Source organism: Bradyrhizobium sp. BWA-3-5 (assembly GCF_032917985.1).
Classification (GTDB): Bacteria; Pseudomonadota; Alphaproteobacteria; order Rhizobiales; family Xanthobacteraceae; genus Bradyrhizobium.
Genome location: NZ_CP136627.1, coordinates 57,328 through 143,517, shown reverse-complemented (window position 1 = coordinate 143,517; position 86,190 = coordinate 57,328). Strand labels below are relative to the sequence as shown.

75 protein-coding genes, 17 pseudogenes and 3 riboswitches are annotated in these 86,190 nt (G+C 59.6%); of the genes and pseudogenes, 75 read left to right on the top strand and 17 right to left on the bottom strand.

The window, feature by feature from the left end; all coding sequences use genetic code 11:
• The first annotated feature begins 559 nt into the window (after positions 1 to 559).
• From RX331_RS38645 to RX331_RS38575, 15 genes and pseudogenes are all read left to right on the top strand, one after another.
• Positions 560 to 898 carry a hypothetical protein gene (locus RX331_RS38645; RefSeq protein WP_317252754.1) on the top strand — a complete coding sequence of 113 codons (339 nt, stop codon included), beginning with the start codon at positions 560 to 562 and terminating at the stop codon, positions 896 to 898.
• A 216-nt stretch (positions 899 to 1,114) separates the two neighbouring features.
• Entirely contained in the window at positions 1,115 to 1,684 is a 570-nt protein-coding gene (locus RX331_RS38640) for a hypothetical protein (RefSeq protein WP_317252753.1), read from the top strand.
• Positions 1,685 to 2,059: 375 nt separating this feature from the next.
• Positions 2,060 to 2,311: pseudogene (locus tag RX331_RS38635) on the top strand (cation:dicarboxylate symporter family transporter); the annotation flags it as partial.
• A gap of 1 nt (position 2,312) precedes the next feature.
• Positions 2,313 to 2,960: pseudogene (locus RX331_RS38630) on the top strand (5-methyltetrahydropteroyltriglutamate--homocysteine S-methyltransferase); the annotation flags it as partial.
• Positions 2,961 to 3,499: 539 nt separating this feature from the next.
• Positions 3,500 to 3,937 (top strand): VirK family protein, encoded by a 438-nt coding sequence (locus RX331_RS38625; RefSeq protein ID WP_317252752.1) that lies wholly within the window; start codon positions 3,500 to 3,502, stop codon positions 3,935 to 3,937.
• 213 nt (positions 3,938 to 4,150) lie between these two features.
• Positions 4,151 to 5,224: an aromatic ring-hydroxylating dioxygenase subunit alpha gene (locus RX331_RS38620; protein ID WP_317252751.1), complete on the top strand. Its 1,074-nt coding sequence runs from the start codon at positions 4,151 to 4,153 to the stop codon at positions 5,222 to 5,224.
• A 10-nt stretch (positions 5,225 to 5,234) separates the two neighbouring features.
• Positions 5,235 to 6,215 (top strand): PDR/VanB family oxidoreductase, encoded by a 981-nt coding sequence (locus tag RX331_RS38615; RefSeq protein ID WP_317258393.1) that lies wholly within the window; start codon positions 5,235 to 5,237, stop codon positions 6,213 to 6,215.
• Between the two features lie 429 nt (positions 6,216 to 6,644).
• Entirely contained in the window at positions 6,645 to 6,776 is a 132-nt protein-coding gene (locus RX331_RS38610) for a hypothetical protein (protein ID WP_317252749.1), read from the top strand.
• Positions 6,777 to 7,469: 693 nt separating this feature from the next.
• A pseudogene (locus tag RX331_RS38605) lies at positions 7,470 to 7,970 on the top strand (IS4 family transposase); the annotation flags it as partial.
• Positions 7,971 to 8,427: 457 nt separating this feature from the next.
• Positions 8,428 to 9,009, top strand: coding sequence for a hypothetical protein (locus RX331_RS38600; protein WP_317252747.1), 582 nt, complete (start codon positions 8,428 to 8,430; stop codon positions 9,007 to 9,009).
• Positions 9,010 to 9,735 carry an isopentenyl transferase family protein gene (locus tag RX331_RS38595; RefSeq protein ID WP_317252746.1) on the top strand — a complete coding sequence of 242 codons (726 nt, stop codon included), beginning with the start codon at positions 9,010 to 9,012 and terminating at the stop codon, positions 9,733 to 9,735.
• A gap of 37 nt (positions 9,736 to 9,772) precedes the next feature.
• The gene (locus tag RX331_RS38590; protein WP_317252745.1) at positions 9,773 to 10,279 is read left to right on the top strand and encodes an LOG family protein; all 507 of its coding nucleotides are present in this window, start codon (positions 9,773 to 9,775) and stop codon (positions 10,277 to 10,279) included.
• A gap of 203 nt (positions 10,280 to 10,482) precedes the next feature.
• Positions 10,483 to 11,511 carry an IS110 family transposase gene (locus RX331_RS38585; protein WP_317252744.1) on the top strand — a complete coding sequence of 343 codons (1,029 nt, stop codon included), beginning with the start codon at positions 10,483 to 10,485 and terminating at the stop codon, positions 11,509 to 11,511.
• A gap of 288 nt (positions 11,512 to 11,799) precedes the next feature.
• A complete protein-coding gene (locus RX331_RS38580) occupies positions 11,800 to 12,042 on the top strand; it encodes an AbrB/MazE/SpoVT family DNA-binding domain-containing protein (RefSeq protein WP_317252743.1) in 243 nt (80 codons plus the stop codon).
• Positions 11,996 to 12,376, top strand: coding sequence for a type II toxin-antitoxin system PemK/MazF family toxin (locus RX331_RS38575; RefSeq protein ID WP_317258392.1), 381 nt, complete (start codon positions 11,996 to 11,998; stop codon positions 12,374 to 12,376). Before RX331_RS38580 ends, RX331_RS38575 begins: the two co-directional genes overlap by 47 nt.
• A gap of 455 nt (positions 12,377 to 12,831) precedes the next feature.
• On the opposite strand, the gene bluB is transcribed toward RX331_RS38575, so the two are convergent.
• From bluB to cobU, 3 genes and pseudogenes are all read right to left on the bottom strand, one after another.
• Positions 12,832 to 13,464, bottom strand: a complete 633-nt coding sequence (gene bluB / locus RX331_RS38570) for a 5,6-dimethylbenzimidazole synthase (protein ID WP_317252742.1) — start codon at positions 13,462 to 13,464, stop codon at positions 12,832 to 12,834.
• Positions 13,464 to 14,251, bottom strand: a pseudogene (gene cobS, locus RX331_RS38565) (adenosylcobinamide-GDP ribazoletransferase). Before cobS ends, bluB begins: the two are co-directional and overlap by 1 nt.
• 64 nt (positions 14,252 to 14,315) lie before the next feature.
• A complete protein-coding gene (gene cobU, locus RX331_RS38560) occupies positions 14,316 to 14,819 on the bottom strand; it encodes a bifunctional adenosylcobinamide kinase/adenosylcobinamide-phosphate guanylyltransferase (protein ID WP_317252740.1) in 504 nt (167 codons plus the stop codon).
• 125 nt (positions 14,820 to 14,944) lie between these two features.
• Here cobU and cbiB point away from each other — a divergent pair, with 125 nt between their 5' ends.
• Both cbiB and cobD read left to right on the top strand, forming a co-directional pair.
• Positions 14,945 to 15,886 (top strand): adenosylcobinamide-phosphate synthase CbiB, encoded by a 942-nt coding sequence (cbiB, locus tag RX331_RS38555; protein WP_317252739.1) that lies wholly within the window; start codon positions 14,945 to 14,947, stop codon positions 15,884 to 15,886.
• An 11-nt stretch (positions 15,887 to 15,897) separates the two neighbouring features.
• Entirely contained in the window at positions 15,898 to 16,863 is a 966-nt protein-coding gene (cobD, locus tag RX331_RS38550; protein WP_317252738.1) for a threonine-phosphate decarboxylase CobD, read from the top strand.
• A 10-nt stretch (positions 16,864 to 16,873) separates the two neighbouring features.
• Here the strand turns inward: cobD and RX331_RS38545 are convergent.
• A pseudogene (locus RX331_RS38545) lies at positions 16,874 to 18,323 on the bottom strand (cobyric acid synthase).
• A gap of 23 nt (positions 18,324 to 18,346) precedes the next feature.
• Positions 18,347 to 18,934 (bottom strand): cob(I)yrinic acid a,c-diamide adenosyltransferase, encoded by a 588-nt coding sequence (gene cobO, locus RX331_RS38540; RefSeq protein ID WP_317258395.1) that lies wholly within the window; start codon positions 18,932 to 18,934, stop codon positions 18,347 to 18,349.
• A gap of 117 nt (positions 18,935 to 19,051) precedes the next feature.
• Positions 19,052 to 19,268, top strand: a riboswitch (cobalamin riboswitch).
• Between the two features lie 94 nt (positions 19,269 to 19,362).
• Here cobO and RX331_RS38535 point away from each other — a divergent pair.
• Genes RX331_RS38535 through cobJ form a run of 7 tightly spaced genes read left to right on the top strand, consistent with a single transcriptional unit; the run spans position 19,363 to position 27,267 of the window.
• Positions 19,363 to 19,737 carry a DUF1636 domain-containing protein gene (locus RX331_RS38535; protein WP_317252736.1) on the top strand — a complete coding sequence of 125 codons (375 nt, stop codon included), beginning with the start codon at positions 19,363 to 19,365 and terminating at the stop codon, positions 19,735 to 19,737.
• Positions 19,734 to 20,768 carry a cobalamin biosynthesis protein CobW gene (cobW, locus tag RX331_RS38530; protein WP_317252735.1) on the top strand — a complete coding sequence of 345 codons (1,035 nt, stop codon included), beginning with the start codon at positions 19,734 to 19,736 and terminating at the stop codon, positions 20,766 to 20,768. Before RX331_RS38535 ends, cobW begins: the two co-directional genes overlap by 4 nt.
• A complete protein-coding gene (gene cobN / locus RX331_RS38525; protein ID WP_317252734.1) occupies positions 20,768 to 24,013 on the top strand; it encodes a cobaltochelatase subunit CobN in 3,246 nt (1,081 codons plus the stop codon). The genes cobW and cobN overlap by 1 nt, the downstream gene beginning before the upstream one ends.
• Positions 24,010 to 25,173: a precorrin-3B synthase gene (cobG, locus tag RX331_RS38520; RefSeq protein WP_317252733.1), complete on the top strand. Its 1,164-nt coding sequence runs from the start codon at positions 24,010 to 24,012 to the stop codon at positions 25,171 to 25,173. The genes cobN and cobG overlap by 4 nt, the downstream gene beginning before the upstream one ends.
• A complete protein-coding gene (locus RX331_RS38515) occupies positions 25,173 to 25,802 on the top strand; it encodes a precorrin-8X methylmutase (protein ID WP_317252732.1) in 630 nt (209 codons plus the stop codon). Before cobG ends, RX331_RS38515 begins: the two co-directional genes overlap by 1 nt.
• A 2-nt stretch (positions 25,803 to 25,804) precedes the next feature.
• Entirely contained in the window at positions 25,805 to 26,536 is a 732-nt protein-coding gene (locus RX331_RS38510) for a precorrin-2 C(20)-methyltransferase (RefSeq protein WP_317252731.1), read from the top strand.
• Positions 26,533 to 27,267 (top strand): precorrin-3B C(17)-methyltransferase, encoded by a 735-nt coding sequence (gene cobJ / locus RX331_RS38505; RefSeq protein ID WP_317252730.1) that lies wholly within the window; start codon positions 26,533 to 26,535, stop codon positions 27,265 to 27,267. Before RX331_RS38510 ends, cobJ begins: the two co-directional genes overlap by 4 nt.
• On the opposite strand, the gene RX331_RS38500 is transcribed toward cobJ, so the two are convergent.
• Positions 27,243 to 27,992 carry a cobalt-precorrin-6A reductase gene (locus RX331_RS38500; RefSeq protein WP_317252729.1) on the bottom strand — a complete coding sequence of 250 codons (750 nt, stop codon included), beginning with the start codon at positions 27,990 to 27,992 and terminating at the stop codon, positions 27,243 to 27,245. The two genes, cobJ and RX331_RS38500, sit on opposite strands and share 25 nt — an antisense overlap.
• Here RX331_RS38500 and cbiE point away from each other — a divergent pair.
• The 8 genes and pseudogenes from cbiE (at position 27,991) to cobT (ending at position 35,237) form a co-directional block, all read left to right on the top strand.
• Positions 27,991 to 29,172, top strand: coding sequence for a precorrin-6y C5,15-methyltransferase (decarboxylating) subunit CbiE (cbiE, locus tag RX331_RS38495; RefSeq protein ID WP_317252728.1), 1,182 nt, complete (start codon positions 27,991 to 27,993; stop codon positions 29,170 to 29,172). The two genes, RX331_RS38500 and cbiE, sit on opposite strands and share 2 nt — an antisense overlap.
• A complete protein-coding gene (locus tag RX331_RS38490; RefSeq protein ID WP_317252727.1) occupies positions 29,169 to 29,537 on the top strand; it encodes a cobalamin biosynthesis protein in 369 nt (122 codons plus the stop codon). The genes cbiE and RX331_RS38490 overlap by 4 nt, the downstream gene beginning before the upstream one ends.
• On the top strand, positions 29,534 to 30,316 hold the full coding sequence (gene cobM / locus RX331_RS38485; protein WP_317252726.1) for a precorrin-4 C(11)-methyltransferase: 783 nt from the start codon (positions 29,534 to 29,536) through the stop codon (positions 30,314 to 30,316). Before RX331_RS38490 ends, cobM begins: the two co-directional genes overlap by 4 nt.
• The gene (locus tag RX331_RS38480; protein WP_317252725.1) at positions 30,316 to 31,626 is read left to right on the top strand and encodes a cobyrinate a,c-diamide synthase; all 1,311 of its coding nucleotides are present in this window, start codon (positions 30,316 to 30,318) and stop codon (positions 31,624 to 31,626) included. Before cobM ends, RX331_RS38480 begins: the two co-directional genes overlap by 1 nt.
• Positions 31,623 to 32,347, top strand: a pseudogene (gene cobA, locus RX331_RS38475) (uroporphyrinogen-III C-methyltransferase). The gene RX331_RS38480 and the pseudogene cobA overlap by 4 nt, the downstream one beginning before the upstream one ends.
• Positions 32,348 to 32,398: 51 nt before the next feature.
• A riboswitch (cobalamin riboswitch) is annotated at positions 32,399 to 32,617 on the top strand.
• A 36-nt stretch (positions 32,618 to 32,653) separates the two neighbouring features.
• The gene (locus tag RX331_RS38470) at positions 32,654 to 33,331 is read left to right on the top strand and encodes an energy-coupling factor ABC transporter permease (protein ID WP_317252724.1); all 678 of its coding nucleotides are present in this window, start codon (positions 32,654 to 32,656) and stop codon (positions 33,329 to 33,331) included.
• 47 nt (positions 33,332 to 33,378) lie between these two features.
• Positions 33,379 to 34,128: a precorrin-6A synthase (deacetylating) gene (gene cobF, locus RX331_RS38465; RefSeq protein ID WP_317252723.1), complete on the top strand. Its 750-nt coding sequence runs from the start codon at positions 33,379 to 33,381 to the stop codon at positions 34,126 to 34,128.
• A gap of 53 nt (positions 34,129 to 34,181) precedes the next feature.
• Positions 34,182 to 35,237 (top strand): nicotinate-nucleotide--dimethylbenzimidazole phosphoribosyltransferase, encoded by a 1,056-nt coding sequence (gene cobT / locus RX331_RS38460; RefSeq protein WP_317258255.1) that lies wholly within the window; start codon positions 34,182 to 34,184, stop codon positions 35,235 to 35,237.
• On the opposite strand, the gene RX331_RS38455 is transcribed toward cobT, so the two are convergent.
• Both RX331_RS38455 and RX331_RS38450 read right to left on the bottom strand, forming a co-directional pair.
• Positions 35,232 to 35,804, bottom strand: coding sequence for a histidine phosphatase family protein (locus RX331_RS38455; protein WP_317252722.1), 573 nt, complete (start codon positions 35,802 to 35,804; stop codon positions 35,232 to 35,234). The genes cobT and RX331_RS38455 overlap by 6 nt on opposite strands.
• 177 nt (positions 35,805 to 35,981) lie before the next feature.
• A riboswitch (cobalamin riboswitch) is annotated at positions 35,982 to 36,169 on the top strand.
• A gap of 93 nt (positions 36,170 to 36,262) precedes the next feature.
• Positions 36,263 to 36,547, bottom strand: a complete 285-nt coding sequence (locus tag RX331_RS38450; RefSeq protein WP_317252721.1) for a hypothetical protein — start codon at positions 36,545 to 36,547, stop codon at positions 36,263 to 36,265.
• A gap of 780 nt (positions 36,548 to 37,327) precedes the next feature.
• On the opposite strand from RX331_RS38450, the gene RX331_RS38445 reads away from it, so the two are divergent.
• The 3 genes from RX331_RS38445 to RX331_RS38435 all read left to right on the top strand — a co-directional run bounded on the left by RX331_RS38445 (position 37,328) and on the right by RX331_RS38435 (position 40,774).
• Complete coding sequence (locus RX331_RS38445; RefSeq protein WP_317252720.1) at positions 37,328 to 37,543, top strand: hypothetical protein; 216 nt, start codon at positions 37,328 to 37,330, stop codon at positions 37,541 to 37,543.
• 632 nt (positions 37,544 to 38,175) lie between these two features.
• Complete coding sequence (locus RX331_RS38440; protein ID WP_410708323.1) at positions 38,176 to 39,579, top strand: dicarboxylate/amino acid:cation symporter; 1,404 nt, start codon at positions 38,176 to 38,178, stop codon at positions 39,577 to 39,579.
• A gap of 895 nt (positions 39,580 to 40,474) precedes the next feature.
• Entirely contained in the window at positions 40,475 to 40,774 is a 300-nt protein-coding gene (locus tag RX331_RS38435) for a hypothetical protein (RefSeq protein ID WP_317252719.1), read from the top strand.
• A 287-nt stretch (positions 40,775 to 41,061) separates the two neighbouring features.
• Here RX331_RS38435 and RX331_RS38430 read toward each other — a convergent pair whose 3' ends face one another.
• From RX331_RS38430 to RX331_RS38420, 3 genes are all read right to left on the bottom strand, one after another.
• Positions 41,062 to 41,298, bottom strand: coding sequence for a DUF2188 domain-containing protein (locus RX331_RS38430; protein ID WP_317252718.1), 237 nt, complete (start codon positions 41,296 to 41,298; stop codon positions 41,062 to 41,064).
• Between the two features lie 72 nt (positions 41,299 to 41,370).
• Positions 41,371 to 41,721, bottom strand: coding sequence for a hypothetical protein (locus tag RX331_RS38425; RefSeq protein ID WP_317252717.1), 351 nt, complete (start codon positions 41,719 to 41,721; stop codon positions 41,371 to 41,373).
• A 514-nt stretch (positions 41,722 to 42,235) separates the two neighbouring features.
• A complete protein-coding gene (locus RX331_RS38420; protein WP_317252716.1) occupies positions 42,236 to 42,388 on the bottom strand; it encodes a hypothetical protein in 153 nt (50 codons plus the stop codon).
• Positions 42,389 to 42,706: 318 nt separating this feature from the next.
• Between RX331_RS38420 and RX331_RS38415 the strand changes: the two genes are divergently transcribed.
• Positions 42,707 to 42,958 (top strand): hypothetical protein, encoded by a 252-nt coding sequence (locus RX331_RS38415; RefSeq protein WP_317252715.1) that lies wholly within the window; start codon positions 42,707 to 42,709, stop codon positions 42,956 to 42,958.
• Positions 42,959 to 43,124: 166 nt separating this feature from the next.
• Positions 43,125 to 43,361, top strand: a pseudogene (locus RX331_RS38410) (transposase domain-containing protein); the annotation flags it as partial.
• Positions 43,362 to 44,088: 727 nt separating this feature from the next.
• On the opposite strand, the gene nolL reads toward RX331_RS38410, so the two are convergent.
• A complete protein-coding gene (gene nolL / locus RX331_RS38405; protein ID WP_317252714.1) occupies positions 44,089 to 45,177 on the bottom strand; it encodes a nodulation factor fucose acetyltransferase NolL in 1,089 nt (362 codons plus the stop codon).
• A 1,093-nt stretch (positions 45,178 to 46,270) separates the two neighbouring features.
• Between nolL and RX331_RS38400 the strand changes: the two genes are divergently transcribed.
• Positions 46,271 to 46,495 carry a hypothetical protein gene (locus tag RX331_RS38400; RefSeq protein WP_317252713.1) on the top strand — a complete coding sequence of 75 codons (225 nt, stop codon included), beginning with the start codon at positions 46,271 to 46,273 and terminating at the stop codon, positions 46,493 to 46,495.
• A gap of 178 nt (positions 46,496 to 46,673) precedes the next feature.
• Positions 46,674 to 47,954 (top strand): annotated as a pseudogene (locus RX331_RS38395) (LPS-assembly protein LptD); the annotation flags it as partial.
• A 400-nt stretch (positions 47,955 to 48,354) separates the two neighbouring features.
• Here RX331_RS38395 and RX331_RS38390 read toward each other — a convergent pair.
• Entirely contained in the window at positions 48,355 to 49,380 is a 1,026-nt protein-coding gene (locus tag RX331_RS38390; protein WP_317252712.1) for an IS110 family transposase, read from the bottom strand.
• A gap of 301 nt (positions 49,381 to 49,681) precedes the next feature.
• Here RX331_RS38390 and RX331_RS38385 point away from each other — a divergent pair.
• The 9 genes and pseudogenes from RX331_RS38385 to RX331_RS38345 form a co-directional block, all read left to right on the top strand.
• A pseudogene (locus RX331_RS38385) lies at positions 49,682 to 50,027 on the top strand (phage integrase N-terminal SAM-like domain-containing protein); the annotation flags it as partial.
• A 1,303-nt stretch (positions 50,028 to 51,330) separates the two neighbouring features.
• On the top strand, positions 51,331 to 51,570 hold the full coding sequence (locus tag RX331_RS38380) for a hypothetical protein (RefSeq protein ID WP_317252711.1): 240 nt from the start codon (positions 51,331 to 51,333) through the stop codon (positions 51,568 to 51,570).
• Positions 51,571 to 51,588: 18 nt separating this feature from the next.
• On the top strand, positions 51,589 to 52,017 hold the full coding sequence (locus RX331_RS38375; RefSeq protein WP_317252710.1) for a hypothetical protein: 429 nt from the start codon (positions 51,589 to 51,591) through the stop codon (positions 52,015 to 52,017).
• A gap of 727 nt (positions 52,018 to 52,744) precedes the next feature.
• Positions 52,745 to 53,386: an FkbM family methyltransferase gene (locus tag RX331_RS38370; RefSeq protein ID WP_317252709.1), complete on the top strand. Its 642-nt coding sequence runs from the start codon at positions 52,745 to 52,747 to the stop codon at positions 53,384 to 53,386.
• An 8-nt stretch (positions 53,387 to 53,394) separates the two neighbouring features.
• Entirely contained in the window at positions 53,395 to 53,817 is a 423-nt protein-coding gene (locus RX331_RS38365; RefSeq protein ID WP_317252708.1) for a hypothetical protein, read from the top strand.
• Between the two features lie 57 nt (positions 53,818 to 53,874).
• Positions 53,875 to 54,939, top strand: a complete 1,065-nt coding sequence (locus RX331_RS38360) for a sulfotransferase (protein ID WP_317252707.1) — start codon at positions 53,875 to 53,877, stop codon at positions 54,937 to 54,939.
• Positions 54,940 to 55,260: 321 nt separating this feature from the next.
• A pseudogene (gene cysD, locus RX331_RS38355) lies at positions 55,261 to 56,161 on the top strand (sulfate adenylyltransferase subunit CysD).
• A complete protein-coding gene (gene cysN, locus RX331_RS38350) occupies positions 56,162 to 58,066 on the top strand; it encodes a sulfate adenylyltransferase subunit CysN (protein WP_317252706.1) in 1,905 nt (634 codons plus the stop codon). It begins immediately after the preceding pseudogene.
• A gap of 449 nt (positions 58,067 to 58,515) precedes the next feature.
• Positions 58,516 to 59,396: pseudogene (locus tag RX331_RS38345) on the top strand (IS3 family transposase); the annotation flags it as partial.
• Between the two features lie 40 nt (positions 59,397 to 59,436).
• On the opposite strand, the gene RX331_RS38340 reads toward RX331_RS38345, so the two are convergent.
• The gene (locus tag RX331_RS38340; RefSeq protein ID WP_317252705.1) at positions 59,437 to 60,810 is read right to left on the bottom strand and encodes an IS30 family transposase; all 1,374 of its coding nucleotides are present in this window, start codon (positions 60,808 to 60,810) and stop codon (positions 59,437 to 59,439) included.
• A gap of 43 nt (positions 60,811 to 60,853) precedes the next feature.
• On the opposite strand from RX331_RS38340, the pseudogene RX331_RS38335 reads away from it, so the two are divergent.
• The 3 genes and pseudogenes from RX331_RS38335 to RX331_RS38325 form a co-directional block, all read left to right on the top strand.
• Positions 60,854 to 61,132: pseudogene (locus tag RX331_RS38335) on the top strand (IS3 family transposase); the annotation flags it as partial.
• 230 nt (positions 61,133 to 61,362) lie between these two features.
• Entirely contained in the window at positions 61,363 to 62,649 is a 1,287-nt protein-coding gene (locus tag RX331_RS38330; RefSeq protein WP_317252704.1) for a glycoside hydrolase family 28 protein, read from the top strand.
• Positions 62,650 to 63,040: 391 nt separating this feature from the next.
• A complete protein-coding gene (locus RX331_RS38325) occupies positions 63,041 to 63,646 on the top strand; it encodes a hypothetical protein (protein ID WP_317252703.1) in 606 nt (201 codons plus the stop codon).
• Between the two features lie 1,795 nt (positions 63,647 to 65,441).
• Here RX331_RS38325 and RX331_RS38320 read toward each other — a convergent pair.
• Positions 65,442 to 66,475 (bottom strand): annotated as a pseudogene (locus tag RX331_RS38320) (IS110 family transposase).
• A gap of 772 nt (positions 66,476 to 67,247) precedes the next feature.
• On the opposite strand from RX331_RS38320, the pseudogene RX331_RS38315 reads away from it, so the two are divergent.
• Positions 67,248 to 68,379 (top strand): annotated as a pseudogene (locus tag RX331_RS38315) (IS481 family transposase).
• On the opposite strand, the gene RX331_RS38310 reads toward RX331_RS38315, so the two are convergent.
• Positions 68,368 to 69,351, bottom strand: coding sequence for a pectinesterase family protein (locus tag RX331_RS38310; protein WP_317252702.1), 984 nt, complete (start codon positions 69,349 to 69,351; stop codon positions 68,368 to 68,370). The pseudogene RX331_RS38315 and the gene RX331_RS38310 sit on opposite strands and share 12 nt — an antisense overlap.
• A gap of 466 nt (positions 69,352 to 69,817) precedes the next feature.
• Between RX331_RS38310 and RX331_RS38305 the strand changes: the two genes are divergently transcribed.
• From RX331_RS38305 to RX331_RS38265, 9 genes and pseudogenes are all read left to right on the top strand, one after another.
• On the top strand, positions 69,818 to 70,012 hold the full coding sequence (locus tag RX331_RS38305; protein WP_317252701.1) for a 4Fe-4S dicluster domain-containing protein: 195 nt from the start codon (positions 69,818 to 69,820) through the stop codon (positions 70,010 to 70,012).
• Positions 70,013 to 70,278: 266 nt separating this feature from the next.
• A pseudogene (locus RX331_RS38300) lies at positions 70,279 to 70,587 on the top strand (nitrogenase component 1); the annotation flags it as partial.
• A gap of 105 nt (positions 70,588 to 70,692) precedes the next feature.
• Positions 70,693 to 72,366 (top strand): nitrogenase iron-molybdenum cofactor biosynthesis protein NifE, encoded by a 1,674-nt coding sequence (nifE, locus tag RX331_RS38295; protein WP_317252696.1) that lies wholly within the window; start codon positions 70,693 to 70,695, stop codon positions 72,364 to 72,366.
• Positions 72,367 to 72,375: 9 nt separating this feature from the next.
• Positions 72,376 to 73,725 carry a nitrogenase iron-molybdenum cofactor biosynthesis protein NifN gene (gene nifN, locus RX331_RS38290; RefSeq protein WP_317252695.1) on the top strand — a complete coding sequence of 450 codons (1,350 nt, stop codon included), beginning with the start codon at positions 72,376 to 72,378 and terminating at the stop codon, positions 73,723 to 73,725.
• Between the two features lie 52 nt (positions 73,726 to 73,777).
• Positions 73,778 to 74,173: a nitrogen fixation protein NifX gene (nifX, locus tag RX331_RS38285; protein ID WP_317252694.1), complete on the top strand. Its 396-nt coding sequence runs from the start codon at positions 73,778 to 73,780 to the stop codon at positions 74,171 to 74,173.
• Between the two features lie 7 nt (positions 74,174 to 74,180).
• On the top strand, positions 74,181 to 74,654 hold the full coding sequence (locus RX331_RS38280; protein WP_317252693.1) for a NifX-associated nitrogen fixation protein: 474 nt from the start codon (positions 74,181 to 74,183) through the stop codon (positions 74,652 to 74,654).
• Between the two features lie 10 nt (positions 74,655 to 74,664).
• Entirely contained in the window at positions 74,665 to 74,865 is a 201-nt protein-coding gene (locus RX331_RS38275) for a CCE_0567 family metalloprotein (protein WP_317252692.1), read from the top strand.
• A gap of 10 nt (positions 74,866 to 74,875) precedes the next feature.
• A complete protein-coding gene (gene fdxB, locus RX331_RS38270; protein WP_317252691.1) occupies positions 74,876 to 75,172 on the top strand; it encodes a ferredoxin III, nif-specific in 297 nt (98 codons plus the stop codon).
• 758 nt (positions 75,173 to 75,930) lie between these two features.
• Positions 75,931 to 76,332: a Rieske (2Fe-2S) protein gene (locus RX331_RS38265; RefSeq protein ID WP_317258254.1), complete on the top strand. Its 402-nt coding sequence runs from the start codon at positions 75,931 to 75,933 to the stop codon at positions 76,330 to 76,332.
• Positions 76,333 to 76,341: 9 nt separating this feature from the next.
• Here RX331_RS38265 and RX331_RS38260 read toward each other — a convergent pair whose 3' ends face one another.
• On the bottom strand, positions 76,342 to 76,932 hold the full coding sequence (locus tag RX331_RS38260; RefSeq protein ID WP_317252690.1) for a hypothetical protein: 591 nt from the start codon (positions 76,930 to 76,932) through the stop codon (positions 76,342 to 76,344).
• Positions 76,933 to 77,206: 274 nt separating this feature from the next.
• Between RX331_RS38260 and RX331_RS38255 the strand changes: the two genes are divergently transcribed.
• From RX331_RS38255 to RX331_RS38190, 14 genes and pseudogenes are all read left to right on the top strand, one after another.
• Complete coding sequence (locus tag RX331_RS38255) at positions 77,207 to 77,527, top strand: iron-sulfur cluster assembly accessory protein (RefSeq protein ID WP_317252689.1); 321 nt, start codon at positions 77,207 to 77,209, stop codon at positions 77,525 to 77,527.
• Between the two features lie 19 nt (positions 77,528 to 77,546).
• The gene (locus RX331_RS38250) at positions 77,547 to 77,837 is read left to right on the top strand and encodes a NifU family protein (RefSeq protein WP_317252688.1); all 291 of its coding nucleotides are present in this window, start codon (positions 77,547 to 77,549) and stop codon (positions 77,835 to 77,837) included.
• Positions 77,834 to 79,033, top strand: coding sequence for a cysteine desulfurase NifS (gene nifS, locus RX331_RS38245; RefSeq protein WP_317258391.1), 1,200 nt, complete (start codon positions 77,834 to 77,836; stop codon positions 79,031 to 79,033). The genes RX331_RS38250 and nifS overlap by 4 nt, the downstream gene beginning before the upstream one ends.
• A gap of 3 nt (positions 79,034 to 79,036) precedes the next feature.
• Complete coding sequence (gene nifT, locus RX331_RS38240) at positions 79,037 to 79,261, top strand: putative nitrogen fixation protein NifT (RefSeq protein WP_317252687.1); 225 nt, start codon at positions 79,037 to 79,039, stop codon at positions 79,259 to 79,261.
• Positions 79,258 to 80,121 carry an SIR2 family protein gene (locus tag RX331_RS38235; RefSeq protein WP_317252686.1) on the top strand — a complete coding sequence of 288 codons (864 nt, stop codon included), beginning with the start codon at positions 79,258 to 79,260 and terminating at the stop codon, positions 80,119 to 80,121. The genes nifT and RX331_RS38235 overlap by 4 nt, the downstream gene beginning before the upstream one ends.
• A gap of 302 nt (positions 80,122 to 80,423) precedes the next feature.
• On the top strand, positions 80,424 to 81,935 hold the full coding sequence (nifB, locus tag RX331_RS38230) for a nitrogenase cofactor biosynthesis protein NifB (RefSeq protein ID WP_410708019.1): 1,512 nt from the start codon (positions 80,424 to 80,426) through the stop codon (positions 81,933 to 81,935).
• 11 nt (positions 81,936 to 81,946) lie between these two features.
• Entirely contained in the window at positions 81,947 to 82,171 is a 225-nt protein-coding gene (locus RX331_RS38225; RefSeq protein ID WP_317252684.1) for a 4Fe-4S binding protein, read from the top strand.
• A gap of 337 nt (positions 82,172 to 82,508) precedes the next feature.
• Positions 82,509 to 83,129, top strand: a complete 621-nt coding sequence (locus tag RX331_RS38220) for a hypothetical protein (protein WP_317252683.1) — start codon at positions 82,509 to 82,511, stop codon at positions 83,127 to 83,129.
• Entirely contained in the window at positions 83,126 to 83,446 is a 321-nt protein-coding gene (locus RX331_RS38215; RefSeq protein WP_317252682.1) for a nitrogen fixation protein NifZ, read from the top strand. Before RX331_RS38220 ends, RX331_RS38215 begins: the two co-directional genes overlap by 4 nt.
• Positions 83,443 to 83,683 (top strand): annotated as a pseudogene (locus RX331_RS38210) (nitrogen fixation protein NifZ). The gene RX331_RS38215 and the pseudogene RX331_RS38210 overlap by 4 nt, the downstream one beginning before the upstream one ends.
• Before the next feature lie 12 nt (positions 83,684 to 83,695).
• A complete protein-coding gene (locus RX331_RS38205; protein WP_317252681.1) occupies positions 83,696 to 84,055 on the top strand; it encodes a hypothetical protein in 360 nt (119 codons plus the stop codon).
• Positions 84,056 to 84,085: 30 nt separating this feature from the next.
• Positions 84,086 to 84,355, top strand: a complete 270-nt coding sequence (locus tag RX331_RS38200) for a DUF6129 family protein (protein ID WP_317252680.1) — start codon at positions 84,086 to 84,088, stop codon at positions 84,353 to 84,355.
• Positions 84,352 to 85,531 (top strand): annotated as a pseudogene (locus RX331_RS38195) (DegT/DnrJ/EryC1/StrS family aminotransferase); the annotation flags it as partial. The gene RX331_RS38200 and the pseudogene RX331_RS38195, both read left to right, overlap by 4 nt.
• An 83-nt stretch (positions 85,532 to 85,614) precedes the next feature.
• Entirely contained in the window at positions 85,615 to 85,875 is a 261-nt protein-coding gene (locus RX331_RS38190) for a hypothetical protein (RefSeq protein ID WP_317252679.1), read from the top strand.
• Positions 85,876 to 86,190 lie beyond the last annotated feature (315 nt).

The following is an 86,190-nucleotide window of genomic DNA, read 5'->3' as shown; positions in this document are numbered from 1 at the left end:
AGAGCACCCCCTCGCGAATCAGGTGCTCAGCAAGGAATCACAAGTGATTCTTTCGACTCAAGATTTCGCCGATCAGCGGATCAGTCCGAGTGGTCAAAGTTATGGGTAATTGAAAGCCTCACCGGACGGTTACGCTAAATGCATCTAGCCGTTCGTAGTTATGTGCGAGTGCTCTCGTTGTTGTCGGCCCAGAGTCTCAGCAGAGAGATTTGAACGGCCGCAAAGGCGGTCCGTTTCGCGCTCGGTTAGACGTGCTGCGCATCATCCAGATGCGCTGCCCGTTCTGAGATGCGCAATAGTGAGGCGCGTGACAGCTTTGCGCTCGACGCTCGGCCCAACTCAAAATGCATCCTAAGCAAAACAGTCTGGCGCCTCAAATCGGGTTCCGCAGATGATGTGTTGCAAAGCTAAGAGGTGATCGTGCGGAAGGACGGAAGGACTGGCCACAATCCTGTTGCTCAGAGTGATGTGCTCCTAGTTAGTTTCGAGGGAAACGCAGAGGTCAATCACGCCATTGCGGAGAGAAGTTAACAGTCGGGTCTAGGCCATCAAACCAGGGGTGGCACGTGCCCTGAAGCGTTCGCGCGTTGTTGACGAAGAGGCCGCGCGCGTTGGCGCACGCCAGTATCCGCGCTTCAAACAGCTTGGCGCCGGACGAACGCGCGGTTTGACAGTCCTGACCTCTCAAATCGTCTGTCCAGAGACAGTCGTCGTGCATTCGTCGGCCGTCAAACAAGTTTCGAAGGCCGCGCCTTCACTTTCTAATGAAGCTAATTGGCTCCGTCTTTCTATCCAAACTGTGAATGCCTTCAATCAGAACAATCTATTTTACCAATCGGAACAACTGCTGCTAGTCAAAGCGCCGGCTGAGATGCAACTAAAACATAGCAGATCGTGAAAATTGATTGTCGATTACTAGGGGCCGTCATCAGACGTTCGCGCTCTGCGGGCCGGCATGTCTCAGTACAGAAGCTAAGTGCTCGCGCGACAGCGAGCTGCTGGCGTGCATTGATTCCGAATTCATGCCAGAACAATTCATGAGGCAGTCATGACTATGACAGTGTACGGGTCTAGAAAACCGAGGCCAATAGAGCGCCTGAAACGACATCATTGGGTGACAGCGCTTTATGCGCTCCCACTTCGATTTCTATCCGTTCCTCTGCAGAATCTCGTCAAATTTGTCACGTTGATCCAAGTTAAGATCGGTCCAGATCCGAACCTCACTGGACCGCAGCCTGTAGAACCTGCTGTACACGTTCATCGCTGCGATGCGCGCGTGCAGCACCTCAAGCAGAGCATCGAGCAGCAAATAGAAGAGGTTGCAAGACTGATCTGCGAAGGCAAGAACGCGCTTGAGGCGGCGCAAGCGCTCAACGAACTTACAAGCGAGTTGATAGCGGCACGACTCGGGTTCTGCCCGGAGCGCGAGCAGCTAACCGGCAGTGCGGTCACAAGCGGTGGAGTGGGGCAACTAATCCGGGAACAAAGCATCGTATACGATCCAGAACAGCTTTCGGATTTGGGAAGAATTTTTGATGAAGCCTTCGCGGGGCTACCGAAAGATCTGCGAACTCCCACGAACCGAACAGAGATCGCCAGACTCATTTTTGGACGCGCAGTCATAAGTAAGATCGAGCTCGGTCCCTTCATTAGGTTCATAATCGCAATTGCCTCTGCCGTTTGATTAAGTATTGGTGTCGTCTCGGGATGTGGTTGGAGCGAAAGCGGAATCCTTTCGGGGTTTACCGGACTGGCGTGCATGTCTCTCGCTGATCTGAATTTCGGCAACAAATGAAAGGCGAGAACTCCGGTCTCTTCGACGGAGAGCAACTCGTCTTTTCGGATGAACGAAGGCTATTATGCGCAGTGTACACTCCAACTCGAACGAACGCGTCCAAATCGGGTGAGGACGTAGTCCTAGGATGGCTCTTCTGTACGCTCGCATGCCACTTCCTAAAAGAACGTGAGATCTTGGAAGATCCATATCATCGGATGCGCGACGCAACGCTTAAGCGACAATGCAGGAAAGAAGAGGGGATATCAACGTAATGGGGCAACGATCGCGACGACAGGCCCGGTAACGCCGAGCGCCTCAAAACCGTGGGACCGAATCCTCTACGTTCAAGTGCTGATTGCGATTGTGCTCGGCGCGATCGTCGGCTGGCTGTGGCCAAACTTTGCTACTAACGAATGGATCAAGGCGCTCGGGGACGGCTTCATCAAGCTGATCAAGATGGTGATCGCGCCGATCACCTTCTGCACCCTGGTCTCGGGCATTGCCGACATCCAAGATGCCAAGAAGGTCGGACGGAAAAGCCATGACCGTCGAGTGGTGGACATACGCGCAGTCGCTGACGGCAAAGCCGATGAAGGCGATGCTGACCGGTCCGGTCACTATCCTCAACTGGTCGTTCGTCCGGGACGACATTCCACGCAGCGAGGCCTGCCGGCAGATTGCGCTGGCGATCCGCGACGAAGTCGCCGATCTCGAGGCCGGCGGCGCCGGGATTATCCAGATCGACGGGGCGGCGCTCCGCGAAGGCCTGCCGCTGCGCAATCCGACTGGAAGAGCTATCTCGACTGGGCCGTCGAGATCTTCCGCATCTGCTCCTCGGGCGTGCGCGACGAGACGCAGATCCACACCCACATGTGCTGTTCGGAGCTCAACCAGATCATCGACGCGATCGGTGCGATGGATGCCGACGTCATCTCAATCGAGACATCGCGCTCCAAGATGGAGGTCCTCGACGCCTTCAAGCACTACCGCTACCCGACGAGATCGGCCCCGGCGTCTATGATATCCATTCGCCGCGGGTACCAAGCTCGCGCGGCAGCGCCTCTCGGATGCACAGCTCTGGATCAACCCGGATTGCGGCCTGAAGACGCGCAAATGGGAAGAGGTGAGGCCGGCGCTTACCAACACGGTTGCGGCCGCGCGCGAGCTGAGGGTGCTAGCGTAACGGCGGGCGTCCGCCTGGCCCGGATCGAAGAGGGGGAGCCATGCGGTTCTGGATCAAAAAATCACTCGATTTGAAACGGGGCAGACCATCCACATCAACATCGCGCTCGTCGGCAGCACGTGGCGCGGCGGGAATCGCACCGTGCTCGCGTTGGTCGGCGGCGACCCCAGCGCATCGAGATGACCGAAACGTCCGAGCTACTGCTCGCGCGACATTTCGGCACCTCCGGAAAGGCAGGATGACGAAATGACGGCAAGACCGGCCGATCGCGTGTTTGAGTGCCATTCGTCCTTTCGGCGCCGCGACCGCTGGACCAAATAGTGCAGAGGGTGTCACAAATTGTGACTCCACTTCGCAAACCTTACATACGAGTTTGTGACGTCAGATTAGCCTTCGCAACCACTTGCGCGCGGTTGCGACACGTGTAGTTGTCGCGAGGCGAACGTGCCTGATGTCTGGATTCCACGAAGCTGTTTGCGATAGGACATCGGGCAAGTTGGCGCTCGCGCAGCCTGTGGTTCAAGTGGAGAGAAGAGCATATGCAGCTCAACGGAAACCTGACGATCCTGTTTTCCTTGCTTCTGGCTGCAAGCGTAAGCACGATGGCCCAGGCTGATGAGCCCTCGCCGAAATACGCCGAGGTGCTCAGTGCTTTGCACGCCGGCAAGAATGTGAAGCTCATACTGGACCTCAACCGGTGTACCACCGTAGATGGCGGCAAGCCCGGGCCGGCCGTGCAGGGCGGGCTGGTTATCAGTGCCTTCAGGGTGACCGCCCAGAATGGCATCAGCTTCGCCAATGCGCATCAAACTGTGGACAGCTCGGGACGCCCGGTGACGGAATACATTCGCCACAGCCTCAGCCGCGACGGCAAGCTCACGGTGCGAGCCTCGAAGCTGGCCGCCGGGGCGGCCGAAGCCGCGACCCAGGGCGAATTTGTCTGCGAACTGCCGGAGGGCGCGAAGTTCGTCTGGTAATCTAATGTCGTGTCAGGTTGTAGGCTTCGCCATGCCTGTAGCTCATTGACAAACAATTCGAGCGGCGTGGCTTGCTAATTGCGAAGTATGTCATCTGAGGGTGATGATTGACCGCCGAGGCACGTCTCGTGCCAAGAGCGGCAAGGCGCGGGCCGCTGGAATGGGTTGAGACAAGCCGGCGAACATCGACCGGACCAGGGAGAGACACTACCCATGAACGTATCCAAGCCTTTTCCGCTCAACGCCTGGTACGCGGCTGCATGGTGCCACGAAATCGGCCGCGAGCTTTCCCCCCGCACCATCTGCGGCAAGAACGTTGTGCTCTACCGGCTCACCGACGGCGTGATCGCCGCACTGGAGGATGCCTGCTGGCACCGGCTGCTGCCGCTGTCGCTAGGACATCTCAAGGGCGATGACGTTATGTGTGGCTATCACGGGCTGGTCTTTAATTCGGCCGGCCGCTGCACCTACATGCCCGCGCAGAAGACGATCAATCCGTCAGCCTGCGTACGCGTCTATCCGGTCGCCGAGCGGCATCGGCTGGTCTGGTTGTGGCCCGGTGATCCCGCGCTGGCGGACCCTGCAAAAATTCCGAATTTTCACTGGAACGACGGCAGGCAATGGGTCGGCGAGGGCGGCACGTTCTATCAGCTGAAATGCGACTATCGCCTTGTAATCGATAACCTCATGGACCTCACGCACGAGACTTATGTGCATGCTGACAGCATCGGCGACGAGGCGATCACGGCCGCGCCCTTCGATGTGACCCACACTGGCGACACCGCGACGATGACCCGCTGGATGATCGACATTGAGCCGCCCCCGTTCTGGGCGCGCCAGCTCGGACGGCCGGGCCGTGTCGATCGCTGGCAGATCGTGACGTTCCAGGCACCGTCGGTCGTCGTCGGCGACGTCGGCGTGGCGCCGACAGGTACGGGCGCGCCGCAAGGCGAGCGCTCGCACGGCGTCAACGGTGCGTTCTTGGCGGCGATCAGCCCCGAGACCGAGACGACCTGCCATTATTTCTGGAACTTCGTCCGAAATTATCGCAGGAATGATGCGGAATTGACGAGAGAGCTCCAGCTCGCCCACGTCAATGGCGGAGCGGGCGTCTACGATCAGGATCACAGGGTGTTGGAGGCGCAGCAGGCCGCGATCGAGAAGAACCCGCGTTCGCCCTTCTACGATCTCAACATCGATGCAGGCGCGCTCTGGGCACGGCGGCTGATCGCCGGGATGTTGGCCGACGAACAGACCAGCATGATCGCAAACGCTGCGACCGAGTGAGCGAAAAGTTATGGTCAAGCCGATCGAATGGGTTAGCGCGCGCATTCGCGCCACGCGCGAGCTTACTCCTGACGTCCTTCTCTTCGAAATCGAGGCGGACCGCGCATTCGTCACCGGAACGCCCGGCAGTCACATCGACGTCGTTGTGCTCATTGACGGCCGGCCGCAGCTTCGAAGCTATTCGCTGGTGGGACCTTGTCCGGACGGACTCTATCGCATCGCCGTCAAACGGCTCGCGTCCAGCCGGGGCGGGTCTATCGGCATGTGGCGCCTCAAGGCGGGCGAACGGCTTACGATCTCCGCGCCGAGCAACAGCTTCGAATTGAGCTACGGCCAGCCGGAATATCTGCTGCTTGCCGGCGGCATCGGCATCACGCCGATCTACACGATGGCACTGGCGCTGAAGCAAGCAGGCGCGAAGTTTCGCCTGCTCTATGCCGCGCGCAGCCGCCGCGACCTGGCGCTCGCAGACGAGCTAGCCCGTCATATTGGCGAACGGCTTCAGCTCTTCGTCGATGAAGAGGAACAGCGCATCGACATCGCCGGCGAGATCGCCCAACTCGATCCGCGCGGCGAGCTCTATGTGTGTGGCCCGTTCGGCATGTTGGAGGCGGTCAGGCGCCTGTGGTACGAAGCAGGCAGGCCCGTGGCGCACCTCCGCTACGAGACGTTTGGCAATGCCGGCAACTTTGCGGACGCGCCGTTCAAGATTAAAATTCCCCGACTGGGTCTCGAAGTCGACGTTCCTGCCAACCGCTCCATACTGGACGCGCTTGAAGATGCCGGCGTCGACATGATCTTCGGTTGCCGACGCGGAGAATGTGGCCTGTGCGTCCTGCCGATCCTGGAGGCGTCGGCCCCGGTCGATCATCGCGACGTGTTTTTCAGCGGCGAGGAGCGGGCGACGAACGGGAAGCTGTGCACCTGCGTGTCGCGCGCAAAGAGCGGTTGCATTACCGTCGATACACCCGATCGAATTCCGACCCCGTAATCTATGTTATGCCAATGGCATTTTGTGGTGACCGCCTGCTCGCCTTCCTTGAGGCGCTATAACACGCCAAGCTGAGCCGAATGGAGCCGGGACGACGACCGCTCGACCAGCCGCAAGTACGTCGCAAACGACGGGCCCTCCCCAAAACCATTCGGCATAGTTGGGCAGTCGCATAATCGGCGAAAAAGGAACGGCTTCGACCCGCAGGCTTGATGTCCTCGCCCGCATCGCCGCCCATCTGGCTCACCGTCTGGCTGGACGGGGATCACACGATTGTCGACGAGAATGGACAAGGTCGTTGTCAAAGGGGGCCATGGCATCGAAGTCAGCAACAGCAAGGGCGATCGCGACGGGGCCGTTCTTTAAATCAGATATCGCAAGATTCGCATCCGGCCGCCGATCGGAAAGTAGAATCGCTATCCCGCTCTGATGCTGACGGTGATCCATGCCGAAGAGCGCGGGACGCCGAAAAGCAGAAAGAAGATCGATTGGAAGCTGATCACCGACCTGGCTGTTGGTTCCCGCACCGACGCCATTGAGAAGCTCGAATGGATGCTTTGAGATGGAAGATCGAGGTGCCCCATAAGATTCTCAAATAGGGTCGCAAAGCTAAGGAGTCGAAGCTCAGCACCGCCCAGCGCCTCACCAATCTGATCTCTCCTTTGCATCCTGAGTTGGCGGGTCTTCTGGATGACGATGCTCAATCGTTCCGCCCCAAACGCGTTGCCACCTCTCGCGTTGAGTGCGATTGAAATCGGCGTGCTCGATCGCCTTGTCAACGACAAACCCAAAGCAAAAAATGCTCTCGCACTACCTGATCAAGATCGCCCGGCTCGGCGGCTATCTCGCCCGCTCCAGCGATCCGCCGCTCGGCAATCCTGTCATGTAGCGCGGCCTGTCGAGCTTAGCCGACATCGCGCTGAGCGCCATAGTCGGAGGGGAATTTGTGAGTAATTGAAGCTACGCCGGACGGATACCGACCAGCCCCACGAGCCTTTTGGGCGTTTCGCCGCAGGAAGCGCTCGCTCGGCTATCGGGAAATTCAACTTAGGACACTTGCAGCAAAAACGGATATTAGAAGTAAGTTTTCGGGGCAGGGCACGACACCAGCCTTCCCGAAGCGAAGTCCGTTCGCCGGGAAGATGGATCAGGTCAGGCCGTCATGCGGGTTGTCGACGCATCCAACGATGTGATCACGCTTCCGGAGATTGACCGACCCGCTCCTCTCTAGATGTGAGCTTTCAGGAGGTTGGGACGGTGATCCATGCCGAAGAGCGCGGGACGCCAAAAAACAGAAAGAAGATCGATTGGAAGCTGATCACCGACCTGCCTGTTGATTCCCGGGCCGACGCCATTGAGAAGCTCGAATGGTATGCTTTGAGATGGAAGATCGAGGTGTTCCATAAGATCCTCAAATCGGGCTGCAAAGCTGAGGAGTCGAAGCTCAGGACTGCCCAGCGTCTGACCAATCTGATCTCGCTGTTTTGCATCCTGACTTGGCGGGTCTTCTGGATGACGATGCTCAACCGTTCCGCCCCAGACGCACCGCCAACCCTCGCGTTGACTGCAACTGAAATCGGCGTGCTCGATGGCCTCGTCAACGACAACCCAAAAGCAAGACAGAAAACGCTCTCGCACTATCTGATCAAGATCGCCCGGCTCGGCGGTTATCTCGCCCGCGCCAGCGATCCGCCGCCTGGCAATACCGTTATGTGGCGCGGGCTGTCACGCCTCACTGACATCGCGCTGGGCGCCATGGCCGGAGTCGAATTTGTGGGTATTGAAAGCTTCACCGGACGGATACCGTTGCTCCGAGTCCTCCCCATGAGCACAGAGAGAAGGCCTGTTGGCGGAGCCTTCTGTGTTATTCCGCAACCAAGTCTCCCGAAGCTAACAGAGCGTTGCCCCAGAGAAATTGCTCGCTGGCAATTCCGCCATTTTCCCTGCCGGCGCAGCCAGCGACTTGTGTCCGGTGTCTGACATCGTACATGTCGGTTGATTTCACGACGGCGCCATTTTAATTCAATCAATCAACAGCCTAAACAGCTGGGTCGGCGTTGGCGCGGCGGTTGCAGTCACGATACCGCAACGCTGACTGAGGGCTGAGTGCACGCAGACGCGCGACAACGAGCGATGCTCTCCTCCGTTGAACCCGACGCGTGTCGCTGCCCGCGACCCGAGCCCCACAACTGCTACTCAAGGAGGCGATTCCATGGCCCTGTATGACGCAAACCATGTTCCCGATTTCCTCCAGTTACTGTGCCTCATGGAGGCCATCAGCTTTGAGGATTTTGAGTTCGCTACGGTTTTTTCCGAGTTGTTGGCCTGGGTCGCCGGGCGGACCAGAAGTCACGGGTGCACGCTGCCAACGCGAATTGGTGGAAAGCGTCTTGTCCTCCTGCATTCCGCGGTCAATGAAGCAAATTGCGACATTGAGGAGAATGACATCGCCTGCGTCCATCCAACAGCGCCCCTCTCATCCTCGCGTTTGGACCACGAAGCTCATTTATTCAGTGCCTTGGCGAAACCGGGCCTGCGCGCATGTCTGCTCTACGATGCTATCGAGCCCGCAATTGGCCTGGATCTACTCCGTTTGGTGGGGGGCGAGAAAAGTGTGGAATGGGCTTTCTCGGTTCCTACGGGGCGCAGGACCAGCGGTTTGCTGTTTTCATACGGATGGAAGAGGGGTGGTTGCGAGCAGGTTGTCGCGGTGCTCCACAGCTATCTCCCGACGCTTGCGCCATCAACTAGGCGCGGCTTCTCCAATCAGATCCAGATGCGTGGTGATGCATAAATGAATCCTATTCTTCATCTCATCTGGGGGCCCACGAGCACAGGAAAAACGGCGGCCGCCGTGGCCGCTGCCGAACGGACCGGCGCGCCGGTGATATCGCTGGATCGGGTGCAGTGCTGTGCCGAAATACCCACCGGAAGCGGTCGGCCAACACCCGCCGAACTGCGGGGCACACAAAGGATTTATGTCTGCTCGCGGAAGCTTATCAACGGCGTAATCCCGGCGCACGAAGCACACAAACTGCTGAAGCTACGGGTCGCCGAATGCGCCCTTCGCCACCGGCTGATCATTTTAGAAGGGGGCTCGGTCTCGTTGCTGAACACAATGATTGCCGATGAATATTGGGACTGCTTTCAGTGGCGGTCGGATCGGTTCGAACTAGGCGACCCAACCGAGTTCCTGAGCCGCGCCCGTGCTCGCGTGCGGGAGATGTTTGAGCGCAGAGGGGGGCGAGCCTCGTTGTTGGAAGAACTCGTCGAGCTTTGGCGGGATCCGCGCCTGCATCAAGCTCTCGCCGATATTGACGGCTATCGAGTTGCAATCCGCTTCGCCGCCGAGCGAGCACTGCCGGTCGCGGGGCTGCTTAGCCTTGATGCTGAAACTAGGGAAGAACTCGTCGAGGGTATCGCCCAGGAGTACCTCGACCATGCCCGCTGGCAGACGCGGGAGTTCCTTGAGCTGCCGCTGAGCTGGAAAGTGACGGGCTTCGGCAGCCGCCACAAGTAGATGGCCTGAGCGCAGCGCGGGTAACGGCAGGGACCGATTGGCGTTGACGCTCGTGAAATCTGTTGGTGTTTTCTGCGGGTCGACAGATGAGGCCGCCCTGCCTTATCGGGCTTCCGCAGTTCGCCTCGGCCTAACTCTTGCGCCAAGCCGGGCTGACGCTGATCTGTGCCGGTGGCGGCACGGGCCTGATGGGAGCCTGCGCACGCGCGCGCACGAAGCCGGTGGGCGCGTGCTCGGCATTATCCCTGAGTTCCTCACTGCTCCGGAACGGGCGCTCGAAACGGTGGAGCACGTCGTTGTCGCCAACATGCATGACCGCAAGATGCTGATGTTCGAACGTTCCGATGCGTTTGTCGTGCTGCCGGGCAGCATCGGGACTTCGGAAGAGGCCGTAGAGATTTTGTGGCATCCACTCGGTCTACACGCCAAGCCCGTCGTGTTTTATGATCGCGAGGGGTTCTGGCAGCCGCTGTTCGAACTAGCACACCGTAAACGCCACGCCGCCGGAATTCATGAAAGTCTGGATCTCGGTCGAACGCATTGATGAGGTCGTGCCGGTCCTTCAGCGCACCGGGCGCAAAAGCGATCACGCCGGCAAGCAGTGTCAATCGGCCTGCAAATTTTGGACGCCGATCCCCCGGCTTAGGGGGTCAATATTGCAGACGATGACGTAATTGCGGCCGGCGCCCGCGGCACGAAAGGTCCGCTATCTTCAAGCCTTCCACAATCTTACGAATCGGAGGGGCTATGAAGCAATATGTTGGGCTGGATGTCTCGCAGAATGAAACGTCAGTGTGTGTGCTCGACGAGGTAGGTCAGGTCTTGTTCGAGGGAAAGGCCAAGTCCGACCCCGGGGCGCTCACGGCACTGCTTCGGAAGCGGGCTCCACACGCCGAGCGCATTGGTTTTGAGACCGGGGCAATGGCGAGTTGGCTGTGGCACGAGCTTCGTAGGGTTGATCTTCCAGTGGTCTGTATCGACGCTCGGCATGCGCACGCGGCTTTGTCAGTGCGCATGAACAAAAGCGATCAGAACGATGCTCGAGGTCTGGCCGAACTGGTACGGGTTGGCTGGTATCGAGAAGTCAAGGTCAAGAGCGAGGAAAGTCAGAAGATCCGTGCGATACTCGTGGCGAGATCCCGGCTCGTGGCCATTCGTCGAGATATCGAGAACCAGGTCCGCAGTCTCATCAAAGAATACGGCTTGCTGTTCCCCCGTGCGATCGGACTGCAATTCCGCAATCAGGTTCGCGAGCTATTGGGTAAAGATCATCAGCTCCTCAGTGCGATCGCGCCGCTTCTGTCGATCCATGAGCAGATCTGCAAGCAACAAGGCACATTCGACAACGAAGTCCGCCAGTTGGCGAAGTCGTATGAGACGACGCGCCGTCTAATGACGGTTCCTGGTGTTGGCGTGGTGACTGCTTTGACGTTCCGCCACACGATCGACGATCCATCGCGCTTCCGATCGGCGTCAAGCGTCGGCGCCTATCTGGGTCTTACACCGCGGCGCAGCCAATCTGGTGAAACGGACATCAACGGCAAGATATCCCGATGGGGCGACCGTCTGCTCCGGACTTACCTGTTCGAGGCGGCGACGGTGCTGCTTTATCGGACCAAGAAATGGTCTTCTCTCAAGGCTTGGGGAATAAAGCTTGCCAAGCGAATTGGCATGAGAAAGGCAAAAGTCGCCATCGTCCGCAAGATCGCCGTGATCCTTCACTGCGTCTGGGTCGATGGCACACCGTTCGATTGGGGTCAGGCGAAGGAAGCCTGATCCTGAAAAACGATCTCTCAACAGCAATTTTCTGAAAATATTCAATCCTGGTTCCGGTAGCCACTTGCTGACCCCTTTCCAGCCGCACTGCGGCCGTCTGCGCTGTTATGAGGGTCTACTTGCGATGGCGATCTAGTCAATCTAAGTGACAAAGGTCACAGATATCAATGGTAACAGAAATTAATAGGGCGGTCGGTATTGAAATACTCCCATCTGGAACCAAACTGGTGTATCGTCATTGTATCGACGAGCCATTGGGGCTCTGACAGCTTTCCGTAGGGTACTGCCATGAACGCGCATTTCTCCAAATGGGGCAACAGCTTAGCCGTTCGTATTCCTTCTGGCCTAGCCAAAGAACTCGAAGTTTTCGAGGGAAAAGCTGCGGATATTCAGGTCAAAGGCGGCTCTTTGGTCGTGACACCCTTGGATCGTCCGGTCTACACGTTGGACGAGCTCCTAGAGGGCATGACCGCAGAGAACGTGTATGGCGAAATCAACACTCACGGACCAGTCGGCAACGAAATCTGGTGAGCCGTATTGCCCAGATAGGGGCGATATCATTTGGCTCAACTTTCATCCACAGGCGGGACGCGAGCAAGATGGCTGGCGCCCCGCTTTAGTTTTGAGTCCAAAGCGCTACAACCAATTTGCACGCCTGTGCGTCGCGTGCCCAATCACATCTCAAGACAAACTTAACAACTTCCAGGTCGAGCTGCCCGATGGCTGCGGAGTCACGGGATGGGTAATCAGCGACCAGGTGAAGAGCATCTCTTGGTTTGACAGGAGATCGCAGCATCGTGGCCGCGCCACGGATGCGGTAATTGCAGAAACAATTGCCAAAATCAGAACTCTAATCCCGCTCTGATCGCCCGCCTCTTTTCACTGGTCGGGGCTTCTCTTTTTCTCCCCAATGAAGATTTATGCGGCTTCTGCCTCATCTTGAGCGTCCGCTTCAAGACTTCGTCCCCGGGACGGATTGTCCAGATGCAGAGCTTTCCACAAGTTAAAATCGGGACAACCACCGGGGATAGTTGCGTTCTGCGTGGACTCTCGGGCCCGGAGGCATGACCATAGCGACAGCGAGCCGGCATGCTGATTCGTGACGTGGCGAGGGCCGGTCTGCCTGCGAGTTCTTTGTGCCGCCGCCTACTCGAGCCCAAAACATCACTATCGGAAAGCTGACCCAGGCTCATATGATAGCATGCTGGCCTGCTGGCAGGCGAGGGGCGTAGAGCCATACTGAGTTAACCAAAAAGTTCACTTCGGCAAACTGAGACACTACAAATCTCTATTCTTCGACCGATCGCTGCCGCCAATGGGTTAGCGTCGAACCGTAAATTCCTTCGACGTTCGCCGATATTCCCAGTTGGCGCGTTCAAGTTCGGGTCGATCAAACTCTCCCTGGGGATAGCCCACGCAGAGATAGCCAATGAATTTCCAGGACTCCGGTACTTCAAGAATCTCGTGGATGCGTTCAGGGTTCAGGATCGACACCCAGCCAAGTCCGATGCCCTCTGCGCGTGCGGCGAGCCACATGCAGCAGATGGCCGCGGCGACGGAATATTCGATCATTTCCGGCATCGTTGCACTCCCGAGGCCATAACCGAGATCGCTTGCCTTGTCCGCGAACACGGCCAGATGACCGGGCGCCTCTTCGAGGCCGGCGAGCTTCAGGGTCGCGTACAGCGCGGCGCGTTCGCTTGAAAAAGAATGCAGCGCATCGGCGTTGCATGTCTTGAAGTCATCGATCACAGCGCTGCGTCTCGCCTGGTCTTCGACAATGATGAACCGCCAAGGCTGACTCAGGCCAACCGAAGGAGAAAGGCAGGCGACCTCAATGAGCCGCTCCATGGCATCGCTCGGCAGAGGATCGGTACGAAAGCGCCGCACGTCGCGGCGCCACACGAACAGGTCGCGCAGTTGCCGGCGAAAAATTTCGTCGAACGGGACCATCAGGGTCGCAGTTCCCTGTGGAGGAGGGCGGCCGCCATCAGCAAAATCGCGATCTCGCCAATCTGCTCAAACGCGCCCAATATGTCACCTGTCTGTCCTCCGATCTGCCTTGTGGCAAGCCATGCCAGTATCAGCCCGACCAGCGCCAACAAAATCACTCCGATCATCGCCTTGCTCGGCCCGAAACCGAAAAGCAGGCAAAGAGCCCCGAGAGCAAATGCAATGGCCGCGCTTTGTCCCGGCGGTCGTCCGGCTCCGGCCGAAAGCCCGTCCGATCGCGCCGGCGGGATCAGCCACATGAAGGCGGGCAAGCCGGCGCGTGCAGCCGCATGTGCAACGGATAGCGCAGCCGCAATCGACTTTGGCTCTGCGATCGTTTCGAGCGCACTCCATCGCAAGGTAAGCGATGCAATCAGCGCGCACGCGCCATAGGTGCCAATCCGGCTGTCGCGCATGATCTCGAGCTTCCGCTCGCGCGTCCGGCCGCCGCCGAGCCCGTCGGCGGTATCGGCAAGACCGTCCTCGTGCATCGCGCCGGTGACAAGGACCGTGGCCGCCAGCGCCAGCATGGCGGCGGGGCCTGGCATCAAACCGACCTCGCGCGCGATCGAATAGATCGCTGCTCCGGCAAGGCCCACCAGAAGTCCGGCCATCGGCAACGACCAGCCCGCGCGGGCAACATCGGCATCGGTGACCGGCTTCGCCGGCCCGAAAGGCAGAATCGTGGAGACCAAATGGCGTTTCTCAGGTCAGTGACGATGCCCTTGAGAAGTTCGAAACGATACATTTGTCTTCAGCCCTCGAACCGTCAGCTCGCTCACTGGACAACGTTGCAATTCCAAAGCGCGGCGCTACTTCAGCTTCATCGGCAATCCTGCGACGACGAATTCGACCTCGTCCGCGACGGAGGCAATCGTCTGGTTCATGATACCAGCCGCGTCCCGGAATGCGCGCGCCAACGCATTGTCCGGCACGATACCGAGCCCAACTTCGTTCGTGACTATGATGACCGGGCTGCGTTGGCGGGCGAGCACGTCAGCGAGCAGCGAAGCCTCATGCGACCAGTTGCGCTTCACATGGAGCAGGTTCGACAACCAGAGCGTGAGACAATCGACCAGCCTTGCAGCGCCGCCATCGGTTTCGACCAGCGCCTGCACAAGATCGAGCGGAACCTCGCGCTCGAGCCATTCCTTTCCTCGTCGCATTCGATGCTTTGATATTCGCTCGATCATTTCTTCATCGAGCGCCTCTGCCGTGGCAATATAGACGGGTTGCCCCGGAAAGGCGCGGGCGCGGACTTCTGCGCGCCGGCTTTTGCCCGATCGGGCGCCGCCCGTGATGAGTATGATGGCCATGACGTCCTCCGCTTAAGGCCAGTTTTAATCACCAATCTCCGGCAAAGACAAAGGCGAAATCAGGCGAAATAGGCTTGCCTTGATCCAGAATTCTTGTGCATCAGGACTCATGACGGAGACGATGCATGGGCTTTGCGGGAGCGATGGCTGTGGCGATGATGGTGGACGGCGTGTTGGGATGGCCCGATGGACTGTTCGCCCGCGTTGGTCATCCCGTCGCCTGGCTGGGCAGGCTGATCAACATCCTCGATATCAGCTTCAACAGGACGATCGACACGCCTGCAGTCCGGCGGATCGCCGGCGCAGCCGTCGCTGTTTTCGTGATTGGGCTTTCGGCCGGCATTGGATGGGTGGTCCAAGTCGCGCTTGCCTTTGAATGGAGCCGCATCGTGCTCCTGGGAGTTCTCGCATGGCCACTCGTTGCGCTGCGTTCGCTCTATGATCATGTGGCCGCTGTTGCTTACCCGTTGCAATCCGGTGATATCGTAGCCGCACGTGCGGCGGTCGCGCAGATCGTCGGACGCGATCCCGCAACTCTCGATGAAGCCGGCATCGCGCGCGCGGCCATCGAGAGCCTGGCCGAGAACGCTTCCGACGGCATTGTGGCGCCTGTGTTCTGGGGGGCGTTGTTCGGGCTGCCAGGCATCATTGGCTATAAGGCGATCAATACGCTCGATTCAATGATCGGCCATCGCACGATGCGCCATGAAGCTTTCGGTTGGGCCGCCGCGCGCATCGACGATCTCGCAAATTTCGTACCGGCGCGACTCACCGGCTTGTTGTTTATGGTGCTGGCGACGCGGCCCTCGAACTCGTTGTCTTGCATGGCGCGTGATGCCAACCGTCATCGCTCGATCAATGCCGGCTGGCCGGAAGCAGCGATGGCCGGCGGGCTGGGCGTGCGGCTCAGCGGGCCGCGCATCTATCATGGAAGCATCGCCGACGAACCCTGGCTCAACGAGGGCGCACGCGATCCGCGCGCTGCTGACATCCGGCAGGGGTTGACGCTGTACGTCCGCGCTATGGTTCTGTTGGCCGGTGCGCTTGCGATTTTGGCTTTCGCATGACAGAGAGGGCAATGCCCGAGCATGGTGGAAATCTCGATCTTGCCGTGCACCGATTCGGCGGGCGCGCGCAGGACTGGATCGACCTCTCAACCGGGATGAACCGGCAGCCCTATCCGGTGGGTGAGGTCGAGCCCAGGTCCTGGAGTGCACTGCCTTCGCGATCCGATATCGAGTCCCTGCATCGAGCAGCGCGAGAGAACTACGCCACCAAGGCACCAATCGTGGCGCTCGGTGGCGTACAAGCGGCCATCCAGTTGTTGCCGAGTCTTTCATCGCGCGGTCGGGCGCGGATTCTCGCGCCGACCTATAACGAATACGCGGCGGTTTTTTCCGCGGCAGCCTGGGACGTGGCCGAGGTTTTTGATCTCGAAGGGCTGCAGGGAGCGGATATCGCCGTGGTCGTCCATCCCAACAATCCAGACGGCCGATGCTTTGATCCAAGCGAACTGCTGGCGCTTTTGCCGCGCGTCGGTCGACTCGTCGTCGACGAAAGCTTCGCTGATGCCGTTTCGGGCTTGTCGCTGGCACCCGAGGCGGGACGGCCGGGGCTGTTACTCCTGCGATCGTTCGGAAAATTCTACGGGCTTGCGGGACTGCGCCTCGGTTTCGCGCTCGGCAGCGAGGCCGATGTCGCTGCGCTGGCCGCGATGGTCGGCCCGTGGCCGATTTCGGGTGCAGCGATTGTGATCGGACGGCGCGCCTTGCTTGATCGCGATTGGGCAAACGCGACCTCGACGCGTCTGGCACGCGATTGCCTCCGCCTGGATGCTGAAGTGCAATCACAGGGCTGGACATTGGTCGGCGGCACGCCGCTGTTCCGGCTCTATGAAACTGGCGAGGCACGCGCCGCGCAGCAGAAGCTCGCGCGCCACCAGATATGGTCGCGCATATTTGGGAAGCGGCCGGGATGGCTGCGGCTTGGCTTGCCGGGTGACGAGACGGAATGGGCGCGGTTTTCCGCCACAATCTCGCCTTGATCGCCCCTCCTCAGCGGGCAAGCGTAAGCAGGCCTTCGACATCGAGATAGGTATCGATGTAATCGGCAAGCGTATCGAGCGCGCTCTCCACCCTGGCGCGGTATTGCTGGTCCGCGGCCGGAATGTCTAGTTGTGCGAGAAATGTCTTGCGGAAACTGTCGGAAGCGAACAGGCCGTGCAGATAGCTGCCATACACGCGGCCGTCGCTGGATACCGCGCCTTCCGGCGCTCCGCCAAGCAAAGCAAATGGCCGTGCACGATCCGGCCCGTCGGTATGTCCGATGTGAATCTCGTAAGCCTCGATCTGCCGGTTCGTCGCAGCGTGGACCGCCGTGACGCGGCTCAGAGTCTTTTGTGGCGTCATCACCGTCGTTACGTCGATGAGTCCGAGACCGGGAGTTTCGCCCGCCGGTCCCTCAATTCCCTCCGGATCCGCCACACTGCGTCCGAGCATCTGGTAACCGCCGCAGACGCCAAGAACATGACCGCCGCGACGATGATGCGCAAGAAGATCGATGTCCCAACCTTGGGCGCGCAGGAAGGCGAGCTCGCCGCGGGTCGACTTCGAGCCCAGCAGGATCACGAGCTTTGCATCGCCAGGGATTGCTTCTCCAGGCCGGACCATCACAAGGTCGACATCAGGTTCGAGCTTCAGTGGATCGAGGTCGTCAAAATTCGCGATCCGCGACAGCGCGAAAAGACAATCTTGCACTTGCCTGCCTTGCGTGCGCCGGTAAGCCCAAGCGCGTCTTCGGCCGGAAGTTCACGAGCGCAGGCGAAGTAGGGAAGGACCCCAAAGCCCCGCCACGATGTGCGCGCTTCGATCAGCCGGTAGCCGTCATCGAACAGTGATGGATCGCCGCGGAACTTGTTGATGACGAAGCCGCGAATCATGGCCGCATCGTCGGGATCGAGCATGGCCTTGATTCCGACGAGCTGCGCAATGACACCGCCGCGATCAATATCGCCGACCAGCACGACGGGAATGTCGGCCTTGCGGGCAAAGCCCATATTGGCGATATCGGCGCTCCTCAGATTGACCTCGGCGGGGCTGCCGGCGCCCTCGACGAGAACAAGATCGGCGCGATCCTTGATACGGGCGAAACTCTCGAGAACCGGCGCCATCAGCGATGGCTTCATCGCAGCGTATGCACGCGCGCGCGCAGCGTCGCCACGCGGCGTCCGTGCACGATGATCTGGGCGCCGACATCAGTTTCCGGCTTCAGCAAGACCGGATTCATATCGGTATGCGGCTCGACACCTGCGGCCTGCGCCTGCAATGCCTGCGCGCGTCCGATCTCGCCGCCGTCGACCGTCACGGCGGCATTGTTCGACATGTTCTGCGGCTTGAACGGCAGCACCCGATTGCCGCGCCGGGTGGCAGCGCGGGCAAGGCCGGCCACGATGAGCGACTTGCCCACGTCCGAACCCGCTCCCTGGATCATCAATGCGCGCGCCATCGAATCGAATCCCGATTGCTTGGTCAGAACTCAACGCCGGGCTGGGCCTTGATGCCGGATCGGAAGGGATGCTTCACGAGCGTCATCTCCGTGACAAGGTCGGCGGCGTCGATCAATTCCTGCTTGGCATTGCGTCCGGTGAGGACGACATGCATCATTGGCGGCTTTGAATTCTTCAGGAACTCAACGACCTCTCCGATCTCCAGATAGTCGTAGCGAAGCGCAATATTGATCTCGTCGAGAACCATCATGCGCAAGGCTTCATCAGCGATCAGCTGCTTGGCCTTTTCCCATGCGGTGCGGGCAGCGGCGATGTCGCGGACGCGGTCCTGCGTTTCCCAGGTAAAGCCTTCCTCCATCGCATGGAATTGGCACAGTTCGCCAAAATGTCCGGTGAGCAGGCGGCGCTCGCCAGTGTCCCATGCACCCTTGATGAACTGCACGACGGCGCAGGAAAAGCCATGCGCGAGGCACCGCATGATCATGCCGAAGGCCAAGGAAGATTTTCCCTTGCCTGCCCCGGTGTGGACAATGATGAGCCCCCTCTCTCCACTCTTGGTGGACATCATCCGGTCGCGCGCGGCCTTCTTCTTTGCCATTTTCTTTGCCATTTTTGCCGAATGGCGGGCATCCAATGCGAATTCGGAGATCGCGGTTTCTTCCTCAGCAGCATCAGATCCGGAAGTCATCTGCACGTCCCTTTGGCTTGACAAGTTGCACGCTTGGGCAAATGGTGCGGTGGCGTTGGTTCCTGTCCTACGACAGGCGAAGAGGGAATGCGATAGGGCTCTAGCCTCAAAGCTCGAGCCTGAAGCGCAGCCGCCCCCGCGACCGTGACCGGAGAGATCTCCAAGAGCCACTGACCTTTAAGGGTTGGGAAGGTGGAGATCGAGGGAAGAACCTGCTCCGCAAGCCGGGAGACCTGCCAGCGCACCGATTGACCACCGGCGGACGGGGTGTTCCGCGACGGGGAGCGAACCCGTGTGTCATTGGTTCGCGTACCTCATCGCCTCCGCCAAATTTTTGTTGAGAAGGGGCGATGACCGTCACGCTTCACGTCTGCATCACCTGTCGTGCCGACCAGGCAGTAAGGGATGGCGAAACCACACCGGGCGCGCGTCTGCACAGCGCTCTCCTCGAGGCTGGCGTGCCGGAGGGCGTCAGCGTCGTTCCGGTCGAATGCCTGTCGGCCTGCAGCCAAGGCTGCTCGATTGCGCTCTCGGGGCTTGGGCGCTGGTCCTATGTGTACGGTCGCTTGTCCGATGCAAACGCACCGGATGTAGTCGCCGGGGCTGCGGCCTACGCGGCCGCGCCAGATGGCATTGTGCCATGGCGCAGCCGGCCGGCGATCTTCCGCAAGCAGTCGCTTGCCCGTATTCCACCGATCGCCGTCCTGCCAGAGGCCGCAGAATGAATACCCTCACCAAGGTTCCGGTGACCGTCGTCACTGGTTTTCTCGGATCGGGCAAGACGACGCTGATCCAGCACTTGATCACCAATGCGAACGGCAAGAAGCTTGCGGTGCTTGTCAACGAGTTTGGTAGCGAGGGCGTCGACGGCGAGATCCTGAAATCCTGCGCCGACGCCAGCTGTCCTGCCGAGAATATCGTCGAGCTCGCCAATGGCTGCATCTGCTGCACGGTCGCCGATGACTTCATCCCCGCCATGGAGCAACTACTCTCGCGCCCCGTGAGGCCTGATCATATCGTGATCGAGACATCCGGCCTGGCTTTGCCAAAGCCGCTGCTCAAGGCCTTCGACTGGCCAGAGATCCGCTCACGAATCACGGTCGACGGCGTGATTGCGCTTGCGGATGCCGAGGCCGTGGCCGCCGGCCGCTTTGCGCCCGACCCTGCCGCAGTGGAAGCGCAGCGTTCGGCCGATCAGAACCTCGATCACGAGACGCCGCTGTCGGAAGTGTTCGAGGATCAGATCGCGTGCGCGGATATCGTGCTGCTCACCAAGGCGGACCTTGCCGGCGCGGCAGGACTTGAAGCGGCCAAGGCGGCGATCACCGCCGAAATGCCGCGTCGCGTGCCAATGCTGCCTGTCGTCAATGGTGCAGTCGATGCGCGTGTGATCCTTGGTCTCGAAGCGGCTGCTGAAGACGATCTCGCTTCGCGACCTTCTCATCGCGACGGCGAAGAAGAGCACGAACACAACGATTTTGCTTCGATAGTCGTCGAGCTCCCGGAAGTGGCTGACGTGGATGCGCTGGTCGAATCGATCAAGCGGCTTGCGCGTGAGCAGAACGTATTGCGCGCGAAGGGATATATCGCGGTCGCGGGCAAGCCGATGCGATTGCTGCTGCAATCGGTCGGCGAGCGGGTGGGGCATCAGTTCGATAGGCCATGGGGCACGCGGCCAAGGCGCTCGAAGCTGGTGGTGATCGGTGAACACGACGATATCGATGAGGCGGCCATCAGGACTGGACTCGAGATCTGATGCACGTCATCTTTCGCGAGAGCCGCGGTCTTGAGGAGACTGCGATCCCTAAGGATCTCGGTCAAGATCCGGCAGACCTTGTCGTGCTCTCGTTCTCGGACAGCGATCTTGCCGCGTTCGCCTCTGGCTGGCGTCGCGGCCGTGCCGGACTGCCATCGCTGAGGCTCGCGAATCTTGCGGAGCTGCGTCATCCCCTGTCGGTCGACACCTATATCGAGCGGACGCTGTCGCATGCGCGCGGCATTTTGGTGCGCCTGATCGGCGGCGAATCCTACTGGTCATATGGGCTGGCTGCCCTGCATCAACTTGCGAAGGACCGCGATATCGCGCTTGCGGTGCTCCCCGCGGACGGTCGCGACGATCCGCGCCTGGATGCGCTCTCGACATTACCCGTGTCGGCGCTCGGACGGCTGAAGGCGTTGTGCGACAAGGGCGGAACGGTTGCGGCGCAGGCTGCAATCGCACAACTCGCACTAGCTTCGGGTCTCTATGCGGGACCTGTCGTCGGCGAAGTCGAAATTCCCGAGATCGGTTTCTACGATCCGCGTCGTGGTGCAGTCGCGGCGCTGCCAAATCCCGATCGAGGGCCGCATGCGCTCGTCACCTTCTATCGCTCCTATCTCACCTCAGCCGATACCGCCCCGGTCGACGCGCTGATCACAGCCCTGCGGAAGAAGGGTTTTGATGGCTATGGCGTGTTCGTCGCCTCGCTAAAGGTGGCCGGTGTGACGGATTGGCTTAAGCGGCAGTTCGAGGAATGCACGCCTGCGGTGATCGTCAATGCAACCGCTTTCTCTGCTGTCACCGGCGAAGGGACGACGCCTTTCGATGCTGCATCCTGTCCGGTGTTCCAGGTCGCGTTGTCGACGGCCCGGCGCGAGGAGTGGGCGGAATCGCTTCGCGGTCTCTCGCCGGGCGATCTGGCGATGCATGTGGTGTTGCCCGAGGTTGACGGCCGGCTGCTAGCGGGCGTGGTCAGTTTCAAGTCGCCGAGCGCGCGCGATTCCGAACTGCAATTCTCGCACCTGGCGCACATGCCCGACGACGAACGTGTCGATGCTGTCGTGGATCGGGTGGCCGCCTGGCACAGGCTCGCGAACAAGCCGGCGGGGGGGAAGCGGCTGGCGATTGTGCTCTCGAATTATCCGGGTCGTCCGCACCAGATTGCGCATGCGGTCGGGCTCGACGCGCTTGCTTCGGTCGAAACGCTATTGTCCGATCTCGGCGCTGCCGGTTTCGACGTGAAGCCAACAGAAGCGCTTGGTGCAGCTCTCCTGCAGGAGAAATTGACCTTTAGCGTTGCTGATTACGGCGCTGAGCTGGCGAGACTTCCGTGCCAGCTGCAGGATGACCTCGCGCGCGCCTGGGGGGCGACGCAGAACGATCCCGCCTGCCGTGACGGCGAATTTCATTTTGCAGCAATCCAGCGTGGCAAGGCGATCATCGCCGTTCAGCCCGAGCGCGGTGATGTCACCAATCATGACGTCGAGTATCACGATATCTCGCGCACGCCTCGCCACGCCTATGTCGCGTTCTATCTCTGGCTCCGGCGGCAAGAGGTTGATGCGGTCGTCCACATGGGCACGCATGGAACGCTGGAGTGGCTGCCCGGCAAGTCCGTCGCCCTATCGGCCTCCTGCTGGCCGGAAGCGCTGATTGGCGACATGCCGGTGGTCTATCCCTTCATCGTCAACGATCCCGGTGAGGCAGCGCAGGCCAAGCGGCGCATTAGCGCGGTCACGATCGGCCATTTGCCGCCGCCGCTGGCGCAGGCCGCATTGCCTGAAGGCTTGCGTCCGCTCGAGCAACTGCTTGATGAGTATTCGACGTCTGATGGTCTCGATCCCGCGCGCCGCCAGCGTCTGATTGTGGCGATCCGCGATGAAGCGCGGGCCGCGGGCCTGGAAGACGATCTCGGCCTTGGCGCCTCGGCTGCGCCGGCGGAGGTCATTCCTCGGATCGATCGCTTCGTCTGCGATCTCAAGGAGAGCCAGTTCGGCGATGGGCTGCATGTGTTCGGCCGTGGGGGTTGCGGCGAGGCGGAGAAGAGCGCGCTGCTTGACGCGCTCTCTGGTGGGCGCGTTGCTCCGGGCCCGGCAGGCTCGCCGCATCGCGGGCGGCGCGATGTACTGCCCACTGGACGCAATCTGTTCACCGTCGACCCCCGCGCGGTTCCTACGCGCTCGGCGCATGCGCAAGGGATCAAGCTCGCCGAGGAATTGCTGCGCCGTCACCTGCAGGATCACGGCGACTGGCCGAAAGGACTACTGGTTGATCTCTGGGGATCATCGACCATGCGCACCGCAGGCGAGGATTATGCGATGGCCCTGCACCTTGCAGGCATCGCACCGCGCTGGGATCATGGGTCAGGTCGGGTCTCCGGTTACGAAATCATCGCGCCAGCCGCTCTTGGCCGGCCGCGTATCGATGTGACGCTGCGCGTGTCGGGGCTGTTCCGCGACGTCTTTTCAACTCTTGCGCAACTATTCGTGGCTGCGGCCGAAGCGCTTTCTGAACGCGAAGGCGACGAGAATCCCTATCGGCATCGTGCGGCGCGCGTGTTCGGGCCGCGCCCGGGGCAGTATGGCGTCGGTATGGCATCGATGCCGGATGTATTCACGCAAGCATCGCAACATGCGGCCGGCGAAGCCTGGCTTTCCGCTTCATCGTGGGCATTCGCACCCGACGGCACGATGAGGCCTGATCGCGCAGGTATTCAGGCAAGGCTCCTCGCCGCCGATGCGTTCGTCCATGCGCAAGACCTGCCGGAAACCGATCTGCTGTTAGCCGCAGACTATGCCGCACACGAGGCGGGCGCTGCGGCCGCGGCGGCGCGCCTTGGCATGGCCGCCCCATCACTCTATCACTTCGATGGCACGCGCCCGGATCAGCCGCATGCACGCTCGTTGACCGAGGAGATATCGCGGATCGTACGTTCGCGCGCCGCCAATCCGAAATGGATCGCCGGCATGATGCGCCACGGCTTTCGAGGGGCGGCCGAGATAGTGGCGACACTTGAACACATGGCCGCTTTCGCCCATCTCGCGCAGGCTGTGCCTGCGCATCTGTTCGATCTCTATTACGACGCGACGCTTGGCAACGATGACGTTCGCACTTTCATAGCAAGAGAGAATCCGGCGGCGCTTGTGGCGATCGAATATTGCTTCACTCGATTGCATGAAGCTGCGATCTGGAGGACCCGGCGCAACTCGATTGCGGCCGCGCTGCGGGAGGCCGCCTCATGAGCGCGTTTGCGATCAAGGGCTGGTGTCCCGGCGCCTTACGGCCGATGCGGTCAGGGGATGGGCTTGTGGTTCGCATCCGGCCACATCGTGGCCGGCTTGATGGGAAGCAAGCGGCAGGAATTGGGGCGCTGGCCAAGCGCTACGGCAACGGCCTGATCGATCTGACTAGCCGGGGCAACCTGCAGATCAGGGGTGTCAGCGATGAAGGCCACCGGCCCCTGATCGAGGAACTCTCTCAGCTGCGCTTGATCGACCCGGATCCGGAGTGGGAGGCGCGGCGCAACATCCTGGTCACGCCGTTCTGGACTGCGGGCGATGATACCTGTTCGCTCGCCACAGAGCTTGAGCAGGGGCTTGCGAAGGGACCGCCCGGCCTGCCAACCAAATTCGGCTTCGCTGTCGATTGCGGTATGGAGCGCGTGCTTGCCACCGCCTCCGCCGACATCCGCGTCGAGCGAAGCCTCGCGGGAGAGCTGATCGTGCGTGCCGACGGCGCCGAACATGGTCATCCCGTCACGCGGAGAGACGCCATAAAGGTCTCGCTCGCGCTTGCCGAGTGGTTCGTCACCTCCGGCGGCGCCAGAGGCTGGCGAGGGCGGATGGCAGCGTACATCCGGGCTGGCGCAAAATTGCCAGACACGCTTCGTGGCCACGTTGGGCCGGCTCGAATGATCGCCGAGCCGTGTCCGCGACTTTATCCGCAAGGCGCGATGGTCGGCGCCGCATTTGGGCAGGTGACACATGCGGCACTCTCCGATCTGGCTGGATGCTCGTCAGGATTACGAATGACGCCGTGGCGCATGATCCTGGCGGAAGACTTGCGTGAAATGCCCGGCTGCGAGGGCCTCATCACGCAAGTCGACCATCCGATGCTGCGCGTTGTCGCCTGCAGCGGTGCGCCTGCCTGCCGCGAGGCGCATGCAGATATTCGCACATTCGCGGCGGCGCTTGCGCCGCACATTGCCCCCGATTCCCGGCTCCACGTCTCCGGTTGCGCCAAAGGCTGTGCCCATTCCGGCCCAGCTTCGATCACTCTTGTCGCCACCAGAGACGGCTTCGATCTCGTCCGCGGCGGCTCGACACGGGAGGCTCCGACCTTACGTGGACTGAGCGCCGCCCGCATGATCGCAGACCCTTCCGTTCTTACGGGAGAGCGCTGATGCCGCACGTCTATGAGACCAATGGTGCAGTGATCTACCGTCAGTCCTTCGCCACCATCCGTGCGGAGGCGGACCTTGAGCGCTTTTCAGCCGACGAGGAGCCGGTGGTCGTGCGCATGATCCATGCGGCGGGCCTGGTGGGTGTCGAATCCTATATCCGCTTCACGCCCGGCATGGCGCGCATTGCTCGGGCCGCGCTGCAGAACGGCGCGGCTATCCTCTGCGACACGCGCATGGTGTCGGAGGGAATTACGCGCGCGCGCCTGCCGGCCCGCAACGCCATCATCTGCACACTCGACGATCCCGCGGTTCCCTTGCTCGCTGAATCCATGCGCAACACCCGCTCGGCTGCAGCGCTGGAGCTGTGGCGAGCACATCTGGATGGCGCGATAGTAGCCATCGGCAATGCACCGACTGCGTTGTTTCACCTCCTCAACATGCTGGAGGATCGCAACTGCTCAAGGCCAGCGGCGATCATCGGTTGTCCGGTTGGCTTTATCGGCGCGGCTGAAGCGAAGGCCGCGCTGATGGCCGATCGGCCCGCACCAGCGCTGACCATCGAGGGACGTCTTGGCGGCTCGGCTATCACGGTTGCCGCCGTGAATGCGCTGGCAAGCCGGAGCGAATAGCCATGGGGCGCATCATTTGTTGTGGCCTCGGGCCAGGCAATCCGGACTTGATGAGCGTGCGTGCCGATCGCGAGGTCCGCGCGGCCAAGCACATTGCTTATTTCCGAAAGAAGGGACGGCCCGGCCAGGCTCGACGCATTGTCGATGGGTTGCTGGCAAATGACGTCTGCGAATACCCGATGGAATATCCAGTCACCACGGAGATTGCCTTCGATAGTCCGGAATATGTACGTCTGCTTGCTGCCTTCTACGACGAATGGGCGGAGCGTCTTGCGCGGCTCGCCTGCGCTATCGACATCGTCGTGCTCTGCGAGGGCGATCCCTACTTCTACGGTTCCTTCATGCACCTCCACGCCCGTCTTCAGGGACGAGTCGAGATCGAGGTGATCGCGGGCATTCCCGGTATGGCCGGCTGCTGGAATTCGGTCGGCCGGCCAATCGCGCTTGGTGACGATGTGATGACGGTGCTGATGGGCACGCTTTCGGAGGACAAGCTCGAACGGCGCGTGCGCAATTCCGATGCGCTCGTCATTATGAAGACCGGGCGCAATCTGCAGAAGGTGCGCCGCGCCCTCCAAGCCGCTGGCCGCCTTGGCGAGGCATGGTTGATCGAACGCGGCACCATGCCGGGCGAGCGCGTCGTGCGGCTGAAGGATATGGACGAGGCCGAGTGTCCCTATTTCGCGATCGTGCTAGTGCATGGGCAGGGGCGGCAAATGGAGGCCGCCGAATGACCGGCACACTGACCATCGCGGGACTTGGGCCCGGCGACGAAGCGCTGGTCACGCCGGAAGTTTCCGGGGCGCTCGCCGCTGCAACGGACGTACTGGGCTATGCATCCTATGTCGCGCGCGTGAAGCCGCGTGAAGGACTCATGCTGCGTCCATCAGACAATCGCATGGAGTTGCAGCGAGCAAACGACGCCTTACATCTGGCATCGGAAGGACGCCGCGTCGTCATGGTTTCCTCCGGCGATCCGGGAGTATTCGCGATGGCTTCGGCCGTGTTCGAAGCGCTCGAAGCCGCACCGCAATGGAAAGGACTTGCAATCCGCGTAATACCCGGCGTGACCGCGATGCTGGCTGCGGCTGCGCGTGCCGGCGCGCCGCTGGGCCACGATTTTTGCGCGATCAATCTCTCAGACAACCTGAAGCCGTGGTCGATGATCGAGAAACGCCTGCGGCTTGCCGCCGAGGCCGACTTCGCGATCGCGATTTACAATCCGCGCTCAGTGAGCCGGCCCGAGGGCTTTGGACGCGCGCTCTCAGTTCTGAAGGAGGCGAGCTGCGGCGAACGCCTCGTGATCTTCGCGCACTGTGTCACTACGCCTGAGGAGCGAATTGAAACGGTGATGCTGCATGCGGCGCAGCCCGAGATGGCTGACATGAGAACACTTGTCATCGTGGGCAATTCGGCGACACGTCGCGTCGGTTCCTGGGTCTATGCGCCGAGGCATGTCCGATGACCGAGCCATTGCATGACCTCGGCCACGCGTTCGGTTCGCAGCCTGCCGGGCAATTCGGGCCGCGAAAGCATGACAACGGGAAGGCCAAACGCGCGCGCGGCGTCGATCTTGGCACGTGCGCCCGTTCCCCCGGAATTGCGGGCAACGATCCATTCGATGCCGCGCGAACGCATCATCTCCATTTCGCCGGCAAGGTTGAAAGGTCCGCGCGACACGATGAGATCGACGTCCGGAAACGGCAGCGATCCATCGGGAGGATCGACAAACCTCAAAGTGTAGACGTGCTGCGGCTTGGTGCTGAAGACTTCGATATGCTGCCGGCCGATCGCAAGGAACACCCGCGCGGGATTCTCCGGCAACACCGCGACAGCGCAGGTGATATCCGCGACCTCGATCCAATTGTCACCGGGCGTTTTTGCCCAGGGCTCGCGCTCGAGCGCGATCAGTGGTATCCTGGTCGCCTCGCACGCTGCAACCGCGTTGCGGCTCATCTCGGCCGCGAAGGGATGCGTCGCGTCGACGAGATGCGTAATTCCTTCCCGTCGAATGTATTCGGCAAGGCCGCTCGCGCCGCCAAACCCGCCGATGCGCGTTGGCAGCGATTGGCCGATCGGAGCTCGCGTCCGTCCGGCATACGAATAGATCGCGTCGAGCCCGGCGCGCGCGGCGGCATCCGCAAGCAGATTAGCATCGCTCGTTCCGCCCAGAATGAGGGCGCGCATCATGGATAATCCCTGGTTGACCATTATCGGCATTGGCGAAGATGGCCTTGTCGGCCTCTCGGAAGCAAGCCGAAAGGCGCTTGGGGAAGCCCAGACCGTGTTCGGCGGCGAGCGGCATCTCGTGCTGGCAGGCATTACCGACCGCGGTCGTCGCTGGCCTGCGCCCTTCGATGCGAACTGCGTGCTGGCGTGCCGTGGCCGTCCGACGGCGGTGCTCGCCTCGGGCGATCCGTTCTGGCACGGTGTCGGCAGCAACCTCGTGGAGCGGCTGCGCAAAAGCGAATGGATCGCGCATCCCGCTCCCTCGACATTCTCTCTTGCCGCGGCGCGGCTCGGATGGCGGCTCGAATCTGTCGTTTGTCTCGGACTTCACGCATCTCCGTTCGAGCGCCTGGTGCCGCACTTAGCACGCGAAGCTCGCATCATCTGTCTCGTGCGCGACGGCAGGGCGGCCGGCGATCTTGCCAACTGGCTGACGGCGCGGGGCTGGGGCGCGTCACCGCTATGGACTCTCGCCGCGCTCGGTGGCCCGCGCGAATCCGTGACGCAGCATCGTGCCGACAGCTACGCGACCGATGCGGGCGTGGGTCCGGTGGCCGTTGCGCTCGAAGCCAATGGACCGGACGGAGTTCCGCGCAGCTCCGGCCTTTCAGACGCGCTCTTCGTGCATGACGGTCAGATCACCAAGCGGCCGATGCGCGCGCTCGCGCTTTCGGCGTTGGCGCCGAGGCCCGGTGAAAGATTGTGGGACATCGGCGCGGGCTCCGGTTCGATATCTATAGAATGGGCTCTCTGCGGTGGCACGGCGATCGCAATTGAAGCGCGGGCCGATCGTGCAGCAAACATCCGCAGCAACGCCGCGAAGTTCGGCCTGACGCATCGGATCACGGCGATTGAGGGACCGGCACCTCAGATCCTTTCAGGCCTTGAGACCCCGCAAGCGGTCTTCATCGGCGGAGGGTTCGACGCCACGATGTTCGATGCCGCCTGGTCGCGCATTGAGGCCGGAACGCGGATGGTTGCGCACGCAGTTACGCTTGAGACAGAGGCGCTGCTTTCGAGCCTGCATCAACGCCACGGCGGCGAGCTGATGCGGGTCGAGATCGCGCATGCCGATAACCTCGGCCGTTATCGTTCCTGGGAGGCGGGGCGGCCGGTCGTGCAATGGAGTGCGATGAAGTGAAGGTCGCAGGTTTGGGATTCAAGCAGGACGTCACGCTTGCTTCGCTGCGTGAAGCGCTCGACGCCGCGGGAGGTTCTGACGGTCTCGCTGCAGTCGCCACCGTTAGCGACAAGGCCGAAGCCGCTGCGCTCAAAGCGCTTGCGTGTGAGCTCAATGTGTCGGTTAGGTCCGTTCCGGCCGATGTCTTGGCCGGCATCGTCACGTCCACACAGTCCGAATTCATCAAGGCGAAGTTCGGCACGGGCTCCGTCGCCGAAGCTGCGGCGCTGGCCGTGGCCGGCCGTGGCGCGCGCCTTGTTTCGGCGCGGACCGTTTCGCAAGATCGAATGGCGACCGCAGCGATCGCGGAAGGGGACGGCGAATGACCGTGCACTTCATCGGCGCCGGGCCGGGCGCAGCCGATCTGCTCACCTTGCGGGGACGCGATCTTATCACCGCCTGTCCAGTCTGCCTCTATGCCGGCTCGCTCGTGCCCGAGGGAGTTCTCGCGTATTGCCCAAAGGACGCGCGCATCGTCAACACTGCACCACTATCGCTCGACGACATCATATCGGAGCTCGTCACCGCGCATCGTGAGGGAAAGGACGTCGCACGGCTGCATTCTGGAGATCTCTCGATCTGGTCGGCGATGGGCGAGCAATTGCGCCGGCTGAGTGCGCTGCAAATTCCCTATTCAATCACGCCAGGCGTGCCGGCCTTTTCCGCCGCCGCGGCAGTGCTCGCGGCCGAGCTCACGCTGCCGGGTCGCACGCAATCCGTCGTGCTGACCCGAATGCCGGGCAGGGCGAGCGCGATGCCGGAGGGCGAAAAACTCGCCGCGTTCGCTGCCACCGGTGCGGTGCTGGCAATCCATCTCTCGATCCATCTGCTTTCCAAGGTGATTGATGAGCTGACCACGTACTATGGAGCAGACTGCCCGGTCGCGATCGTGTGGCGCGCGAGCTGGCCGGATCAGCGCATCATTCGCGCCACGCTCGGTACGCTGGATTCTGCCGCAAGCACCGAGCTCGAGCGCACGGCCGTCATTCTGGTCGGCCGCACACTGGGTTCGGAAGATTTCGGAGAAAGCCGCTTGTATGCTGCCGACTATGACCGCCGCTATCGGCCGCTCGGGCCGACGCCGCGCTTTCCGGAAGGCTCGTGATGGCGGCGAGCCTCGTCATCTCGGCGCCTGCATCCGGTGTCGGCAAGACGACGCTGACGCTGGCATTGGCACGCGCCTATCGCGATCGCGGGCTGAAGGTGCAGTGCTTCAAGAGCGGGCCCGATTATATCGACCCGGCCTTTCATGCGGCCGCCACGGGACGCACTTCGGTGAATATTGATAGCTGGGCCATGCGTCGTGAGGCGATCGAATCGGTCGCATCGCACGGACGCGATGCGGACCTCATTCTGGCTGAAGGTTCGATGGGCCTGTTCGACGGCGTTGCCGCGCCAGGCGTTTCGGGGACCGGCGCGACCGCCGATATCGCCGAGATGATGGGTTGGCCGGTCCTGCTCGTGATCGATCCTTCCGGACAGGCGCAAACTGCCGCGGCGGTGGCTGCGGGACTGCGCGATTTCCGCGCGGGCGTGCGTCTTGCCGGCGTCGTTCTCAACCGCGTCGCCAGCGCGCGGCACGAAGACCTGGTGCGGCGCGCCCTGGCAGGGGCAGGCATTTCGGTGTTCGGGGCGTTGCCCCGCCACGCCGCGATCACTATGCCGAAGCGGCACCTGGGCCTCGTGCAAGCCGAGGAGCAGGCTGAGGTTAACGAGCTTATTGCAGAGGCCGCACGCATCGCCGCCGAGCACGTCGATCTCGATGCGGTGCTGCAATCGGCATGCACCTGGATGGCGTCACGCGACACACACGGCCTAAGCGTCACGCCACCCGGACAACGCATCGCGCTCGCACGCGACGCTGCATTCTCGTTCGTCTATACGCACATGCTGGAGGCTTGGCGCGCAGCCGGAGCCGAGATCGTGACTTTCTCGCCGCTCGCCGATGAAGGCCCTGATGATAGTGCCGACGTCTGCTGGCTGCCGGGCGGCTATCCGGAATTGCACGCTGGCCAACTCGCGACAAATCGCCGATTTCGCCGCACGCTAACATCCTTTGCGGAGACACGGCCGGTGCATGGCGAATGCGGCGGCTATATGGTGCTGGGCTCCGCCTTGACCGACGCCAATGACGTACATCATGAGATGACGGGATTGCTCGGCCTGGAAACGAGTTTTGCCCAACGTAGCATGCATCTGGGCTACCGGCTTGCGGAGCTTGCGGTGCCAATGCCCGGGCATAAGGCCGGCGCGCGTCTGCGCGGCCACGAATTCCATTACTCCACCATTGTCTCTCAGCCCGATACGCGCCTGGCTATCGTGCGTGACGCGACCGGCGCGGTCGTTGCGGAGACCGGCTCGCGGCGCGGATACGCCAGTGGAACGTTCTTCCACCTCATTGCGGAGGACCGGTGAGCGGCTTTGCTTCCTTTGTCTCGGCTGGTCCAGGCGATCCTGAGCTCCTGACGCTCAAGACGGCCGCGCGTCTGCGCGCCGCCTATGTCGTGCTCTATGACGACCTTTCCTCGGGCGCGATCCTCGATCACGCCCGCCCCGGGGCCAATCTGGTGGCGGTCGGCAAGCGTGCAGGCCGGCCCTCGGTCAAACAGGAGCATGTCAACCGGCTGCTCATCGACTACGCCGCCGCAGGTGGGGGCGTCGTTCGCTTGAGATCGGAAGACGCCGGCATCTTCCGCCGGCTTGAACAGGAGATCGAAGCGCTGCGCGCGGCGGGCATCAGCTACGAGATCATTCCGCGCGTTACCTCGGCCTGCGTTGCGGCAGCGCGGTCCAACATTCCACTGACCCGCCGGCATACCTCGCGCCGCCTCCAGCTCGTGACCGGCGCTGATATCACTGGGCAATTGCCCGAAAATCTCAATTGGGCGGCGCTCGCCCATAAGGAATCGACGACTTTGGTCTATATGGGCAAGCGGACATTTCCGGCGCTCGTGGCAAGACTGATCGAGCACGGCATGGCTCCCGATACGTCGTCGCTGTTTGCCGAGTCTATCGGCGGCGCCGAACAGGCGGCTTGTCCGTACGACGATTGCGAAGCTCGCAGACCCAGCTCGCGCAAACCGACGCCGCAACGACGGTCATTCGTTTCGGCGCGCTGGCGGGCGAGGCTACGTGATGATGCCGTCGCCCGATCTCGCGAGCCCCTTGACGCGTCCTCTTCGGAAGGAGCACACAGTGCAGCCAAGGTGCTCGAAGCGGCGCAAAGCGCCGGAGCATAATCGGGAACGGGGAAGGGCGGACCCAATTGCGGTACCCGAAGCCCCGGCCGCCCCCGCGACTGTAAGCGGTGAGGGGCTCCGATCCGCCGCTGGGCCGTCAGCTCGGGAAGGCCGGAGACCCGTTTCGACCGCGAGCCAGGAGATCGGCCCTGCAGCTTTCAACACCAAAGCCGTCGGGTGGGACGGCAGAAGGGACGTAGATCATGCATATCGAACCAGGTATCGTTACGGGCGCCAAGCTCGTGCTGAGTTACGCGACAGGTGCCGCCGCCGCGGGCTGCGCATTGAAGCTTGCGGCAGAGACCGTGCGCGAGCAGGGAATCGTTTCCTTGGCGGTGCGCACCGTCGCAACAACAGTCCTGGTCTTCTCGTTCTTCGAACTCCTGCCGCATTTCCGGGTCGGCGTCTCGGAGGTGCATTTCATTCTCGGCTCGACACTGTTCCTCTTGTTCGGCGCAGCGCCAGCCGCGTTCGGGTTGGCGCTTGGTCTTCTGCTTCAGGGGCTGCTCTTCGTACCTGCCGACCTGCCGCAATACGGCATGAACGTGACCACGCTGCTGGTGCCGCTGTTTGCGATCCAGGTGCTGGCCGGGCGGATCATTCCCCGCAACACCGCCTTTGTTGACCTGCAATATCGCCAGGCGCTTGCGCTTTCGACCGCCTATCAATCCGGCATCGTGTTGTGGGTCGCTTTCTGGGCGCTGTATGGTGCGGGCTTTGCGGCCGAGAACCTCACTTCCATTGCGTCTTTCGCCGCTTCTTACGCGATCGTCGTGGTCATCGAGCCGCTAGCTGATCTAGCCGTGCTGGCATTGGCGAAATCGATGCGTGGCGTGACGGCGAACGGCCTCGTCACCTACCGCCTGCACAACGCCGCATAAGATTAAGTGAGGGCGGTCGCAGGCAGCGGCCGCCCTTCGCATAAGCTATGCTGACGCTCTCCCTGATAGGCATCGGTTGCGGCGATCCCGAGCAGCTTACGCTTGCTGCCGTGCGCGCGATCAACGCCGCCGATCTCGTTCTCATCCCGCGCAAGGGGGACGTGAAATCCGATCTCGCCGAATTGCGGCGGACGATCTGCGCGCAGGTGCTTGACAACGACCGGACGCGGATCGCCGAGTTCGTCATACCGGTGCGTGACGCCGGCCAAGAGGATTACCGCAAGGGCGTGGATGAATGGCACGATGCCTTGGCCTCGACCTGGTCGCACGAAATTGCGCAGCATCTCGGGAGTGAGGGGCGCGTTGCCCTGCTGATCTGGGGAGATCCTTCGCTATACGATTCGAGCCTGCGGATCGCGCGAAGGCTTGATCCGTTGCCAGCCATCGAGGTCGTCCCCGGTATCACGTCAATCCAGGCGCTTTGCGCGGCACATTCGCTGCCGTTGAACGAAATAGGCGAGCCTTTCCTGGTGACAACGGGACGACGGCTGCGCGAAGGCGGTTGGCCGCACGGCACGAACACCGTGGTCGTGATGCTCGATGGCGGTGCGGCGTTTCAGTCGCTCGATCCGGCAGGGCTGCACATCTGGTGGGGCGCCTATCTCGGCATGGGTGAGGAGATCACGATGTCGGGTGCGCTGGCCGAAGTGGGTCCAAGCATCGTCGCCGCTCGACAGCAAGCGCGCGAAAGGCAGGGCTGGATCATGGACAGCTACATTCTCAAGCGCGGATCGTAGCGCTCCCCGCGCGCGGGCTCGCTCGTAACGACAACATGCAACGGCAGGACATCATGCTACCGGAGTGGGTCTATCAGGAGTGCCCCGACGTTTCAGTCATCCATCGCGATGCAGCGCTGGCCCGTCAGGCTGAACTTACCAAACCAGACGGCGCACTCGGCCGGCTCGAGCATCTCGCGATCGAACTCGCCGGTCTGCAACAAACGGAGCAGCCGCGGGCCCAAAGCGCGCCGATCATCGTCTTCGCTGGCGATCATGGGATCGTCGCCCAAGGCGTATCGGCCTATCCGCAGGAAGTCACGATCGCGATGATGTCCAACTTCGCCTCGGGCGGCGCCGCAATTTCGATTCTGGCGCGCGAGCTGGGCTTGAGTCTTGAGATCGTCGATGCGGGCACGCTCGCGGAAGTTCCGATCGAGGGTGTCGTGACTGACAAGCCGCGGCGGAGTAGCCGCGACTTTAGCCAGGAAGCGGCACTTGAGCCTGCGGAGTTGGCCTTAGCCCTTGACTGCGGCAAGCGCGCGGTTCTGCGGGCTGCCACGAAAGAACCCGATCTTCTGATCCTTGGCGACATGGGTATCGGCAATACCACGACTTCGGCGGCAATCGCCGCCGCCCTGCTCGGCGTGAGCGCCGAGCAGGTGGCCGGCAGCGGAACGGGCCTAGATGCAGCAAAGCGCGCACGTAAGGCGCACCTGATAGACGGCGCGTTGGCTCGTCATGGGCTCACAATAGCAGGTACTGCTCCCGACCGGATCCTGTGCGCCGTCGGCGGTCTGGAAATTGCGGCGATCACTGGCGCGATCATCGCCGCCGCACAGCGTCGCGTTCCGCTTCTGATCGACGGCTTCATCGTTTCCGTCGAGGCATTGGCAGCGGTGCGTCTCAATCCTTCCTGTCGGCGATTTCTTTTATTCTCCCATCAATCGGCAGAGCAGGGGCACTGCCTGGTTCTTCAGGCCTTGAGCGCCAAGCCACTATTCAATCTGGATCTTCGGCTCGGCGAGGGAACGGGCGCCGCGCTAGCATTGCCGATTCTGCGGCTTGCATGCGCCCTGCATAACGGCATGGCGACCTTCGCGCAAGCCAAGGTTCCGAATCGATCATAGAGTGACGTTCTGATTTACCGACACAACCCGCCAATCGTTCCGCAGCCGATCAATTCGCGTTATGGACAGTGGATGAATAACGAAGCGCAAGGCTGCTCGCGGTTCGACATCGAGGGCGACGCAGAGCGCAGCGCGAATAGTGCCAGAGTGAACCACGAGCGTTGCAAGACCGGGAGCTATCTTGTGAAGCCCGAGCCGAACCCTGGCAATTTGATCTTCGAAGCTTTCGCCGCCGGGTGGCCTTGAGCGAGCGGCATCCTTCCAGAACTGCGCATAGCTTTCTCCTCCGAAAGCGAGATCGTCGTGACGTCGGCCGGTCCAATCTCCTAAATTCTGCTCCATGAACTCACGCACCGGGATTGGATCAAGGCGGAGGGCACGCGCTGTATCGAGAGTTCGTTGAGACGGACTTGCATAACTGACGGCGTTCTGCGGCAAGGACCTCCGCACGGCGTCCAAATGCGTCCGATCACCAAGGTCGGCCGGAGCATCGGCAGGGTGAATTGTACCTCCAGGGCAGTCGACAACCGCATGCCGGACCAGCCAAAGGAAGGTCTCTCCTTCCATGCAATATCTCCGAAAGTGTGACGGCCATGCTGTGTTGTTCCAAGTCAGGATAGGGCACTCCATCTCCGCCATTGTCAATGCGAGAAGGAGTCGGCCCGACACCGCCGTGCGGATACGTATCTTAGTCATCAATTTCCGTCTTCGACCCAGGCCAGCATTGACTGCCGGCCGGGCTTAGTTCTAGATGTTCGTGACGGTTCGCTGTTCTGGGGATGAAAAGGGAATGCGGTGTGAGAGATTCCTCAACGCCGCAACTGTACGCGGAGAATCTTTCGTCAGATGCCACTGGGCGACACGGTCCCGGGAAGGCGACGCAAGGTAACGACCCGCGAGCCAGGAGACCTGCCGTCAGCCGTGGTCACACGCGAAGATGTCGGTCCGGGAGTACAGACATTGGCCTCACCTGAGGTTTTGGCCCGAAGGTGAGACTTGGTTCGCTGTGACGTGCCACAGACGTCTTACCGAGATTCGAAACTTGTCTTCCTCCTCCGCCGGCAATTTGCGCGCAACTTCTTGCTCACATCCACCTTTCTCGCTTCGGCACTCGCCATTGATGACGTGCGTTGCGGAATGACGAACAACTCGATTTCCTGTTCGGTAAGTCCCGCCTTTGCCAACCCATGCAGCGCGGTCAGGGGAAGCTGCTTTCGCACCGCCAGGGCGAGGTCCGCCTGAGAGCGTATGACCTCTCCAAGGACCGAGCGTCCGCCGCGCGTCGTTGCTACGATTTCGACAATGGACACAGGGCCTCCCTCGAGCGGCAACATGCCGTATAAATAGCGGCATATTGCCCGATGCAAGAGCCCCGAGCGTCCCATTCTTCAGGTCGTACTCCGTGTAAAATTTCGTCTGCTCTTTCAGGCGCAGGTTCATGAAGGGAAACCATCACTTCTGGATCCATGGGACCCTTCACACGTTGGATTTCCCTATCCTCATGAGCTCTCGGCGGATCCACAGCGCCCTGATCGTCCGCCTCTGCGCCTGCCAATTATTGTTCTAAATAACGGCATAGTTGCTGGCGCCGCTTGCCATTCGGCGCTTGGGATATAGTTCGCCAGGCAAAGATCGCATCAGTAAGTCAATCCTGACCTTACCGGTTTGGCCAAGCAGCCGAGCCCCAACTATCCGCGAGGCAGGCCGAGGCTGTCGGCCAAGGACTGGATCGAATCCAGGCGCCATCACCAGCGCTGATAAAGCCTTGCTGCAGATCCTGAGCTGCCAATGCGCTTCGCTCACCGTGCGGCCTCCGTGCCGTGTATCGATGATGACTTCTGCTTCTGCGAAAGTTTTGTGACCGACGTCTGGTTCTCGCGCGCATCCGACGTCTAGTGATGATGTTGTGGCTGCGCACCAACAGTCTGGATCTGCTTTGGTTTTGGCCCTGGCGTGTAGAGCGCAACGGCCAACAGCAGACAGCCGTCAGTACCACGACGGACCAACGGCACCATCTATGTTGACCAAGATCAATGGCGCTGCAGGTATTTCTGGGTATAATGGGTGATCTGGTGATTTGGAGCTACGGGATGTCAGCAACCGAAATCGCAGCACGTCATTTCTCTGCCGCCATTGCGGAAGCGGCAGGCGCGGGCCACGCGACTGACAGCGTTTGCCGAGCGCTGCTCGGTCTCCTGGTCACGAAATATCTCGAGAGCCGGCCCGTCGCCGACGTTCAGTCGGAGCTGCACTTTGTCGCCGACAATTGCGATCCGTCCACGGATTTCATGTTCATGCGGCCGTAGTGAGCTATCGCCTATAATGCGTCGCGCTGACCTTGTCATTGCGACCCGTTGGCTCGCAATGACGATGGGGGTTGGCGGACGAGTCCACTAACACCCCGCCGGCTCGCCCACCATGTTCGGCTGCCGCGCCAGCGAGACCGCGGGCGATGACCGCCTGCGCGGCGAAGATCGCGGCACCAGATAAAGCCATATAACCCGCCGACGATGGCCATCAATGTCGCGCCCAATTTGCGTCAAGAAATTGGGTCGCGGCATCTTCATGCCGACCCTAACCTAAGCTCCAATTGTGGCGCGATTGGCAATAACTGCGCAGAGCCGAGCATGGGCACAATAGAATCTCGTTCAGCTTGAGGCTGAAATGCCTTGAACCTCACGTGGCGTCAGGTTGTAGCATGCAACATGACCAAACCTATTCCGCGACGCGTCGATGGCGAATCGGCTCGGGTGGCGGTTTGGTTGCCGTGCGCATGAAAGGCAATATGGAACCGAAGGGTGTTTGAAGCGACCCCATCGCTGATGAAGGCGCAAGAACGCGATCTTTGGAAAATCCATATCACCGATGCGCGGCGCAAGGCCTAAGCGGCAATGCAAGAAAGAAAAAGAAGAGGGGAGTAAACGTGGCAACGATTGTGATGACGACGGCGCCGACTGCACCCACCGCATCGAAACAGTGGTATCGGATCCTCTACGTTCAAGTGCTGATCGCGATCGTGCTCGGCGCACTCGTTGGCTGGCTCTGGCCAAATCTGGCTACCAATGACTGGATCAAGGCGCTCGGCGACGGCTTCATCAAGCTGATCAAGATGGTGATCGCGCCGATCATCTTCTGCACGGTGGTTTCGGGCATCGCCCATATCCAGGACGCCAAAAAGGTTGGACGCATCGGCATCAAGGCGCTGGTCTATTTCGAGATTGTCTCCACTTTCGCTCTGGTGATCGGCGTCATCGTCGGCAATCTGTTGCGGCCCGGCGCAGGATTTGGTAGCGCCGCGGCGAACGCACAAGCTGTGGCCAACTACGCGAAGCAGGCGGATGCGCAGAAGACCGTGGACTTCATCCTGCACATAATTCCAGACACCGTGGTCGGCGCGTTTGCGCAGGGCGAGATCCTGCAGGTGCTGTTGTTCTCGATCCTGTTCGGCTTCGCGCTCATGGGTCTTGGCGAACGCGGTCAAGCCATCCGCTCCTTCATCGATGACGGCGCTCATGGCGTGTTCGGCGTGATCTCGATCGTGATGCGGGCGGCGCCGGTCGGCGCTTTCGGCGCCATGGCCTACACCATCGGCAAGTTCGGCTCCGGTGCGATCCTCAACCTGATCGGGCTGATCGCGACGTTCTATGTCACGGCGGCGCTGTTCGTGTTCGTTGTGCTCGGCATTATCGCGCGGATAGCAGGCTTCTCGATCTTCAAGTTCCTGGCCTATATCAAGGACGAACTGCTAATCGTGCTCGGCACCTCCTCGTCGGAAAGTGCGCTGCCATCGTTGATGGAAAAGCTCGAGCGTCTTGGCTGCTCGAAATCGGTGGTCGGGCTCGTCGTGCCGACGGGATACTCGTTCAATCTCGACGGCACCAACATCTACATGACTCTGGCGACGCTGTTCATTGCGCAGGCGCTCGGCATCAATCTTTCCTTCGGCCAGCAGCTGACCATTCTGGTCGTGGCCATGCTGACGTCGAAGGGCGCCTCCGGCATAACTGGTGCCGGCTTCATCACACTTGCTGCAACGCTCGCCGTGGTCGATCCGCGGCTAGTGCCGGGCATGGCGATCGTGCTCGGCATCGACAAGTTCATGAGCGAATGCCGGGCGCTCACCAATCTCTGCGGCAATGGCGTTGCCTGCGTGATCGTCGCCTGGTGGGAAGGTGAACTCGATCGCGAGAAGCTCACGGATAGTCTCAGCAAGCAGATCGATCCGGCCGATCTCGAGAACCGGGCTGACGACGGACTGAGCCGGTTTACCCTGCAATCAAATGATCAGGGTAAACTCACGAGAATCGATAAAAGTCAGGGGAAAGCTCAACCGCTCCTCTGACGTTCACCCCAAGTCGTTTCTGATTTTACTCAAGGGGTAGTTCCCAACCGGAGGTGAGCAAAGCACTCGGGTAAAGGTCATCACCCTCCGTCGTTGGCGAAAACTCTACTGCGTAAGGCTGATGCCGCCCACCCCTCGTAGTGCACTCGCGGAGAGGATGTTATCCGGCTGGGAGAATGCACAGCGAAAGATCATCGCGGATCTAGTGCTGGACAGGATTCCCATGGAAGAAGCGTCCGTTGGAGCTCGCGTTGCCTGGTACGCAATTGCGAGCGCTTGAAATCCTGAATTCCTGTAGGGGCATGAAAAGTCGCGACCGATAGCCCCTTTGTAAGCAGCGGTCGCGACGGAAGTGTTCCGCATCCAAGGGGCGAGCGCAAGAGCTACCCACCCCCAACCAAGAGCTACCCACCCCCAACAATGAGCGGGGCTTGTCTCTCTTGAGACAATGACGTGCGGCGACTCAGCGCAAACAAAAAGGCCGCCTTTGGTGTGGCGGTCTTTCAGCATGACAGCGGAAGATTAAGACAGGCGAGGCACGAACCCCTTTCGTATCCCGCGATGGGACCACCTGCCGGGCTACATTCCGTCGTGGTGCATCACGCCTCATGGGAAGCCCTGGGATATTGTGCCTGAACAGGTGCGGCATTTTTGCGACCGCTTTGAGCCAAATTTTCCTGCGAAGCTCTTAATCACCCGAGTTTGCTCGTCGCTTCCGTCGCATCAAAAACGGTACGCATGAGTAGTTCTGCAATGTAACGCGCCGTCGGAGCCGTAGTGACGTTAGCTGTGCCAGCTTTTCGGGGTAGCGAAACCAAAAATCTCTATGAAAGAGGCTGAGGTTCTCAATGAACTCGGGAACATGCTCTGGCAGTTTTAATCCCAGATCCCTCGTATGGCTAAGCAGCGCCGAAAGATCATGCGAGCGTTGCCACCGACCTGGCGGGTGCGCTTGTATTCGATGAAAGCCCTGGTGCCGGCCACGCTGGACCCTACGATGAAAAGCCCCCTATTCTTGAAATCCGTCGACATCCGACTCAAGTCTCGCTTATTCTCACCAAATTTTCTGATAGAAATTTCGCAATTCGCTGCGCCTCTCATACGGGATGCCGTCGCGCAGATCGAAGCCAATCGTCTTTTCGAACAACGAAAGACTCTCTGGCCGTCGAAACACTCCATCACGATCCAACGCTGACAGCTCGCAAACTCTACCACTCCAAACGGGGCCGCGCACTCTTCGTCATTTCTATGCCTCAATTCGCGAATCGCGCTGAAAGCATGACACGCTTAACGTGCCTTTGCCTGAGGCTGCCAGGGCAATGCGCGCCAAATCATCGATAGGCCGGCCGGTGCAATCCAAAGCGAACCCGCCGCCCGCAAGGGCGATACATGCCAAATCGTCAGTAGAGCGTCGTTCGAACATGACAGTTTTCTCCGAAAGGGAAATTGCGCCGGCAAAATGAGAATTGCCGGCGCAGAGGATCAGCCCTTGATGGTGCGGGGATCGTTGCCGTAAGTTCGCTCTTCGCGGATCGTACCATCGCTCTTGTGCAGAACGGCTTGGCCAAGACCGCCGCTATCTTGCGCGCGATGACCGGCTTTCACGGCCGCGGCCTCGGAGGCCTTTTGCGTGCGGTGATTGGATACAACTTCGCCGCCCTTTTTGACGACCCAGCCATCACCTTTCGGGACAGAATGGAAAACTTGTCGTTTCGTCATCTAGCTTTCCTTCAAATTTAACAGTGTTTGATGATGGAGCCGCGGATTTTCGCCGCAGCTCGATCGAGGATGCTATGCAGTGGCAGTGGTGTTGATCTGGTCAGAATTGGTCGGTCGCGCCGTCGCGGAAGCCGTGTCGAATAACTGGTTACAATGCATGATCATCGACTCAATGAAACGGCCTTGGATCACACCAAGGTCTGCCCATCTCGTCTTGAAAGCCGTGCTGGGGATGAAGTTAAGCGTAAGCCGGCCAGTGTACGCCGTCGGCCTCAGCCAGCCGCGCCGGGTCCACTGATCGGGCGTATGATAGAAATCGCCGTCCTTGTCGACGGCCCAAGTCACGACATTGCCGTCGCGGATAGCCTTCTTGAAGGCCTCCAGAAGCCGGCTCGGGTCAGTAGTCTCGAAGTTGATAGCCATTGTCGTCATCTCTTGTTGAGACGACAGAAGACGAGAAGGGCACTTGACAATTATCGTTTACAATAACTACTCGCCATGTGATCACACCTTCCCTGCCGCCAGGTTGGGACAGAGGCCGAGCGGTGTTTCCACCACCTCTCGGGCCGCGCTATGTCCGCCGACGCGCAAGTTTCGGATTGCGGACGGCGTCATCAGTGGAAATTGGGAACGATCGTTCCAACTTTCAAGCAACTGTGAGCCGAATTTTTACCGTGGATTGTGCGTGAACGCTGATTGACTCCATGAGTCGCGGCTTCACTGATTCGCGATATAGCGTAGGCTTGCGGCATCGCATCGGGACGCGCGGCCGGTAGCCGGCGGCCTCTTTCACTCGAGTACTTCATAACCAAAAGCCACGCCTTCGGGATCGTTTCCCTCGAACCACTTTTCCGCGGCGTCTTGATTGGCGAAGACCTTGATGTGCTCAACCTGCTTGCTGGTGTTGACGTAGACAAAAACGGTCCTCGGTCTCTCTTCAGCTTGCGCATGCCCCAATGATGACTTTTGCGATCGGGATGACGCCGATCCGGGCCAACATCGTCGGGCCGCCGCTCTCTGCAACAAGGATGAGCGCCTCCGTGGCAGCCTGCCATTCCGGCGCGGAGTGTTCGGCCTTCGGCAGCTCCATGATACAGCTGGCGGCATCCCTCAAGGTGAGGAGCCGGCGGCCATTCGGAAGCGAAATTGGATCCTCAAACGAGGTAGACCAGGGCTAGGGAAAATAGCCTTTCTAAAATAAGGGGTGAGGCCGCCACGAGGGCACGCAGGGGCCCTGATCGCGCAGTATACAAGGCGGGGCTGGTAGCCATTTGCGCGACCTGCAGTCACGCTAGACCCGTTCAGACGGGCCGCAACTTTCGCCGGCACCGGGCATGACCGCGGTTACATAGGAACAGTCGCGCTGCAACGACGTTGTCAGCGGAATCCCCCAATGCGGAGCTTTCCCATGCGACAACAGCGCACGCAACGATCGACTGTGGCGGCGCCAGCGACAACGATCAGGGCGCCGACCGAACTTCCGACAACTGGTTACGCCCTCATTGTCGATGGCCATGCGAAACGAGAGTTCAAAACCCAGGATTCTGCTATCGAAGCAGCCAAAGACTTGAAGACGCGCTTTCCCAACCTTCAGATCAAGGTTTACGATGCGGAAGCAAAGCGGGCTGAGCAGATCGAGATCGAACCCGCTCCGGCCTAAAAAAGCAAATCGGCAACTGTTTCCCCATTGGCAGCACGGGGCAATACTCGCGCCATTGATTCCATGACAAGGTTGGCGATCGAGGCGAGCGGCGTCATTGCGCTGCGTATGACAAAACTCATGCTGGGCGGAAAACGGGCGGCGCGGCGAGAGGCCAAACAGCGAGCTACGGGCCGTCGCTGTGGGAAGGAGAAACTGGACCTTCGCCGGCTCCGATGAGGGCGGCCGGCGGGCTGCTGCGATCTACACCCTCATCGCCAGCGCCAAGCTCAACGACATCGATCCATAGGCTTGGCTCGCGGACGTGCTCGCACGCATCAACGATCATGCTATCCAGAGGCTGGCTGAACTACTGCCGTGGAACTGGCGAGAGCCTGTGCCGAGCGATGTCGAAGCGGCGTGAGCCAAGAGGACACATGCGAGCGAGCGGTCTATCCGCGGCAGATAAATCGGCGGTGACGCCCGCCTGCCAACAGCTCATTGACGGCTTCCTGAAGCCGCGCTTCATGCTCACTATCCGGCCGACGCAGTTCAACTACCCCGTCGACATCCTAGGAAAGTGGCACGGCACCAAGTATCGCTTCATTCAACGCTATCGCGGAGCGACTTGCCAATCTAATGGCGGTCTTCTGCATTCTCAGCTGGCGCGTACTCTGGCTCACCATGCTCAATCGCATCGCCCCGGACGCGTCACCGAAGCTCGCATTGACGGACACCGAGATCGCATTGCTCGATCGGCTCGCCAGCCACCGACGATGTCGCCCTGGAACCCTTGCATTTTAACTTACCAAACTAGCACGATTGGGTGGCTATCTGGCCAGGGCGGGCGATCCGCCGCCTGGAAATGTTGTCATCTGGCGCGGCCTCTCGAGACTCACAGATATCGAACTCGGCGCCGAAATCGCAGCGGCTGGAAATGTGGGTAATTGAAAGCCTCACCGGACGGATACGAATTGTCAGCATCAGCGATCTCCGCTCGAGCGGCATGACGACACAGTCAATAAGGACTACGTCACTACAACCGATGCTCGAGGAGACGAACCAGAAGCCGGGCTCTCCAATGATCTATGAGTATCCGGACCAGTCACGAATTCAGATCTCGGCTGCAGCTAACTGTCCGCCGGCTGACCTTAAAAGCCGCTGCGTGGTGGCGCTCCCAGAACGAGCTGAGATAGATAGGGAATGTCGCGCACGATCCAGCGTACCATTAGTGCGACGGCAACAATCGCTCCGCCAAAGATTCCAGCGACTGTCAACCTGGTCGTCAGATCCCAAAGTTCTCCGTACGGCATCCAATCCATGAAACGAAAGACGGTACCTTGGATCAAGTATAGCAGCAGCGTGCTCTGACCCAGTTCCACGGTGATAAAGCGGGTCACTCGATTTGAGCGGCCAACTTTCCAGCATTGAAAGATGAGCTCGATCACGATTGCTGAGGCCGCTGCGGAGCCAAGAAGCATCAGAAGTACGTTTTTTGCCGAGTCCATATCGTGCATTAGGGCGAGATTGTTGTAGATGTAAGTGTCTTTGCGCCAGCCTAGAAAGCACACCAAAGCCGCTATGGAGAAAAACCCGATTAAGAGCGGCTTGTGAGATCGCGTTATGCTCGTCCACCGTTCTCTCGATTGAGCAAACCAGAATCCCAGGCAGAAAAACGGGTAAGTATACTTTATGAGGGGCGATATGGAAAACGTCAGAGGTGCAAGTTCGACTAGTATGACTGATACGAGTAAGATCCAGGGCGACCAATGATTGAAATTCGAAAGAATTTTGACGAGAAGGAAAGAAACAAAGGCAGCCCAGATGAACCAGTATGTGCCGGCGGAATCGTTTAGAAACTCCAAAACGCTGCCTGGCGCGCTTACAGACGGGCTAAATATGGCCAACTTGGCTGTCGCCAGCATAGCGTACCAAAACAGCGCGGGCACCAAGAGCTGCATCGCACGATCACTAATGGCTCGAGTGAACGACTTTCGCAAGAGCGCTCGCCAAGAAAGATATCCGCTTATTGCCATAAAGAGTGGCATGTGGAACATGTAGATCAATTTAAAAAATGGCGACTCCCAGAAGCCTTCATCTCGGTAGACGACATATTGGATCAGGTGACCGACGATCACCAAAATGATGAGCACTCCTTTCGCGAAATCTAAACCCAGATCTCGATCGTTTGCCTCTGGCGTGCGTGCCCCGGGCACAGTCGATCCAGTTACATTTTGCAATGTATCAAACCTCTCGATATCCTCGATGAGCTGAACAGCCGTTTGACTGGCGAATACCCGCTGCTACTAGGTACTGGCCGTACGCTGGATCAGCAAAAAGGCGGCTCACCATAGTCGTTAATTCAGAGGTCCCGGCCAGCATCAACGGCATTCCTGCCGGATGTCGCGGGTCTACTCTCCCAAACGCTGCAAGTGCCACGACAGCCAGCGGTTCAGACCGGCTTGCAATATCGGGGTGTTGCTGAAGGAAACGTGCGAGCGTCGTTCCCGACCTGGGGAGACCGGGAAGCAAACACACCTCTGACGATTTGTTTAGGGCCGAGTTTCATGATGTGCCGGTAGACTGGAGTAAGGTAAAGGCGCTGATTGTGTCAAGAGAGGTAAGCCGAGCTGCCGAACCCCGGTATACAGCTGCCCACCTATTATGAAAAGCACTTCGCTGACGTGCAATCGATCATTCGGCGATTGCGGAGGCATTTGCCATCCACACTCTACGGCTTAGCTGACGGAGGTCGATGACATGTTCTATTGTACGGAGGGTATAGAAAAGAGGGGACCAGCTATACGAAGGTTTACCCGTGTAAGTTCTACCCTCGCTTGTATCGGGTTTCCGAAACGAGCAGGCGCGTTGCAGCGTGTGCCGACCGGGGGAGGGTGCAACGAACTGCAGGATGCGCCAAATCGCGTCTTGCGGCTGGTGGTACGACGGAAGCCGCTGCTGCGAGATGGCGGAGCCTTGGCGCCGCCTAACAACAATCCAAACGCCGCCTTTCGCGATGCCGTATTCGCCCGGATAGTGCTCCTGGTTATTAGCCGTATAATACCGGTCATTCATCAAAATTTATGTTTGCGTTCGCCCGGCTGTCTCAAACTGGCAGTCGGGCTTTCGCACCGCATCATCCGGTGACGTGTTTCTCTGCGCTCGTCATTGGAAGCGTCGTTTTCCTGATCGAAATAATATTTTATCCTGCGGGGTTTGGATTTGAACTTCGATCAGCCTAGTCGGCTTCGCACGGACGCGGAATTAACGAAATCTTAGCGCTAACCATGCCGATCATCTGTTCTTGTGAACACCGTGGGAGGGGGCTTCCCCTTGCTTAAAGACGGCACTTATGCGGCGTGGTTTACGATGCCGTTCGGCCAAGACACCGGCATCGCCCACGTCGCAGACGGCAAAATCTGGGGCCGTGATAGCGTCATGACCTACAGCGGCTCTTGCGAAGTCGATGGAGCTCATTTTACCGCGAGTGTCACAACAAAACGGCATACTGACGGGCAGCCAACGGTCTTCGGCAACGATCAAGAACTAGAGAGCTAAAGCTTGTGGGAACATGCGCCGGGAAGATTGCCACTTGCGTTGGCGCGGCGGAGCAGGTTCCAGGAGTGCTCCTTAAGGGAACGCTCATTTTCAGCGAACAACAGCCGCCTGCGCCGCCCGTGGCTCGCGCTGCGATAGTTGATCAGCGGTAGCGCTCCGGCAATTCGGGAGTTTATCAGGATCAAACTTTAGCATCGGCTACCTGTCGTTCTCCGGCAACCAGGACAAGGTGCCGGTGATCCATCCGGTCATCGACTACAACAATGTCTTCAATCACCGGATCCTCGGCGGCGAGGTCAGCTACAAGACGAACTTCACCAGCCTGTCGCGCACGACGGCGGCCTTCGACCCGATCACGACGCTGGCCAATACCAACGGCCTCTGCCTGACCGCGTCGGCCGATCCGCTGGCCCGCATCCCCTCGCAGTGCCTGCTGCGCGGCATGCCCGGCACCTATACGCGGCTCACCGCCGAAGCGCAGTGGCGGCGCTCGTACACCGATCCGATCGGCCAAATCTGGACGTCGTTTGCGATTCTGCGCGCCGATGCGATCGACGCCTCGATCTCGGACCAGCCCGGCGTTTCGAACTTCCTGCCCGTCGGCGACACCCAGGCGCTCCGCCTGATGCCGACGGTCGGGCTCGGATATCGCTACCCCTTCATCAACGTTCAGCCGTGGGGCACCACGACAATCGAGCCGATCGCGCAGATCATCCTGCGCCCCAACGAGACCTTCGCCGGCCGCCTGCCGAACGAAGACGCGCAGAGCATGGTGTTCGACGCCAGCAACCTATTCGCAGTCGACAAGTTCTCCGGCTACGACCGTGTCGAAGGCGGCGGCCGCGCCAATGTCGGCGTGCAGGCGACCACCCAGTTCGATCGCGGCGGCAGCGTCAACGTGCTGTTCGGCCAGTCCTACCAGCTGTTCGGCCTGAACTCGTTCGCGGTGGCGGACGCGACCAATACCGCGCTGAATTCCGGCCTGCAGAACACCCGCTCCGACTATGTCGCGCGCGTCAATTACTCGCCGAACCGCACCTATACGTTCAGCGTGCGCTCGCGCGTCGATGAGGCGACGTTGAACGTCAATCGCTTCGAAGCCGAGGGACGCGCTTCGTTCGACCGCTGGTCGGTCAGCATGATGTACGGCAATTACGCCGCCCAGCCGGAACTCGGCTATTTGACCCGGCGCGAAGGCCTGCTCGGCACCGCATCGATCAAGCTGGCGTCGAACTGGGTGGTGTCGGGCGAAGCGCGCTGGGATCTTGAAGCCAACAAGCTGAACCAGTACATCATCGGCGCTGGGTATGTAGACGATTGCTTCGTGCTGGCAGCCAACTACGTCACGTCCTACACATATTCGGCCGGGACGACGCCGCCGGTGCTCAATCACGCCTTCATGCTGCAGATCGGCCTGCGGACGATTGGCAGCTATTCGAGCGCTATTCCGTTGAAATAGACTTTCTCTCTCTCTCTGCAGATGCGTCGCTGTTCGGAATGGAATGTGATCCCGCGAGAAAGTCTGCGGACTCCTAGTTCCTGAGCATGAATGGTTTTATATTTTGGATCTCAGCACCTTTTTTCGGCAGACCGGAGGCGAGCTAGTCGGCCGTTCTTTAATCGCGGGCACGGTGTCAACCCCGATAGACAAAAATGATCCGCTGCCGGGTTCATGGTTCTTTCCGCGGTCGTCTCTATGCAGGAGCGCCGCATGGTGGCGTTCAAGAGGCGCGGCATCTCGATGTGAAGAGCGCGGTGCGCGTAACGCCCGCGGGGACGACTTCGAGATTGCCAACGCCTTCGTCCCGGCAGGGACGCATGTTCCGCCGAGGGCGGATCTGGAGTTGTTTAAGACTGGTTCATGCGGTGCGCATCTCTGCCTGGAACTCGGTGCCATCGGTCCAGATGGCATGGAGCATGACAGCCATTTTGCGTGCGACGGCAACCTTCGCCTTTTTGGCGCCGATGCGTTTGGCCAGCTTGCTGCCCCAGCGCTTGAGCGCAGAACCTCGTCTGACAACGGTCAGCAGGACGTTCGCGGCTTCGAACAAATAAGTTCGAACCTGATGGTCGCCGCGTTTGGAGATGCGGCCCGTGCGATCGATCTCACCGGATTGATGACGTCTTGGTGTTAGGCCGAGATAGGCGCCAACGTCGGCGGAATGTCTAAAGCGAGTGGGATCATCGATGGTAACGACGAAGGAGAGGGCAGTCAGGGGACCGATACCAGGAACGGTCATCATTCGCCGAACAGTCTGGTCGCCCTTTGCCACTGCCAGGAGTTGTCGATCATATTTTTCGATTTGCTCGGTCAAACAGGACTGGGCAAGGAGCAGCGGCGCGAAAATATCTTGCAAATCCGGTGCTTCAGCGAGCACGGCGTCGACTTTGCGAGCCAGGTTGGTCGAACCGGCCTTGCCGAGCACTATTCCGAGCCCCTTACACAGACCGCGCATCTGGTTGTCGAGATCTCGCCGCAAATTCACCAACTTGGTTCGAGCCGCCAACATCGAACGGGTTTTCCAGCTCTCCGCCCCCTTCACGGCAGCTTCCCGGTACCATCCCATGCGCGCCATTTCGGCCAATCCCTTGGCATCGTTCTGGTCCGATTTGTTGATGCGCATCGATAACGCTGCGTTGGCATGACGCGCATCAAGGCAGATGACGGGAAAGCCTAGCGCCCTGAGCTGGTGCCAAAGCCAATTGGATAGCGAGCCCGTTTCAAAAACGATCCGCTCAGCATTGCCGGCATGCCGCCGCAAGAGCTTAGCGATGGCCTCCGGATCGGTAGGGGCGTTACCTTCGAATGTCACGCCGCCGTTCTCGTCCAAGACGCAACTGCTGGTCTCTTCCATAGAGATGTCCAAACCAACGTACTGCTTCATAGAGCTGCTCCCTTTCGCTATTCCGCGGAGGCAGATCCTATCCAACATCGTGTCTTCGAGAAGCCGTCAGCCGCGATTACGCCATGTGAAGAACTTCCCAAGTCATTGAGTGGGAGTCGATTTTTTGAGCAGAGCGAGGTTTGAGATTGCAGCCTTCTGGGTCTGAAGGCCCGAAAGCTAGCAGTTTCATTTTCAGGATTGAACGAAGCCGCTGGCGCGGCATGTAAGGAGGCCATAGCCGGGATTGCCTCCTATCTGAGAGGATTGCGGGTTTTCGAAGATTTAGACAGGAGGTTTTCCGATGGCTGAGATCAGCCCACTTCGCCGCCGTATGATCAAGGCATGACGGCCCGCAATCTGTCACAGTCGACGCAGCAATCCTACCTCAACGCCGTAGTGAAGTTGAGACAATATTTCGGTCGTTCCCCTGACCGCTTCGAGGTGGAGGATATCCGTGCCTTCCAGGTTCATCTGGTGCGACGGGGATGCCCTGGCCGGCGCTGAACCAGATCGTCTGTGCCCTGCGGTTCTTCTACGGTGTGACGCTTGGTCCTGACACCGTTCCGGAGCGCATCGCCTATGCGCGTAAACCGCGCAAACTGCCGGTGCTGAGTGCCGACGACGTCGTGCGCTTCCTAGAAGCAGTCAGGCTGCGGGCGAGTTAACATTGGCGGCGGCCTCGGGGTGACGTGTGGCCAACCATCGAGCACGTGTCAGAGTTTCTCCGAATAGTCCACCATCTTCGCAGCGGGCGCGCCGACTTGACGCGGAAATCGACCTGGCGATCTCGATTTTGACAAGTGCGACCGCACGATTGCGTGATGGTCTCTAACATCGAACCGCACGAGATGCGAAAGGTTGAAAATAGACGGATTCGGCTGTCTGTTCGATGACACGTTTGTTCGATGCCCGACAGGTCTGGCTAGTGGCCGACAATCACTTGTTAATGTAGTAATGCGCGAAGTATGCGGCAACATCGCTCTGCGACCGACCAGCTGAAAGCAGAGTTCAACAGCTTTCAAGCGGCACATCATTTGCAGGACTATCTTGGGCATGGACACCCCGATGCCCCAACCAGCCCTGGTTGTAGCCCGACGCATTTCTGATCCCCCAGAACGTGCGTCGGGCTTTGTCCTGCTGTTTTGCCAGCTAACAGATTCATGGATCGAATCGCACTAGACGTTCAAGTCAGTGTGTCGCGCGCCAAGGAAAACTGCTCTCGCGGCGCCATGAGGAATTGTCCCCTCCTTGGATAGCCGAGGAGAGAGCGAATGAACCAGGACGAATCACGGAAAGCTCGTCGTGGAGCGATCCACGGGGGCAGGTGATGAAGACGCCGGATGACGGGGCGGACATGTTGCGCCTGAGGGCGTGCGGGTGGGGTCTGAAGCGGATGGCGCGCCAGCTCGGCTGCAGTCATCACACGGTAAAGGACTACGTGGCGGCGGGCGGGGTGAAGCCGTTCAAGTCGCCTGAGCGGGCGAAGCGGCTCGACGGCCTTGAAGGCTGGCTGCGCGAGAAGTTCATTCGGCATCGCGGCAATACGGATGTGGTGCGCCCAGGTCCTGCTGGCCGAGCAAGGAGTGGCAATCAGCCGGCGAACGCTGCAACGCGCCGTGCAGCCCTATCGCCGAGCGCTGAAGGCCGAGCGGGCGAGCGCCCCTTCGGCGCTCACGCGCCCGAAACGTGCAGCGAGGCGCTGGCGACGACGCGGTTCGAGACGCCCCCCGGGGGCGGCAGCTGCAGATCGACGCCGGGGAGCGTCTGGTCGAGATTGGCGGGGTGATGGTCAAAGCATTCCCGTTAGTGGCGACGCTCGGGCATTCGCGACGGCTGCATGTGCGTGTGTTTTCCGGCCGAAAAGCAAGAGCGTGGTTCGCTGGGCTCGAGAGCGCATTCACGACCTTCGGCGGCGTCCGGAGGAAGTGCTGATGGACAATCCACGCACTCGTGGTGCGTCGCGACGCGGTGAGCCGGTCGGTGCAGTTTAACGACAAGCTGATCGCGTTCGCGAAGCATTGGGGCCTCCGTCCTCGCGCCTGCGCGCCGTATCGGGCACGCACGAAGGGCAAGACGGAGAATGGCGTCGGCTATGTGAAGAAGAACGCGATCGCGGGACATTCCTTCGCGAACTGGCAGGCATTCGACGCGCATCTCGCCGAGTGGGCGCGTGAGGAAAACGTGTTTTAGGATGAAGAGGAATGCGTGATGCAGCTGCATCCGCCTTATTCGCAATACGTGAATAACAGCCGGTATTGCCTCCATCTCTGGAAACCGACTAATCAACACCTTCCGACGCCGCCGGCAAGCTTCGTAGGCGTCGTTGGGCTTGGACCATCCGAAGCGGCGATGTTGTTTGCACGGATCAAAGCGCTATCACGACGGACCGGATCAGATAACCGCGTGGTCGCACAACTCCGAGCGGCCGCGGAAACGATCTGTTCCACTTCGCTGAGCACCTCTTTAGCTAAAGCTTGTGACTTACTCATTGCTGTTCAAGCACAAGGTGAGTTGCGCCGTCGGCTTGACGACATGAAAACGAAGATCGGCGTCGTGCGGATAGGGATTCGCACCTATATTGCCGCGCGGCCGGCTTTCTGTTCGAATTTACCGCCAGCAACAGCCTGTGCTTCCTAGCGTCGGAAGATCTGATGGAGGCTTCCTCGAATGTTTGTCCATGACGTCCTCGAAATCAGGCCATGATATAGTTTCGATCTGCATTCCGAACCAGCCAACAAACCGCTTTATAAAGCGGAGCGCCTGAGTCGGAGGAAATAGAAGTACGGTCGTGAGATGAACAGTGTGCATGCCGGATGACCATGCGCGCCGACGAGATCTTCGGGTGTGGGTGGCTCGTCAGGAGAGTCGAGACGCGTCGCAAGTGTCTACGCTACATCGGCGCGCAAATTGCGAAAGCGGATGGGGGCGTACATGCTCTCACGGCCGGTGCGTCGCTCCGCTTTGCCTTGAGTTATCCAGCCATGCTCTTTCCTTAACAGCTGGGCAGTCTGAAATCGCGCAAGTCATGGCCAAGCCGGTCGACACGCATAGAAAAGACTAGCCGGTCCTGCAGCCGCTGTGCTTTGCTGTTTCTACCATCGGGGCGTCTGGACGCGGCGCGTAGCGGGCGGGCAATCACCGAAAGGCGGCGCTCGCCCGGCTTCGATCCATCGAATGGATGCGTTCTATCAAAACAATCGATTTCACCAATTAATGAGAATGGTGATAACCAAGCCTCAGTCGGGAGAAATTGAATCCAGGGACGAAGGCCGATGGAAATACTGCGGTCACATAAGGAAAACCGGCCAAAATCTATTCGGTGGCTGGTGCGAGAGCGTTTTGAACGCACGCGGGAGTCTGCCTCTTGTTAAACATACATGAGCACATCATTTCGCTTATTCAAAAGCCAGATCCTGTTATCTTGGACATCGGCTGCAATGACGGAGCCGACAGCCAACGTTTTCTGTTCCTGTGTCCAAAGGCGCAGCTCTATTGCTTTGAACCGGACCCTCGAGCGGCTGCGCGCTTCAAGAAGAACATGAATGTTGGCCCCGAAAAGGTCAAGCTATTCGAGTTCGCGGTTAGTGACCGAAACGGCAGGATCGAATTCCACCCAAGCAATGGAGATGGAGAGGCGAAAGCATGGGACCTCTCTGGCTCGATACGCCGACCCAAAAACCATCTCACCGAATATGACTGGGTTCGGTTCGACCGCCCCATTTCAGTTGAAACTCGAAGGCTGGATGATTGGTGCAGCGAAGCGAAGCTGAACCAGATCGATTTGATCTGGATGGATGTGCAGGGAGCCGAGGCAGATGTCATCGCTGGTGGCAGACAGACCTTGAGCAATACGCGCTTCATCTACACGGAATACAGCGACAAAGAGCTCTACGAGGGTCAGCTCTCCCTAGAAGCTATTCTTGATCTTTTACCTTCATTCGAATTGGTGAACATATATCCCCGCGAAGTGGAGGGTGACGTATTGCTTAGGAACACGACCCTTTAGAACAAGCCATGCCGGCTGCCGCAGGTTTCCCCATCCGCTATTGGAGAATCCATAACCGCCTGATTGAGGACGATCGCGTAGAGCAGGCATTGAAGAAGCCGAGAGAGGCTCGCAAAGCTCTGGTTGTCCTTGCAATCCCGCAGGAAAGCGTCCTGCGAGGTCGAGCAGAGGAATTGGTCGCACGTAAAGGACTGATTCAACTAGGTGAGCTTAAGCGGCCGCCGCATCGCTCGCGTTCAAAAGCGATCAGCAGATCGCGGTTTGATCTCGCAGCGCATGATCGGCCGAGAGGTGACGGAGATGAAGTGATGACGCTCGCCACTCCTGGTTCGCTGGATCGCCGCGCGACGATAAAGGCGCTGCTCGCCGACCGCGGTGATTTGCTTGTTGTGAGCGGTCTCGGCTCTCACGGCTGCCGTTATTTCTTTTAACCGGATGAGCACTGTGGGGCGGCCGCTCGCATTATCCAACCATAAGGGCGTGGAGCCATGAGCCAGGATATCAAACAATTGCCTACGGTCTGTTTTCTCCTCGGCCTTCCTCGGTCGGGGACGACGCTGCTGGCGCATTTGCTCCAGCAGCATCCAGATATTGCGGCGCCGCCTGAGCCCTGGCTGATGCTGGCACTTGAGGCATTTGGCAGAGTGGACCACCGTCATCCAGCGGGGGCGCCACTGATTCATCTTGCAACCTCCGAATTCTTGGGCCGAATAGATCGTAATATCGCAAGCCGCGCTTTTGCCGATGCGGCTTACGGCCAGTATTTGGCGGCTGCGGGCAAGCGTACCTTCGTAGACAAGACCCCACGCAATTGGTTGGTACTCGAGTTTTTGGATTCCCTGTATCCAGAAGCGCCACGAATCCTTCTAATGCGTAATCCTTACGCTATTGCTGCATCGTTGAAATCGACGTGGGGTATTTCGCTTCTGTCGGCAGGCCGCCCGTCCGACATAGCTGCTTGTCTCGCCGGCCTTGTGCTGGACCAGCCTGTGCCCGGCATCGCATCTTCTCTCGCCGATATCGTTCTGGGCCTGCCTACGCTTGCCGCGCATCGCGGTCGTCGTCAGACGCAAGTCGTGCAATACGAAGTCCTGGTGGCGCGCCCCGACGAGGAAATTCGGCGCGTGATCGCTGGCCTCGGCTATGGGTCCACGGCCATCGCATCGGCAACGGTGGAGCAAGCGGACTATCTCCGCTCCAGTACTTTTGGGGATCGAAAGATCCTAGAGAAAAAGACAATCGATGAGCGCTCAGTCCAAGCGTGGCAATCCGAACTCAGCATCGAAGAGATGCAAGTAGTGACCGATCTAGTCGGGGCCGACCTGTTGAAGGAGCTGGGGTATGAGCAGGACCTTCGGTACGCACAGCAAGCCGGTGTCGTGGATAAGGGCCGGGAGGTGACTGAAGGGTATCGGCAGTTATTTAGCACCTGCAAGGATTTGCTGGGCGGCAGGGGAGGAGCATTGTTCGGCATCTCCGCTCAACCGAGCGAGCTGAACAGCATTGTTCGGCAGCTGGAGAGCAGTCCCCGTTGGCTGCCGACCCCTCCATAATTCAGGAGGCGCAACATCTAGCCGAGCCCAAGAGGGAAGAGAATTTGCGGCTGGCGAATTCGACTATGGCGCAGTTGCAGCAGGCGTTCACGGCGCGGTCATAGCAAGACGTGCGAGACCGATGTCTACCCGCGGCTCGCGCCAACGAGAGATTAGGTTACGGCGCCGGCGACGCGGTGCTTCTAGCCGCCGGCGCACCGCTACCTACCTTGAGGGCTGCCTCATGCGCTGTGCAGGCGAGATTATCGAAGCGGCGACTTTGTCCTGTCGGGAACGACCCAGATGCTCAAGATGAACGCACAAGGCGCCACTAAACCAAACATGCTTCCGCGGCATCTACGGCGGCTGGAGGCTGAGTCCATCGAGATCATGCGCGACGTCGTTGCCGAATTTAGCAAGCCAGTAATGCTCTATTCGGTCGGCAAGGATTCGAGCGTCATGCTGCACCTTGCGCTGAAGGCCTTCTATCCGGCAAAGGTCCCGTTCCCACTGTTGCATGTCGATACCACCTGGAAGTTTCGCGAGATGATCAGCTTCCGCGACGAGACGGCCAAGCGGCTCGGCATCAACCTGATCGTGCATATAAATCAGGATGGGATCGAGCGCGGCATTAACCCGATCGATTCCGGATCGACGCTGCACACGCAGGTGATGAAGACCGATGCGCTCAAGCAGGCCCTCGACCGCTACGGCTTTGATGCGGCGTTCGGGGGCGCTCGGCCTGATGAGGAAAAGAGCCGGGGGCCAAGGAGCGCATCTTCTCCTTCCGTTCGCCCGGACATGTCTGGGACCCGCGCAGCAGAGGCCGGAGCTGTGGAATCTCTTCAACACCTGGATCCGGAACGGCGAGACGATGCGCGTGTTTGCCATGTCGAATTGGACGGAACTCGACGTCTGGGAATACATCATGCTGGAGAAAATTCCGGTCGTTCCGCTTTATTTCGCGAAAAAGCGGCCGGTCGTCCAGCGCAACGGCACGCTGATTATGGTCGATGACGAGCGCCTCCGCTTGGCTCCGAACGAGACCCCCGAGCTCAAGATGATACGTTTCCGCACGCTTGGTTGCTATCCGCTGAGCGGTGCCATCGAATCTGACGCTGCCACCATCGAAGACATCGTCGCGGAAATGCAGATTGCGAAGATGTCCGAGCGGGAAGGGCGGTTGATCGATACCGATGAAGCGGCGTCGATGGAGAAAAAGAAGCGTGAAGGCTATTTTTGAATGGATACTGATGCATTTGGACGTTCTACCTCCACCGACAGCAAGGATCAGCTGCGCTTCATCACCTGCGGCTCCGTCGACGATGGAAAGTCGACGCTGATCGGCCGCCTTCTGCTCGACAGCAAGAAGATTTATGAGGATCAGCTGCAGGCGCTTGCGCGCGACAGCGTCAAGCACGGCACAACCGGAGATGTTATCGACTTTGCCCTGCTGGTCGACGGACTTGAGGCCGAACGCGAACAGGGAATCACCATCGATGTCGCCTATCGCTTCTTCACCACGCCGCGGCGATCGTTCATGGTGGCCGATACGCCCGGCCACGAACAATATACGCGCAACATGGCGACCGGCGCGTCCAGTGCCCAGCTGGCGGTCATCCTGATCGATGCGCGCAAGGTCGTTCTGGTGCAGACCAAGCGCCACTCCTTCATTTGCTCGCTCTTGGGCATCCGACACGTGGTCGTAGCCGTGAACAAGATCGATCTGGTCGATTACCGCAAGGAGGTGTTTGATCGCATCGTGGGCGACTATGTCGCATTCGCTTCCAAGCTCGGGTTCACGTCGATCGCGGCTATCCCCATCTCGGCACGATACGGCGAAAACATCATCAACCGGTCCGGCAATACTGATTGGTATCGCGGCTCTTGCCTCTTGGAGTATCTCGAAGGCATCGAAATGCAGTCCGAGACGGCTGGCCGGCCCTTCCGTTTCCCGGTGCAATGGGTGAACCGGCCGAACTTGGATTTCCGCGGCTACGCTGGAACCGTCATCTCCGGCAGCATTGCGGTTGGCGATGAAGTCATCGTTGCGGCATCGTGTCGCAATTCGCGCGTCAAGCAGATCGTGACGTATGATGGCGAACTTGCGCGTGCCGAAGCCGGCGATGCGGTAACCATTACGCTGGCTGACGAGATCGACGTCGGCCGCGGCGATATCCTCGTCAAGCCCACGGAACGACCCGAGGTCGCTGATCAGTTTGCCGCCCACGTGATCTGGATGGATCAGGAGGCCGTGGTTCCGGGCCGGTCCTATGCCTTTCGGATCGGCGCGCAATCGATCGCTTCCGGCAGCATCACTGCGATCAAATACAAGATCGATGTCAACACCGGCGAGCACCTAGCAGCCCGAACTTTGAGCCTCAATGAAATCGGCTTCTGCAATATTGCAATCGCGCTGCCGGCAGCCTTTGATGCCTATGAGGCGAACCGGCGCACCGGTTCCTTCATCGTGATCGATCGCTACGCCAACCGGACCGTCGGCGCTGGAATGATTGTCTTCGCCTTAGGGCGCGCCACCAACGTAGGCTCGCAACCGCTCTCGCTCGGCAAGAAGGAGCGCGCCGCTCTCAAGCACCAAAGACCCTGCATCATCTGGTTCACCGGACTTTCCGGCGCAGGCAAGTCGACCATCGCCAACCTCGTCGACCAGAGGCTGTTTGCGATGTCGCATCACACCATGCTCCTGGACGGCGACAATCTCAGGCACGGTCTCAATCGAGACCTTGGCTTTACCGAAGCCGATCGGGTGGAGAACATCCGCCGCGCGGGCGAGGTCGCCAAACTGATGGTCGACAGCGGCCTGATCGTGATCTGCTCCTTCATTTCTCCCTACAAGGCCGAGCGGGACATGGTACGCGATTTCGTTAGCGACGGCGAATTCATCGAGGTCTTTGTCGATACGCCGATCGACGAATGCGTGCGGCGCGATCCGAAGGGCCTCTACTACAAGGCGAAATCAGGCAAGATCAAGAATTTCACTGGCATCGATGCGCCATACGAACCACCGAGCTCGCCGGAGGTCCATCTGAAGACGCCGGACCAGCAGCCGGAGCAGTTGGCTGATACGGTGCTAAATTGCTTGATCACACGAGGGATCATCGCGCCGACTAATCGGGCAGAGAATTAGCTGGTTCAGCTGCCGGAGTCGTTTGCTGTTTGATCGACCTTCTCAGCCACAGTCAAACCATCGGCACCACCACCGTGTTGCGGAAAAATGTTTGCTACACTCTTCCTCCGCGAGGGCACAGAATTTGAGCGACGGGCTGAAGGGCCGGAGATTGTTGATCCGTGGCCTTCAACCTTCCTTGATCGGGCCGTCGGCTTGAGAACCGCCCAGGACTGCTCGCCACCCTTTGGGCGGAGCCGCGCGCTCTTCTTTGGCGGCGCATTTTGAAGGAGAGGGTGTCCGCGCTCGCGTTGGCATCGAGCTTGGTGCCACCCATATAGACGAAACCCGTGGTCATGAGATGAGGAGGCCAGCACCGAGCCCACTCCATGAATTTGAACTCGTCGTTTGAGCTGCTGCCGGTTTGATGGACACCGAGATTAGGTGTTTCATGAAGCCGGAGGTGGGCGATGAAGAGACGGAAGTTCAGTCGCGAGTTCAAGATCGAGGCGGTCAAGCTGGTTAGGGAGCGTGGGGTGTCGGTGGCGCAGGCCGGGCGCGACCTGGATGTTCATGAGAACGTTCTGCGCAAATGGGTGAAAGAGTTCGGCTCCGATCCGGTGCAGGCCTTTCCCGGCCACGGGCAGATGAAGCCGGAGCAGCAGGAGATCGAGCGGTTGCGCCGTGAGGTCGCCAGGTTGAAGGCCGAGCGGGATATCCTAAAAAAGGCCGCAGCCTTCTTCGCGAAGGAAGCGACATGAAGTTCGTCTTCATCGCGAAGCACCGGGCGATCTGGCCGGTGGCATGGCTATGCGATGCGCTGGGGGTGTCGCGGTCGGGCTTCCATGCCTGGCTGAATCGCTCGCCCAGCGCCAGATCCCGCAGCGACGAAGAGCTCGGCGGCAAGGTGAAGGCCAGCTTCATGGCGAGCGACCGCACCTATGGTGCGCGCCGGGTGTGGCGTGATCTGCTCGCCGATGGGGCGGACTGTGGCCTGCACCAAATCGAACGGCTGATGCGCCTGCAAGGCTTGCGGGCGCGGCCGCGACGCCGGCGCTTGCCGAAGGACAGCGGCGATCGACAGCTCGAGACCGTGCCGGCGAACCTCCTTGACCGGCAGTTCGCCGCCGAGCGGCCGAACCAGAAGTGGATCGCCGACTTTACGTATCTCTGGACGGCCGAGGGCTGGCTCTACGTCGCAGCGGTGATCGACCTGTTCTCACGCCGGGTGGTGGGTTGGTCGATGAGCGCCGCCATGACAGCTCAGTTGGTAACCGATGCCCTGCTGATGGCCGTCTGGCGACGCGGCAAGCCGGACACCCTGTTGCACCACTCCGACCAGGGCAGTCAGGGCGGATTCAAACGGTCGTCGCAACACCAGTTGTTTCCACTCATGACAGCAACTCGTCAAGCGCCTCCGCCGGCGTTTTCCAGCCCAGTGCCTTTCTCGGTCGGGCATTGAGGGCCGCTGCCACGGCGTATATCTCGTCGGCGCTGTGGATGGTCAGGTCTGTGCCTTTCGGGAAGTACTGCCGCAGCAACCCGTTGGTGTTCTCGTTAGTGCCGCGCTGCCAAGGGCTTTGCGGGTCGCAGAAGTAGACCTGGATACCCGCATCGATCTTGAGACGATCGTGCTGAGCCATTTCGGCTCCCTGATCCCAGGTCAGCGAACGACGCAATTCTTCGGGCAAGGTGATGATGGTGCGCGTGATCGCGTCGCGCACGGCTTCGGCCCCGTGTCCCGCGAGCGCAGGCCCGTTCTTCGCGCGCGGAGCTTCGCCATGCCCCGCCAACCGGGGAAGGTGCAACAGCATCGTGAAGCGCGTCGTGCGCTCGACCAGCGTGCCGATTGCGGAACTGCCAAGACCGAGGATAAGGTCTCCCTCCCAATGTCCCGGCACCGCTCGATCGGCCGCTTCAGCAGGGCGCTCACTAATCATGATCTCCGGCGAGACAAAGCCCTTGCCTCGCCTGCGTACGCGCGCCCTGGGCATCCGTAACACACGCCCTGTTCGCAAGTAGGCGGTCAGTTCGCGGCGCAACGCCCCACGGCCTTGGACGAAGAGTGCTTGATAGATGGCTTCGTGGCTGATGCGCATCGTCTTGTCGTCCGGGAAGTCGATCGGCAAGCGTCGGGCAATCTGCTCAGGGCTCCAGGCCTTGGCCCATCGCCGATCCTTGCGCGGGCCATGCCGGCGGCCCTTCCACGGAACGGCGGGACCAGGAACGGGAGCGCCGCTCGGGGCCACGACGACACCGGCAAGTCGCTCTTCCACATAAGTGCGCAAGGTGACGTTGAGCGCAAGCTTGGTCGGTTTGGGGCGACGGGCCGATCGATCTGCATGCCACTGGGCAGTCGTCGCCCGATACTCCAACCCGCCGCTGCGGGTGGCCGCATTGCGCCGCAGTTCGCGGGAGATTGTCGAGGCAGCCCGCCCGAGGCAGCGCCCAATCTCCTGTATGGAATGGCCCTGCACCTTGAGAAGTGCGATCTCCTCGCGCTCTACCAATGACAGGTACCGGCCAGAGAGCGGCTTTGCCGAAAATCTGAACATCGCTGGTGGCATGCCGCCCGCCTTTCGGAACAATCTGGTTCCGACAGGTTGTGACATTCCAGCTTCGAGCGCAGCATCCTCGCTGCTTAGCCCCGTGGCGATCGCTCGCCAGAATCTATTTTGTTCATCGCGCCCTGCAACAGGCGGCCGTCCTGGCGATGGCAATGGCGCTCGTCCTGACCGTGCTGATCGCCGCTTTCGAATGTTCATCGCAACCTCCAACTTCAGAGTGTTGCGACGACCGTTTGAATCCGCCCAGTACACCAGTGAGCAGTTCCAGCGCTTGATGGCCGATCACGGCATTCTCTGCAGCATGAGCCGTTCCGGCAACGTCTGGGACAACGCAGCGATGGAGAGCTTCTTCTCGTCGCTCAAGACCGAACGGACCGCCAACAAGATCTACCGAACCAGAGACGAGGCACGCGCCGATGTGTTCGACTATATCGAAAGATTTTACAACACGATCCGCAGGCACTCGACCATCGGGTATCTCAGCCCGGTTGAGTTCGAGCGCAAGGTGGGATTAGCTTAACCCGGTGTCCATCAAACCGGCAGCAGCTCAGTTTTCTTGGGAGCTCTTGAAGAGGCCGGCTTGGCCGACGAAGGGCTCGCGCGCAGCTATAGCGGCGCCGGACTGGGGTTCGCATAAGCCCAGGTCGCCAGCCGAGACAGATCCACTCCATGCGCCGCCAGCAACTCGTGCGGAGTTGCTCCATAAACCGGAAAGTCCTTATATCGAAGTCGCTACAAACGAAGGTGTTCATGACAAATGTTTTCCGCTACTGGATCGTGCTTCCCATGGTTGTCGTCATGGCTCTTCGTGCCGGCGAGGCCTATGCGAGAGACCGCCGCACGGTCGCCGAACCTGTTGCGCCGGGCTCTGTCTGCGCCCGCCTGGCGCCCTCTCGCAAGGATGATACGGCTAGGCTGCAAGACGCCATTGCACATTGCCCTGCTGGCGCAGCGGTCTATTTGGCGGGTGGGGCATTCCTGTCAGGTCCCCTCGAGATGAGATCCGGCGTAACGCTCTGGATCGAGCGCGGTGCAACGCTTTTTGCCCTCGCCGACCCGGCTGCCTATGACAAGGGCGTGGGACGCTGTGGTCGTATCGATGGGAAGGGCGACGGATGCCGCCCCTTCATCAGCTTTTCCAAAACGCGCGGCGGCGGTATCTATGGTGGCGGCATTATCGATGGCCAGGGCGGCACGCCCATGGTCGGCAGCGTCGAAACTTGGTGGCAGTTGGCCCGGCGCGCGCAGACCGAGGGAGGCAACCAGAACGTCCCCCGCCTGGTCCAGATCGATCATGCCGAGGACATTACCTTTCACGGCATCACGTTGCGCAATGCGCCCAATTTCCACGTGGCGATGAATCGGGTCGAAGGTGCCACCTTTTGGGCCATCACCATCGATGCACCAGCCGACGCGCGCAACACCGACGGCATCGACCCAGGCGCCAGTCAGGATGTGACCATCACCCGCAGCTTTATCCGCACCGGAGACGATAATGTGGCAATCAAGGCCGGCAACAATGGTCCCACTCGCCACATCTCCATCATCGATAACTATTTCGGCTGGGGCCATGGCATGTCGATCGGCAGCGAGGTGAACTCGGGTGTCAGCGACATACTGGTGCGCGGGCTGACCCTGGACGGCACGACGTCGGGCTTGCGCATCAAGAGCGATGTCAGCCGGGGCGGTGTCGTGGAGCGGGTGACCTATGAGAATGTGTACCTGCGGGGCAATCGATGGCCGATCAATTTCGATGCTCGCTACGATCCCCACGCGCACGGCAGCAGCATTCCAGTCTATCGCGAGATCGTTCTGCGGCATGTGCGTGGAGGGGAGGGGGCGCTGGTAATGCGTGGGCTGGATCGGGACCATGTCCTAGGGATTACACTGGATGACGTGCGATTTGCCGATAGCGCGACCTGGCAGGTAGAAAATGCAGATACGACAGCTTCCGGAGTTTGGCCGCCTTTTCCGGGTCGCGCTGAGGTACCGGCGTGTCGTCCATGGGAGGGGTGTGCAAGCAGCCCTAGCCGGTAAGCAGAACCACAACGATTGGGAGCCGAATCCCGCATGAAGGCCGTCGTGACAACTTCAGAACCATGCCCGGCGAGCCCGGAAGATTTGCTCGCCGGCTGAAACGGGCCAGCCCCGGATGGCTCTGCTTCGAGAGCGCACTTTCCGTGTTTCGAGGCGACCAAGACGGAATGAGCTACGAACAAAAAGCTTGAACCGTACGTAGCGTCAGGTTGTAGAACAGAAATTCGATGGGGCTACCTAGCAACGGTCAACTAGCTATGAGGGCGCGTACGCGATCAAACCGGCATTAGGAGCAGGTAACCGGAAGTTGACCGCGACCGCCCTGCAGAGCTGAAACATGCGATAAAATACGTTCAAACCCACGTTAGTGCAGCTGGCGTAGTATCACAGAATGGGTAAGTACACGCACTTTAGGAGCTTCATCGCCGTAGGCCGTTGCTCTCAAAAGATCGGACGGGACTATTACTGCTCAGGAGTTTTCCAGTCGCGCGACAGCGGCGCGATGGAGCGCCACAGCTTCCGTTGCATGCTGATCGCTCTGGGCGGTGAGAGCGAGAGTATCGTTGTGGTTCGTGAGAGCCATTGTGTTCGTGGCTGGATCGATCGGATTGCAATTCATAAGGGCAACCACGAAGCTTTGAGGAAGGCGGATAGCATCGCCGCACTGCGGCAGGACTATCGCATTATTAATTTGAGCGACCGGTCTGAGAAGGTGGGCCATGAAGCGAATAAAGCGTGGAGGCCTAACTTTTTACCTGGTCGCATCAAGTACATCCGCAACCAACGATTTCGGTTTCCCAACTACAGTGAACCCATCACCGCTGTGCGTAGCCGAACCTTCTGCAGTTGCCCGGCAAGGCGAATTCGCCGGGGGCATGGATCCATCAATTGGACCAATGTCGCGACATGGCTCGGCGTCATCGTTTTTAGTCTCGCCGCATGGTCGGCCATCATCTTTCTCACCCTTTCATCAGCAAGTCTGCTGTTCCAACGATGAACCGAATGGGCCAGCTGACGCATCGGATCGTCCCAATTCGCTCGTCAGTTTTCAAATCGCGTTGGTTGCAAGATACAATAGGTTTTGCTCGCCGCACCTCAATGAGACTTCGAGATGGATGCGCAGTCGATTGCAGAGCAATGCCTTGGTATTTTGAGCCAAGAACGGATCGGCATTGATTTTGCGACCAAGTTGCCCTTCTCCGTATGATGGGCGCGGGCTAAACGCACATGCACCCCCCGTGTCGGTAGGCAATACAGCTTGGCAAGTCTAGAGCAGGGGTCGAGCGAAGAGCTGCGCCCCGGAGCTGCGTGTTTAGGGCGATTGTGAGCACGGATTGCCGTTGTGATGACATGACATCGCGCACTGTCGACGCTTGCTAGGAACCAAGCTAACAGATATTGAGCGCCGATTTGTCGAAAGACGTCTCTCCGAGGAGCAATCGAACTTTGAGCGAACAGTTCAGCCTCGCTGACATGTATGCCGGAGGATGGTGCAACGTGAGGTTGATGATTCGGTCGGACTCCGCGGCTGACGCTCGGCACTGTGTTTTGCACTGCTATGCGAAGACCTCCTTCCCAATGGTGGGTTAAGATACGTCCATGCTCGGCCAGCCTTTCGATCCCAGATCGCGTAGCTAACGCACGCCTAGAAGGATTTAGCTGCGCCCTCGCTCGACCCCGGTCGAAGAGTCCCGGTCAAACGAGCTCACACTGCGGCTATTTGATTTCCCTGGCTGGCTCCTTCGGCCGATTTTGCTGCGAACCGATGATCATTGGGACAAGCATGGCCCAGAACCGAGAGGACAGCGTGATCCTATTCATGGTCAGCGTCCTTCCGCGACTTCCTACGTACTCATAACCTACGTTCGCGATGAGCCCGAGAGGTCGAAAAACCGCTGTTTAAGTTGGTACGGTCAGCGCGGAATTCGCAGTGCAGTGCCACGTAGTAGAAATGCGCAGTAGACAGCCGCTGTCTGAGCCTGGCGAGATCACGGTGGCTGCCGGACCCGGCACGAGTAGCCATCTCGCGTTCGAGGAATCGAATAGCCGCATCGAACCGTGAGACCGCGAGCCTTGGCGCATTCTCGCGCCCCTCCTTCCGCGTGCGGCGCCCAGCAGCACAGCAGCAATCCGCTGGCAATGTTTTGCCCGGCGCGCGCACTTAGCCCAGCCGCATCATCGCATTCGTCGGCGCATGGGTGTTGAAGCGTCATCAGCATAAGGTCATCGGCAAGCAAATCGATCGTGGGCTGCCGTCTCGCGGACAGACTAGGCAACTCCATGATTAGACGGATGCGAGCGAGGAGTGCATCGAAAGGCCGCCCCATCTGACCTGGGGAAGTCCTAACTGCTCGTCAGAGACTGACGCGTAGGTGTCGTCTATACGAGCTCCCAACTTTGGTTCGATGTTGCGCTCGCCGTTCATGTAGCGGCGAAATGTGCGCTCGTCGTTGTCACAGCAAAAGATGGCGCGGTCTTAAGCGCCCATTTCTCGCATGGACTTGAGTTTGTCTTGTCGGGTAGGCAATTTGAATAACTCGAACACGTGCAACCTCTTGTCTGATTGCGGTTGCCGGCACAAGCCTTCAGCTTCCTACTGACAGCCTGCGAGGCTCGCTCTTGTCTACGAGGTCGACGTTCATAGCCGCCTCAGGATGGTAGTCCGAAGATCGGGAGCTGCTATCTATTAGGCGCGTATTGCAGGCTACAGAGGTTGCAGCGCAGTCACCCCGACCTCGTCCTCGCAGGACGTCGTTCCGCCTTTTCGGCGGATCCGCTGAATTGCTAATTGATCATGCGATCGCCTCCTCCCGGGTCCATCGGAACTCGCTTCCATCTGCCCAGATCCGATGCATCACGATCGCTAATTTTCGTGCGACCGCTACGACTGCGCGGCGAAGACCGCGTCGCTTGGCCACGTTTACACCCCAGGCTTTCAACGCAGACCAACGCTGGGTACGGGTTAGAAGTGCAAGCGCTGCCTGATAAAGTGTGGTCCTGAGCATCACATCTCCGCATCTCGAAATCGCACCATTCCGATCGGTTTCCCCAGATGCATATTTGCGTGGCGTGAGGGCGAGATGCGCGCCAACGTCGCGGGAACGTTGAAAGCGATCTGGGTCATCAATGGTTGTTAGAAAAGTGATTGCCGTCAGTGCACCCACGCCTGGTATCGTCATGAGACGCTGACACGTCGGTTCGCGGCGCACTATTTCAAGTACCATCTTGTGTAGGACGCCGTACTGTTCACGCAGCGCGGCTCGAGCCACAAGCATTGGACGTAGCATCACCGCGAGCCGTGGATGGCCATCAGTGAGTTCATTGGTTTGCTGCTCAAACGTCGCTTGAGATATGCGGCCAGACAGCTTTAAGCCGAAGATACGTAAGACGCCCCGAATTTCGTTCTCGATATCGATCTGCTTGATCAAAAGCGTCTTGCGATTATTCAGGAGCATTCGTAGCTCCTGGCTCACATCACCCTTGATATGAACAACGGTGTACCAGCCAACCCGCATTACCTGTGCAATGGCGCGAGCGTCGTTCCGATCGGTCTTAACGGGCATTGTCTTGGTCACCCCACGCAGCCTTCGGGGATCGATGCAGACTGCGTGTAGACCGGCAGCACGTAATTCGCTGTACAGCCAACGAGCGAGACCACCAATCTCAATCCCGATCTTAGTGATGTGCAATCCGCTTTCGTTGAGCCAGGCGACAATAGCCTCCGGCTCAGAAAGTGCTTTGCCTTCGCGAATGACGACGCCATTCTCGTCTACAACACAGATAGCCGTCTCCTTAGGGAAACATCCGGACCAACATAGTGCTTCATATTCGCGCTCCTGCTGCCGCCGGCTCACCGGCTTCCCTTCCAGGCTGAGCCCTTCGAGCAGCAACCGCAGTCACCCCATCTATCCTGCATCAGGTGCTCCATTCCGCCACCGGATATATGGCTCCGATCGAGGTGGAGCTAAAGCCGCTTAAATCCCGTCCGCTTTTTCCTGGGAGATCACTCCCGCGGGCCAGAGAGCCACATGTGTTGAACCGACCTTCGTCGCCGATATCGAGCATGCGATGTCACCTCAGAAGCTCTCTTAAGGGCGAGTTCGTTCAAAGGAAAGTAGTGACACAAAGGCTCTTGCTGAGGCGCGAATCAGCTTGTTGCTGCGTTTGACCAGCAGATCGCGAAAACACGGATTTCGTGAAGGCAAGCAGTTCTGGGTCGATGGCTCTGAAAATCCACCGAATGGAAGGGTAGATTGCATCGCGCTTATTCCGCATTATTTATGTCCCCTTTGCTACGTTCTCTCCGCCAAGTTTGATAATGCTGCAGTTTTAGCAAACTGGCAGCGGCCACGGTTGCGGACTCGCCAGGAACCTCCTAGCCTCAAACGAGGCCGCTCGCGAGGCCGTCGATCGATTCGCAGATCGCGTTGAAGCCTTGGCTTCGTCTCGCATTAACACTGCTTCCATGTAGAAGGTTCGACTTAATCTTACAGCATGGCTGAACTGGCGGGGATTGGAGCTGCGGGCGAGCAGGAGCGCTCACCCCGAAAGGGCGCTCCCGCGCAGCCCGCAGCGTCTTGCACAGGAGAGACGCCACCATGCCGCAAGAGCAGAAGGTTATTCGCGCAAAGGTCGGAATGCTGGAACTGGCCAAGCAGCTCGGCAATATCAGCCAGGCCGCCGGATGATGGGCTATAGCCGCGACAGCTTCTACCGATTCAAGGAGCTGTACGACAAAGGTGGCGAGCTGGCGCTGATCGAGATCAGCCGCAAGAAGCCGATCCTGAAGAACCGCGTCGCGCCCGAGATCGAGCCGGCGGTCGTCGAGCTGGCGATCGAGCAGCCGGCCTGGGGTCAGGTGCGGGTCAGCAATGAACTCCGGAGCCGGGGCCTGTCGATCTCACCGTTCGGCGCGCGGGCGGTGTGGCTGCGTCACGACCTCGCCAACGTCAAGAAACGGCTGAAGGCGCTGGAGGCCAAGATGGCCCAGGACGGCCTGGTACTGACCGAGGCGCAGCTCTCGCGTTGGAAAAGGCCAGGTCCGAGAAGGAGGCGAATGGCGAGTTCGAGAGCGCGTGCCCCGGCTACTGAGGCGCCCAGGACACCTTCTATGTCGGCAATATGAAGGGGGTCGGGCGCATATATCAGCAGATCTTCATCGACACCTACAGCAAGGTGGCATTCGCCAAGCTGTATGACCGCAAAACGCCGATCACGACGGCGGAGCTGTTGAACGACCACGTCGTGCCGTTCTTCGACAGGCATGGCATCCCGCTGAGCCAGATCCTGACTGACCGCGGCACCGAGTATTGCGGCAACCCGGAGCATCACGAGTACGAGCTGTACCTTGCCGTCGAGGACATCGATCACACCCGCACGAAAACCAAGAGCCCGCAGGCCAACCGGATTTGCGAGCGCTTCCATCGCACCGTGCTCGAGGAGTTCTACCGCGTCGCGTTCCGCAAGATGCTCTATCCGAGCATCGTCTCGCTGTAGGGTGATCTCGATGAATGGGTCACCGCCTATAATGAAACGCGCCCACATCAGGGCCGCTGGTGCTACGGCAAGACGCCGATGCAGACGTTGCTTGACGCGCGCCCCTTGGGGAGGGTGTGGGGAAGAGCCGCCCACCGGAAATCCAGCCGAGTGCGAGTCCCCGTCAGCGTGCAAGAAAGTGCGGCTCCGAGAGGTGCAAAACCAGAAAGTTGCGCTGATTTCCTATCGGGATGATTGGTTTGGCAGCCAATCCGTATCACTCGCGAAGAACTCCTTGCGCGACCATTGCGTGGCTTCGCTCTTGGTGAGCTGATGGGAGTAGGGCTCTCGGACTTTAGGATTGGCGCCGATGCCGGTGGATTTGTATTCCGCATAATAGGCCGTCTTCAGTGTGTCGGTTTTGCCGGGAGTCCATTCGCGCCAACCTTCCGCGATAACCGGCGCATTCATCTTCGTGAACAAGAAAACTACCGTAGCGTAAGGGCGCCAAGCCCGGCCAAGGGCAATGTCCCGCGCGGGATCGGCGGTGAGGGTGCAATGATCGAATACATAGGCACTGTCTTCGTCGGGCGATCCTTTGCTCTGTGCGGTATACACAACCGCCTGATTGGCGATGCCGTGTAACTCACAGTGCTGGAAGTAGGCCTTGGCGTTGCCGAATATGAAATCGACATGTCCCTCGATGTAGCAGTCGGAGAAGTATTGCCGCGACATTCGGCCGTTCGGCCCCTTATTTGCAAATAGTGTGTCCTGTGCCCCGAGCAGTCGGACGCGGGTGATAACGTCCTTATCGCCAGTGATGGAAAGCGCCACCGCCTGCGAAGGCAAATTCTCCGGATGCTGGGAGTAGTCGTTTTGAACGGTCAAATTGTCGAGCCGGAAGTCGTCGCCTGATGCGTCCAGCGTCGCCGAATGAGAGGTTCCACCCACATTGATCGCCCCGTCGCCGTAGACAACAATCGTGTCAGCCGGCTTCTTGCCCATGCCCCTAATATGAACACCAGGTTTGATGACTTTGACCTTCTCGCGATAGGTGCCCGGCGCGATCAGAATATCGCCGCCTTGCGTCGGTAATGCGTCTATGGCCTCCTGCACCGACTGATAAGCCTTCTTATCGGAGTGCGAGACCAAAAGTGGCTCAGCGTATGCTCCAGACAGACGGAAGCATCCGGCCAGCACGGCAGCGGAAATCGTGAAAATTCGCATAATGGCCTCACTCTGAGTAGAGCTAGCTGCGGATTTTATGCGATACGTGCCCAGAATGGTACTCTGAGCGTGGTGCTCGTCTGAACCCACCGGTCAAAGCGGCGTCCGCTATCAAATTCGAATTTTTTTCTATAGAGGCACGTTCACGCCTAACCCGCACATGGAAGCTCGTCCTACAACGCCTTCATGCGCTTCGTCTCCTAGATCTCTATCCTCCAGAGTTAGCCTTAAGTATGGCCGCCCTGCCGCGGTTGCTTCCGGAGCGATCGGCAACCGCAACGCCCAGCTCTGCTCCTTCAAGCTCCCCATGATCTGCTCTTCCGAAGGGCGGATGCACGCTGACTGTCGAAGTCGCGACATGCCGCCGCGAAACGGAAAATCTTCAAGATAGATCAGCATCCAGCGGCTTGGCACGCCTCTTGAAAGGGAAGAAGCCGTTCGGTTCGCCTGTACAAGGAATGCAGTGATGGCTTACAAGATTATCGCCTCCCAGTGCACCGTCTGTGGCGCATGTGAGTTCGAATGTCCCAATGCCGCAATCACGCTCAAGAACGACACGTACATGATCGATGCGAAGAAGTGCACCGAATGTGATGAGCATTTCGACACGCCGCAATGCGCTGCCGTCTGTCCGATATCCGATACCTGCGTGCCGGCATAGAGGGGGATTCCGATGAGCTCGTGCCACGATTGACACTTCAGCCTTCCTGATCGGGTGCCTGATTGGCCTAGTGGCCGGCCCCGAGCGGCGGGTAGAGTAAGTGGAGGGGCTGTGGCAAAGCTGGCACGCAGTAGCCGTATTGGAAATCCTGACTGTATTCCTTCGGGCGGAGGATTGAACGCAGGCTTTACGCGAGACGGTGGGCCAGCGTTCGTCCGATCTACGTCGACGAACATCGATATGGATTCGAGACGCTTATCAAGTTGTTTGGGCAGAACTGCCACGCCTATCCGGGCCGAGATCTCTGGCACATGCGCTCGTTGCTGTTCACGGAGCCGGTCGATTTCCTGATCGGCAACACCTATGGCAAGTATCTAGAGCGCGATACCGGTACGCCGCTGATCCGAATCGGATTCCCAATTTTTGATCGGCATCACCATCACCGCTATCCGGTGTGGGGCTATCAGGGCGGCATGAACGTGCTGGTGAAGATTCTCGATAAAATCTTCGATGATATGGACAAGAAGACCAACATTGCCGGCAAGACCGACTACAGCTTCGACATCATTCGTTGATGACGACGACATGCCCCATCGCCGGCGAACGAAGGCCTCGCCCGGCGATGGGCCTGGCGAATGAAGGCTTTAGCTGCGACGAAACCCTCCGTTACGGAAAGAAAGATGAGTTCGCTTTCGGCCACCATTCAGGATGTCTTTAACGAGCCGGGCTGCGCCAAGAACGCCAGCAAGCCGGATGCCGAGCGCAAGAAGGGCTGCACCAAGCAGCTGCAGCCGGGCAGCGCCGCGGGCGGCTGCGCCTTCGACGGCGCCAAGATCGCGCTGCAGCCTTTTACTGATGTTGCCCATCTGGTGCACGGCCCGATCGCCTGTGAGGGTAATTCTTGGGACAACCGCGGTGCAGCTTCATCTGGTGCAAGCATCTGGCGCACGGGCTTTACCACTGACATGAACGAAACCGACATCGTGTTTGGCGGCGAAAAGCGATTGTACAGGGCAATCAGGGAGATCATAGCGAAGTACAATCCGCCGGCGATCTTCGTCTATCAGACCTGTATTCCCGCCATGATCGGCGACGATATCAACGCGGTCTGCAAGGCAGCTTCTCAGAAATTCGGAAAGCCGGTGATTCCGGTCAATTCGCCCGGCTTCGTGGGTCCAAAAAACCTGGGCTGCAAGCTTGCCGGCGAATCCTTGCTTGAGCACGTCATTGGCACCGAAGAGCCGGACTACACCACGCCCTACGACATCAACCTGATCGGTGAATACAATCTGTCGGGCGAGCTTTGGCAGGTCAAGCCGCTGTTCGACGAACTCGGTATCCGCATCCTCTCCTGCATTTCGGGGGATGGCAAATATCGTGAAGTCGCCTCATCCCACCGGGCGCGCGCTGCCATGATGGTATGTTCGAAGTCGATGATCAATGTCGCGCGCAAGATGGAGGAGCGTTACGGCATCCCGTTCTTCGAGGGCTCGTTCTACGGCATTCAGGACTCCAGCAATTCACTGCGCGAGATTGCGCGACTTTTGCTCGAACGTGGCGCGCCGAAAGATATTATCGACCGCACCGAGACGGTGATCGCGCGCGAGGAGGCGCGGGCCTGGGCCGCGATCGAACCCTATAAGCCTCGCTTTGCGGGCAAGAGGGCGCTGCTGATCACCGGCGGTGTCAAATCCTGGTCCGTTGTGGCGGCGCTGCAGGAGGCAGGGCTCGAACTGGTCGGTACCAGCGTCAAGAAATCCACCAAGGAAGACAAGGAACGGATCAAGGAGCTGATGGGCCAGGACGCCCACATGATCGAGGACATGACGCCGCGGGAAATGTACAAGATACTCAAGGACGCGAAAGCGGATATCATGCTCTCGGGCGGGAAGTCGCAATTCGTCGCGCTCAAGGCGGCGATGCCCTGGCTCGACATTAACCAGGAGCGATATCACGCCTACATGGGCTACATCGGGATGGTGAAACTGGTCGAGCAGATCGACAAGGCGCTGTTCAACCCGATATGGGAGCAGCTGCGCCGCCCGGCGCCGTGGGACGATACAGCCAATAACCGGCAGTTCAAGGCCATTGCGCAGAAGGACGCGCACATTGCGGAAATCACTGCCGATCACTTGCTTGCCGAGACGACCCGCCGCGCGAAGAAGATCTGCTTATGTAAGGCAGTCGATCTCGGCACGATCGAGGATGCGATCCGTTCGCATGGCCTGAGCACCGTCGAGGCAGTCAGACAGCACACCGAGGCAGTCGGTGGCTGCTGCAAGAGGCGGATCGAAGACATTCTGGCGTCCATGCCGGTCTCCTTGCCCCCTGCCATTCTGCAAGCCGCGGAATAGGACAGCGTCATGGCCATTGTCACCACGCCGAAGAAGGCCTGTGCGGTCAATCCGCTGAAGATGAGCCAGCCGATCGGCGGCGCATTCGCCTTCTTAGGGCTGCGTGGGGCGATACCGCTTCTGCACGGCTCGCAAGGCTGCACATCCTTCGGGCTGACGCTGTTCGTGCGGCATTTCAAAGAGGCCGTGCCGCTGCAGACCACTGCGATGAGCGAGGTGGCGATCGTGCTCGGCGGCTATGAAAATGTCGAGCAATCCATACTCAACATCTATAATCGGACCAAGCCGGAGGTGATCGGGATCTGCTCGACCGGGGTGACCGAAACCAATGGCGATGACGTTGACGCCTACATCAAGCTAATCCGCGAGAGACATCCCCAGCTCGCCAAGTTTCCTCTGGTCTATGTCTCTACGCCGGATTTCAAGGACGCATTCCAGGACGGTTGGGAAAAGACGGTGGCGCGCATGGTCGAGGTGCTGGTGGAGGCGCCGGCAGTCCAGGCTGAGCGCGATCCCGCGCGGGTGAATGTCCTACCCGGATGTCACCTGACACCGGGTGATCTAGACGAACTCAGGACCATTCTGGAGGATTTCGGCCTGAAGCCATCCATCCTGCCTGATCTGGCGGGATCGCTGGACGGGCATATCCCCGAGGAGTTCACACCAACGACCATCGGCGGCATCGGGGTCGACGAAGTCGCGAGCATGGGCAGAGCCGGCTGGACTATTGCCATCGGTGCGCAGATGCGGCGGGCAGCGGAAACCATGCACGCCCAGGCCGGGGTGCCGTTCCGCCTGTTCGAGCGCCTATGCGGACTCGTCCCCAACGATCAATTCATGGCATTCCTGAGCGACATCAGCGGACGCCCGATACCATTGAAATACCGGCGGCAGCGAGGCCAGCTGGCCGATGCCATGCTGGATGCTCATTTCCACATCGCCGGCCGGAGGCTCGCGATCGGTGCGGAGCCCGACCTGTTGTTCGATGTCTCCAGCATGCTGCACGAGATGGGCGGGCAGGTCACCGCGGCCGTGACCACGACGCAATCGCCGGTGCTGGAGCGCGTTAAGGCGAAGGAGGTGCTGATCGGCGATCTCGAAGATCTAGAGGAACTCGCGAACGCGCACGCATGCGATCTTTTGATCACCCATTCGCATGGCCGCCAGGCCGCTGCGCGGCTAAACGTTCCGTTCTATCGCGCGGGATTTCCGATGTTCGATCGGATCGGCGCGGGACACCAGCTATCCGTCGGCTATCGCGGCACGCGCGATCTGATCTTCGATATCGCCAATCTCGTGATCGCCGACCGCGAGGAAAATCAGCAGCCGACGCCCGATACCTGGCGATCACCGCGCTAGCCTGCAGGTCTGGCCGCCGCAGCTTTATTGACGCGACAGAGAGATCGATTGCATGAAAGTCGCATTCGCTACACAGGATTTGAGGCGCGTCGATGCGCATTTTGGTTGGGCTAAGAACATTGCCATCTATGATGTTTTTCCGGACGGGCACGTGTTTCTGAAAGCGTTTCAGTTCGACGGCGACCTCAAGGAAGACGGCAACGAGGACAAGCTCGCGCCCAAGCTCGAGGCGATCAAGGATTGCGCCATCCTCTATGTCGTTGCGATCGGTGGATCCGGCGCCGCGCGGGTGGTGGCGAACAAAATACATCCCATCAAGGTGAACAAGCCCGAGAACATCCTGGAGCTGCTCGAAAAGCTCCAGCGCGTGCTGAAGGGTACGCCGCCTCCCTGGTTGCGCAAAGCGCTAGCAAAGGACCAGGAGCGGACGTTCGATTTCGAAAAATGAGGACGATATGACTGAGACAGTAGAAATACTGCAGACCAAGAGCCTCGCTCTCGATGCGCCCTTCGTCAAGGAGCTGGTCAAGATCTGGCGCGCTCAGGACATGCATGGCTTATGGGAAGAAAAGAGCGATTTCGATCTGCTCGAGCCCTACATACTCGACAGGGAGAAGCGGAGGGAGTTGCCGATCGTCGGCGATCCCGATCCGGATACGATTTGGCGGTTGGAACTGTTCTTCAATGCGGTCGCGCTCTCGATCGAGAAGGCGACAGGTGTGATGATCCAGCCGATGCTGAAGATGCACCATGAAGGCTTTGGCCGCATAGTACTGATCGGCGGTCGGCTGATCGTAACAAACAAGCAGTTGCGCGATGTGCATCGCTTCGGCTTCGACGATCTCTCAAAGCTGGCTGCCGAGGGTGGCAAATATGTCAGAACGGGCATCAAGATGATCCGGAAATTTCCCGACGTGGCGAACTATTGAGGGGCAGCTCATGAGCAACCTTGAGATGCTGAAAGCAGAAATAAGAAAACTGTCGAGCAAAGCCACGCAGGCCAAGATGGATCTGCACGACCTTTCCGAGGAATTGCCCGTCAACTGGACTTCGATCATGGCGGTGGCGCAGAAGGCGCACGATGCCTTTGCGGAACTTGAGCGGAAGCACGAAGATCTGAAGGCGTTGGAAAAGGCGTAAGGGGCCAAGCATGTCATTTGCAACGCGCGATGGTCGCAACTGGACGCCGGATTACCTGATCTCGATCGATGCCAACCACTGCATCGGCTGTGGCCGCTGCTTCAAGGTCTGCGGTCGGAACGTCATGACGTTGAAGGGGATCACCGAGGGGGGCGAGGTTGTCGATTTCGATGATGACGACGATGAGATCGAGAAGAAGATTATGGTTTTGAATGACCCGGGCGCCTGCATCGGCTGCAGTGCCTGCGCTCGGGTTTGTCCGACCGACTGCCAAACTCACGCGCCCGCTTCCGCGGAAGCGGCTTAGCAACGCCTCTGTCTACTTCTCCCATGGAGCAGAGCGAGTTCGACACCAAGCTTCGGGCGAGGGGAATCTCCATGTGCTGCGCTCGCGGATGAGCCGCCTCGCTCGACCGTCCGCCACGGTGAGAGAGGACCACTCAATCCCCCGTGCGCCTTCGTCATCGCGGCGATGCGGAAACGTTCGGTGATGACGCCGGGACTCGCCAGCGTCGAGGCCTCGGCTTGCTTGGAAGACGCGAACGCGAGGTCCGCTTCCTCTCGCGTCAGCGGCACGCGGCCGGCCTGCGGGACAGCGGTCAGGATGGCACGCCGACTCGGATGCGCTAGCACCTCGACCAGTTCAATCGCTTCGAGCTCTCGGTCTAGACAGATGGCAAGCCCAATAACCTCGGACATTTGTTCACCAGCGTCGCCATCACTAGTCCAAATGGGGGCGCATACTAGCTTTAGCCGCCCACGCGGACCGCAACAGTGCCCGGTTAGCAGATAACCACCGAAGCTGCCAGCGCAAGGCGGTGTAGTAGGCATCGAAGCGGCGTCCGTCACCTGCAAGATGAGACAAAATAGTCCGTCCTGGAGACGGCAGCATGAAGGAGCTGCGGTCCACGGACTCAGGTCAGTCAAATCTCTCGCTGCGTCGACATGAGGTCGAGATCGCGCGTAGAATTCCCGAAAAGCTGAGGAGATCCGCACTTGCGCGATTTTTGCAGGGCTGATCGCACGGTGATCAATGACAGGGATCATGTCATGAACGAGCAACGGATGCAGTCGAAAATCGCCTATGCGATCTGCGGCTTCAACGACATTCCAAGTAGGCGCGCCATCGGCTTCAAGCTCATGATCCTCGACGAAGACGGCAGCCACAGGCCGTGGCCCATTGTCGTCGTGCGCTGGGGTAAGCAGGTGTTTGGCTATATCAATAGATGCCCGCACAAAGGCATCAATCTGGACTGGGAACGCAACCAGTTCCTCGATCCTAGCAGCATCCGACTGATGTGCGGCAAGCACGGCTCGGCCTTCGAGCTCAGCACCGGCCGCTGCGTTGATGGCCCATGCAAGGGTAGCGGGCTCACTCCGATCGCGTTGACGGTGTTGGACGGCGATATCTGCGTCATCGGCGTTCGGCTTCTCGAGGACGAGGACGATCGCTCAGGCGAAACCTGAAGCCGGCGCTCAGACCGGCCGGTTCTCGTTGCGGTTTTTCACGGGCTGCATCCTCTTCAAACCGTCTTCGTAAGAGATCTCGTCAAACGATGCGCCGACAGCCTGGGCTGCTTCGAGCAGGCAATCGAGCCTGCCACCCGCATCAAGCCTCTTGAGATCGTTCTTATCGACGCCGGCCAGGTACATCATCTCCTTCCAGACGGTGGATTCATCGCACGGCAGCACGTGGAAGGTGATATCGCCGAGCTTGGTTCGGTATTTCGCCAACAGGTCTATGTTGTTGCAGAAAATGAAATAGCTACCATGAGGGCTTAGCGCAGCGTCAAGAACCTCAGCGAAATCAGTTAGATAGGCGAAGGAGTGAAGGTAGCCGGCCAGCACCGGGATGGTGTTTTCGCCTTTCTGGGCGACCGTCAGTACCTGCTCGATCGAATAGTCGGGAGGCCGTTTCTCGTCCGCGACCTGGGCTTGGAATTTCAGTGCGATATCGCCGCGAAAGCCGAACCGGCCCGGCTTGGTGGTCGCGCCCTTGAATACGGCGTTGAGCAGGCGCCCCTCCTTCTCCAGCCGGCCGAGCGCGGTGTTCTCAATTGCAGTCATGAATCGTCCCTCGATCTAAGGCAATCGCCGGACAGCTCTGCCGGCGCGAACGCAATGCAAGTTGTTTGCCGCCGCGTGCGCCACGCTTATTGGCGGAATCCATGAGCGAAACACGAAAAGCGCGCCGCGATCTCTCGAATACTTGTCAACAATCCGACACGCGTCGCAAGACCAACAGGCGTGGTTCGAAAATGTTAGCATTTTCAACCGCGTGCGCGCTGGCATGCGACTTGCCAATTCGCGAGCAACCGAGCGAGGCAAATCAGGGTGAGCCATGATCAATCTGACGAAGAGCGCAGTGAATGCGGTCAAGGGCGCGATTTCAACATCGGCACAGCCGGCGAGCGGCCTGCGCATCATGATCGAGGCCGGCGGCTGCGCCGGATTCAAATACATGATGGGCTTGGTCGACGAGCCGAAGCTCGACGACACCGTGATCGAGCGCGATGGGGTCAAGCTGTTCGTCGACAACAAAAGCTATGCGCATCTTGCCGGCACGACCATCGATTTTGTGGTGGCGCTGGAGGGCTCGGGCTTCACCTTCGACAATCCGAACGCAAAATCGAGCTGCTCCTGCGGCAAATCCTTCGGCTGATGACAAGAGAACGCGAAGCATGCTGGTCGAGCCCAAACAACGGAAGCAACGCCCCGAGACTGAGACCGATCGGGAGCAAATCATTCAAGCTGTGATCGAGGAGATTCGTCCCAATCTGCAGCGCGACGGCGGCGACTGTCAGCTGGTCAAGATCGACGGCAACAAGATCATGGTCAATCTGACCGGTGCCTGCGTGTTCTGCAAGCTTTCAAGCTTTACGCTGGAAGGTATTCAGGCGCGGCTGGTCGAAAGGCTCGGCGAATTCGTTCGCCTGATCCCGGTCGCCGACGCCGCCAAAGCGCGGCATTGAACGAGGCGCTTGTGTCGGTTTATCTAGACAACAATGCGACAACTCGGACAGATCCATGCGTTGTCGAAGCCATGTTGCCGTTCTTCACCGAGCAGTTCGGCAATGCCTCCTCCACTCATGCCTTCGGGAACAAGGTCGCGGACGCTGTGATGAAGGCGCGCCGCAGCCTGAAGGCATTGTTAGGGGTTGCCTACGATCATGAGATCGTCTTCACCTCCGGCGGTACCGAATCTAACAACGCCGCCATTCTCTCTGCGCTTGTGACCCAGCAGGGGCGGGACGAGATCGTCACCACCTCCGTCGAGCACCAGGCGATCCTGACGCTGGTCAAACAGTTGGCGACCAGGGGTGTCAAGACCCATCTGATCCCGGTGGATTCGTGCGGCCGGCTTGATGTTGAGGCTTTTCGCTGGGCGCTCGGACCACGCACAGCGATAGCGTCGGTCATGTGGGCCAACAACGAGACCGGAACCATTTTTCCGGTGGAAGCTCTGGCCAAGATGGCGCACGCGTCCGGCGCGCTATTTCATACCGATGCGGTGCAGGCCGTAGGCAGGGTGCCGATCGACTTGAAGCTCAGTGATATCGACATGCTGTCGATGTCCGCGCACAAGCTGCACGGCCCCAAGGGAGTTGGCGCGCTTTATTTGCGCAAAGGCACAAAATTCAGGCCGTTGATCTGGGGCGGAGGACAGGAACGACAGCGCCGCGGCGGAACCGAGAACGTTCCCGGCATCGTCGGTCTTAGTAAAGCTGCAAAGCTTGCTTCAGAGCGCCTTGAGTGGGAGCGCGTTCGCGTTGGTGCGTTGCGCGATCGGCTGGAACAAGCGACGTTGCAGAACGGCCACTGCATGGTCCTCGGCGATGTCAGCAGCCGGCTGCCGAACACGGCCAATATCGCCTTCGAGCATCTCGAAGGCGAAGCTATCGCCCATCATCTCAATAAGGCCGGGATTGCCGTTTCGCTCGGATCAGCGTGCAGCTCCGGCTCAATAGAGCCATCTCACGTGCTGCGCGCCATGAATGTGCCGGCTAACAGCCTACGCGGCGCCGTGCGCTTTTCGCTGTCGCATGAAACCACTGTCGAAGAGGTAGATCGGGTCGTCCGCACTCTGTCCGACATCGTAGCTCACCTGCGCTCCATGTCTCGGGAGCACGCCAATCCCGCCAGCGATCCGTCCGATTCACGGAGTTGATTGATGAAAGTCATGATCCGCCGCTCTGCGGAGGCTGGCCTGTCGATTTACGTGCCGAAAAAAGACCTTGAAGAGCCGATCGTGGAATCCGAGCATGAGACGCTGTGGGGCGGTTGGATCAGAATAGCTAATGGTTGGGTCCTCGATCTGCCCAACATGCCGAGCGACACGCCGTTGCCGATCACCATCAATGCCAGGAAGCGTGGCGAGAACGCAGACGAGCGATGAAGGCGATCCGGAAAATCGATTTTGTAAATGCGGCGGATGCTGAGGCGATTCTCGCTGACGTGGCAGCCAGGCTGCGTGCCGGCAGCATCGTTCCCTATCTCGGTCCTGGCGTCGCCGAGTTGTCCAAGCCCTCTGTGCCGATGACGCCCGAAGCCCTGGCTGCCTTTTTCGCCAGTAAGGTCGCGCTGCCGCGCCGGGCAAAGGGCAATCTCTGGGCATCAGCACAGTACATCGAGAGCAATAAGCATCGGTCCACAGTGACGGCATTGATGGCGCAGGCCTTTGCGGCACCAGTCGAGCCGACGCCGCTGCACTATCATCTCGCCTTACTGTCCCTGCCTGTCGTCGTCGACGCTTGGTATGACGGCGCGATGCGTGCGGCCCTTCAAAAGCACGAGGGTTGGGGCGAGGTGCAGGGCGTCACCCGCGCAGGCTTGGGCGAAGATCACTGGTATCGGTTCTATGATGCAGAAGGCAAAGAGGTCGATCGCGCTGCGGCTGGCAGTTGGACGACAGTCCTCTACAAACCGCATGGCGGGGCGCTGCCCGCAGAGAACTTCTTGGTCTCCGATGCAGATTATGTCGAGGTGCTGACCGAGATCGATATTCAGACGCCGATTCCTGAAATTGTCAAGGAGCGACGGACCGGGCGGAGCTTCCTTTTCATCGGCTGTCAGTTCAACGACCAGCTGTTACGCATTTATGCGCGGCAGATCAGCAAGCGCTCAGCCAATGGCCATTACGCAATCGTGGAGCCGGACGCGCTCTCGCGCAACGAGCTGCGCTTCCTGGCCGAGCAACGCCTCATGCCGCTCGCGATTGCGCTTCCGCGCGCGGTCGAGATCTTGATCTCTGCCTGACGGGAGTTGCCTTCGAGCTTTCAGCAGAGCTTGCGTACTGTAAGACGCCAGTGTCGTTTGAGCGTTGATGTGCGCCCGATCGTATTCCATGTCGGTACCGCCTTCTGTCACCTTTCCAACAACTTAGAAAGATCGCGTGCGGGACGCTATCTCTAACATACTGACACCGCGCAGAAATTGCAAAGACGCTGTTAATGGCACGCGAGTTGCTAGTTCTCGCTTGAAGTTTCCGCCTGCAGAGAGAATGGCAAATGGACGTGCCGGAATGTAATGAAGCAAGCTCCTTGGGAGGCGGCGCTGATATGGCCGAGATCATGCAGCCCCACTCCGAGCAAAAGGGCTGCTGCACCTCGGGCGGCAGGAGCAAGGCGAGCTGCGGGTCTCAGGCCCGCCAAGGCGACCTGCCGACCGCGATATGGGAAAAGGTGAAGAACCATCCCTGCTACAGCGAAGAGGCGCACCACCATTACGCCCGCATGCATGTCGCAGTCGCACCAGCCTGCAATATCCAATGCAATTATTGCAATCGTAAGTATGACTGCGCCAATGAATCGCGCCCTGGCGTGGTGAGCGAGAAGCTCACCCCTGAGCAGGCGGCAAAAAAAGTGCTCGCCGTTGCTTCCACCATTCCGCAGATGACCGTCCTTGGCATCGCCGGCCCCGGCGATCCCCTGGCCAATCCGGAAAAAACATTCAGGACGTTCGAGCTGGTGGCCAAAGCCGCGCCGGACATCAAGCCATGCCTGTCGACCAACGGGCTGGCCTTGCCCGATCACGTCGATACTATCGCCCATTTGAACATTGACCACGTGACCATCACCATCAACATGATTGATCCCGAAATAGGCGCCAAGATCTACCCTTGGATTTTCTACAGCCACAAGCGCTACACGGGCGTCGAAGCCGCAAAGATACTGACCGATCGACAGCTGCAAGGCCTCGAGATGCTCACGGAGCGGGGCATCCTGTGCAAGATCAATTCGGTCATGATCCCGGGCATCAACGACAAGCACCTGATCGACGTTAACAAGGCCGTGAAATCGCGGGGTGCATTTCTGCACAACATCATGCCGCTGATCTCCGCGCCCGAGCACGGGACGGTATTCGGTCTCAACGCCCAGCGCGGCCCGACGGCGCAGGAACTGAAGGCGCTGCAGGACGCTTGTGAAGGGGAGATGAACATGATGCGGCATTGCCGCCAGTGTCGCGCCGATGCTGTCGGCCTGCTTGGCGAGGATCGCGGCGCGGAGTTCACCACGGAGAAGATCATGGCCATGGATGTCAGTTACGATCTCAAGACGCGCAAAGCCTATCAGTCCAAGCTCGAGGAGGAGCGCGTGGCCAAGGTCGCGGCCAATCAGGAGAAACTGGCCGACCTAGCGGGCGAGAAGAGCGATATCCGTCTTCTGGTCGCGGTTGCAACCAAGGGCTCGGGCCTGATTAACGAGCATTTTGGGCATGCCAAGGAATTCCAAGTGTACGAACTCTCAACATCGGGCGCTAAATTCGTCGGCCATCGTCGCGCCGATCCTTATTGCCAGGGCGGTTATGGCGAGGAGGGCAGCCTTGCGAACATCATCCGCGCGATCAATGACTGCCATGCGGTATTAGTGGCCAAGATCGGCGGGTGCCCGAAGAGCGAGCTGATCAAGGCAGGCATCGAGCCGCTTGATCAGTACGCGCACGAGTTCATCGAGAAATCAGCGATCGCCTGGTTCAAGTCTTATCTTGACAAGGTGCAAAGCGGTGAGATCCAGCATGTCGAACGCGGCGCTTTGGCATTCCGGAAGAGCGCGCTGATTTCGGCTGCGTAAGGGAGATATAGATGCCATTCAAGATTATTGCCTCGCAATGCACGAGCTGCTCGGCTTGCGAGCTCGAATGCCCGAATGTCGCGATCTCGGAGAAGGGCGGGACGTTCGTGATTGATCCTAAAAAATGCACCGAATGCATCGGCTATTTCGACGGACCGCAATGTGCGGCGGTTTGTCCGGTCGAGAATACCTGTGTGCTCGACGCTTCATTGCCGCGCTATCAGGCGCGGGCATAAGAGTGTAAGCGTTGTGAATTCCACAGGCAAGGACCCGGGAAAAATTCATGAATTTTGAGGTGCGCGCCAATAGCGCCGCTGATTCAGCCCGCCGGCTGGCCGGGCCGGCGGTTGCTCAGGATTGTCCACCGATATCGGTGTTGCGCCGGCACCGAAGCCCGGTCAGCAAGTCGTCGAGCGCAATGACCTAAAACGTGCTTCACAACGCCGGGGACAGTCGGCAGGTCGTCGGGGTGACGAGTCTCAACCGATACCGCTGCGCAGACCCGCCTGATCTTCCCCGAAGCAGGTGTGCTGCGCGCCACAAAGGCCGCCTATTCCAAGGAGAGAGCTGCCAATGGACCTGGATATAGCAGGCAAGCCGCTGTCCGGGAGCGCGAGGGAACTGATCGCACACACGCCGCTCGGCGAAGGCCTGCTGCGCGAAGCCGAGCGTCATCTGTGGCAGGCCGGGCTCTCCTATCATCTGGACGAGATCGCAGAAAAACACCTGCACCAAGCGCATGCGCTGGCGCCGGGCCACGCCGCCATCCTGATTGGCCTTTACCGTTTCTATCTCTACAAGGGCCGATTGTCGGAGTCGCGGGAGATTGCGCGGCGCTGCATCACCAAGGCCGCGCGTGAAAACGGACTCGCGGACGATTGGCGGCAGGTCAAAGCGGCCGATGCCGCCTTCGGCAGCCACGGAAGCATCCTGCCGCGCTTCTTTCTGTTTTCGCTGAAGGGCTTTGCCTACCTGCAGAGGCGGCTCGGCAATTTGGACGAGGGGCGCGTGGCCACGAAAAAGCTGCTCGAACTCGACCCGACCGACAAGATCGGTGCCAGGGTCCTTCTGGACGTGTGGCGAGGCGCATTGCGGCTGTCGAGTTGGCAGGTCTCATCGAAGATGAAAATGGTATGGTGCGGAAGGTCGCGCGCGGCCGTCTGGCCTGCAAGTCCGCGCGGAAGTGATTCATGAGCAACGTCGTCCGCGACAGTGACGTAGTCGAGCTAAGTGGGCCACCGTTCTTCAACCTTGGCGAAAAGGTACAGGCCAAGCGCACCATTCGCAACGACGGCACCTATGCCGGCAAGGAGATCGGTGACATCCTGGCCAAGAAAGGCGAGGTTGGGTACGTCGTCTCCATCGGGACGTTCCTGCAGCAATTCTACATCTATGGCGTCGAGTATCTTGAAAGCGGAAACCGCGTCGGCATGAAGCGCAAGGAGCTCGATCTGGCGGACGCGCGCGAGGAACCCGACGACCTGCCGTTGCCGGAAGAGATCGCGTCATGATCGAGCCGCGCCTTCCGAAATATCAAATGGGGACAGCGAGTCAGAGCCGCGGTCGACCTCGTTAACGACGGCTCCTTTCCCGATGCGCCGGCTGACGGGCTCTTGGTCGGCGCCGGCGCCATCGGCGAGATCGTGAAAGTCGGCATGCATACCGAAGCGAACTTGCCGATCTATGTTGTAGAGTTTGGTGAGCGGCTGGTCGTCGGTTGTCTTGAAGAAGAGATCACACTGTTTTGAGGGGCTTTCGCGATGAATGCCGCGGTGATGAGAAAGGTAGCAATCAGCTTGATCGCCCACCCGAACGAGCTCGATCGCAAGCGGATCGAGCGTGCCTTGAGCTCGCGCAAACGCTATCGCTATGTCTCGCCGAATGTGAGGCCGGTAAGGAATGGTTACCTAATCGAGAGTCCCTGCTGCTCGGGCAATATCGACAAAGACGGCGGCTTGATTGATGTCGCGCTGATCCATCATGACGCGGTGAGCGCGACATGGAGGCTGTTTCATAAAGATCACGCGCTGGGGCTCTGGGAGTTTCACAGCATCCACAACCGGCTGATCGCGGCGATCGACGAACTGAACACAGATGCCGAGCGAGTGTTCTGGCAATAGCCGCTTTGGAACTGGTCATAAGGAGTCGCGATGGCGCTCGGCACCGACGAACTTATCGAAATCGAACGGCTGCTTGCGGCAGCTGACGTCGATGCAAGCCCGTTCGCCGAGTTGCGGCGCCGCTTTCCACAGCTCGCTTGCACACGCTGTGACGCGTCTGACATGACGGAGGCGCCGTTTCGCAGGTTTTCACGGTTCGACCTGCATCTGATCGATGGCTCTGCCCATTGCGTGCAAATCACAGCCGATCCGGCGCGCGCGACTGGTATCGTGCTGGCGGCAAGAAGTACTCGGCGATGACTAGCGTCGCAATAGCAAAGGATCACGACGCCCACGCGGTCAAGGCGGATGTATCTCTTATTCCGCTCTCCGATCCCGATGTCACCTTCGCCGAGCTCTCCGCCGTGCAAACGCTGCTGTGCTCGCCGCGGATCTCGAACGGGCCGGTGACTGAGGCCTTCGAGAAAGCCTTTGCCGCCTATCTCGGCCGAAAATATGCCGTTGCCGTCCCGAACGGCAGGATCGGGCTTCAGCTTGCGCTAAAGGCCGTCGGCATCGGGCGGGGGCAACGACGTGATCGCCTCACCCTATTCGTTTCGCGAGACGGCGCATGCAATCAGTCTCTCGGGCGCGCGGGCGGTATTTGCCGATGTTGACTATTGGTCGGGAGCGTTGGATCCAGCGAAGGTCGAAGACCGTATCACGGCCAACACGCGGGCGATTGTTGCCGGAAATCCTAATGGCCATCCGGCACCATGGTCGGAGCTGCGCGCGATCGCACAGCGCCATCAGCTGATGCTACTGGAGGATTCGACCGAGGCGATCGGATCGAGATACAACGGCGAACTCGTCGGCCGCTTTGGCGATATCGCGGTGTTCGACTTTGCCCAGCCTCTGGCCCTGACCTGCGGCGAGGGCGGCATGGCGGTGACCGACGATATCAACATAGCCGTCGGCTTGCGTCGCAATCGCGCCCATCGGCTGGATAACCTCTCCTCCTCTGTGGTCAGCAGCGCAGCGCCTTACCAGGTCGGCATGAGCGATCTCACAGCCGCGTTGGGCCTTGCGCAGCTGAAGCGCCTCAATGAAATCCTAGAGCGGCGCCGGCTCATCGAGCAGCTCTACAACGCACATATGTTATCATTCGAGGGTATCAAGCCGCCGTATGTCGGCACCGATGTGACGGTGGACTGGTTCCTCTATCTCGTGCATCTCGGGACGCGCTTCACGCGCTCCAGCCGCGATGCCATTGTCGATGATCTGTGCATCGCGCAGGTCGAGGCCGCCGCGTACTGCCATCCGATGCATTTGCAGCGTTACTATTTTGAGCTTGGCTATCGCTACGGCGATTTCTTGGTCACGGAAAAGATCGCCGATCGCGCCGTGGCGCTACCGTTTCACAGCCATCTCACTGACAACCAGATCGAGTTCATCGTGGAGACGACGAAGGACGCGTCCATAAACGTCGGGGCAGGTGACGGAAGCAAGGTCCTTGTCGACGGGATAACAACTGCCAACAATCTTGGCCTTACCAACGCAGTTCCGGCCAAGGTAATTGTATGGACGGACTGAAGAAACTGACCATGCGCATGTCAATGCGCGGCTTCACTCGCCTGACCAATGCGTTCTCCAAGAAGTTTGAGAACAACTGCCACGCGCTGGCGCTCTTTTTCGTGTTCTACAGCTTCTGCCGCGTCTTAAAGACTTTTGGCGCTACGCCTGCAATGGCTGCGGGACTTGTGGATAAGGTTTTAAAAATGTCGGTCGTGGTTGCGCCGATCGACGCGGCCAATCCGGTCCCTATAGTTCGCGGCCCTTAAAAAAACGGGCTATCGCTGCCGAATTCTGATTCGATCCGACGCAAGCACAAATTGCGTCGATCCAACATGTTTATTTTTCCTGAGCGCAATGACCCTATTGTCGCTCGCGGAAGGATCGCGTCGAGTTCGATCCCGTCGAGCTGAAGCTCCAGGGGCCCCCGTTCCGGACGACGAAGCTGCGCGGCAATTTCGGACCTTGCGCGATAGCTCGCCAGACGCCTGGGGACGCAAGCTCATCGAGACTCGCCTGGGCAATCCGTCGCCGACCGAAGTACAATATCTACTCAACTCGCCAGACGATCGCGCTGGCGCGCT

What these genes read in the sequence shown, in the direction of transcription:
- RX331_RS38535 (WP_317252736.1), top strand. Translation starts at nt 19,363, where the DNA reads ATGACCGTCACGCTTCACGTCTGCATCACCTGTCGTGCCGACCAGGCA.
- RX331_RS38280 (WP_317252693.1), top strand. Translation starts at nt 74,181, where the DNA reads ATGACTGAGACAGTAGAAATACTGCAGACCAAGAGCCTCGCTCTCGAT.
- cbiE (WP_317252728.1), top strand. Translation starts at nt 27,991, where the DNA reads ATGGATAATCCCTGGTTGACCATTATCGGCATTGGCGAAGATGGCCTT.
- RX331_RS38415 (WP_317252715.1), top strand. Translation starts at nt 42,707, where the DNA reads ATGCGACAACAGCGCACGCAACGATCGACTGTGGCGGCGCCAGCGACA.
- RX331_RS38225 (WP_317252684.1), top strand. Translation starts at nt 81,947, where the DNA reads ATGCCATTCAAGATTATTGCCTCGCAATGCACGAGCTGCTCGGCTTGC.
- RX331_RS38480 (WP_317252725.1), top strand. Translation starts at nt 30,316, where the DNA reads ATGGCGGCGAGCCTCGTCATCTCGGCGCCTGCATCCGGTGTCGGCAAG.
- RX331_RS38325 (WP_317252703.1), top strand. Translation starts at nt 63,041, where the DNA reads ATGGGTAAGTACACGCACTTTAGGAGCTTCATCGCCGTAGGCCGTTGC.
- RX331_RS38445 (WP_317252720.1), top strand. Translation starts at nt 37,328, where the DNA reads ATGTCAGCAACCGAAATCGCAGCACGTCATTTCTCTGCCGCCATTGCG.
- RX331_RS38615 (WP_317258393.1), top strand. Translation starts at nt 5,235, where the DNA reads ATGGTCAAGCCGATCGAATGGGTTAGCGCGCGCATTCGCGCCACGCGC.
- RX331_RS38500 (WP_317252729.1), bottom strand. Translation starts at nt 27,992, where the DNA reads ATGATGCGCGCCCTCATTCTGGGCGGAACGAGCGATGCTAATCTGCTT.
- nifE (WP_317252696.1), top strand. Translation starts at nt 70,693, where the DNA reads ATGAGTTCGCTTTCGGCCACCATTCAGGATGTCTTTAACGAGCCGGGC.
- RX331_RS38390 (WP_317252712.1), bottom strand. Translation starts at nt 49,380, where the DNA reads ATGAAGCAGTACGTTGGTTTGGACATCTCTATGGAAGAGACCAGCAGT.
- RX331_RS38305 (WP_317252701.1), top strand. Translation starts at nt 69,818, where the DNA reads ATGGCTTACAAGATTATCGCCTCCCAGTGCACCGTCTGTGGCGCATGT.
- cobN (WP_317252734.1), top strand. Translation starts at nt 20,768, where the DNA reads ATGCACGTCATCTTTCGCGAGAGCCGCGGTCTTGAGGAGACTGCGATC.
- RX331_RS38275 (WP_317252692.1), top strand. Translation starts at nt 74,665, where the DNA reads ATGAGCAACCTTGAGATGCTGAAAGCAGAAATAAGAAAACTGTCGAGC.
- RX331_RS38250 (WP_317252688.1), top strand. Translation starts at nt 77,547, where the DNA reads ATGCTGGTCGAGCCCAAACAACGGAAGCAACGCCCCGAGACTGAGACC.
- RX331_RS38220 (WP_317252683.1), top strand. Translation starts at nt 82,509, where the DNA reads ATGGACCTGGATATAGCAGGCAAGCCGCTGTCCGGGAGCGCGAGGGAA.
- RX331_RS38360 (WP_317252707.1), top strand. Translation starts at nt 53,875, where the DNA reads ATGAGCCAGGATATCAAACAATTGCCTACGGTCTGTTTTCTCCTCGGC.
- RX331_RS38510 (WP_317252731.1), top strand. Translation starts at nt 25,805, where the DNA reads ATGGGGCGCATCATTTGTTGTGGCCTCGGGCCAGGCAATCCGGACTTG.
- cobU (WP_317252740.1), bottom strand. Translation starts at nt 14,819, where the DNA reads ATGGCCATCATACTCATCACGGGCGGCGCCCGATCGGGCAAAAGCCGG.
- RX331_RS38625 (WP_317252752.1), top strand. Translation starts at nt 3,500, where the DNA reads ATGCAGCTCAACGGAAACCTGACGATCCTGTTTTCCTTGCTTCTGGCT.
- RX331_RS38575 (WP_317258392.1), top strand. Translation starts at nt 11,996, where the DNA reads ATGGCGAAATCAACACTCACGGACCAGTCGGCAACGAAATCTGGTGAG.
- RX331_RS38260 (WP_317252690.1), bottom strand. Translation starts at nt 76,932, where the DNA reads ATGACTGCAATTGAGAACACCGCGCTCGGCCGGCTGGAGAAGGAGGGG.
- cobO (WP_317258395.1), bottom strand. Translation starts at nt 18,934, where the DNA reads ATGGCAAAGAAAATGGCAAAGAAGAAGGCCGCGCGCGACCGGATGATG.
- RX331_RS38425 (WP_317252717.1), bottom strand. Translation starts at nt 41,721, where the DNA reads ATGGCTATCAACTTCGAGACTACTGACCCGAGCCGGCTTCTGGAGGCC.
- RX331_RS38235 (WP_317252686.1), top strand. Translation starts at nt 79,258, where the DNA reads ATGAAGGCGATCCGGAAAATCGATTTTGTAAATGCGGCGGATGCTGAG.
- RX331_RS38580 (WP_317252743.1), top strand. Translation starts at nt 11,800, where the DNA reads ATGAACGCGCATTTCTCCAAATGGGGCAACAGCTTAGCCGTTCGTATT.
- cbiB (WP_317252739.1), top strand. Translation starts at nt 14,945, where the DNA reads ATGGGCTTTGCGGGAGCGATGGCTGTGGCGATGATGGTGGACGGCGTG.
- RX331_RS38620 (WP_317252751.1), top strand. Translation starts at nt 4,151, where the DNA reads ATGAACGTATCCAAGCCTTTTCCGCTCAACGCCTGGTACGCGGCTGCA.
- nifN (WP_317252695.1), top strand. Translation starts at nt 72,376, where the DNA reads ATGGCCATTGTCACCACGCCGAAGAAGGCCTGTGCGGTCAATCCGCTG.
- RX331_RS38375 (WP_317252710.1), top strand. Translation starts at nt 51,589, where the DNA reads ATGCAGCTGCATCCGCCTTATTCGCAATACGTGAATAACAGCCGGTAT.
- RX331_RS38515 (WP_317252732.1), top strand. Translation starts at nt 25,173, where the DNA reads ATGCCGCACGTCTATGAGACCAATGGTGCAGTGATCTACCGTCAGTCC.
- RX331_RS38595 (WP_317252746.1), top strand. Translation starts at nt 9,010, where the DNA reads ATGAATCCTATTCTTCATCTCATCTGGGGGCCCACGAGCACAGGAAAA.
- cysN (WP_317252706.1), top strand. Translation starts at nt 56,162, where the DNA reads ATGGATACTGATGCATTTGGACGTTCTACCTCCACCGACAGCAAGGAT.
- RX331_RS38600 (WP_317252747.1), top strand. Translation starts at nt 8,428, where the DNA reads ATGGCCCTGTATGACGCAAACCATGTTCCCGATTTCCTCCAGTTACTG.
- RX331_RS38440 (WP_410708323.1), top strand. Translation starts at nt 38,176, where the DNA reads ATGACGACGGCGCCGACTGCACCCACCGCATCGAAACAGTGGTATCGG.
- RX331_RS38200 (WP_317252680.1), top strand. Translation starts at nt 84,086, where the DNA reads ATGGCGCTCGGCACCGACGAACTTATCGAAATCGAACGGCTGCTTGCG.
- cobW (WP_317252735.1), top strand. Translation starts at nt 19,734, where the DNA reads ATGAATACCCTCACCAAGGTTCCGGTGACCGTCGTCACTGGTTTTCTC.
- RX331_RS38585 (WP_317252744.1), top strand. Translation starts at nt 10,483, where the DNA reads ATGAAGCAATATGTTGGGCTGGATGTCTCGCAGAATGAAACGTCAGTG.
- RX331_RS38365 (WP_317252708.1), top strand. Translation starts at nt 53,395, where the DNA reads ATGCCGGCTGCCGCAGGTTTCCCCATCCGCTATTGGAGAATCCATAAC.
- nifT (WP_317252687.1), top strand. Translation starts at nt 79,037, where the DNA reads ATGAAAGTCATGATCCGCCGCTCTGCGGAGGCTGGCCTGTCGATTTAC.
- fdxB (WP_317252691.1), top strand. Translation starts at nt 74,876, where the DNA reads ATGTCATTTGCAACGCGCGATGGTCGCAACTGGACGCCGGATTACCTG.
- cobF (WP_317252723.1), top strand. Translation starts at nt 33,379, where the DNA reads ATGCTGACGCTCTCCCTGATAGGCATCGGTTGCGGCGATCCCGAGCAG.
- cobG (WP_317252733.1), top strand. Translation starts at nt 24,010, where the DNA reads ATGAGCGCGTTTGCGATCAAGGGCTGGTGTCCCGGCGCCTTACGGCCG.
- bluB (WP_317252742.1), bottom strand. Translation starts at nt 13,464, where the DNA reads ATGGTCCCGTTCGACGAAATTTTTCGCCGGCAACTGCGCGACCTGTTC.
- RX331_RS38340 (WP_317252705.1), bottom strand. Translation starts at nt 60,810, where the DNA reads ATGAACATTCGAAAGCGGCGATCAGCACGGTCAGGACGAGCGCCATTG.
- RX331_RS38435 (WP_317252719.1), top strand. Translation starts at nt 40,475, where the DNA reads ATGGCTAAGCAGCGCCGAAAGATCATGCGAGCGTTGCCACCGACCTGG.
- RX331_RS38310 (WP_317252702.1), bottom strand. Translation starts at nt 69,351, where the DNA reads ATGCGAATTTTCACGATTTCCGCTGCCGTGCTGGCCGGATGCTTCCGT.
- RX331_RS38430 (WP_317252718.1), bottom strand. Translation starts at nt 41,298, where the DNA reads ATGACGAAACGACAAGTTTTCCATTCTGTCCCGAAAGGTGATGGCTGG.
- RX331_RS38420 (WP_317252716.1), bottom strand. Translation starts at nt 42,388, where the DNA reads ATGGAGCTGCCGAAGGCCGAACACTCCGCGCCGGAATGGCAGGCTGCC.
- RX331_RS38455 (WP_317252722.1), bottom strand. Translation starts at nt 35,804, where the DNA reads ATGGAAGGAGAGACCTTCCTTTGGCTGGTCCGGCATGCGGTTGTCGAC.
- RX331_RS38265 (WP_317258254.1), top strand. Translation starts at nt 75,931, where the DNA reads ATGCAGTCGAAAATCGCCTATGCGATCTGCGGCTTCAACGACATTCCA.
- RX331_RS38255 (WP_317252689.1), top strand. Translation starts at nt 77,207, where the DNA reads ATGATCAATCTGACGAAGAGCGCAGTGAATGCGGTCAAGGGCGCGATT.
- RX331_RS38470 (WP_317252724.1), top strand. Translation starts at nt 32,654, where the DNA reads ATGCATATCGAACCAGGTATCGTTACGGGCGCCAAGCTCGTGCTGAGT.
- RX331_RS38205 (WP_317252681.1), top strand. Translation starts at nt 83,696, where the DNA reads ATGAATGCCGCGGTGATGAGAAAGGTAGCAATCAGCTTGATCGCCCAC.
- cobD (WP_317252738.1), top strand. Translation starts at nt 15,898, where the DNA reads ATGCCCGAGCATGGTGGAAATCTCGATCTTGCCGTGCACCGATTCGGC.
- nifX (WP_317252694.1), top strand. Translation starts at nt 73,778, where the DNA reads ATGAAAGTCGCATTCGCTACACAGGATTTGAGGCGCGTCGATGCGCAT.
- RX331_RS38215 (WP_317252682.1), top strand. Translation starts at nt 83,126, where the DNA reads ATGAGCAACGTCGTCCGCGACAGTGACGTAGTCGAGCTAAGTGGGCCA.
- cobJ (WP_317252730.1), top strand. Translation starts at nt 26,533, where the DNA reads ATGACCGGCACACTGACCATCGCGGGACTTGGGCCCGGCGACGAAGCG.
- RX331_RS38610 (WP_317252749.1), top strand. Translation starts at nt 6,645, where the DNA reads ATGCTGACGGTGATCCATGCCGAAGAGCGCGGGACGCCGAAAAGCAGA.
- RX331_RS38190 (WP_317252679.1), top strand. Translation starts at nt 85,615, where the DNA reads ATGGACGGACTGAAGAAACTGACCATGCGCATGTCAATGCGCGGCTTC.
- cobM (WP_317252726.1), top strand. Translation starts at nt 29,534, where the DNA reads ATGACCGTGCACTTCATCGGCGCCGGGCCGGGCGCAGCCGATCTGCTC.
- RX331_RS38330 (WP_317252704.1), top strand. Translation starts at nt 61,363, where the DNA reads ATGACAAATGTTTTCCGCTACTGGATCGTGCTTCCCATGGTTGTCGTC.
- cobT (WP_317258255.1), top strand. Translation starts at nt 34,182, where the DNA reads ATGCTACCGGAGTGGGTCTATCAGGAGTGCCCCGACGTTTCAGTCATC.
- nifB (WP_410708019.1), top strand. Translation starts at nt 80,424, where the DNA reads ATGGCCGAGATCATGCAGCCCCACTCCGAGCAAAAGGGCTGCTGCACC.